Raw genomic sequence first — 115,343 nt, forward strand, 5'->3', positions numbered from 1 at the left:
TTCATTTGTGCATCCAGTCGTGTCATCTTTTGGATAAAAATATAAGACAACTGGTTTTCCTTTAAAATCAGAAAGGCATAATTGACCTCCACCATCACGCGGTAAATTAAAATTAGGAGCGGTCTCACCCTTCATTGATCTTGTCATTGCATTATCTCTCTTTTTTATGTAAAATCATTTCACAAGATACGAATATATAGCAAAATAATTATTCAACTATATGATAAATTACTCAAAAAACTTTTCTCTATTATAATATGCTGGTGCCAATATAATCAGAAATGAATTAAAGAGTCTCACCCCAAAATATAATTTTTATTCATCAATTAAGCAATTATAACTGATTATATTGGCTTAATTAAAACATGTTTTTTCTTACCAAAAGACAGCTTAATTACTTCATTTGCATTGACATCTTTTTCAACAATAAAATACATCTCATCCTCAATAATTTGATCATTTATACGTACACCTCCACCTTGAACATATCGACGCGCTTCACTATTTGATTTAGCGAGTCCTGCCCGTACTAAAAGAGTAAGCAATCCAATACCTATTTTTAATTCTGTAGCATTTATTTCAATGCTTGGAAGATTTTCTCCAAATGTTTTTTCTTCAAAGGTTTTACGTGCAGTTTCTAACGCTTCATTTGCGAGAGCACGACCATGTAACATTGCTGTAACTTCTGTTGCAAGAATCTTTTTTGCTTCATTAATTTCAGTACTTTGTAATGCAGAAAGTTTGGCAATTTCAGTCATTGATAATGTAGTATAAAGCTTTAAAAATCGCGTAACATCAAGATCTTCTGTATTACGCCAATATTGCCAAAATTGATAAGGAGAAAGCATATCTGCATTGAGCCATATAGCACCATTTAGTGATTTACCCATTTTTGTACCAGAAGAAGCTGTAAGCAATGGAGAAGTTAACGCGTATAATTGCGGTGTTCCTAAGCGGTGTCCTAATTCAATACCATTTACAATATTACCCCACTGGTCGGAACCACCCATTTGTAACCGTAAGCCATAACGCTTATTAAGCTCTACAAAATCATAAGCTTGCAGAATCATATAATTGAATTCAAGAAATGATAAAGAGTATTCACGTTCGAGTCTAAGTCTAACAGAATCGAACGATAACATGCGATTAACTGAAAAATATTTTCCTACATCGCGTAAAAACTCTAGATAATTCAAATGGCATAGCCATTCAACATTATTCACAATACATGCATCAGTTTTTTTATCACCGAACGTCAAGTATTTGGTAAATATTTTTTCAATGCTCGTGATATTTTCAGCAATATCATTGTGTGTTAAAAGACGTCGAGCTTCATCTTTAAAGGATGGATCACCAATTAAACCTGTTCCACCACCCATTAATACAATAGGGCGATGACCAGTTTTTTGTAACCAATAAAGCATCATAATTTGAAGAAGACTTCCAGCATGTAGGCTCGAAGCTGTAGGGTCAAACCCAATATAAGCAGTTACAGTTTCCTTTGAAAAAAGATCATCTAAACCTTTTTTATCTGAAATTTGATTAATGAATCCCCGTTCATTCATAATATGCAAAAATTCAGATTTAAAAGCAAACATGGATCTCATTCCCTATAACTTTATGTTTGTTTATATATTATGCACTTCATGCAATTTTTTATCATCAAATGGCGCATAATCCACAAGAAACGAGAAATTTTAGCTAATATAATGATATATTGATAAAAAATGCATAATTCATTGCTCGCTTTTTATAAAAAAATCGAATATATCGCAATTATTTACAAACAATTACAATAATTAAAATTTATGATATTGCATTTAAAATCAATTTATAACCTTAACTGTAGGATATCAATGATATTAATTCGTTGAATAAATTATATATTTACCATACATCTCCTGTTTTTTAGTTTTTTTGATATCAAAATTAGTAAAAATCCAAACAAAAATTTCCCTTAAGATTTTATAAAAGATAAATAATGCATGATGTATTAAATGAAATACACAATACGTCTATTATATAACTCTGAAGGATGTAATGAGTACCGAGTTTTTTATTTTATGCATCAGACAATAAGTTTTAATATTACAAATTTTGGTAAAGAGCATTTAGTAAAGTTTATAAAAAGTAATTTTTCTTATACATAGATTATTGATTGAGAATTTAAAATAAATCTTCTATCTTTAACGATGGTAATAAGAGCAGCTTATTGATCAACAAGATATTAGTTAGTCATCTAAAATGTTGGAGAGTGCAGTGAATGTTGATGAAATCAAAAAACTTGATAGTTACTTTAAAACAAAATTTCAAAATTCATCTTTAAAAATAAAGGCACGGCCTAAAAAAGATGATTCTTGCGAAGTTTATATCGGAGATGAATTTTTAGGTATTATTTATCGCGATGAGGAGGAGGGTGAAATATCTTATAATTTTTCCATGGCCATATTAGATATCGACTTAGACAATTGATAAATTATTGTAATTAAATGAAATTTCTCTCTAATGAATTTTTATATAAGCTTTAACTCTTTAAAACTTGTATAGTTATTACGTGCGATAATAATGTGATCATGAATGGTAATTTCTAATGCGTTTGCAGCATCTTTTAATCTATATGTCATTGATATATCTGCTTTAGAAGGTGAAGCATTACCTGAAGGGTGGTTATGAATTAAGATCAATCCTGATGCAGATAATTCCAACGCTCGAGAAATAACTTCACGAGGGTAAACAGGGGTATGATCAATAGTTCCAGTTTGTTGTACTTCATCAGAAATCAAACCGTTCCTTTTGTCTAGAAATAACACACGAAATTGCTCGCGTGTTTCATGAGCCATTACAGCTTTGCAATAAGCCAATACTTTATCCCATGATGAAAAAATATCACGTTTATACAATTGTGCACGAGCAAGACGTCCTGCTACATCTGAAATAATTTTTAGATCGATAGCAGTAGCCGGACCACATCCTTCAATTTCTTGAAGTCGATGAATATCAGCTTTCAATACATCAGCTAACGAACCAAAACTCGCTAATAAGTTTTTAGCTATTGGTTTTATATCTGCTCGAAGGATAGTACGAGAAAGCAATAATTCAAGATATTCATAATCTTCAATTGCATTACCTTTCGTCTTTAAATAGCGTTTACGAAGACGCTCACGATGTCCTTGATAATGTTTATTTATCTTTGAATTTTTCTTTTTTAGCACTTGTGGCACTGGATGAGATGGAACACTTGATGTTAGTTCAAAGTGACTGTTTTTGGCGTTTCCATTTTTATTGGTTTTTTTTGCCATGATATTTCTACATTTATTTAAGCATGTGAATTTAAAGTATAAAAAATGTTTTTAGGAGATTGAGTGAATATTTCACACCCATCACTTGTTACACCAATTGTATGTTCGTATTGTGCCGTAAGAGAACGATCGCGAGTAACAGCAGTCCAACCATCAGATAAAACTTTAATTTGTGGTTTACCAAGATTAATCATAGGTTCAATAGTAAATATCATGCCTTGTTTAAGCTCTTCGCCTTCACCTGGTTTTCCATAGTGTAAAATATTTGGTGCATCATGAAAAAGTTGACCAATTCCATGTCCACAAAAATCTCTTACAACTGAGCAACGTTCAGATTCTGCATAATACTGAATAGCTGCACCAATATCACCTGTAGTTGCTCCGGGTTTTACTGCAGCAATTCCTCTCATGAGACTCTCATGAGTTATTTGTAATAAGCGTTCTGCAGCACGCTTAATTTTTCCAATGGGATACATACGGCTTGAATCTCCATGCCAACCATTAAGAATAAATGTCACGTCAACATTGACAATATCACCTTCTTGCAAAGATCTTTCATTTGGTATGCCATGACAAACAACATGATTAATCGATGTACAACATGAATGGCCATATCCGCGATAATTCAGATCAGCTGGCAAAGCACCTTGCTCAGCTCCAAAAACAAAAACAAAATCATCAATTTCTTGTGTTGTAATACCAGGCTTAATAATATCGTTAAGTGCATCGAGACACTCTGCTGCAATACGACCCACTTTACGCATTTGAGAAAAAGCGTAATCATCGAAAATACGGATTTGTCCATTAAATTTTAAGGAAGTTTTATTATATTCGATATAACTAACCATTTTTTCTATTTTCTATCTTTACTTGGTGAATCGGAAAAATACCCTCGACGCTTACGTGACATTTTATAGCATAAAATTCTACCCCCGATTTTAATGCTAAATCAAATTTACATCCATAAATGGGATCAAGGTCACGGCAAATTGTAAAAGCTGAACAGTCTGCTCGTTGAATTACATATAACATAGCTGCTCGTTTCCCTTGTTGCACAATTTTTATGAGCTCTTCAAGATGGCGTGCACCACGTTTCGTTATAGTATCTGGAAATTCTGCTAATCCCTTTTGGCGGATGAAATGAACATTTTTTACTTCTAAATAACATTCAGACAAATCGTTATTGCTTAAGAGAAAATCAATACGTGATTGCCCATAGCGTTGTTCGCTCAAGATTGTTTTATATTCACTAAATTCGGTCAATACCCCACCTTGAATTGCTTCCAAAGCAAGTTTATTTGCTAAGTTTGCATTAATGCCAACTAAGGTGTTGTCTGCTTCAACAATTTCTAATCGATACGGGTATTTCCGTTTTGAATCATCATGATATGAAAGCCAAACATTAGAATCAGAAGCTGTTAATCCAAGCATCGAACCAGTATTAGGAACAGAAACCGTAAAGATATATTGATCATTCTTTTTGACATCAGCAAGGAAGCGTTTATAACGACAAATAAGTTTTGCAGGATGAAGTTTAGAAACAAAAAACATACAGTCTTTATTAAAGTGCATGAGCTTGTAATTCAACTCAGATCATAATAATGTTATTTAGCACTTTAATAACGTCTTTGTAATTAAAATATTAATATTAGGTTATTTTTCTTCAAAAATTTATGTTGATTATCCAATCAATAAAATAGAATCAGTTGCAAAAATAAATCAGTTACGACCGCCCTCAAAGGTTATTTCATGAAATACTTACTTAAAAATTGGTGAAGTGAATGGCCGGAACAAACAGGAAATGTCAAAATGTAACGAATGGTCCAATTATTATTTTAGTTGAACCACAATTATCAGAAAATATTGGTATGGTAGCAAGAGCGATGGCCAATTTTGGTTTATCGAAGCTTCGACTTGTCAAACCACGAGAGATATTTCCAAATGAAAAAGTTAAGGCTACTGCCAGCAAAGCAGATCATATCATTAATGATACACTAATTTTTGATACATTACGCGATGCAATTGCAGATTTAAATTATGTTTACGCTACGACAGCACGTGAGAGATGCGGTTTTAAAACTGTTAAAAGTGCTGTAGAAGCAGCAAATATTTTGCGTTATTACGAGAATATTGGTCATAAGACAGGTATTTTATTTGGAAGAGAAAGGTGGGGATTAGAAAATAATGAAATTAGCCTCGCTGATGAGATTATTACTTTTCCAGTTAATCCTGCTTTCGCATCGCTTAATATAGCACAAGCAGTTTTGTTGATAGCTTACGAATGGATGAAATCAGGTTTGGAAGATTTAAATGATACAGCATTTCGTGCAGTAGAGCTAAAACCAGCTAATAAAGCGACACTTCATGGTTTCTTATCACAGTTGGAAGATGCTCTGGATGTTCGTGGATATTTTAGACCTCAAGAGCGTAAAAAAGTAATGGTTACAAATATACGTTCTGTTTTTACACGCGCAAATTTTAGCGAATCTGAAATTCAGCTCCTACGAGGAATTATATCTTCACTGGATCATTTTTCACCTAAATTTCCACGAGGTAGTGGAGCCCCCCTCGAAGGAGGTGATAGCAAAAAAATTAAAACAAATGTGAATACCTAATGAGTGAAAAACCTCTTCTTTTTTTTGATAGTGGTATTGGTGGACTAACGGTATTGAGAAAAGTACGCCTTTTTGTTCCTGAATACCAATTTATCTATATTGCCGATGATGCAGCATTTCCTTATGGTGTCTGGGAAGAAGAAATTTTAAGACGTCGTATTTTAAAGATTTTTGCATATCTTCTAAAACTTTATAATCCTGTTTTATGTGTGATTGCTTGCAACACAGCTTCTACACTAATAATAGAAGATTTACGGCAAGAATTTCCTAATATTTGTTTTGTAGGAACTGTACCTGCAATTAAATTAGCAGCTGAACAAACAAAATCTGGTATTATCTCAGTCTTAGCAACTCCTGGTACAGTTAAACGTGCATATACGCATGAATTAATTAATTCTTTTGCTGGTCAATGTCATGTGCAGCTTGTCGGAAGTGAAAAGCTCGCAGGATTTGCTGAAAATTATTTACGTGGATATCCTATCAATGAAGAAGAATTACGCCATGAAATTTTACCATGCTTTATTGAGAAAAATGGCAAATTAACTGATATTGTTGTTTTAGCCTGCACACATTATCCTTTTTTGATCAATTTATTTCGTGAACAAGCGTTATGGCCAGTTGATTGGATTGATCCGGCAAAAGCTGTAGCTAAACGCATAAGGTCTTTATTACCAATATTACCAATCAAAATGCAAAACAAGAATATGAAAAAACATAAAGATTTTGCTTTGTTTACGTCACAAAATATAAGTTCTTCAACTGAGTATTTATTGCAAAAGTTTCAGTTAAATATAATGAAGGGAGTTGACTTTAGATTCTAAGATAAGTAGAAATCATAGCAAGATTTTTGCAATAAAGATCATTAATTGACGTGTCCCGTGGATAATTTTGCAATTAGCGCATAGATTGTTCTGTCAGTTTTCTTTTTTGAAAACAGAGGAGGGTGCGTTTCCTTAAGATCTAATTTTTGATCTTATTTTTTTATTCAAAGGAAATGCGATGAGTAAACGTGAATCAACAAAGCATAAAATTGACCGCCGTATGGGAGAAAATATCTGGGGTCGTCCAAAATCTCCAGTTAATCGTCGTGAATATGGTCCTGGGCAGCATGGTCAACGCCGTAAAGGAAAACTCTCTGATTATGGAGTGCAGTTGCGCGCTAAGCAAAAGCTAAAAGGATTTTACGGTGATATTTCAGAAAAGCAATTTCGTAAAACTTATGAAGAGGCTGCTCGTCGTCGTGGCGATACGAGTGAAAATCTTATCGGTCTTTTAGAATCGCGTTTAGATGCTATTGTTTATCGTGCAAAGTTTGTGCCTACTATTTTTGCTTCTCGTCAATTTATTAATCATGGCCATGTTAATGTAAATGGTCGACGGACAAATATTCAATCATACCGTTGTAAACCAGGTGATGTGATTGAGGTTCGTGAAAAATCAAAGCAACTTGTTTTGGTTTTAGAGTCTATACAATTAGCTGAGCGTGATGTGCCTGAGTATATTGATGTAGATCATAACAAAATGAAAGCGACCTTTATTCGTATACCTGCTTTTACAGATGTTCCCTATGCTGTTCATATGGAACCTAATTTGGTTGTTGAGTTCTACTCTCGTTAAGCTTTGATACAGAGATCATTGTTTTAATTTTTTTATGTATTAGAGATTGTTATGCTATTTTGTATTTATTAGAAGTAGCAATTATCCCTGATAATAAATAAAGGTATCTATTTACTATTGCAGGACTAAGCCGTTGTAATATACAGAGTTATGATATTATAAATAAAACCTTAATCAAATTTTGTGTAATGGAAAAGAATAGGTATACAAGCGATCCTTTGGAAGAAAAGGCTGATGATTGTCATCCGATTTTCCGGGTTGCTCCTTCAACTGTACAATTTAATAAATTACGCAAACGGCTTTTGCGCCATATAAGGCAGGCATTAGATGATTTTTCTATGCTCTCTTCGGGAAAAAAATGGCTTATTGCTTTATCAGGTGGAAAAGACTCTTACGGTTTACTGGCACTTCTGCTTGATTTAAAATGGCGTGGCCTTTTACCTGTCGACATTTTAGCCTGTAATCTTAATCAAGGTCAACCAGGCTTTCCAGAGCATATTCTTCCTGATTTTTTAAATTATCATCAGATTCCATACCGTATTGAGTATCAAGATACTTATTCAATTGTTACAGATAAATTAACACAAACACAAACATATTGCTCACTTTGTTCTCGGTTACGACGTGGACATCTATACCGTATTGCACGTGAAGAGGAGTGTTCTGCTGTAATACTTGGACATCACCGTGATGATGTTTTAGAAACATTTTTTATGAATCTGTTCCATGGAGGCCGATTAGCAGCTATGCCTGGAAAACTGATAAATGACGAGGGAGATCTTTTTGTTTTGCGTCCTCTAGTCTATGCTGCTGAAAAAGATATGGAAAAATTTTCTCAAGCAATGCAATTCCCTATCGTTCCTTGTAATCTTTGCGGAAATCAGGATAGCCTACAGCGCAATGCAATGAAAAAAATGCTTGATGATATTGAAAGGAAAATGCCAGGACGCAAAGACACTATGATTCGTGCCTTGACAAATGTTCGTCCAAGTCATTTGCTTGATAAAAAACTTTTCTCTTTTAAGAATTTACTATAATTAAAAATAAATTTAAGCTTTTTAATATTTTCAAACTACAGTGCCATAAAGATCATAAGAATCTGATTGCTCAATTTTAACGGTAACAAATTCACCTATACGAAGTGATTTCCGAGATGATATATGGACAACACCATCTATTTCCGGAGAATCATATTTACTACGACCTTTAGCGATTTTACCTTGCGTTTCATCGATAAGAACTTGAAGTCTTTTTCCAATCTTTTTCTTTAAAAGATCTGCAGAAATTTTTTGTTGTTTTATCATAAAGCGATGCCAGCGATTCTCTTTTACTTCTTCTGGAATGTTTTCTAATCCAAGATCATTTGCTACAGCACCTTTTACTGCTTCATATTTAAAGCAGCCAGCGCGTTCAATTTTTGCTTCTTCTAACCACTCAAGAAGCATATTAAAATCTTCGTTGGTTTCTCCTGGAAAACCAACAATAAATGTTGAACGCAAAGTAAGATCTGGACAAATTTCTCGCCACTTTTCAATTCTACGGTTTGTTTTTTCGATATGAGCAGGACGTTTCATATTACGTAAAACCGTTGGTGATGCATGCTGAAAAGGAATATCTAAATAAGGAAGAATTTTTCCTGCAGCCATAAGCTCAACAGCTTGATCAATATGAGGATAGGGATATACATAGTGTATTCGCACCCAAATCCCCATCTCCCCTAGTTCGCGACAAAGATCTAAAAATTTTGTTTTGATAACGCGATTTTGCCAAATGCTTTCAGCGTATTTAATATCGATCCCATATGCACCGGTATCTTGTGAAATAACCAAAATTTCTTTTACACCTGCTTGTACAAGTTTTTCTGCTTCGCGAAGAACATCGCCTATAGGCTGTGAAGTAAGATTACCACGCAGAGTAGGGATGATACAAAAACTACATCGATTGGAACATCCTTCAGAAATTTTTAAATAAGCGTAATGGCGAGGTGTTAAACGAATACCTTGTGGAGGAACTAAATCTATAAAAGGATCATGAACTGGAGGGACTGCTGTATGAACTGCTTGTATAACACTTTCATAATCCTGTGGCCCAGTAATCGCTATTACATTAGGATATGCTTGAAGAATAACATTAGGCTCAGCACCTAGGCATCCAGTTACAATAACTTTTCCATTATTTTTGAGAGCCTCATCAATATTGGCTAATGATTCATTTCGAGCAGAATCAAGAAAACCACAGGTATTAACAATAACTAAATCAGCTCCTTGATGTTTATTTGAGATCTCATAACCTTCAGAACGAAGGCGTGTAATAATGCGCTCAGAATCTACAAGTGCTTTTGGGCAACCGAGAGAAACAAAACTAATACGAGGCACTACCATAATATTCCTGTAAATTTTTTAATGAAGATCTAATTTTATTCTTTATTTTTACTATAAAAGAAAATTAAATGTTTGAATGCTTTTCTTCATACATAAGAGTTTTTACAAAGTCATTTGGACTTTTTTTATATACTCTGTTGGCACGCATAACATAAAGCGAAAAAAAATACCATAAGATATCAAATAATTATTTTTTTTTAATATCGACGAATAAGTCCAACAAGCTTTCCTTGTATTTTTACACGCTCAGGTCCATATATACGTGTTTCATAATGAGGATTTGCAGCTTCTAATTCAATAGAAGCTCCTTTACGTCGATAACGTTTTAAAGTTGCTTCCTCTCTGTCAATTAATGCAACAATAATTTCACCTGGCATTGCTACATTTTGACATTTTATAATTACAGTATCTCTATCAAGAATTCCTGCTTCAATCATAGAGTCACCTCTAACTTCTAAAGCATAATGCTCGCCTAAACCAATCATACTTGATGGAAGAGAAAGTGTATTTGTTTGTTGTTGAATAGCAGAAATAGGCACACCAGAAGCGATACGCCCCATAATAGGAATAGTGATATTTTTTTTATCTTCGATAATAGAAATATTAACATTACTAGAATTTTTTGATATTTTTCTTTTATTTTTTTGTATTACACTTGGAAAAATTTTACGAGCTGGAGAAAGATTAAATGTTACCTTATCAGGGAGACGAACAACTTCTACTGCACGAGCACGATTGGGTAAACGACGTATAAAGCCCCGTTCTTCTAAAGCTGTAACAAGTCTATGAATACTAGATTTTGAAGCAAGTTCCAACGCATTTTTCATCTCATCAAAGGAAGGTGGAACACCAATTTCTTTCATATGACTGTGAATGAATAGGAGCAGCTCATATTGTTTACATGTTAGCATTCAACATTCCAATCAAAAAATCGAAAAAGAAACAAGTAGAAAACAAAACATATGTATTCCATAATTTTTCTACAATTTTTTGCAAAATAAAGCAAAACACTTTGCTTTATTTTTTGTTTTAAAAATGGAAAAGAGGAAAGAACAATTTATCTTTTTTTATATTGAAGAATATATATACTATAAATTAGAAATTTTTATCTATATGTTTAAAATATTTACTTATTTCCCAAGTATATAATTTTCTTTCTTAACAAGAGAATTGATTCGAATATTTTCAAATCAGATGTTTTATCCTTATTTTAACATTCTTTAGAAAAAATAGGGTGCTTTTTATAAATATAAACTCACCTATTTTAGGTTATTTTCTATTGATGAGATACATTTTCTTATTTATTGATTACGATGAACAATGAAGAGACAATAATTGATTATTATCTTTGTTTAAACATTTGATATTATCTATGCAAATGTATTTAATTTAATTTCCACTATCTATATAGTATTAAAAACTTATGCTTCTCTAATATAAGATTATAATTTCTCTTCTAAATACAATAAGAATGAAAAAAACTTTATGATGTGCAATGATAATTAAGACAAGCGAACTAAACAAAATTTTAATAGTATTTTTTTAATAAAGTGTTGACCAAATGAAAAGTCAATCGTATGTTCCATTCACTTTCCATAAGCAAGATTAGCTTATTTGGGAGCGCGTAGCTCAGCCGGTAGAGCAACTGACTTTTAATCAGTAGGTCCAGGGTTCGAATCCCTGCGCGCTCACCAGTGACCCTTTTCAATGTTCTCCGTATATAAATTTAGTGGAAAATCGCTAAGCCGATTCGTTAAATATATCTGTCCACTATTATTACTACTATTCTTAATTAAGAGCCGTTTATAAGTTATTCACATAAAATATATATAGTTTATTTCATAAACTGTATTGTAATAAAGTTAATAAAAATTTTATTTTTAAATAATTGATTTTGTTAAATTTTATTTGATTTTTTATCTTCATTAGATAGTTTTATTTTTTATAAAACATAACAAATATTTCTTTAACGTTGTATTAATCTCTTGATAAAAAGTAAATTTTGATAATACAGACTATGTCTGTAGAGATGAATATTTAAGTAATGCAATTTTATTTTTGGTACACGATATAAAAATGTAAAATAGAAATAAGCGGATTGATAAATGCTTCTAGATAGCAAAGAAAATTTTACCTCTATTATTAAATTAACGTTTCAATTTATTTTTATAATAGCTGCTACTCAATTATTGACAGCCTGTGCAAATCAAATAATACAATTTTCAGAAAAAAATTTTAATACAAAAAGTATTGATAATATCGATAATAATAAGATGTTTAAGAGAGTGGTACAGGCTAAAGCTGTTTCTGTGCCTGAAAAAATTTTAAATGAGCAGAACAAATCGAAAAACAAAGTTGCAAAACGAATTATTATTGGTAAGCCTTACCAAATAAAAGGAAAGCAGTACTATCCAAAAGCTGATCCAACCTATCAGCGTGTTGGGCAAGCATCCTGGTACGGTTCATATTTTCATGGACGCTTAACTGCAAATGGTGAAGTCTATAATATGAATCTTTTGACTGCAGCTCATCCTACTTTGCCGTTACCTAGCTACGCTCGTGTTACTAATTTAAAAAATGGATCTTCTATTATCGTTAGAGTGAATGATCGTGGTCCTTATATAAAGAATAGAATTATTGATTTATCAAAACAAGCTGCAACAATGCTTGGTTATTTAAATCAAGGCACGGCAGATGTTAAAGTGGAATATGTTGCTGAAGCACCTATTAATAATTATGATGGCGAATATTTAATGGCTTCTTATAAACCTGGAAATTATAGCCCATCCATGATAATGGCATTATCAGATACAACAGAAATAAAAAAAGATAATCGATTTTTCGTTTTTAATACGAATAATTATAATATGAATAGTCAAAAACAGCCAACTGAGACTACTTTAATACAATTGCCGCAAATTGGTCCAGTTTTGACTGAGAAACCTAGGTCATTTTATCAAATAGCTTCTATTAAAAATAACCCCAGTAAGCCAAATGGTATTTAAAGTGTTTTTCTAATTTAGAAGCGCTTTATTTAAAAAAAGAATAAATCTTTTCTTGTATAATAAATCGCTCTATGTTGATTCTTAAAGAGAGGGAGAATCAGCATGCATCGGTTATTGAGAGTTTTATTTTCCTTAATTTGGATATTGATATTCAATGAACAGGGGCAAGCAGAAAACTTTCAAACATCTGCATCACAATTACTGATATTTGATGATAATACAAGCACAATACTTTTTAAAAAACAGAGTGATGTGGCTTTTTTTCCTGCTTCATTAACAAAATTGATGACAGCTGAAATAGTCTTTCATCAACTTAAAAAAGGATTTTTAAATAAAGAACAAAAATTTAAAGTTAGTGAAAATGCTTGGCGAAAAGGAGGAGCACCTTCTGGTACAACGACCATGTTTGCAAAGGAAAAAACAGAAATTAGTGTTTTTGATCTTTTGCGCGGACTCGTTATTGTAAATGGAAATGATGCTGCCATTACTTTGGCTGAAGGAATAGCTGGTAATGAAGCTAATTTTGCAAAATTGATGAATAAAAGAGCTAAAACACTTGGATTATTAAACAGTCATTTTGTCAACGCAACAGGGTTTCCTGAAGAAGGACAATTTATAACACTAAATGATATGATAACATTAGCTCGCCATATTGCTCATGAATACCCTGATTATTATGCGCTTTATAGTGAACCTGACTTTACCTGGAATAAGATTACTCAACATAATAAAAATCCCCTTATTTCTCAAGTAACTGATGTAAAAATAGAGGGATTAGGTTTCGGCTATAGTGAAGAAACAGGTTTTTCAACTGTTATTTCTGCTTATAAAAATCAGCAACGTCTTTTTCTTGCAGTTAGTGGTTTGCAAAATAACAAAGAGCGTACAAAAGAAATAAAACGAATTCTTCAATGGAGTCTAACAAATTTTGATCTTAAAAAAATTTTTACAAAAGGAGAGATCGTTGGTTATGCTTCTGTTTATGGTGGAGTAAGAAATTCTGTCCCACTTGTTGTTCAGGAACCAATAAGTTTTATGCTTTCAAATAAAAAAACTCTTAATGATGTTAAAGCAATAATTCGATATCATGGCCCATTAAAAGCTCCTATCAATATAGGACAAAAAATTGGTATTATTCAAATTTTTGCAGATAAACAATTTCTTGTTGAAAAATCAATTTGGGCTGGAGCAAACATTCAAGAAGGAAATTTTTTTGTAAAAGTAAAAGATGCACTTTATGAAATAACACTTGGAAGGTTGCGAAAATATTTATGGAAATATCTATAATGCGTACAAAAATAAGGAATTAAGAGATTCAGAGATAAAGGTTCATACATGTCAGGCTATTTTATTACATTTGAAGGAGGGGAAGGTGCAGGAAAAACAACTCAAATTTCTTTGCTTGCCCAACATTTAGGTAGCAAAGGCTACGATGTTATTATAACACGAGAACCTGGAGGAACAGTAGGTGCAGAAGCAATACGTTATATTTTATTATCAGGTAGCGTAGCACAATATGGGCCATTTATTGAAACGGTTTTATTTACAGCAGCACGTGCTGATCATGTTGCTGAAATTATCAAGCCTTCTTTGCAAGCTGGAAAGATTGTTTTATGTGATCGATTTATTGATTCTACACGTGTTTATCAAGGAATAAATAATAAAGTGGATACACATATCCTTTCTATTTTAGAATATATTGGTATGAAAGGAATAAAACCTGATTTAACGTTTTTATTAGATATACCTGCAAAATTTGGGATAGAGCGTATAAATTTACGAAGAAAAAAAATTAATTATTTTGAAAAAGATGATTTGGATATCCAAGAACAAAGACGCCAAGCTTTTCTTGAATTAGCGAAACATGAACCACATAGATTTCAAGTTATTGATGGAACATGTGCAGTCGAAGTAATTGCAGATCAAATAAAAGATATCTGTCATCGGGTAATATTGGCTTCTCCATGAATGATGTAAATTTTTTACGTCAGTATGATGATATTGACGGCATTTTATCACCTTCACAAAATAATATCCTCATTGGCCATGAGAAAGTTCGTCATTTCTTAGCTCAAATGCTTAGAAAAGGGCGATTACATCATGCACTATTGTTTGAAGGAGAACGTGGAATAGGAAAAGCAACGTTAGCATTTCACTTTGCCTGGAATATTTTAAACTCTCAAAAAAATGAGTTTTTACAACCAAAACAAGATTCAGTTATATGGCGCCAAATTAAGCAGGGTAGCCACCCTAGTATTATACATGTCTCACATCGTTTTGATGCAAAAACAAAAAAGTTCAAAACAGGTATAACAGTTGATGATATCCGCGATATCAAGCATTTTTTAAATCAGACATCTCAAGATGAGTGGCGCATTGTCATTATTGATTCCGCAGATAATATGAATAGAAATGCTGCAAACGCAATTCTTAAAACACTTGAAGAGCCTCCAACAAAAACCTTATTCATTGTTATTTCACATTCTTTAGGAAAGTTGCTTCCAACAATTCGTTCACGTTGCCAAAAAATTTCTCTAAGACCTTTAAATGATGATGAAATGAAAAAAGCTATCTCACATGTTTTTTCCGATCAGATATTAACTGACCAGCAAAATATTGAAACAATCATTCAAAAATCTCAAGGTAGTCTTCGAAAAGCAGCTTTACTTCTTTGTCATGGTGGGCTTGAAATTGTTCAAACCATTAATAAGCTTTTGGAGCAATCTATTTGCAATCCAGTTATTGTGCATAATTTTGCTCAATCACTTTCGTCATCTGATTCAGATATACAATTTCAACAATTTTGCGATGAAATTCTTGATAGAATTCAAAAAAGAGCTATTATGTTGATAGAAAAGAGGGCTTTTGCTTTATCAAAAAAATATGCGCAAATATGGCAAAATATTTTTCAAGAAATAATAGAAGTGCAATCATTTAATCTTGATAAAAAGCAATTTATTATTAATCTTCTTTTTAAAACTCATAAGATTGTTCATGAAAATAAGCTTTTTCCGTGACAATGTTATGAACAAACGTTATGTCATTGTATACTTTGATTACATTTTAAAATGGGTATAATTATGCGTGACATATATTATATAACAACTCCAATTTTTTATCCTAATGGTACTCCGCATATTGGACATGCCTATAACGCAATTGTAAGCGATGCTTTAGCTCGTTTTCAAAGAGCCGATGGGAAGGATGTATTTTTTCTATCTGGTACAGATGAACATGGCCTAAAAATGCAACAAACAGCACAAATGTTAAACATAACACCTCAACAACTTGCAGACCGCAATAGTGCTGTTTTTCAGAAAATGCTGGAAATTCTTAATTGTTCTAATAACGATTTTATCCGCACAACGGAAAAACGACATCATCAAGCTTCTCAAGAGCTTTGGAAAAAAATGGAAGCCAAAGGTGATATTTACCTTGGCCGTTATACGGGTTGGTATTCAGTTAGTCAAGAAGCTTATTATGAAGAGAAAGATACTGAAATTGATGAAAAAGGAATCCGTCGTGAGAAAGAGTTAAACTCTCCGGTTGAATGGAATGAAGAAGAGAGTTATTTTTTCAGACTTTCACGTTATGAAAAAGCACTTCTTCAACATTATGAAAAATACCCTGATTCTATTGGCCCTAATGAACGACGTAATGAAATTATAAGTTTTATCAAATCAGGCCTAAAAGACCTTTCCATTTCACGAACAACCTTTGATTGGGGAGTTCGTGTTCCAGGAAATCCAAAGCATGTAATGTACGTCTGGGTTGATGCACTTACAAATTATCTTACTGCGATTGATTTTTTCGATGAAACTTCACAAAAACGCAATTTTTGGCCTGCAGATATTCATATTATTGGTAAAGACATTATTCGTTTCCACACAGTTTATTGGCCAGCATTTTTAATGTCTGTTGGAATTGAGTTACCTAAACGTATTTTTGCTCATGGTTTTTTACTTAACCGCGGTGTTAAAATGTCAAAGTCTATTGGAAACGTAGTTGATCCTTTTGAAATGGTTGATCGGTATGGTCTTGACCAAGTACGTTATTTTTTTCTTCGTGAAGTACCATTTGGACATGATGGTAATTACGATCATGATAGTTTTGTAAATCGTATCAACGCTGATCTTGCAAATGATCTTGGCAATTTAGCTCAACGCTCATTATCTATGATTCAAAAAAATTGTAATGCAAAAATTCCTACACCAGCTGCATTTCTAATTCAAGATGAACAGCTGCTAAAACAATCTCTTCAAGCACTTGAGATTGCACGCCAAACTATGTCACGTCAGGCTCCACATTTAGCACTTTCAGCTATTTTTTCAGTTGTAGCAGAGGCTAATCGTTATTTTGCTAATGAAGAACCTTGGAGATTGCATAAAAATAATCCAGAAAGATTTTTTACAGTTCTTTATATAACTTTAGAGATTTTGCGGCGGATAGGAATCATGCTTTTGCCTTTCATTCCACAATCAGCAACTAAACTTCTTGATAGTCTTGTAGTTGCTAAAGAAAATCGATTTTTGCACCATATCAGTGATTTAAAAATTAAAGAAGATACAGAGCTTCCATCACCAGTACCAATTTTCCCTCGTTATATTCCTAAAGAAAGCTGATATTAATAATGTTAATTGATACACATTGTCATCTTAATTTTGAGGATTTTCAAGATTTGAATGGAATTATTCAACGAGCTCTAGCTGCTAACGTTGAACGTATGATAACAATTTCAACGCATGTGCATAAGTTAGATAGGCTTTTAGAAATTACACAGACTTATGATCAAGTCTTTTGTTCTGTTGGAACTCATCCTAATTATGTACATGAAGAACAAAATATTAAAGCTGAAGATCTTATTCATTTATCAAGGCATCCTAAAATTGTTGCATTTGGTGAATCCGGACTTGATTATCATTACGATTATTCTTCACCTCAAGAGCAAAAGAAAAATTTTACAGAACATATTATCGCTTCTCAAGAAACACAATTGCCTCTTGTAATTCATTCACGCAGTGCTGATCTAGATATGGAGCAAATATTGCGTGAGAAAATAAAAGAAAAATCTTTTCCATTTATCCTTCATTGTTACTCATCTGGCATGCAACTTGCTCATGCTGGTATTGAACTTGGTGGTTATATATCTTTTTCAGGTATTCTCACTTTCAAAAATGCTCTTGAAATTCGTGAAATAGCAAAAATTGTTCCTCATAAGCGCTTATTGATTGAAACAGATGCTCCGTTTTTAGCACCTGTTCCTTATCGTGGTAAAACAAATGAGCCATCTTTTTTGTGTCACATAGCCACTGTTCTTGCTAAAACTATTAATTTAAGCATTGAAGAAACAGTACAAATAACAACACAAAATGCTTTTCGTTTATTTAGTAAAATGAAATAGAACAAAAAATGTCTGATCGATATCGTTTTACAATATTGGGCTGTGGTTCATCACCAGGAGTGCCGCGTCCTAATGGTGATTGGGGAGCCTGTGATCCAAATAATTCTAAAAATAGACGCTATAGAACTTCTTTATTAGTTGAACGAATTCATAAATCAGGAATGAAAACAACAGTCATTATTGATACTGGTCCAGATTTTCGTTCACAAATGATTAATGCACGTGTTAGTCACCTCAATGCCGCTATTTATACGCATTTCCATGCAGATCATACTCACGGTATTGATGATTTACGCAGCTACGCTCTTGCACAAAAATGTTTAATAGACATTTATGCAGATGCTTTTACGCTAAAACATCTTAATAAAGCTTTTGGTTATTGTTTTCAAACACAAAAGGGATCACATTATTCACCTATTTTAAAAGAAAATCTTATAGATGAGAAGAGTGAGTTTAAAGTCCAAGGGCAGGGTGGAGCTATTACTTTTAATACGCATTTACAGATTCATGGTGCTACTCGTTCTTTGGGTTTTCGTATTGGTAATGTTGCTTATTGCACAGATGTTAGTGAATTTCCTGAAAAAACACTATCAGGTCTTATGAATTTAGATGTTTTAATTATTGATTCTCTTCAATTTAAACCTCATCCAAGCCATTTCTCAGTTGATCAAGCATTATATTGGATAGAATATTTTAAGCCAAAACGAGCTATATTAACGCATATGGATAATTCACTTGATTACAATAATGTTGTAAATTATGTCCCAGCACATGTTGAACCAGCATATCAAGGACTTATCTTTGAAACAGATGTATTGATAAATAATTAAACGTAGATGTTTTATATAATAATCGCATAATATATATTATGGAACTTTTTAATTTAAGAGAATTATATTATTTTTTATAATTTTTTGTACCTAATTCTGGGAAAAATTGCATAACAACACCAATACAATAAATGTAAAAACCAGTAATTGAAATTCCAACTTTAATCCAACTTGGAACATTTAGCTGATAAAAAAATGCAGCTATACCAAAACAGCACCATATAAGAAAGATTGGAAAATTAAGCATACGTAATCGGATAACTCTCACTGGATGTATAAAATAAATGGGCAAAAAAGACAAAATTGCCGATAAAGAAATAATAATGAAAGCAATCCATTCTCCTGGTCTTACCACAAAAAGCATAAAAACCATCATATTCCAAACTACAGGAAATCCTTTAAAAAAATTTTCCTCAGTTTTCATTCCAGTATCTGCGTAGTAAATAGCTGATGAAATGACAATAATAGCACTTAATATAAATGATAATTTAGGATCCATAAAACCACTTTGATAAAGCGCAAAGGCCGGAACTAAAACATAAGTTACATAATCAATAATACTATCCAATATTTCACCAGACCATGTCGGAAGTATACATTTTATATCCAATTTACGTGCAATTGGCCCATCGATTCCATCAACAAAAAGAGCAAGTCCGAGCCAAAAAAACATAGCAACCCATTCTTTTTCAGATGCAGATATCAGAGAAAGAAATGCCAAGAATGAACCTGAGGCTGTTAGTAAGTGAACAGAAAAGGCTTTTGCTTGCGATACTGTTATTACTCTGGGATATAATCTATCCCTGTTAATTTTAATGTTAGGTTTCAAAGTTTTTCTATCCTAAATTTAGAGTTCTTATTTATTTTCTCAAACGCTGTTATTTTATGACTGATATCTAAAAAGAGTACAAGATATATGATTACTTTATTTATATCGTAATATTTATTTAGGTAATATAATAAGATATGACTTATTTGAAGATGTGTTATAATGAATTATTATCAAGAAAGCTTAGAACAATCGTGATATCCAAAAAAAATACGCATAAAAACATTGCTGTCATTGGTGCAGGTCAAATTGGCATGTTGGCAGCACTTAATCTTGCTCGTAAAGGCCATTCTGTATCTCTGATTGGTCCACATGCAAACGTAGATGAATTACGAACAACTACTATTATGATGCCTACAATCCATATGCTGCAAACACTCAATATTTGGAACACTATAAAACGTTATGCAGCAGCCTTATATTCAATTAGAATTATTGATATAACATCTCAGCTTGTACGAGCTCCTACCGTAAATTTTCACTCGACTGAAATTGGCGAAAAAGCTTTTGGTTATAATGTACCTAATTTAAAATTAAACGACGCTTTAATCAATGCTATTAAATGCACACCAAATATTATCAGGTTTTTTTCTTCAGCAAAATCCTTTGATCATCAAAAAGATCATATTTGCATTACTCTTGAAGATGATAAAGTTATTCAAACACCACTTATTGTTGCAGCTGATGGACGTCACTCTCCAACAAGAGCAGCCGCTGGAATTATTACCAAACAATGGAATTATCCACAAATAGCACTTGTGTCCAACTTTTTACATAATTTACCTCATCAAAATATATCAACTGAATTTTATACAAAAGACGGTCTTTTTACACAGGTTCCTTTACCAGGTAATAAATCTAGTCTTATATGGATTGTTACCCCCTCTCGCGCTGAAAAAATTTTGAATATGAAATTAGAAGCAATTGCAAAAATGATTGAAAATCAAATGCAATCCCTCCTTGGTGAAATAAAAATAGAAACTAAAATTCAAACATGGCCTCTTTTAGGTCTTATTCCTAATCTCTTCGCTGCTAAAAGAATAATTTTAGTCGGTGAAGCAGCCCATGTTTTCCCTCCCATTGGTGCACAGGGATTTAATCTAGGAATGCGTGATATTCAAACTTTAGTTGATCTTATACCCGATGAAATATCTGCTGCTGATTTCAAAAAAATCACGACGAATTATAATCAATATCGTAAATGTGATATATTTATTCGGAGTGGAACGGTTCATGCACTTAGCTATACTTTTCTCTCCAATCTGCTTCCTGTTCATATTTTACGCAGCGCCGGACTTGAATTGTTGCGTAATTGCTCACCATTACGTAATTTATTTATGCGAGAAGGAATGAATTATGGTTATGGCTTAAAAGCAATTGTGAGTATGTTTACAAAAAAATCACCTAATAATTAGGCTGAATGCTGAATAATGAGAAAAATAAATAATAGAAATTAAGAAGTTCTGGTTCTCAAAACAACCCAAACAAGGGCTAAGTATATAAGCATAATATTAAAAATAAAATAGCTAGGGAACTCGTTAAGAATAAAAGGGTTAAGTTAGTATGAAAGTAAATATTTGAAAGAATTATTTCAATCACAATGGTAACATAATGAGATTAAATAAATTTTTGAGATCAATTATTCTTTTTATAATGATTGTTTGTATCTCCCCTATAGTCATAGCAGCTGTACCAATAGAAGTTCATTATGATCCCTATTGTCAAACATCCAAGTATATTTCCTTTCAAAAAACCACCAAAGCAGGAAAAAACTCATTCACTGCTTCACAAATCAGAAATCGCCTTATGGAAAATGGTTTTAAAAATATTAAACGATTACGTTTAGATGATAAAGGTATTTGGCGTGCTTTAGTAGAATTTAAAAAGCGTTATTTTCTTATATCAGTTGATTATTCTGGAACAATTAATATTCAAAATGAAAGAAAAAAATATGATTAATTCGAAAACTTACAGCGATGTTAACTCAAGCAATTTTGCAAGAAATTCTTTGAAAAAGTTTTATCCTTATATTAAAGATTCGGCATTTATCGGAGCTCTCAATGGTAGCCTATCAGGAGCACTTGCAGCAATTCTTGCGAATTATGGTTATATCGCTCTTCCAGGATTTGGCCCAATTATCGCAATAGGTATAAGCGTAGCACTTCCTGCTGGCATGATAATTGGGATTACGATAGGATCAATCATAGGTATCATTATTAGTATTTTTTTCAGTTTTTTTTAAGTAATGTGTATACCTTGTAATAATTGATTTTTTTTAAGTTTTGTGATAAATAGAAAATTTTAATTACTTACATATAATACTTAGTAACGAAGCTGGAGTGCTGGAGCAGGAATATGGTAGTCATCAGAGATGAACATCAAAAATATATTCACCTCTTATAACTTTAAATTATAGCTCTTTTCTGATAATAGTAATATTATTTTATCGATAATTTTTATTCATTTTGACAAAAATATTAATTTAATTAAAACGCTTAAATTCAATTTTAGGTTATTGACCTTTTAAAAGAACCTTGTAAAAAGTATAATTGTATTTATTTTTGGAGGGGTGGTCGAGTGGTTTAAGGCACCGGTCTTGAAAACCGGCGTGCAGGGAGCTGTACCGTGGGTTCGAATCCCACCCCCTCCGCCATACATCAATAAAATCAATGAGTTACATATTGTAGCTTTTTGATGGTTCATTTTCGTATCAATAGCGAGGATCTTGGTATGTTTCATTCTTTGAGATGGCTCAATTTATAACAAGTTCTAATTCTTTAAGACCGATTGTTTTAGATGAGCAAAAACATCGTGTAGAGAGTTTCTATGGGGATTATCAGATCAAGAACCAAGAAACATAAAATGAGTACTCCCCTCCCCACTTCATATAATGAAACACTTATTTTCAAATTTTGGTAGGTCGTAGCTATCGTTTTTCTAGCTATGTTTCCACCCACACAAGCGCTCACCCTGTTTATTATGCTTTAAGATATCTCTTGCTAAATCAGAGCTGATTGCCTGAAGATCTTGCTGTTTTAGATAAATTGGCAACCAACCAACACAAGAAGCGTGCTTATTTATTTATCTCGTAACCAGAGAGAAAGCTCAGCACGCACATCAGCATCACTTTTCTTGTTAATTTCATTTTCTATTTTTTTGTTTTTGCTGCTCAACTCTTTTGCCGAAATAAAAAGCTCTTGTGACAGAGATCAAAAAAGCTGCTAAAGCCGCCACCGTTATCATCAAACGTCTTTTCATCCACAAAATCATAAGCGTTGTTCATGAAAGCGCTTAGCAATGAACATTTATGGTCTAAAGGGGCTTTGGCTCTTTTTTTGGGCTTGGTGGTTTATTAGCAGGCAATAGTTCCATCCAATGGGCTTAGCAACAATTATGGTTTTTTAGCTGCCTGTTGTGGGATAAGTTTTTGCGGAACCGTTTTATAAAATAATTTCGAGCCTTTCTAAAAGAAAGATAAAATCCTATTCCCGTACATTTATTTTATGTCCCTAACACCTTAAAAAAAGATAAGTAAAATCAAAGCACTAATTACATGAATTTAGGGATTCAAAATCCACCCCCTCCGCCATTAGTGTTTTTGTTTTTAAATGATATACCCAAAAGGAGAGAATCAATCAGATAAGCCCTTGCTCAATTGGTAGAGGTGATGTAGCACGTATAAACTGGGGTATTATTGCGGTATTATTAAATAATAAACCGTTCTTGTTATGTTATAAATCTAATTCTCTGTTTTAGTACCATCCGACAGCAATTTGTGCTTCTTCTGACATACATTCAGGTGTCCAAGGAGGATCAAATGTCATGATCACTTCAACACTTAGGACGCCTTCAACTGCGCTTACAGCATTTTCCACCCAGCCTGGCATCTCACCTGCAACAGGGCATCCAGGGGCTGTAAGTGTCATTTCAATTTTCACTGAACGATCATCTTCAATATCAATCCGATAAATCAATCCTAATTCATAAATATCAGCAGGTATTTCCGGATCGTAGACTGTTTTAAGAGCAGTAATAATATCACTTGTCAGACGATTAATTTCATCTTCTGGAATTACTGATAAACAAGATTTTTTCTCTTCACCTTCTATACCAACAGGTTCAGCCGAATGACATTTTTTAATTAATCTAACCATTAAAAAATATCCTTGCTCTTTCTAATGCTTCAACCAATTGATCGATATCTTCGCGATTACTATACATTGCTAATGATGCACGACAGATCGATGTCAACCCCAAATGTCGCAATAAAGGCTGTGCACAATGTGTTCCTGCACGTATAGCAACTCCCTGTCGATCAGCAAACATAGCAACATCATGTGCATGGATACCTTCAAGCTCAAAGGATATAATAGCACCTTTGTTAAGGGCACGTCCATAGATACGTAATGACTGGACTGATTCAAGGCTTTCATGAGCATAATTTAAAAGTGCCATTTCATGTGTATAAATAGCATCTCTATCCTTTTCTTTTATATAATCGATAGCTGCTGCTAACCCAATAGCCTCAACTATGGGAGGAGTGCCAGCTTCAAAACGATATGGAGGAGCATTATAATAAACCTTATCAAGTGTTACCTCCTCAAGCATTTGTCCTCCGCCCTGAAAAGGACGCATTTCTTCTAGCCGACATTTTTTACCATAAAGAACACCAATACCTGTAGGGCCATAAATTTTATGACCAGTAAAAACATACCAATCACAGTCAAGATCTTGCATATCAACTGTTAAATGTGCAGCTCCTTGAGAACCATCAACAAGAACAGGAATAGCATTTTGATGTGCTAACTTAACTATTTCTTTAATAGGAGACACGCTTCCCAATATATTGGACATATGTGTAATAGCAACAAGACGTGTTCTATCACTTAAAGCTCTTTGAAAATCTTCAATATGTAAAGCACCATCCTCATCAACTGGTACAAAAATAAGCTTCACACCTTTCTGTTCACGAATAAAATGCCAAGGAATAATATTTGAATGATGCTCCATAATAGTGAGAATAATTTCATCACCTTCATTTAATTTAGACATCCCCCAACCATAAGCTACAGTGTTAATAGCTTCTGTTGCGCCTTTCGTAAAGACAATTTCTTCGACTATTTGAGCGTTTAAAAAAGCCCGAACTGTTTCACGGGCATCTTCATAAAATTGTGTTGCTGTATTTGATAAAGAATGCATTCCTCGATGTACATTAGCATAATGATATCGATAAAAATTATCCATGACATTAAGAACTGATAGCGGTTTTTGAGCAGAAGCTCCGCTATCAAGATAAGCTAATCGCTTACCATAAATATTATTTTGCAAAATAGGAAAATCACATCGAATTTCTTCTACATTATAATTCAACGTTTTTACATTATTTTCCATTTTTTCTGCCTTAGACGTTCTTTTCTAACCATTTACTAATGATATTACTCAAAATAGTGTGGATGCTATCTTGCTTAATGTCATCTATTAATTCTGAGATAAATCCTTTTACCAAAAGTTCACAGGCAATTTTAAAAGAGATACCACGCGCCATTAGATAAAAAAGATGATCATAATTAATTTTAGTAACTGTTGCTCCATGGGAGCAAGCAACATCATCAGCAAAAATTTCTAGTTCAGGTTTTACATCAAATTCTGCATCATCTGAAATAATAAGACTATTGCAAGCCATACGAGCATCTGTTTCTTGCGCTTTTTGTGCAACACGTATTACCCCTTGAAAAGCACCATGTGCCTTATCTGTAACAACATTACGTACAATTTCTCTTGAAATTGATTTTTCTTCAACATGGCGAACTGTCATCGTAAGATCACTATGCGTTTTTCCAGATAATAAATTTATTGCTCGTAATTGAAAATTAGATTTTTTTCCCAACAACTCAATATCAATTTCTTGACGATTAAGTTGGCTACCTATATTAATTACATAAAGCTTTAATTCAGCATCTTCAGCAAGCAAAGCACGAAATTGGCCAAATTGGGTAGCATTGCTCCCCCTATCACGGATAAGAATCCATGTTACACTGCTATTAGCAGCGAGATTTAATGAAAATACTGAACTAACGAAAGTATCTTTATCATTGCCGATTTGGCGTTCAATAATTACAGCCTGACTATTTTTTCCAACTTTGATACGTGAAAAAGTATGTGACTGCCCTCCCATTTGAATATTTTGCAATTCAATCGGCGCATCCAATTTAGTATTGTCAGAAATATTGAAAAGCCAACCATCTGTAACGAAAGCTGTATTTAATTGTCCAATAAAATTTTCATCAGAAATAGTTGAATTTATTTCAGCGCTATTTTTATCAAATGCCGTTGCAAGATGTTCTACTTCAACACCTGCTATTTTACTTAGCGTAAGCGCTTTACCATTTTCAATAGAAAAAACAATATTTTCTGGAAGTAATGTATCAATCGACTGTTCACTGTTAAATTCTGAAAAATCACTCACAGATTTTAATAAAACGCGTAAATTAGTATAATGCCAATACTCCATTTTGCGCGAAGGAAGGCGCGTTTTTTGAAATAATTCAATAGCCTTCTTACGTATAACTTGAATTGTTTCATTACCCGGTAAATCATCAATACGTTGATTAAAATTATTGATAATATCTTCTTCAACTGCTATCAATTTTGGTTGTGAGTTTGTGCTCATATTCAATAACCTCAAACCTCAGGCAGTTTTACTGATAATATCAGCATACCCATTTTGTTCTAAATACAGTGCCAAAGATTTATCTCCACTTTTAATAATACGGCCTTTATAAAGAACATGCACTGTATCAGGCGTAATATAATCAAGAAGACGTTGATAATGAGTAATAACTAAAAATGAGCGTTCCTGATTACGAAGCTTATTAACACCATCTGCAACAATTTTTAAGGCGTCAATATCTAAGCCAGAATCGGTTTCATCTAAAATACAAAGCTTAGGTTCAAGCAAAATCATTTGAAGAATTTCAGTACGCTTTTTTTCTCCACCTGAAAAACCAACATTCAGTGAACGTTTAAGCATAGCCATATCTATTTCAAGGTCAGAAGCAATTTCTTTAACATACTGAATAAATTCAGAAATCTTAAGCTCTTTATCACCCCGAGCTTTACGTTGAGAATTTATTGCAACTTTTAAAAATTCCATTGTTGCAACACCAGGTATTTCCATTGGATATTGAAATGCCAAAAAAATACCGTACACTGCGCGCTCTGTTGGACTCATTTCTAAAATGGATTGTCCATTATAAAGAATATCACCTTCTGTTACTTCATAATCATCCCGACCAGAAAGCAAATAAGATAAAGTAGATTTTCCCGCTCCATTTTGCCCCATAATAGCAGCTACCTCACCATCTTGAATGGTTAAGTTTAAACCGGAAATGACTTCTGTATTAGTTCCAGCAATACGGGCGTGCAAACTCTTGATTTCTAACATAATTTAATCCTGTTGTTGCTGTATTTTATTTAATAAGCAATTTAGCCTACACTGCCTTCAAGGCTAATGCCGATTAGTTTCTGCGCTTCAACAGCAAATTCCATTGGTAATTGTTGAATAACTTCTTTTACAAACCCATTGACGATCAACGCAATTGCCTCTTCTTCAGGAATCCCCCGTTGCATAACATAAAAAATTTGATCATCAGAGATCTTTGATGTTGTTGCCTCATGTTCAAACTGAGCTGTTGCATTTTTTGCCTCAATATAGGGTACTGTATGGGCACTACAATCATTACCAATTAACAAACTATCGCATTGAGTAAAATTACGTGCATTTTTAGCTTTTTTATGTGCAGTAACTTGTCCACGATAAGTATTACTTGAAAAACCAGCAGAAATTCCCTTTGAGATAATACGACTTGATGTATTTTCTCCTAAATGAATCATTTTTGTACCGGAATCAATTTGTTGATGACCATTTGCAACAGCAATAGAATAAAATTCTCCACGTGAGTTATTACCCCGTAATAAACAAGATGGATATTTCCAAGTAATCGCAGAACCAGTTTCAATTTGTGTCCATGAAATTTTGGAATTATCTCCTCTACAATCTCCTCGTTTAGTTACAAAATTATAGATACCCCCCTTTCCTTCTTTATCACCAGGATACCAATTTTGTACCGTTGAATATTTAATTTCTGCATTTTTTAGAGAGATAAGCTCGACAACAGCAGCGTGTAATTGATTTTCATCACGCTGAGGTGCAGTACACCCTTCCAAATAAGAGACATATGAATTTTCATCTGCGATGATCAATGTTCGCTCAAATTGTCCTGTATTGCGTTCGTTAATCCTGAAATAGGCTGAAAGTTCCATAGGACAACGCACTCCTTTGGGAATATAAACAAACGAACCATCTGTAAAAACAGCAGCATTTAAGGCAGCGTAATAATTATCACCAGCTGGAACAACTGCTCCTAAATATTCCTGAATAAAAGCAGGATGTTCAATGATAGCCTCTGAAATAGAACAAAAAATGACGCCTGCACGTGCTAGTTCTTCTTTAAATGTTGTCACAATCGAAACAGAATCAAAGACTGCATCAACAGCTACTCGCCCTGATGCATAGATATTATCATCGGATGTAGAAAGATCTGTCTGTTTTTTTACCCCTGCTAAAATTTCCTGCTCTTTTAAGGGAATACCAAGTTTTTCATAAGTTGCCAATAATTCAGGATCAACCTCATCTAAAGATTTTGGTCCTGTATGATTTTTAGGAGCAGCGTAATAATAAAGTTCTTGAAAATTGATTTTTGGATATTTAATTCGTGCCCAATGAGGTATTTCCATTGTAGACCACCTATGAAAAGCTTGCAAACGCCATGTCAACATCCATTCAGGCTCACATTTTTTAGCAGAAATGAATCGGATAATATCCTCATTTAACCCTTTTGGAGCCTTGTCCATTTCAATATTAGTTTCAAAACCATATTTATATTGATCAACGTCTATTTCACGTACCTGGCGTATTGTTTCCTGCACTGCCGGCATCGGCTTTCTCCATTTTTTGTCGGTATCAAAAACCGGTGATCAAAGATAAGAACTTATTTTCTTCACAAAATTAAAACACGCGGTTTATATGGAAAATGGGAAAATTTCAATCAAGCTTACTCAATTTTTTTAGAATAGTGCTCAATTTCTTAAACAATTAACTCTGTTTTTTGTTATCTATAATTTGAGAAAAAATCAATAAAAAATCATCAATATCTTTAGAAGTTGTACAACGTCCTGTTGAAACACGGATCGCACCATTTAATACATGGTATCCCATTGCTTCCAAAACTTTGCTTTGTTTCACTTTTCCTGAAAAGCAAGCAGAACCTGATGATACAGAAAATCCTGCTAAATCAAAACTAATTTGCATTGTTTCAGCTTTTATACCTTGTACAGTAAAATAAGTAGTATTTGGCAAACGTTGAACATCTTTGCCAAAAATTGTAACATCATGACTAATTTTTTTTAAACCATCTTCCAATCTGTTACGTAAATAGATTAATTGTTTTATTTCTTCTTGAGTAAAAGAATCCGCCATTGCTGCTCCAAAAGAAGCAATAAGTGGTAAAGCTTCTGTTCCTCCACGGTATCCTTTTTCTTGTCCACCAGCAGTAATAAGAGGACAAGGCATGAGAAGATTGCTACATGAAACAAATGCGCCAATTCCTTTAGGCCCTCCAATTTTATGGCCTGATAGTATAAAAAAATCACCTCCAAAATGATTAATATCAATGAGATGTTTATCTATATATTGGACTAAATCAACAATGAGAATACCTCCAGCATCCCGAACAATAGCAGCTATTTCTTGAATATTTTGAATAACACCAGTTTCACCATTTGCAGCTTGAATAGCGATAAGAGGTAGACCTTTTGCTTTATCATGAGCCATTAATAAGGATTTTAACTTATCCTGCTGGATCAGGCCATGCTGATCAACGTCAATTACGCTAATCAATTCTTTAGAAAAACGTCCCCCTTCTGCAATAGATGGATGTTCACTCGCACCGATATAAAGATGAGAAAATTGGACTTCAGAACGTCCCATATGATAAAATGGTGTTAACAGAGTCATTGCTGCTTCACTTGCACCAGATGTAAATACAACATGATCCGGATTTGCCTTGAGTCTATCAGCAATTTGCCTACGAGATTTCTGTAAAAGCGCTTTAGCAGCGCGTCCTTCTGCATGAACAGATGACGGATTACCGAATATCTCTAAAGATTCTAATAATGCCGTTCGCGCCATTTTTGTGAGCGGTGTTGTTGCATTATGATCAAGATAGCGGCGTTTTACAGCCATTTTAAATCCTAATTATCTATCCTACAAATTGATTAAAAAAAATAATGCAATTTTCTTGAAAAACACATTTAAAAAAGGATATCTATCGATTAATTAAAGAAAATACCCAAAGAAGGTGGATTTTATTGTAAAAGTCGACCAAGGTCAATGAAAACATTCATAGCGTTTTAAGGAGCATTTAATGCCAGAAATCATTTTTAATGGTCCCGCAGGTCGTCTTGAAGGACGTTATCAACCTTCTCAACAAAAAAATGCTCCAATTGCAATTGTCCTGCATCCTCATCCTCAATTCGGTGGAACAATGAATAATAAAATTGTTTATGATTTATTTTACATGTTTCAACAACGTGGTTTTACTACACTGCGTTTCAATTTTCGTGGTATTGGCCGAAGTCAAGGAGAATTTGATTATGGGACGGGAGAACTTTCAGATGCCGCCGCTGCCCTTGACTGGGTACAAACACAGCATCCTAATTCTAAAAATTGTTGGGTAGCTGGCTATTCGTTTGGTGCTTGGATTGGAATGCAACTTCTAATGCGCAGACCTGAAATTGAGAGCTTTATATCTGTTGCTCCGCAACCGAATATTTACGACTTTTCATTTCTTGCTCCTTGTCCTTCATCTGGCTTAATAATTCATGGTGACATCGACAAAGTTGCACCCTCGAAAGATGTTCAGAATCTTGTAGATAAGCTAAAAATGCAAAAAGGTATTACTATAACACAAGAAATCCTAAAAGGAGCAAATCACTTTTTCAGTGGATGTAATAAAGAACTTATAGAACGATGTGCACAATATTTAGATTGTCATATTGAAAGGGATTTATCAACTCTTTCCTCGCGTGAAATACCTGCACTTTTAAAATAATAAAATTACTAAATAAACAAAGTGAACTGAATTTTGAAGCATTATCTACAACAAATAAAAAGAGCGCTTATTTTTTGAAAATAGTAAAGCGGAATTAAATAAAGATGATAAATTTAGGTATTGCTATCTATCCTTGAGACTTTACACTTTCAACGTATCTAAGAAGATCATAGCAAAGCTCATTATCTTAGTCCATCAAATAAGTGTTTTTTATGGACTCATAACATAAATCTAAAATCTTACAAATAACTTCAATAAACAAAATGAAAATCTTAGTTTTTGTAGAAACTGTCCACAATGGCTAGAGTAAAATCCTAAAAACAGAAAACTCGCATACAAAAAGTACAAATGAAAACGCAAATCTATAAAAGTATTGCGTATTGTACCCCTACTTTCTCTTGTTGTGTTATCTTAAAGATAATAATGGGCCCTTTATTTATATCTTTAAAGCCTTTTAAACAATAGGATGACGAGCAAGAAAATCAATAACACCTTTTTTATAGACTTTATCTCCAACAGCAAGCATATGATCACGACCAGGAATTTGTAACGCCTCGCCACGTGGTAACAAAGCTGCTAATGGTTCAGCCTCACCACTAATTTCATCCAATGAACCAACTGCAACAAGTGCAGGTTGTTTAATTTCACGTACTTCAGACTCTGTTAATTCCTGCTTTGATGTCATGATACAAACAGCAAGAGCATGTCTATCACTTTTAGTTTGATCTACAAATTTGCGAAACATCAAACCACGCGGATTGGTAATAGTTGAAATATCTTCTGCCAGAAGAGCCTGGGCAACAGGCTCCCAATCACCTGCCCCTGTTACCATACCAATTCCTAAACCACCAAAAACAACACTATGGACATATGTTGGATATAAAAAAGCCATAAATGCACTAATCCGAGCTCCCATAGAATATCCCATAACATGAGCTTTGGATAACCCTAAATGTTGGAGCAACTTAACCGCATCACTAGCCATAGCTTGAGGCGTATAACATAAAGGATCATAACTCTTATCCGAATCACCATGACCACGATTATCAAAAGCAATAACACGATAACCTGCTTCAACAAGGCTACGAAACCAACCTGTTGCACACCAATTAACACGTGCAGAAGATCCAAAACCATGAATCAATAAAATAGGAGTACCCTGCCCTTCTTCACGGTAAGCAAAACGAAAACTATCGTGTTCAAAAAAATGAATCTCTTCTACTGTCATGTTTTATTACTTTCATATTTCTCATAAATACAGGATGTATCACAATTGTCTCTTCCTTATCTTTTTATCTGCAACCCCACCAGCATTAAGCTCAATAGCAAAAGCTGCAAAGCCATCCACATTAAACATTTCTTGTTTATCTTCTGATATATCTTTATCTGCTAGCATATTATTGAGAAAATTCCTAAATAACATTGAACGATTGCAAGGAAAATGAGTACGATACATCAAACCAGCACTTGCTTGAACTTTGGAAAACGTAATCTCTACCTCATAAAAATTATATTCTGTTTTGTATTGATTATTAGATAAGCGGAATTAATAGGAATCTTTATAGGTTTTCCTGCCATATTCTGACTCCGCATGATTATTAATTCGTTTAAATATTTTTAAAAATAAAGCATAAAGCTTTAAAAACAGAAACACAATTCCTACCTTGTGATACCAGAAATTTAATTTGTAACAAATGGAAGCGCTATATCAGGATAAATTTCTGCTGTCATCAAACCTTTTTCTCCCTTACCAAAACGCACAAGAACAACCTGACCAGAACGGAGTTCTGCTAAACCAAAACGACGTAATGTTTCCATATGAATGAAAATATCCTCTGTTCCCTGCCCTCGGCTAAGGAAGCCAAACCCTTTTTCACGATTAAACCACTTAACAATTGCACGCTCTAAACCACTTTCAGGGATTACTACAACATGTGTACGCGCTGGAATTTCTGAAGGATGAGTAGCTGATGAACAATCAATAGACTTAACTTGGATACACTTTAATCCTCTCTCAGTTTGTTTTACAACACAAACAACTTTAGCTCCTTCTAAAGCTGTTTGAAAACCATCTCGCCGCATCACGGTCACATGCAATAATATATCAGGAAGATCCGAAAAATCAGGAACAATAAACCCATAGCCCTTACTGCCATCAAACCATTTAATGACACCACTAATTTCAATAATTTCACCACAAACACTGAGATTATCTTCGGCTAGAGAATAATCTTTTAATGTATCCTTACTTGTCATAACCAAACGTGATCCTGTAGGTTTGAATTCTACAAATTGATTCTTCTGCGTAAGTAGACATTGTAGTTACATCAACAAGCAAGACCTAAGATAAGATTTCCCCATATTGTCGCATCTACTTTGTAATGTCAGCTCATAAATCATAAAATTTCATCCAAAAAGTTTATACACATCACGCATAATAAAAAAATGATAATTTAAAGACTTTTCGTGCACACTTCGTACACACTGATCAATTTTATAGATGTATAACTTGCATAACAATAAAGTTCAAGATAATGTCTAAAGTTTATGATAAAATTATAATTGAAAATAAGGAAAAGTGCGCAATGCAACTGAGGAAAATCCTTACAGTAGCTTTTATGACAATGGCATTTCTAACAAATGCCTCTGCGAAAGATCCTATTAAAATTGGTGTTTATCTTCCATTAACGGGACAAAATGCGTTTGGAGGACAACTTGAACTTAAAGGTATACAGATAGCACATAAAAAAACTCCAGAAATACTAGGACGCAAAGTTGAGCTAATTGTTGTTGATAATAAATCTGATAAAGTAGAAGCAGCCAATGCTGTCGTACGTTTAACTGCTCATGACAAAGTTAATGGAATCATCGGAACTTATGGCTCTTCATTGTCATTAGCAGGTGGAGAAGTATCTGAAAAAGCAAAAACACCTACTATCGCAACTTCATCAACAAATTTATTCGTTACACAAGGTAAAAAATATTATTTTCGTGCATGTTTCACTGACTCCTATCAAGGTATAGGTGCTGCAACTTATGCAGCTGAAACTTTACATGCAAAAAAAGCAGCTATCTTAAAAGATATATCTAGCGACTATGCAATTGGTCTTGCACGTTATTTTATCAGTTCATTTAAAAAATTGGGTGGTGAAGTTATTTCAAACTTAAATTATAATTCTGGAGATCAAGATTTCTCAGCCGCTCTTACACAAATTATAGCACAAGAACCTGATATCTTATTCATCCCATCTTATTTTTCTGAAGGCGCCATAATTATGAAGCAAGCACGTGAATTGGGGGCAAAATTCCGCATTATGGGTGGTGATGCTATGGACAATCCAGAAACTATTGCAATTGCAGGACAAGCTGCGGAAGGATTCTTGCACACGACACTTCCTTACGATGAGGCTACACCAAATATGTCAAAAACCGCACAAGAATTTACAAATGAATGGAAAACTGCTTATCCCAATAAACAACCAAATATCAATTCAATTTTGGGATACACAGCATATACAATGTTTATGCAAGCTATTAAAAATGCTGGCAGTGCTGATCGTGAGGAAATTACAGCTGAACTTAGCAAATTAAAAGATTTTCAAACCCCTTTTGGAACTATGTCCATAGATGAAAATCATAACCCTCAAGTTTCTATTGGTGTAATTGAAATAAAAAATGGAAAACGTATTTATTTACACGAAATACAGTCTACAGACTTAAAAAAAACAATTCAAAATAATAACTTACTCAATTGAATTATAAGACTAGTTAATATATTCCGAAACTAGATCATTTAGAGCCATCATATTTCATATAATATATAAGGTAATATATAAGGAACAAGAGATGAGCACTGAAATGTTCATTCAATATTTCTTTAATGCGCTAGCATTAGGATCACTTTATGGGCTTATTGCAATTGGTTATACCATGGTTTATGGTATTCTAAGGTTAATTAATTTTGCTCACGGTGATCTCTTGATGCTGGGGGCGTATTTTTTTTCTTTTGCCACAATTAGCTTTATGCCTACATGGACTGCTATCTTACTTATATTGTTCGCAGTCTTAATTTATTATTCCCTATTTATCGGATTTAAAAAACAACAAAAAGTTTATTGGATTTCTATCTTTTTTATTCTTGTTTCAGGACTTATTTATTATTCACAAATTGCTCCGCAAGATTTTAAACCCATTTGGATTCTAGCCATTTGTTTTTCCATTTCTATTACAAGCGCAGTAGGAATTTTTATTGATCAGTTAGCTTATAAACCTTTGCGTGATGCTCCACGTATTTCGGTGCTTATCGGTGCGATTGGAATTTCCTTTCTTATTGAAAGCCTTGCAATCATGTTTTTTAGCAGCGTTCCAAAAACCGTAAAACAACCAGATTTTCTTGTAACGCCAATCTTATGGTCTTTAGGAGAAGATTCAAATAGCATCATTCGAATTGCTCCCATGTCTCTCATCGTTCCTATTGTTTCATTTATTCTTGTTATCGTTTTGTTATGGATTATCAATAAAACAAAACCTGGTCTTGCTATGCGTGCAATATCATACGATATTGAAACTACTTGTTTAATGGGTGTTTCTGTTAATAAGATTATTGCATTTACATTTTGTATAGGTTCTGCATTAGGTGCCATAGCAGGCATTATGTGGTCTTTACGTTATCCTCAAATTCATCCTTATATGGGTTTGCTTCCTGGATTAAAAGCTTTTATTGCTGCCGTTATTGGAGGTATTGGATCAATTCCAGGAGCAATGCTGGGAGGTTTACTATTAGGATTTATTGAAATTATGGTCGTTGCCTTCTCTTCAACTTTATCTGGATATCGGGATGCTTTTGCTTTTATCCTTTTGATTCTTATCTTACTAGTAATGCCAACTGGTTTAATGGGTAAGAAAAATCAGGAGAAAATTTAATGGTAAAATCATTAAGCATTTTTCTATCATTGGTTAGCATTATAATTTTTATTAGTTTTTTATTTTACGCTGATAACCATTTTAACGACTACACACTGCGTATTATTAATCTTATCGCTATCAATGCGATATTAGCAATTTCACTCAATTTGATTTATGGATTTACAGGCATGTTTTCTCTTGGACATGCTGGTTTTATGGCAATTGGCGCTTATGTATGTGCAATTTTTCTTCTCTCTCCTGAACAAAAAGAGATGATGTGGATTTTAGAACCGATAGCTGAACCATTGAAAAATTTGCAATTATCGTTTTTCTTTTCAGTTGTTATAAGTGGTCTATCTGCTGCAATTATAGGTTTGCTAATCGCTTTCCCTGTTTTGCGCCTTGGTGGTGATTATCTTGGAATTGCGACATTGGGCTTTGCGGAAATTATTCGTGTTCTCATTATCAATGCTACACCTTTTACAAATGGTTCATTAGGAATCAAAGGAATACCTCAATGTGCTACATTATGGTGGAATTATGGTTGGTTAGCATTTACAATAATTTTTATTATTCTTTTATTACAAAGCAATACAGGTAATGTATTACGTGCTATTCGCGATGATGAAATCGCTGCGAAAACAATGGGAGTAAATGCTTTTTTTTATCGCTGTTTTTCCTTTACGATTGGTGCATTTTTTGCAGGTGTTGGCGGTGCACTAACCGCCGCTCTTATTTCAACCATTGATCCTAAAATGTTTAATTTTATCCTAACTTTTAATATTTTGATGATTGTTGTGGCTGGCGGTCTTGGTTCTATTACAGGTAGCGTTATAAGCAGCATTATTATTACAATCATGCTTGAGTCGCTTCGTATTGTTGAAAATCCATTAAACTTAGGCTTTATATATATTCCCGGAATACCAGGCTTACGGATGGTTATTTTTTCACTTATATTGTTAGTAATTATCTTATACTGGCGGAAAGGATTATTAGGCCAACGTGAATTTTCATGGAATTGGATTTGCAATTTTTTAATGAGGAGAAGTCTTTTTAATAACGAGAACGAGAGAAAACCATGAATGATACGATCCTCTCACTCAATAATCTTACAATGCATTTCGGTGGTTTAATTGCTGTAAACAACGTTAATATGGCCATTAAACGAGGAACAATTACTGGATTAATTGGTCCAAATGGCGCTGGAAAAACTACAATTTTTAATATGATTTCTGGCTTTTACACACCAACAAATGGACAAATTCTGTTAAATAATCAAAAGATTTGTGGCCTTCCATCTTATACTATTTGCAAACGCCATATTGCACGAACGTTTCAAAATATTCGCCTCTTTTCAGGATTAACAGTCTTACAAAACATCATGGTAGGTGCTCATATCCGACAAAAACAACCATGGTTTTCTGCTGCGTTATTATTACCAAACGCACTTAAAGAACAAAAACAAATTCGTAAAAATTCAATGGAGCTTCTTGAGCGACTTCAGCTCGACCATCTCGCTAATCAAAAAGCAATCACTTTACCTTATGGTGCACAACGACGTTTAGAAATTGCTCGAGCTCTAGCAACAAAACCAAAACTTCTGCTTCTTGATGAACCTGTAGCAGGTATGAATCCACAAGAGAGCGATAAATTAAGACAATTTATAGAAAAAGTCAAAAAAGAATTTGATCTTACAATCCTTCTGATTGAACATGATATGAAAGTTGTTATGAAACTTTGTCAATATATTTTTGTATTAGAATATGGCCATTGTATCGCTAATGGCACACCAGATGAAGTGCGCAATAACCCTAGAGTTATTGAAGCTTACCTTGGCGGAGATATATATGAATATTCTTGAAATAAAAAATCTTCATGTTCATTATGGTGCTATTAAAGCTATTCAAAACCTTTCTATGTCTATAAAAAAAGGCAGCATAGTTACTCTAATTGGAGCTAATGGAGCAGGAAAAAGCAGCACTATACACTCTATTGTAGGTCTTAACCGATCGATTCACGGAGAAATTATATATAAAGGTGAATCCATCATAGGAAAACAGCCAGAAGAAATTTTGCGACTGGGTATTGCATTAACCCCTGAAGGAAGGCGTATTATACCCCACTTTACTGTTTTAGAGAATCTTCAGCTAGGAGCTTATATCTGTAATGATAAAGCTACAATCACTCGCAATATCGAGTGGATATTTGATTTATTTCCACGCTTGCGTGAAAGATCGACGCAACTAAGTGGTACAATGTCAGGTGGTGAGCAGCAAATGTTAGCTGTAGGTCGTACTCTTATGAGTAATCCTGATATGATTATATTAGATGAACCATCTCTTGGCTTAGCACCACTTCTTGTAAAAGAAATTTTTTCGATTATTAAAAAAATCAATGATATGGGAAAAACTGTTCTTCTTATTGAACAGAATGCATTTGCAGCACTTTCTATTGCTAATTATGCCTATATTTTAGAAGTAGGAAAAATTTTATTCCACGGTAAAGGCAAAGCTATGCTTTCCGATCCACGTGTCAAAGATGCATATCTCGGCAATTAAAAAATTACAATGCAAAAATTGATATTATATTGATCTGAAAAACTCTTATCTCTTATTTCAATAGAAACGTAATCATCTCATCCAATTTGTCATAAAAAACGAAATCGGGATACTTAGTATCTTATTTTACCTAAATTATTTAACTTTACTGACTATGCAATCAACTACAAACTTTCTTTTCGTCCATAAATTATTTAAATTTTTTCAAATGAAGAAAATGAATATACTTAAATTAGATTTCTATTTGTTTTCTGCATTAGTTTAACCAAAGTAGTTTAATTATAAAGATAGAGATTATTACATTGATTAAGTATGTTAATGTAGACAAAAAAATAGCGTTAAATAACATAAGCACTCTAATCTTGAATATCACAACTAATCTATAAACAATTTATACTGAGACAATTTGCCTCTGTTGAGCATAAGATTCTGAGCTGAAATAAGATATATGCATTATACAAAAATACAAAAGAGAACGCTAACTTCTTATCTTATATCATCATAAACAATACCGTATCTATAAATATCATAAACTTTTATGAAATGAATCCATTTCTTTAAAGATATTTTTATAGTCTAGTAGCTTTCTAACCAGGGATTCTAGCTTTGTTATTACAAAATGATAAGCACCTCACCATAAGCAACATCAGAAAAATTTTAGTGCATATAATTATTGCTCATCATAAGTATTTTTTGCCTTATAATACTGATCTTGTGTAATTTTATCTTACAAATAATCAGCAAAACCAGATTCTATACTCAATCCATAATGCTTACAGCATATGAAGGGTCACATCTCATTTTAATCATTTTTTTCATGCGATATTGGTATTGATAGAAATACCAAAATCAAAAATACAAAGATATACTGGTATTTGAGGTTAAAGAAAAAAGCAAAAAATGCAATGGATGTCTTTCAAGAGTAAAAAGAACTTCTGGATATTGAAATGTGTGCTAAATATCATATGTCAGCGTACAATAAATCCTAATCACCTTTCTTTATGCTATTACGTAAACTCTTAGTGTTATAGTTGATTATCATTTTCATTTGCAAATGCAATGCGGTCATCAATTTAATTCACTTTTGTAAAATATCAAAAAACCTCTACGATAAAGTGATCTTTACGTAAAAATTTAAATTGGCTTCTGATATAAAATACTTCTTACTTTTTAGGTATTTCATAATAACTGTTGTTCTACTTTCATATTTTAAACTGACTTATCGAAAGATGGATTTGATTATTGATCGTGCATTATGTTTATTTTTAAAATACAGCTTTTTATAACACAACATTTAAATAAAGTTGCATCATTCATTAATGCTAAACTGTTAAATTTTTTGTTTTTATGGCCACCATTTTTCAGCATTTAGTATTCCTGCTGCCTGTTCTATAATATACGCTATTTTTAAAATAACTTCCTCAGAAAAAGACCTACCTATCAATTGTAATCCTAAAGGCAAACCATTTAATGATAAACCCGCAGGGACAGAAATTCCAGGTAAGCCAGCCATATTAACTGGCACAGTAAAAATATCATTTAGATACATGGCTATTGTATCATTCTTTATTTTTTCATCCGCAATACTAAAGGCAGAAGTCGGTGTTGTAGGGGTTAGAATAGCATCGATACCAAGATCAAAACAATGATCGAAATCACGTTTAATTAATGTTCGTACTCTCTGAGCTTTAAGATAATAAGCATCATAATACCCTGCTGAAAGAACGTAAGTTCCAATTAGAATACGCCGCTTAACCTCATCACCAAAACCAGCTGAACGGGTATTTTCATACATTTCAATAACATCTTTTCCTGATACGCGAAGTCCAAAACGAACACCATCATAGCGAGCTAAATTAGAAGATGCTTCTGCAGGAGCTACAATATAGTAAGCAGGCAAAGAATACTTTGTATGAGGCAATGAAATATTGATGATTTCTGCTCCTGCCTCTTTTAACCAATTGATTCCTTTTTGCCAAAGATCGACAATCTCATCAGACATTCCTTCAATGTAATATTCTTTTGGGATACCAATTTTCATTCCTTTGATTGATTGACCAAGATAGTTTTCATAATCAAGTACCGGTAAATCAACTGAAGTTGAATCTTTATCATCAAAAGAAGCCATTGATTTTAACATAATTGCACAATCACGAACATCTCGTCCAACAGGACCTGCCTGATCAAGTGACGAAGCATAAGCTATCATTCCCCAACGCGAACATCGTCCATAAGTTGGTTTTATTCCTACAGTACCAGTAAAAGCTGCTGGCTGACGTATTGATCCTCCGGTATCGGTTGCTGTTGCTCCCGCACAAAGACGAGCTGCAACAGCAGCAGCAGAACCTCCTGAAGAACCACCAGGAACAAGTTTTTCATCTGATTCTTTTTTTCGCCATGGATTAATAGTTGGGCCATAACACGATGTTTCATTGGATGACCCCATAGCAAACTCATCCATATTCAGCTTGCCCAACATAACTGCGCCATCTTTCCATAAATTAGCAGTTACAGTTGATTCATATTTCGGTTTAAAACCATCAAGAATATATGAACAAGCCTGAGTGTGTATGTCTTGCGTCGCAAAGAGATCCTTAATCCCCAATGGAATACCTTCTAAAATGCCAGCCTCCCCTTTAGCCAAGCGAATATCTGATTCAGCTGCCATTTTTCTTGCTTGTTCTGCAGTTACTGCTACATAAGCGTTCAGAATTGGATTAGCCAATTCAATCGCTTTCAAATAAGCCTCTGTCAATTCAACTGCTTTCAGATCTCCCTTTTTTAAAGCATCACGGGCTTGTGCAATTGTTAAGGTTGTTAAATCAGTCATGTTGATTCTCGAATTTTTAAAATGTAAAAAATTATTCGACTACTTTTGGAACAAGAAAAAAATTTTCTTCTGCTAAAGGCGCGTTTGCTATAATATCTGTGGCCTTATTACCGTCCGTTACTTTATCCTCACGTCTTCTTAAAGCCATCGGAATTACTGATGTTAATAGTTCAACTCCATTAACATCAATTTCATTAAGTTGTTTTACAAAATCTAAAACGGTATTAAACTCCTCTGTTATACGCTCAACTTCATCATTATGGATAGCAATACGTGCTAACTTTGCTACCCGCTTGACTGTTTTACTATCAACAGACATATTACGCCTTTCTATTTGATTTACTCTAACATTATTAACCTATTCATTTCTTGGCTATACAAGTCTATACCTATAAGCGCAAGAATATTGGTATTTACTCCAAAATTTTGTTATAGTAACTAACCTAAAATATTAAGCTATCCCAAGCATATAAACATGGCCATTATCAACATAAATGAAGTTACTACACATCTTTTACTTGGGCAAACAATAGCAAGCTTAGATTTGGGTACAAAAACAATTGGAATTGCTATTTCTGATATTAGCTTAACATTTTCAAATCCACGACCTGTTATTCATAGAAAAAAATTTACATTAGATGCTCTCACACTTGTAAAAGTTTTTAACAATGAAAATGTAGGAGCTATTGTTATTGGCTTACCCATTAATATGGATGGAAGCAATGGTCCACGTGTTCAAGCAACAAAAACTTTTGTCAGTAATATGGCAATGTATACAAAAATTCCATTTGTTTTTTGGGATGAGCGATTATCAACAACTGCTGCAGAACGCTACCTTTTAGAAATAGATATGTCGCGCTCTAAGAGAAAATCACGTATTGATTCAGCTGCTGCTGCTTTCATTTTACAAGGTGCTCTCGATAGAATTCAGACTCTGCCATCAAACAGTAGGATAGAGAACATCCAATAATTGTGCTGGATTATATCGCGCAATCAACATGCCATAAGATGATCTCCATTGTCCTCCAAGGCGACTTTCCATATAAGCGTTCACAACATGCTCCACCTCTGTATAACGTAATGCTGCACTAGCAGATGCATATGCCATTTGCTCAACAAAAAACCTACCAGCTCCCTCATTTGTCGATGCCATATTCACAGCGGATTTAATAATTTCAATCGCTCGTGGACCAGCTGGTCCAATATCTGCTGAAATTTTCTCTAATAATTGCTGAAATAATCCAGGTGCTTTATCCCCTATAAGAATTGCATCCTTTACCAATTGATTAACACCACTATTTTTAACTATTCGTGCAGGACTATCACGCAATATTTGTAACAACGGATTATTATCCATAAAACTTTCTATGCCAACCTGTGCAATAATTTCACCGACAATCGGAATAACTAATTGACTGACATGACAAGCGACAATAGGTGTCATAATGCGTGCAAAGGCTGCCTCAGAACGATTACTTGCAGCGTTATCAAACGCTCGTGCTAAACGCATAACCAATGCTTGTGAAGCAGCTATATCAAGTGCAATATCAGCAAAAATACGCTCTGTTAATGGTGGAAAAGGCTGATTTAACATTTTCTGCCGAAGAAAATTTATACTAAACTGAAGTGCAGCCCGCAGAACACCTGCTGATATTATAGCTTGATCGAAACGCATCATGGTTTCGATATCCTTGATGACCTTAGCCCCTTCTCCGATATTACCCAAAAGCCAACCACAACAATCTCGGAATTCTACAACTCCCTCTGGAGCTGAATATTCTCCAGACCGCTGAATTAAATAACGAACTAATATAATACCATTTAATAAGCCATTTTCTTGCATGCGTGGAACTAAAAAGCAGCTTAAAAGGCCATCTATCTCGGCGCTAACAATATATCCATCAGCCATTGGATTAATAACTTGTGTTTTTATAATATTTAAACGATATAAGTCACGCCCCATTTTTTCATCAAAAGAAATTCTCTGAACAGCTGGAACGTTCAAAGCATATTTTTCACTTTCCTCAATGTTATCAAAAGCATAGGTCAGTGAAGCTCCTTTTTTATTATCAATAGCCTTAGAAGACAAATCATATTGGCGTGATAAAAGCATATCTTTCCATTTTTTAAATAACTCAACATCGCCAATTAACACTGCAATAGCGGCACTCGCTACAATGATTTCATTCAAATGTCCCGTTTCTAAACCAGCCAATAGAGCCAAACGAATAGCACGTGCCTGATAACGCACTCCATTTTCTGAAGTTGTATTTTCCCAAAGTGAAGCAACTAAACCTGCTTGTCTAGAATATCGTTGCAGAGTATGATAAGAAGGGTGAATATCTAATTCTTCTTTTGGTTGTCCCCATCCATTGTTATAGCGCAATGTCGGCCGATAGCTATTTGCTAAACGAGCAAGATCCCAAGCTTCATCACTCGCCACAAAGGCCCCTATTTCCTCAAAACTTGCTAATAAGGAGGTAGGCAAAGTAGATGCAATACGAAACATAAGCGTATCACTAAGAAATGCATTTTTTCGGTGAATATTCTGCGTGGATACAACACTCATATAGTATATTCCTATTATTAGAATCACTCACATCATAGACTATTTGTCTTTTTACGGCTAAAAACATTTATTATATTTAAACAAATGCTTGTTTAATCTTTTTAGAGATCTATAGAAATGCTATGATTCATAATACTGTTTTTCCAATTTTTCCCCACCGACATCTTTTAGGTATTAAAAACCTTAGTGTACAAGATCTTAACATATTACTTGATCGCGCAGATGAGAATGTCCTCTTTTCCCAAAAAATTGATAAAAAAAAATCTATCTTACATGGGCGTACTCAAATTAATCTCTTCTTTGAAGCCTCTACAAGAACTCAATCTTCATTTGAATTAGCTGGAAAACGACTAGGAGCAGACGTGATGAATATAGCTATTAGCAATTCATCCGTTAAAAAAGGAGAAACATTAATCGATACAGCGACAACTCTTAATGCAATGAAGCCTGATATACTAATCATTCGCCATAGCTGTGCTGGAACTGCAGCCCTTTTAGCACAAAAAGTTGATTGTTGCGTAGTTAATGCAGGTGATGGAGCACATGAACACCCAACACAGGCTTTATTAGACGCACTAACCATTAGAAGAATAAAAGGTCATATTGAAGGATTAACTGTTGCAATTTGTGGCGATATCTTACATTCACGCGTTGCACGTTCTAATATTATCAGCCTTAATGCTTTAGGAGCTCGCATTCGTGTTGTTGCTCCATCAACACTTCTACCTACTCAAATCTCAAATATGAGCGTTGAAGTATTTAATACAATGAAGGAAGGTCTTAAAGGTGCCGATGTTATAATGATGCTGCGCTTACAGCGCGAGCGTATGAGGAGTGCTTTCATTCCTTCCATTCATGAATATTTCCATTATTTTGGTTTGCACAAAGAAAACTTAGCATATGCTAAAAATGATTGTATTATCATGCATCCTGGCCCAATAAACCGTGGTGTAGAAATTGCTTCTGATATAGCAGATAGTGCACAAAGTGTGATTCATACACAAGTGGAATTGGGTATTGCTGTGCGCATGGCTGTCATGGAATCTTTATTAGATTTGCGCCATAATTGGAGTAAAGAAAAGAAATGACAAGACCTATAGTTTTTCAAAACGCCCGTATTGTTGATCCTTCACGCGCAATTGATGAAATTGGTACAGTTATCATTAAGAATGGGTTGATTGTAACCGCTGGAAAAGAAGCTCTAAATCAAGGGATACCAGAAGGAGCAGAAATCATTGATGCACAAGATAAAGCTATTCTCCCTGGACTTGTTGATGCTCAAGTCTTTGTCGGTGAACCGGGAATTGAACACCGTGAAATGATCTCTTCAGCAAGCCAATCTGCAGCAGCCGGTGGTATCACCTCGTTTCTTATGATGCCCGATACACGGACAATAATTGATAATGTAGCTCTTATCAAATTTATTACATGCACAGCACATGAAACATCATTGGTTAATATTCATCCAGTTGCTGCTATCACTCAAGGTCTGAAAGGGCAAGAAATCACTGAATTTGGTTTATTGAAAGATGCAGGAGCTATTGCCTTTAGTGAAGGAAAAAAAACACTTCAAAACTCAGCTGTTATGCGGCGCGCAATGACTTATGCACGCGATTTTGATGTCGCATTGATCCACGAAACACAAGACCATGATCTTACTGATCAAGGCGTTATGAATGAAGGTTTATTAGCAAGTTGGCTGGGTTTTTTGGGAATTCCTCGTGAAGCAGAAGTGATTCCACTAGAAAGAGACTTACGGCTAGCTGTTCTGACACAAACGCGCTACCATGCAGCACAAATATCAACAGCTATGTCTGCTGACGCTGTTCGTTTAGCAAAACAGCATAGTGAAAAAATTTCAGTTGGCGTATCCATTAATCATTTATCCTTGAATGAAAATGATATTGGTGAATATCGCACTTTTTTCCGCTTAATGCCCCCATTACGTGCAGAAGAAGATCGTATAGCAATGATTAAAGCAATAAAAGATGGGACATTGGATATTATTACTTCTTCACATGATCCTCAAGGGATTGATACAAAATGTTTACCATTCCAAGAAGCTGAAACAGGTGCTATTGGCATGGAAACTTTATTAAGTGCAGCTTTACGCCTTTATCACAATGAAACTGTACCTCTTTTACGATTAGCTGAACTTTTATCAACAGCACCTGCAAAACTATTTGGTCTTAATGCTGGAACACTGATGAAAGGTGCTCATGCAGATCTTATTTTAGTTGATTTGGAAGAGCCATGGGTCTTATCCCTAGATATGCTGCATTCACGTTCAAAAAATACTCCCTTCGAAAATGCTCATTTTCAAGGACGTGTTCTCCAAACCTTTGTAAAAGGACAATCAGTATTTAAAATTAATCGACAAAGCAAACGAGATTATTGATGAGTGAAGTAGAAACACTTTTTCAATTCAATACGTGGGTTATTTTCCTGATATCCTATATGATTGGTTCTATACCATTTGGACTACTTTTTACAAAGTTTGCTAAACTTGGTGATATAAGAGCAATTGGTTCTGGAAATATTGGAGCAACAAATGTTTTACGAACAGGAAATAAAAAAATCGCAGCTCTTACCCTTTTGTGTGATACGTTAAAAGGAACTTTTGTTATCTGGATAACAAAACTCCTAATCCATACTATAGAAATTGCTCTTCTAGCTGGATTTTTAGCTTTCTTAGGACATATTTTTTCTATATGGCTCAAATTCAAAGGAGGTAAAGGTGTTGCAACTTATTTAGGTATATGCATAGGCTTTTATTGGTTAGCAGCTCTTATTTTTACTATGGTTTGGATAGGAGCTTTTGTATTGACGCGCTATTCTTCATTTTCTGCACTTGTCACTGTTATTATTACTCCAATTTTTGTTTATTATTATTCCTCTTCCCTCTATGTTGCTTGCATAATAACAACAATGAGCATACTTGTTATTATAAAACATCATACTAATATTCGTAGATTATTAGCAGGGGAAGAAAACAAAGTTGGTACCACAAATAGGAACAAATAAAGGAATCTTACTTACTGATCAGCAACGGTTAAATTGGTTGCGATTATTACGCAGCGAAAATATTGGAGCAGTTACTTTTCGCAATTTGATTGACCATTATAAAACAGCAGAAAATGCCCTTGCTATACTTCCTAAGCTTAGTAAAAAGGGAGGGCTTCCTAAATCTATTCGAATCGCAACATTAGATGATGCCGAAAAAGAGATGCAACAAGCTGAAAAACAAGGTATTCGGTTTGTCGGTATCGGAGAACCAGATTACCCACCATTTCTCAAAGTAGTGGAAGCATCGCCCCCACTTATTGCTATAAAAGGTAATTGTTCTATTTTTCAGAAACCATCTGTTGGGATTGTTGGTTCTCGAAATGCTTCTGCAGTTGGTAAAAAATTAACTGATCAGTTTGCTCATTTTATTGGTAATGCTGGTTTTACAATTATTTCTGGGCTTGCACGTGGAATTGATAGCATTGCTCATCAAGCGAGCTTGTTGACAGGCACAGTTGCAGTTATGGCTGGTGGCATCGATCACATTTATCCCCCCGAAAATAAAAAGCTCTATGATGATATTCTTGCTAATGGTGGAGCAATTATTAGTGAAATGCCTATTGGTTGGAAAGCACGTGCTATCGATTTTTCAAGAAGAAATCGTATTATTGCAGGTCTATCACTTGGTCTTTTAGTGGTAGAAGCAGCCATGCGATCAGGCTCTTTAATTACAGCACGTCAAGCTGTTGAAATAGGGCGATTAATCTTCGCTATTCCCGGTTCTCCAATTGATCCAAGAGCAATTGGCACAAATAATCTTATCAAAGAAGGTGCTTTGCTGGTCACACATCCTTCTGACATTATAGAAACACTCACACCATTAACCTCGGATACTATCAATCCACAACTCAGCTTTTTTGAAGAATCATGTTCAATTCAACTTCTACAAGAAAAAGCTCGTTCACCTAAGAGAATAACTAATGAAACTCCTTTAATTAGAGATGATATAGAACGCGCAGCTGTCCTTGCAGCTCTATCAAGCACTCCAATTGATTTAGATACACTCAGCATTTATTCAGGTGTTCCCTTACAAAAACTCTACCTCTTGTTAATTGAACTCGATCTTGCTGGAAAGCTTATTCGGCACTCTGGCGGTTATGTATCATTGTCGAGTTTGGATCTTCCCCAAGAGCCTCAGCATTATTAATAATACTTTGCCCCTCTTCAGCCACCATATCCAAAAGCAATGCTAAAAGTGGACTATGAGCTTGACGTGCCATCTGACTCATTTGTTTTGACATATCTGTAATATAGTGGATAATCTTTAAATGATTTATAAACATAATCTTTTATCCTTGAGCATTCTCCCCACCTCTCAATAGACGTTATCTTAGTATTTTGCCGTATGCTTTTTATATTAGCTGTGGCAAATAAGTTATACGATTTCTTTTATAAGATGTATTTTTAATAATAACAATCAAAAGTTGTAATAATATATTTTTTTTATGTGCTCTTGACCAATTGTCATTAGCTATTCATTTGAAAGGAGTTTATAAAGAAAATTTTGTTTCAACATTCGGATAAAATTATGAACATTGTTATCGTTGAATCTCCAGCAAAAGCAAAGACAATCAATAAGTATCTTGGATCTCAATACAAAGTCATAGCATCTTTTGGGCATGTACGTGATTTATCTGCAAAAGATGGCTCTGTTCTTCCTGATAAAGATTTTGCTATGAAATGGGATATCGATACTGCTTCTGCAAAACGTTTAAACGAAATAGCAAAGGCAGTCAAAGAAGCCGATAGTCTTATCTTAGCAACAGATCCTGATCGTGAGGGAGAAGCTATTTCATGGCATATTCTTGATATTCTAAAACAAAAAAAAGTTTTAAATAATAAACCTATTAAACGAGTTGTTTTTAATGCAATCACAAAAAAGTCCGTTCTTGCTGCCATGAAAAATCCCCGCGATATTGATATATCGCTTGTAGATGCCTATCTTGCGCGTCGAGCTCTTGACTATCTGGTTGGTTTTACTCTCTCACCTGTTTTATGGCGCAAACTACCCGGTGCCCGTTCCGCTGGTCGCGTCCAATCGGTTGCCCTACGTATTATTTGCAATCGTGAATCAGAGATAGAGCAATTCATTAAAGAAGATTACTGGTCAATTACAACGTACTTAAAAACACTTCAGGATAACATTTTTTATGCACGATTAACAGAATTTAACCATAAAAAACTTGGTAAGCTTGATATTCGATCCCAAGAACAAGCAGATCAAATTTTCTTTATGTTGGAAAAAGCAAATTATCGCACATTAAGTATTGAAGCAAAGCCTATAAAAAAGAATCCTTCTCCACCATTTACAACATCTACGTTACAACAAGCTGCTTCTTCAAAATTAGGTTTTTCAGCTTCTCGCACAATGCAAGTTGCCCAAAAACTTTATGAAGGTGTTGAAATCAATGGTGAAACAGCAGGGCTTATCACTTATATGCGTACTGATGGAGTACAAATGGCTTCAGAAGCTATTGATGCAGCACGAAAAGCGATTATTGATTCTTTTGGAAACCACTATGTTCCTGAAAAACCGCGTTTTTATTCAACAAAAGCTAAGAATGCACAAGAAGCACATGAGGCTATTCGTCCTACAGATTTTAAACGTCATCCTAATCAAATATGCAATGTTCTTGATAGTGATCAAGCAAAGCTCTATGAATTAATATGGAAACGTGCTATTGCTAGCCAAATGCGTTCTGCTGAAATTGAACGTACAACTGTTGAAATTGAGGCATTTCAAGAAGAAAACCACGCTAATCTACGTGCAATAGGTTCTGTTATTCATTTTGATGGCTTCATTTCTGCTTATACGGATCCAAAAGAAGAAGAAAATAGTGAGGAAGATGAATCAACACGTCTTCCGCAGATTAATATTGGAGAATCACTTAAAAAAGAAAAAGTTGAATTGACGCAACATACTACAGAACCACCTCCTCGTTATTCCGAATCTGCATTAATTAAAAAGCTTGAAGAATTGGGAATTGGCAGACCTTCAACTTATGCATCTACATTGAGCACACTTTGTGATCGTGGGTATATCATAACTGATAAACGCAAACTTATTCCCGATGTTAAAGGACGTATCGTTACAGCCTTTCTTGAAAATTTTTTTAACCGCTATGTAGAATATGGTTTTACAGCAAATCTTGAAGAAAAATTAGATCTTATATCGGATGGAAAGCTTTCCTGGAAAGATGTTTTACACGATTTTTGGGATGAATTTAATGCATCTATTACTAGTATCCAAGAACTACGTATAATGAATGTTCTTGATGTTTTAAACGTAACGTTAGCCCCTCTCGCCTTCCCCACACGTGAAGACGGAAGCGATTGCCGCTCTTGCCCCCTTTGTATAAATGGCCAATTGTCACTAAAATTAGGGCGCTACGGCGCATTCGTTGGCTGTTCTAATTATCCTGAATGTAAATATACATGTCAATTGGGAACAGATACAAAAGAGAAAAGTAAAGTTGTGCACAATGATGAACCTATTATGCTTGGTATCGATCCTGAAACAGGAAAAGATATTTCCCTTCGTAATGGCCGTTTCGGTCCATATATTCAACTTGGCGAAGATAAAAAAAGTAAGCGTGCAAGTTTACCTAAAGGATGGCAAATAGAAAATATCAATTTTGATAAAGCCTTAGCTTTATTATCTCTACCTCGTGAAGTTGGAACTCATCCTGAAACAGGAAAAATAATTACAGCTGCAATTGGACGGTATGGTCCCTATCTTGCTCATGATGGAAAATATGCAAACCTTTTTAGTATAGATGAAGTCTTTGATATTGGCATTAATCGCGCTATTACAATACTTGCTGAGAAAAAAAACAATGAAACAAACCGACGTAGAATATTACCTACTGTGCTAACAACACTAGGAGATCACCCAGAAGGTGGAACAATTACCATACGTGATGGGCGTTACGGTCCATATGTTAACTGGAATAAAATCAATGCTACCTTACCAAGGGATAAAGATCCAACTACAGTAACGCTTTCAGAAGCATTAGAACTTATATCAGCTAAAGCATCGACTAAAAAAACAGGACAAAAAGCCACTTCAAAAAAGAAGCTAACACCCAAAAAAGCTTCACCCCGCAAAGAGAAGGCATAAATTTTGGCTAAAGGCGAGAAAAAAACAAAATATTTTCAATTATCTAATATTAAGCGGCTACCTAATAAATCAGAAATTCTGTCCTTTATCACTAATAATCCTAGCCAATCAAGTAAACAAAAAATTGCTAAAGCTTTTAACTTAAACAGTGATTCTCATATGTGGTTAAAAGATATATTGCGTGATTTAAAAGATAATAATGTAATACCAAAAAAACATAAAAATTTAATTATCAAAAAGGCATTACCATCAATTACTTTGGTTAAAATTAATGCACTTGATAAAGGCGGTAGTTTTATTGCAGAACTTCTTGAATGGCCAAATGATCCAAAGCCCAATATTCTGATATCTCATTCTCATCGCACAAAAAGAGCAAGCATTGGTATTGGAGACCATGTTCTTGTAAAAATTTTTCGAAACAAAGTTTTTCAAAATTACCCATATACAGGACGAATCATCCGCAAGATTGATAAGAAAAAAAGAAACATGCTTGGTATAGTGAGAAAATTAGAAAATGGAAAATGGCAGCTTGACCCAATAGAACGTAAAAATAATGAACTTATTATTGATATGTCTACGAACATAGATATAAAAGCTGGTGATCTTGTCGAAGTTGAAATTAAAGACATTACTGACTACAGACTCAAACATGCAAAAATAAAAAATATTTTAGGACACATTGATAATGAAACAGAGCTTTCAATGATTGCTCTTATATCGAAAGAAATTCCTTATATTTTTCCTTCAGATGTCCTTGCACAAGCCGAAAATGTAAAACCTGATAATACAATTAATCGTGAAGATTGGCGACAATTATCCTTTATTACAATTGATCCCCCAGATGCAAAAGACCATGATGACGCAGTTTATGCAATAAAAGATGAAAGTCCTATCAATAGCGGAGGCTGGATTATCAATGTCGCGATCGCAGATGTTTCTTGCTATATAAAAGCAGGAAGTATTCTAGACCAGGAAGCATTAAAACGAGGAAACTCTGTTTATTTTCCTGATCGTGTTGTGCCAATGCTACCAGAACGTATTTCTAATGATCTATGCTCATTGCATGAAGGAAAAGATAGGCCTGCGCTAGCTGTTCGTATGATTTTTGATGCGAATGGAAACAAACGTAAACATAGTTTCCATCGTATTATAATGCGTACAGCAGCCAAATTATCCTATCAAGAAGTACAATGTGCAATTGAAGGAGATATGAATAAGAAAACAGCTCCCCTACTTGAAAACATTTTACAACCATTATGGGATGCTTATTGCTGCCTTAAAATTGCGCGCAATCGCCGACAACCATTAGAATTAGAAGTACCAGAAAAAAAGATTATTCTTGATCAAAATGGATACATTAAAGATGTTATGATTTTATCTCACCTAGAGGCACATCGCTTAATTGAAGAATTCATGATACAAGCTAATGTTGCGGCTGCTGAAACATTAAAAGAATATCATCAACCTCTCATTTATCGTATTCATGATAAGCCATCTCTTGCAAAACAGGAAATGCTCCGGAACTTTCTTCAAAGTCTAGGAATGTCACTTGCTAAAGAAGCTGAACTTACATCAGCACAGCTTAATAACATCCTTATAAAAGCTATGAATACAGAACAACAGGAATTAGTAAATCAGGTTATCTTACGCTCGCAATCTCAAGCTGAATATAATTCTGAAAATATAGGCCACTTTGGCTTGAATCTAGACAACTATACACATTTTACCTCACCAATTCGCCGTTACGCTGATTTAATTATTCACCGAGCACTTATAAAAGCTCTGCAATTAGGTAATGATGCACTTACAGATGAACAAGAGCAAAATCTTGCAAAAATTGCCATTCAGATTTCTTTACAAGAACGCCGTGCAATAATGGCAGAACGAGAAACTGTTGATCGGTTTGTTGCACATTATTTAGCTAATAAAATCGGACATTCATTTGGAGCCCGTATTTCAGGAGTTACAAAAGCAGGTCTTTTTATCGTACTTGATAAATTAAACGCAGATGGTTTTGTGCCTATTTCTACACTTAAAAGTGATTATTACTATTTTGACGAATTACAGCAGGCCCTTATAGGAAAACATAGTCGTAAATGTTATCAACTTGGTGATGTAGTGGAAGTAAAAATTTTAGAAGCACAGCCTTTTGCTGGCGCTTTATGTTTTGAAATGTTAACAAAACCTCGTCTGATAACTTTTTTACCTATTTCCTACAAAAAAAATAAATCTATAGTGAAGAAACGAAATTATTTTTCTGATAAAAGAAGATAACAATAAATAAAAGATCAAAAAATTAAAATTATATCTCTATACTCGAATATTAAAATCTATAATAAATCCACAACAATATTTATTTTTAAAAACTAATTGATTTTTTAATACATCTGTATAAATTAGTTTAAGCTTATTACTCTCATAAATTGATTTGCAAATTATTACACTAACAGTAATTTAAGAAAAATCTTTATTTTTTAGCATCTTTTCAAAATAAGATATAATTAAAAAGCATTATTAAAAAACATATATGGCTAATACTTCTGAAGTAAGGAATTATTAAAAAACTCTTGTCATTGTATTTATTGTATTATTATTTGATGCATACTTTTTATTTGCTTAGCTATATGTAATAGATTGATATGATTCTCTCTTTCTTTATTGATTAAAAACTCAAAAAAACTCTTATATTGAATATATTACAAAATATGCAACATATAGATCTATCTACCTTTTATCATCTAAAAATCTACACAATTATCACGCAGACTATGTGCTACGTTGTAAATACTACTTTTTCTAAATTACAATTTTCTTTTTCTATTTCCAACTAAATTTGTCACTAATCATAAATCATAAGGTCTGAACATAAAACTACAATTTATAATTAAACTCCCCTCATGATGAATAAAACCTTCAAATTTCCAAATAATTCCTTTCGTGCAATTATTGCCGCGATTATGACCATTGGTACTGTCGGTGTAGCCTTAGGAATGGGAACACAACTTATTTCGTTGCTAATGACTGAAAAAGGGTTTTCAAACAGTATCATCGGTTATAGTGGAGGAATCGGTGGGATCGCAACAATTATTGCAGCTACTTTAACTGCTCGGATCGCCTTATATCTTGGTGTTGTCGAATCAATGTTGCTTATGATGATTATTGGTTCTCTAAGCTTTTTAGGATTCTATTTCTTCGAATCGATATGGATTTGGTTTATTTTGCGATTTACACTGCATTTCTCTATGACAATTATATTTATTCTATCAGAGTTTTGGATCAATAATACTTCTCCCCCTCAAAGGCGCAGTTTGATAATTTCTATATATGCTATTACTTTAGGTCTAGGATTTATTTTAGGCCCAATGCTGTTAGAAAAAATAGGAACACAAGATTTTATACCCTTTGGTACTGGTTGTCTTCTTATTATAATTGCTATCATTCCCCTTCTTTCTGCCTGGAAATTAAGTCCAAAATTTCAGAGTAAGGAAAATACGGCATTTTTTTCACATATTTTGCGTGTTCCCACCTCAACAATGGCAGCACTTATTTATGGTGCTATCCAAATGGGAACGCTAACACTTATAACACCTTTTATCTTATCAATTGGATATAATAAAAACGAGGCCATACATTTTATGGAAATTCTTGCTCTTGGTAATATCATGCTTTTAATTCCTATCAGCCTCATAAGTGATTATCTAAAAGATAAGCGCTATTCTCTTATGGGCTGCGCCATTTTAGGACTGATTGGAACTCTCATTATACCACGGATAGCAGAACATCAATTGATTTTGATGATTGATCTTTTCTTCCTTGGTGGTATACCTGCAGGTCTTTATACAATTGGGCTTGCACAACTCGGTGAATGCCTTAAAGAACAAGAGCTTGCTGCAGCTAATTCTGCTTTTATTTTTTGCTATGGCATTGGTATACTTATTGGACCCGCCATTATTGGTCAAATAATGGATATCTTTGAACCATTTGGTTTTTCTTTAGCAATCGCCTGTTTTTTTAGCTTATATATCATTTTAGTGCTTATCCAACTAATGAGAAAATCAAACAACTCTTGACTTTTTGTAGAACATCCGTAGTGTCATACGTGAAATGTAATTGCATCAAAAACAAAACTTTGATAGCGGAGTAGTACTATCTTCACTATAACGGGACTCTTATTATGGCTAAGGCAGCAACCATTAAGATTAAACTTTTGTCGACAGCAGATACTGGTTTTTTCTATGTAACAAAGAAAAATAGCCGCACAATGACAGACAAAATGAGTAAACGCAAATATGACCCAATTGTCAAAAAGCATGTTGAGTTTAAAGAAACAAAAATTAAATAATTAACTTTTCGTTTAAATTATTTAAATTGGAAATACTATCAATAGAAATGCAGAGTATAGTGCAGTGTCTTTTTGTAATTTAAAGATTATTTGTAAAAATGCTTTTATTGTTAATCTTTAATATAAAAATATAAAAAGAGCATCTAAAATCATAATCTTCTAACTGCAGCTTTAATATACTGCATGAAGAGTATTTATCTTTATTAAAATAACTTTATTAAAAGATGTATCTAGTTCTTCATCGAATTAATTACTTTTCTGTCGAAAATTTAACATTTATTTTTTGCGAAATCATTCATTGCTTATACTAATAATAAAGAGCGATATATTATAAGTGCGTTTTAACAAAAGTTATAAACTATTCTTTATTGATATAAATCTAAATGCTCATAAATAATTATATTATCTTACCATCATTAGTATAAATGCTGATTTAAAATATTATAAATCTATTCTTAATCCTTTTAAAAATTAATATAAATCAATAATCTACAATACTTCAGTATAGAATAATGGAAAAGAAGCAATCGAATTTATTTACTTATAAAAAAGATAAAGCAGTTTATAAAAAAACTTCTAATTTATAAGTAAGACTTGATAAATATCGCAATCAATAAATAATTATTGTCGAAAAAGAAGGTCTTAAACTTCTCGCTGACTGTGCATTTTCCAATATCAATCATTTACTACGTGCCAGTCATCTAAAACAATTAGTAAATATTCTTTCAGATCCTGAAGCTATCGATAATAATAAATTTGTCACTTATGACCTTTTAAAAAAGGCAAATATATCTTCAAGTAGTATCCTTCCCATGTGCCAAGATACTGGAACAGCAATTATCATGAGTAAAAAATCGTATACGGATTGATGGAAATGGATATTAATCCTTTTCAGAAGTAATTTTAAGCACCTATACACACAAAAATTTGCGCTATTCGGAAATTATTCCTCTTTCTATGTTCTATGTTGATGAAAAAAAAATACACAAAACAATCCACTTACTTAAATTGATATTTATGGCTCAAGGAGAAAACTTATATAAGTTTTTTATGGTTAAAGAAGGTGGATCTGCAAATAAGAACCTTTCTCTACCCAATGCACTCCATCTCATCACATAATCGTTTAACTCATTTTCTACAAGACAAAATTCATACACTAGAAACAGTAGCCTGCCTTCCTACAGGTTATTTTATAGGTAGGAACCTTTGCAGAAATGAATTTAAAAACAGCTAAGCGTGCTTCTGCTCACTATCTTGATTGACTTCCTAATCAAGGCTCGCAAGAAAGACATGCTTTCTGTGACTTTGCAATGGAAAAAAATTCATAAGATAACCCAGAAAATCGGAATAGGAGCACAATTTGGTAGAAAATATTTTTGTCATGATGTTCGTTTATTTGTCTTCCGCGCCATAGTACTTCTCTAACAATTTCTTTAAGAATATCTTGTTCTGTAGATCACCAAGCACTTGGCAAAATCACTAAAGATGGTATCTTTCTTGAACAACTTGAAAGAGACCCAGTACAATTGACAGAGCATGTTGTTAAAATTGACCTACATCAACACCTATAGATAAAATCTTAAAGGAATCAGGAAAACACCTTGTTAAAACAAAGGTTTCTCTTACTGGTCCAATTATTGTTGTCCGCGAATGGCACACGCAAAAATTCATCAGTATTTAGAACGAGCTAAACCTATACCGGATTTTTTTAAAATCATCCTATTTAACTGGTCCAGCAAAAACGCCAAACGCCAGAAGAATGTCGTCTGGCTCATTTGGCCCTATAACAGTTGGACAAATGGATTTTTTCGTTGATCAATTTCAATCACTGAAAGGATCTATGATAATGCTCAGAAAAAGTGTAACTGTTCAGGAATAGTTCGCGATTCTTGTGCGAAACAGAGTGATTTTATCTCGGTTCAATTAGTGGTTCAGAAGCCAATCTGGCACAAAACTGCATTAAAAAATTGATATCGTAGAATACCCAGAATTAGTAGGCATGGAGACCATATGGTGAATTGAAGTTAAAGATTTTCCTGCGTTTATCGTTATTGATAATAAAAGCAATGATCTCTTTCAAGAATTCAATTTAAGCTAGTTAAAAGTCATAGTACATTAAACCACTCGCTTTTTTTAAAAAGAAGTAAAATTCCCATAACTTTTTTATAATGCTGAAATTGATATCTTTTTTATCTTTTAATTGAATAAGGAAATAAGCTCTTTGTGTTTCTGGGAAAATATTTCTATAATATCTTTATATCATTCTCATAAAAATATTTTTTATTAATTTAATAATTTAAGCTATAATATTTTTTGAGAATGTCTTTTTATTACTGGTTACAAAAAATAATAAATTCCGAGCTATTTTTAATAAAAAACCGCTATAAAATATAAATTATCTCCAAATACTCAACATAATTTAATCTGATATCACACACTATTTCGCCATCATTAGCACTAAAATGTATTTATTTATATATAAACTACAATAAATGCTTTTTAAAATGAGAAAGTTAGTACAAATTAACGATTATTATCCTAACTAATGACATATTATACTGTTATATTTTTTAATTCATGAAAATAAATACATCTCCTTCTAATCCGAGTAGTTTTAGTAAAAAATTTATTACTTTCAATGTTATTATAATAATTATTGTTCTTATCAATGGAACAATTTATTCGAAATGTACCGCAACACAAATTCCAAACATAATTTCTGTTCCCCCAAAATCTATAAAAGGTAACGCATTGATCATTGATGGTGATTCAATTAAGATTTCTGACGTCATAATTCGACTTTCAGGAATCGATGCTCCTGAACTCAATCAATTTTGCGGTATAAAAAAAGAACGCTATGCATGCGGCTTCCAAGCCAAAAAAAACTTAGAAAAGCTTATAGATAATCAATCTGTTACGTGTCATTGGTCTAAAAAAGACAAATATCACCGTATTCTTGCTATATGTGGAACAAAACAAGTTAATAATATTAACGCAGCAATGGTGCGTAGTGGTTGGGCTATAAGTTTTTACAGCTATCATAAAGAAGAACAAGAAGCCAAAAAACAAAAAAAAGGAATATGGCGGTCCAGTTTTCAAAAACCACAAGAATGGCGTAAAGTTCACTCTCCGGTAAAAAAGTAAAGTAATCTCTTTTCTACATAATAATATCTTTCTAATTTCTTATTTATCATGAACAAACAACAATGTGATCATATTATCAAATTAGAAAAAGACATTCATTCTTGTCGTGTTTGTATCAAACATCCACATTATCTTCCTCCCCTTCCCCATGAACCAAGGCCTATCGTTTATTTATCCAATACTGCTTCTATTGCAATTGCGGGGCAAGCACCAGGATTACGTGTCCATGAAAGCTTTATCCCGTTTAACGATCGTTCTGGCATAAGATTACGTAATTGGCTTGGGGTAACAAACGATGAATTTTACAATAGATCCCTATTTGCTATTGTTCCTATGGGATTTTGCTTTCCTGGTTATGACCAAAACAAATCTGATTTGCCACCAAGAAGTGAATGTCGAGAAATATGGCATGAAAAAGTATTTCAAGCTATGCCACAAATAAAACTTGTCCTTGCTATTGGAAGTTATGCGCAAAAATGGCATATTGCAAACCTAAAACATAAGACTGTCTCGGCAACCGTCAGTGATTGGAAAAACATCCTATCCACACGTCAACCCCGAGGATATAATGTCATGCCTTTGCCCCATCCATCATGGCGAAATACTTTTTGGTTACAAAAACACCCATGGTTTAATGATGAACTTATTTTACATCTTCGCTGTTTGGTACGTAAATTCTTATAAGTTTATGTTGTATCAATTTTTTATCAAACTAGCTGAACTTATATAAAGTTTACAGCCCTACATGAACAATATCAGACTATAGATGTCAAATATAATGATAACTTTTGCTATAAAGCTGAATCCACTATGTATGACAGAAGAATTCTTTATCTAACGTGTTGTAATACCTGATGACTCTCTGAAATTGTTAATCAAAACCCTCTTTAGCCAAGATATCGTTATTATGACTAACTAAAATAAAAGATTGGTAATAAGAGATATTCATTTCTCAAAAATATAATATCAAATATCTCCTTTATGTAAAAAATAAATGATTTTAGAGAACTCAGTCCTGTATGTTGATAAAGTTTTTATTTTCTACCAAATTTATATTCTTAAAGCTTTCCTTAATATTTATGATCATATTATTATTTTTTTAAACACTAAATCCTTCTACTCATGAGTTCCCATTTGCGCGTGAACTAAAACAGCTGCTTTAACAACACCAGCTGCTATAGCTGCACCTGTTCCTTCACCAAGACACATTTCCAAATCCAAAAGTGGTTTTTTCCCAATTTTTTCTAAAAGTTTACGATGAGCTACTTCAGAAGAAATATGTCCAACAAGTGTATGATCAAGAGCTCTTGGATTTATTTTATAAAGCACTGCTGCTGCAGCTGTTGCTACAAATCCATCCAAAATAACTGGAATTTTTTCCATTCTTGCAGCTAAAATAGCCCCTACCATAGCAGCAATCTCACGTCCTCCTAAACGGCGCATAATTTCAAAAGGATCATTAAAATAATTCTTGTGTAAAGAGATCGCTGTGTTTATTGCTATGACCTTACGCTGATAAAATTCTCCCACAGCCCCCATACCAGATCCTACCCATTCCTCAGCTTCTCCACCAAACAAAGCTAAACATAAAGCTGAAGCTATAGTCGTATTACCGATTCCCATTTCCCCAACACACAAGAGGTCTGTTCCTCCGGCAATTGATTCCATTCCAAATGCCATTGTTGCGGCTGCACTACGCTCGTCCATTGCTGCGTCTTTGGTAATATTCATTGTTGGATATTCCAGTGCCAAATCATATATTTTCAACCCCAGATCATAAGCTACACAAATCTGATTGATAGCAGCACAACCTGTTGTAAAATTTTGTACCATCTGTTGTGTCATAGATTGCGGAAATGGTGTAACACCTTCATCAGTAACACCATGATTGCCAGAAAAAACAGCAACTAAAGGTTTCGTTATAATTGGCTTTTCTTCACCTCTCCATCCCGCATACCAAACTGCAATATCTTCTAATTTTCCTAGTGCTCCCGGTGTTTTCACTAATTGTGCCTGCCGTTTTTTTGCTAAAGTTATCATAAATTCATCAGCAACAGGTAAATTTATTAATAAAGCACGAAAATCATCAAATGGCCTAGCAATCATGAAAATACCTTTTCGAATCTGCAATATATAATTAAAACTTTATTTTATAGACAGGATATAAATAATTTATTGTCTTTTTTCATACTACAAATGTACGATGCGTTACTTAATAAGCATCTATGATAATAATGTAGCGAATGTTGAAAATCTCTTTAAAGACAAAATATTAAAATGATATCTAGCTTTACATAATTATTGCAGTAAACTTTCATATCTTTTTTTTAATTTTTAACAGAGTTTAACTACCATAGATAAAAATATTAATTTTATTCCTTCCTTTAGGTTACTGCAATTTTTAAATAATTATCCATAAATAGCAATTTATTTATTATATAATATTAATATAAAATTTAAAATTTTCATAAAATGATCTTAACTGATAGCAGAAAAAGCTTCTTTTAAAATATGTACATTGGCATCTCTTCTTGTTGCATTATGTGATAATATTTGTCGCCATCGACGCGCACCATCACGCCCTTGAAATAAACCAATCATATGACGTGTCACATGAGAAAGACGCCCTCCTGATGCGATATGTTTTGCAGTATAATCGCACATAGCGTTAATAAGATCACAATCACTAAGATTATACCCCGATTCACCATATATTTCAGAATCAATAAGGCATAACAAAACGGGATTATTATAAACTTGCCGTCCAACCATAACAGCATCACATGATCTTAAGTGCTCTTTTATTTCACTAATTGATCTTATCCCACCATTTAATCCAATGAAATTATTTTCATATTTATGTTTTAAATTATAAACCCTTTTATAATTAAGTGGTGGAATATCACGGTTTTCCTTTGGACTTAATCCTTTTAACCAAGCTTTACGTGCATGTACCCATAACCCATCACAGCCAGCATTCCATACACGATCAGCCAAAAAATCTAAAGCCAATTCTTCATCCTGATCATCTACACCAATGCGACATTTAACAGTCACAGCTATAGTAACAGCTCGTTTCATGGCTTCTACAGCCTGCGCTACAATATCAGGATACAACATTAAACAAGCACCAAATATACCTGCCTGAACACGATCTGATGGACAACCAACATTTAAGTTAATCTCATCATAACCAAAATCTTCAGCAATGCGTGCAGCTTCTGCCAATTTTTTTGGATCTGATCCTCCTAATTGTAATGCAATTGGATGTTCTTCATTACTAAAAGCCAATAATCTTTCACGGACACCGTGAATAACAGTATCAGCTATGAACATTTCAGTGTAAAGTAGTGCCTTCTTCGTCAAAAGACGATAAAAAAATCTACAATGCCGATCTGTCCAGCCCAACATTGGTGCTACTGCAAATTTTACCAATGATGGAGAATGATAAAATGTCACAGGAGCATTACTCATACATCTTTATTATTATCCTATTAAGCAAACAAATAACCTTTTCTTCCTGTCCGCATACAGATATTTTATTCTCTCTACTTCTGAGAAAATAAAAATAAATTCTACATTTTATAAATCTTTTAGTCGTCTAAAATTTTTCCAACAACTAATAAAAAGGTGTATACAATATACAAATCTTAATTCGATTATCTCCTTTTTTCTTTTTTAAAGATAATTTTTGAATTTATACATATTCGCATTTCTACTTTGTCTAATTAATCAGATAATATATCTAAATAGTAAAATCCAATGTTTATACCTCAGCATATTTGATAAAATATATAATATTAAAAAAACACCTTTTAATTTATAAGATTTTGTAAATAAAAATTGAGAATACTATTTTTTTAATAGAATTTCTCTAACTTTTTGAAAAATATTTATAAGTGAATACATCTAATAATGTAATAATACGATAAAAAATTATAATTATATAAAATATATAATTTTTTATTTTTGATTGATTAAATAGGTGGAGTAGAAGACTTTGAAAAGCCATAAGATTATACAAAACAAAGATTCGAAAACTATAAACTCCTAGACTACTGATTAACAAAGGGCTTGCACGTTTAAAACCAAATAAAAAAATTTTACCGCTCTCTTTCTTTCAACACATATAGACAAAGAATTTCATAAACAAGGATGTTCTCCTGTTAAAGCTCTCAAAAAAAGCCAAAAACTAGAATTTACACAGAGATAAATTTTAGAGAAAAAAAACTACTGTTTTTAAAAAAAAATAGCACAAAAATACTGCTATTTACACCAAAACAAAATAGATCAAATTTGAGCACAATTGTATAAGTAGTAAAAAGCAGAAAAGTAAAGAAAAAACCGTCAATATAAAGAAAAAAATATATATTTCAATATGTTAAAGAAAAATGGTGCCCCCAGAGAGACTCGAACTCCCGACCCCCTGATTACAAATCAGGTGCTCTACCAACTGAGCTATAAGGGCATATTATATTGGGAATAGCATAAACTCACAAAAAGGCAAATAAAAAATTATGGATTGTGGTTTATATATTTAAAATTTAAAGACATGTATATCCAAACCAAATTAATTGGATTTTTTATTGATAAATATATCTTTATTGATGACAAGCTTATCTATTGTTCTTTTAAATGCATTTAATAAATCCATTTAAAATCGAAAAATTTCTAATATAACAATTAATATTACAAATTCACTATTTATCTACCGTTTATAAATCGGAAGAGACTGATTTATCAGAAAGATATTTTTCTAACCAATGGATATCATAATCACCATTGGCAATATCTTGATTATCAATCAGATCGCAAAATAAAGGTAATGTAGTTTTGATGCCATCAACCACAAATTCACTTAAAGCACGCCGTAAACGCATCATACATTCCAAACGTGTACGCCCGTGAACAATTAGTTTTCCGATTAAGCTATCATAATAAGGAGGAATATGATAACCTGAATAAGCACCTGAATCAACACGAACTCCCCCCCCCCCAGGTGTATGAAAATGGGTAATAAGCCCTGGAGATGGTGTAAAATTAATTGGATCTTCAGCATTAATACGGCATTCAATAGCGTGCCCAGAAAAATGGATATCTTTTTGTGCAACTGAAAGACCTAAACCAGATGCAATGTGAATTTGTTCATGAACTAAATCTATACCTGTAATTGCCTCAGTTACAGGATGCTCAACTTGTAAACGGGTATTCATCTCAATAAAATAAAATTCACCATTTTCGTAAAGAAACTCAACGGTACCTACTCCACGATATCCAAGTTTTGCACAAGCATTTGCAACAACATTACCAATTTTTTTTCGCTCGGTTTCATTAAGTGCAGGTGAATTCGCTTCTTCCCATACTTTTTGGTGGCGCCGTTGAAGTGAACAATCACGTTCTCCTAAGTGTATAGCGTTACCAGCTCCATCACCTATAACCTGAATTTCAATATGACGTGGTTTTTCTAGATATTTTTCAATATAAACCGCATCATCATTAAAAGCAGCACTAGCTTCTGAACGTGCTGTTTTGAAAGCTATTAAAAGTTTCCGCTCAGAATGAACAACTTTCATACCACATCCGCCACCACCTGCAGAAGCTTTAATAATAACTGGGTAGCCAATTTCATTAGCAATGCGTAGAGCTTCTTCTTCTTCAGCTATAGCTTCATTCGAACCTGGCACAATGGGAATACCGAGCTTTTTAACAGTTTTTTTAGCTTCTATTTTATCACCCATGGTACGAATATGCGCAGCTGTTGGACCTATAAATGTAATATTATGGGACTCCAATATATCTGCAAATTTTGCATTTTCAGAAAGAAATCCATAGCCTGGATGAACAGCATCTGCTCCTGTAATTTCACAGGCAGAAATAATTTGATAAATATTTAAATAAGAATCGCGAGATTGGGGAGGACCAATACACACACTTTCATCAGCAAGGCGAACATGCATAGCATCAGCATCAGCAGTTGAATGAACAGCTACAGTTTTAATTCCAAGTTCTTTACACGCTCGCAAAATGCGAAGAGCAATTTCTCCTCGATTGGCAATGAGGATTTTTTGAATCATAACTGTCCCTCTGCTTTATTCAACTATAATAAGTGGTTCATCAAACTCAACTGGTTGACCATCTTTAACCAAAATAGCAGTCACAGTACCTGAATGCGGTGACGGAATTTGATTCATTGTTTTCATTGCTTCAATAATCAGTAGGGTTTGACCTTTAGAAACATTTTGCCCTACCTTTACAAAAGGTTGCGCCCCAGGTGCAGGCGCAAGATATGCTGTGCCAACCATTGGAGATGCTATCTCATTTTTCGATTTTTCTTTTTTTGTAAAAGCTACAGTTGTTGGAATTGAAGAAGGAACTACTGCAGCAGAAGAAACAGGCGCATAAACTGTTTGCTCAGAATTAGTGTTTTGGCGCGCTACACAAATGCGCAATCCACCTTGTTCAACTTCAATATTGGTCAGATTCGTGTCATTCAAAATTTCAGCAAGGTCGCGGATAATTGCCATATCAATGCCAGTATATTTATTAGCATCCATTTTTTTCATTGCCATTTTATTCCTAACTCCTTGACCGGTAAAGATTACTAGTACTTATTATTCCTATGACTAAAAATTTCTAATGAAATTTTTTCTAATATTGTTGTTCACATTGCAATTAAATTAATCTGCTACACAAATCCATATTTATAAATCTGTTAAAAAAAGAAAAATAAGGAATTAACATATTTATGTATCTCTTAATAATCTGATCAAAAAGAGAATTTTATTGCGTATCTTCTATTGCTGCTTGCAAAATATTTTTTTCCACAGCTCCAATTAACACTTTATCTCCAATGATATAAGCAGGGGTACCAGTGATATTCAATGCAGAAGCAATTCGAATATTCTCTTGAAAAAGTTTCTGTAATTTCGAATCTTGTATTGCATTGCGTAATTCTTTTTCATTTGCTCCTAACAAAACTGCTATTTTTATAGCCTTATCTTCATTTGAACGACCTTGACTCATTAAGAGTTTTTTATGAAATTGAAGATACTTTTCTGGAAATTTTTTTCTAAAAATTTGGGAAATAATATGTGTTGCTACAGAATCAGGCCCTAAAATTGGTAAATCTTTTATAACTATCCTTAGATCTGTGTATTCTTGCATTAAGCTTATTAAATCTAAATATGAACGTTTACAATGCTTACAATTGTAATCAAAAAATTCAACGAGTACTATTTTGCCATTTGGGTTTCCCAAAATGGCATCATGAGGGGATTGAAAAATTTCTTTTTCCAACGATTTAATGATTGCAGTTTGTTTTTCAGCTTCTTTTTGACGACGTTGCTCAAATTTTTCTTGAAGGATAAATTGCATTTCAATCATAATTTCTGGATTATTAAGTAGATAGTCTCTTATAATCTGTCGAATATAATTATCATTGATGTTTTTTGTGCTTTTCTCGCTAAGCTTAGATAAAAAATTAGAATCTTCTAAAAGTTCTATTTTAAGATTCTCTATAATCAGATGATCTGACGTTTGGTCTTTTGTTTGCGCATTTGATAAAAATGAATACATAAAAACACTCAATATGATTATTATTAAAATTTTCTTTACGAATAGCACTTTTGAATATCGAGTTTGATTAATCATTTATCTGTCTTTGTATTTAGCTGAAGTATTTATAAACTTATATGATAAATTATCATGTTTATGCAATAAACCATTTAATTGTAATATGTAATTTAGCAAATTATGGAGATAATCTGTTTCCTATGATTAATGTATAAAATACTTTACTTGATGCAGAACGCTTGTCTTGATTGTGCAGATGTTTTCATAATTGAACAAAATAGAGCAAAATAAACCTAATATGAAAGAAAAACAATGAAAGCCACAACACATTATGATCTATTTATCATTGGTGGTGGAATAAATGGATGTGGGGTAGCCAGAGATGCAGCTGGTCGTGGATTTAGCGTTGGATTAGCTGAAATGAATGATCTTGCATCGGGTACATCAAGTGCGTCAACAAAGCTCATTCATGGTGGTCTTCGTTATCTTGAACACTATGAATTTAGATTAGTTCGTAAAGCATTGAAGGAACGCGAAATTATTTGGCGTATGGCTCCGCACATTGTGCATCCTTTGCGCTTTATCTTACCTTATCATAAAAAATTACGGTCTTCTTGGATATTACGCTTCGGACTTTTTATTTATGATTATCTTGGTGGCTGGAATCAAATATTTCAGCGTACCAAAATGATTGATTTATCAAAAAATTTTGGCACCTTTTTTAAAGAAAATTATCGTAAGGGTTTTGAATATTCTGATGCAATAGTAGATGATGCTCGTTTGGTTATTGCTAATGCACGAGACGCAAAAAAATGGGGCGCTGATATAAAAGTACGAACAGAAGTTCTATCCTTAAAAATAGAAGAGAAAAAATGGTTTATTACTCTTCATGATAAGTTAAATGATAAAAAATATTGTGTTACAGCTTCTTATATTGCAAATATGGTTGGTCCCTGGATCAATCAGGTTTTAGCAAATGTTTTAAATTCTAAAGAGCTTCCGCCTATGCGACTTGTTAAGGGTTCGCATATTTTGGTTCCTAAACTTGATATTCATAATCGCGCTTATATTTTGCAAAATAGTGATAACCGTATCATTTTCGCCATTCCATATCAGGAAAAGTTTACACTAATCGGAACAACAGATTGTGATTATCAAGGTGATCCTGCTAGTGTATCTATTAGTGATGAAGAAATTGATTATATTTGCGCAATAGCAAATGAATATTTCAGAAAGCCGATATTGCGTGAGAGCATTATATGGACTTATTCCGGTGTTCGTCCTCTTTATGATGATGGTTCTTCAATAGCTCAAGACATAACACGTGATTATGTTTTAAAAGAAATTGGGATAGAAGATAAACCAAAAATTCTTAATCTATATGGTGGAAAAATTACGACTTATCGCATATTGGCTGAAGATGTGATGAAATTTATTGAAAAAGCGCTTGGTTCTAAAAAAGGGCCATGGACACTGAATTCTGTACTCCCTGGAGGTGATTTTCCATATAATAGATTAGATATAATTGAAAACAGAATTGCTGTTTTACTTCCAGATTTAGATGCTTTTACTTGCCGTAGGCTTGCTCGATCCTATGGCTCAGAGACATTTACAATATTTGCAAATGGTAATGTAGATAAAGGAAAATATTTTGGACATGGGCTTTATGAAATAGAAGTGAAATGGCTAATGGAAAAAGAATGGGCAAAGACATGTGAAGATATATTATGGCGCCGTTCAAAACTTGGCCTTTTTTTTAATAAACAGGAAACTGATTCCCTTACCGCCTATATAGAAGATAAAAGAGGAAGAGAATAGAGAATGTTTTTCATAGAGTATATAAAATTTTGTATCTGAATTTTAATCGGTTTGTAAAATTTTTTATAACTAATTGTCCTTATCATAGATCCTGCCCAAATAAACTATATTAATTAGACAAATATCAGCATAGATGACACAAACTGACCAGATTTCAGAGTGTTGATTTTCATTCAAAATACCGCCTATTCAAAAACATATTTAGATGAAGCCACATATCACTCTCTGCAGCGTAAACATCATCACTTCGTTTTCCTACATAGAGTATTTGATATATTTTAGATACCAGTTCTACAAACATAAAAGCACTGTCCTTAACAAAAAGCTTTTAAATAGATCCCTCCTTAAATCTTAATTATTGGTTTCTATTTGGCTTGTTTTTTCTTGAATTGGTTACACTAATTCTTCTATTATATCTACCTCAGTGTTGTATCTATTGCATTTATTAATTCTTAAAAGGACACGTCTTCCTATCTCTTTAATACACACTTTGTTACAGTCTATTTCAAGCCATTAACCAAACAAAGTTGAATAATAAATTGATTATAAACACGATTACAAATTATAAATAAGGAATTATTTTCAGTAATCTTCATCAAATTACTAGACACAGATTTTAATAATAAATTTTAAGAAATTTTGTATCCTGCAATATAAACAACAGAAGCATTATCTTTGGTTATTATAATTTATTAAACGAAAAATTCCCGAATTAAATACAGTTAAATCAGTGTAGCAATTATTTTTTTTCAATTTTCTCCTATAAAATACATATACCATAAGAAGAACAACTCTCTGAAATCTCTAAACTTTCAACATTAATATGCATTGCATTTATACTAAGATAATGGTAATCTTAAACAGATTTTTTACTACAATTCTCTGACTTTAATTATATTTTAATAATTAGAGAGAATGTATTTGTAATTTGAATATAAAATTCTTAAATTACTTCTATCACAGTAAGTATTTCTTTCTGCCTATTTTTCCTATTAAGTTTTTGTATACTACTCAATTCTTTTATTAAAAGAAAGTAAACCAAAAATTTCACAGTGCAAAAAATCAAAAATTTTTATTGTAAAACAACATTATTGTAATAATAAAAATTCTAAATTTATAATATATTCTAATACAGAATATATATAATAACAATTATTCTTAAATTATAATAAATAAAAATATTTAAATAATTACATAAAATTTCATGATTTATTATTAATATGTTTTTAATAATAATTTTAATGACATATAATAATAATTATGATAAAATTAAAGCAGTTTTAAAAATAGAGGGGGGGTTTTTTTATGTATAAAATTGATTATAATAGCTACCGTAACGTAAAAGGCTTTAATAGTCGAGTTCGTTTTCTAGTAATGCATTACACTGCAGCTAACTTTAAATCATCTGTTACAACTCTTACAGGACCTTCAGTCAGCGCCCACTATCTTGTTCCTGATCCTTCAGAAAAAACATATATTGAAGCAGGTTTTAAAGATATGCATATTTTTAATCTAGTTGATGAAAATGAACGTGCATGGCATGCTGGTGTTAGTTCATGGGCTGGACGTAGCAATCTAAATGATACAGCTATTGGAATTGAAATCATCAATCTAGCAAGCAATAATAACGGGCAATTGATATTTCCACCTTTTCATCCAAAGCAAGTTGATGCAATTAAAGAACTTGCATTCAATATTCTTCAACGTTACCCGAGTATTACACCAACTAATGTTGTTGGCCATAATGATATTTCTCCTGGAAGAAAAGTCGATCCAGGTGCAGCTTTTCCATGGAAAGAACTTTATGATGCAGGTATAGGGGCATGGTATGATGTGGCTAAAAAGGATAATTATGAAAAAGAATTTTCTAAAAATCCTTCATCCTTTGAAAAAGCAAAAAAAGAAGTCGTTTCTAAACTAAAAAAATATGGATACGATACTTCGGGTGCGGATACTGGAAATGGATATAAAAATTTGATTATGGCGTTTCAGCTTCATTTTCGTCAAAATAATTATAATGGAGTTTTAGATATTGAAACGGCAGCAATTATTTATGCATTAGTTGAAAAATACTTTCCGTCAAAATAATTTAGCTCGATTTTAATTAAAATATGCAAAATTATTATAGAAGTAATTTTCTACCTTTATAAAGGCACAAGCTATACTAACTAAAGTTTAAAATATTTCATGCATTTTTTTGAGTAATAAAATTTATTACAGCTAAAATCTAGAATAAATAAGAGGTAAAAGTTTCCTCCGAATCCTTTTACCTCTAAAAGAGTAGAAAATTTCATCTAATTTTAGAGTAAATCCTCCAAAAGGGGAAAAAAGTCTATAAAATTATTAATATACAAGTACAAGATTCATTCGGATTGTATTATCAGGTTAAATTAAAATTTTTGCCATATTTATGATTTCATTTAGAATTGAATAAATTTTTTCTTCAGACTTTTATGACTAAAAAATTAAACAAAGCCATCTACAAATAATTAAAAGTACTCCTATTTCCCATTAGATTTCCCACAAAATTATTTTCTCAAAAATATTAACTCTTACGCTAGTTTTGTTATCGACTTTTAACAATAAGCAATAGAAGCTAAGTCTTTACCTCTTTCAGTTTGGCATTATCAATTTAATCAACTTATAATTAATATTATCAAGAATCAATTTATAATGCATTTCAACTTTTATTTTGAATTCAGTATTATTTCTCAAAGAGATGTGGGTTTTCAAAAGCAAGATTTTGACGCGCTTTTTGTAATCGTTGAATAATTTCATCAATTTTGGACGAAGAATAAGACGATTCTTGATTATCAGTTAATGAATGTTGTCTCCCCTCACCTTCATAAAAACACTGAATTTGTGATTGGAGAGTTCGTATTTCTTGAAATAAAAGGCGACTAGTTTCTCTAAAACTATTATTAAGTGAAAAAATTTGATCGGAAATTGACATTAAAATTTGTTTTAAAAAATGCTCATTTTCTTGACGTTTACGATATTCTAAAACAAGAGCATAACTTATTTCATCTAACTGCTGTTTAGTAACATCAATTTTATGTAATAAATCTGGCGCTCCGCCTATATTGTCTTTTCTTACTTTTAAAAGCATAGCATGAATATTTAATAGTCTAACTGCAGAATAAGACAAATAATCAACTAACGTAAGTGTATTAGTATAGTGTTTTTTTTTAACCATCATAAAGCTACCTAATGATTAATTGTATAGATTTATCCCACTATTCATTTTTAGTCCTATAGAACCATTCTAAAGAAAATGCTAAAAAATCTCTTTTCTAATTTATTTATATCCAATTATTATATTTGTTTTTTTTTATATTTAATGATTGGTTAATGGAGATAAGAGGTGCATAGGTGTATAAAGGATAAAATCGGTGGTTTTCTTTAAAATATTGCTACCATCAGAAAGAATCGCTTGACTAGGTGATAATTCTGTTCCTTGCATAATTGTTGAAGCTAAAGATCCCTCTCGAGATAGAGCCATTAATGTTGGTGAAGATGCAAATACATTATGCGTCCCGCCATCAACATTAGATAAATCAAGAATAGCTATTCCATTCTTCCACAACATTTCAATATTTGAGCCATCTCCTACACGAGGGTGTCCACCTGTAAGCTTTCTTGAAACAGCAAGCGCTTTATCTTTACGAGATACCAAAATAGCTGTTGGTTGAGGTAATTGTTTAATATCATTAAGTTGACGTTCAAATACATCAAGATCAATATCCGGCGCTGCCATTAAAAAACTTGTAATGCGATGAATTAGCTTGTATTTTCCTTGTAATGCTAGAGTTCTAAATGCTTCCATCGTAACAAGATTGCCCATAGAATGCGCAATAATTGAGACGTGATCAGCATTTGTTTCACTGATAGTTATCAGAAGTTCTATCAATCCATCACGTGCAAAATTGGCGCTATCACGATCATAAATATAAAGAGGTATTGCACCAGCCGAAGGCCATGAATAGTGTACATTAACAACATTCAAAGAATAATCGTAAGCAAATTGAGCTGTACGAAACGTACCGTCTGCAAAATTATTATTGTAACCATGAATAAAAAGGAAAATTTCTTTTTTTCCTTTTGGCTTTTTTGCTAACGCAATATTTAATTGCTGTTTAAACTGCTCCTTATTCTCATATTTTTGCAAAGCGACTGCTGCAAAATATTTATCATGACTCGGTTTATAAGCATTTGTCTCAACTACACCTTTAACATGTTTTTGAGGAATTCCTACATCAACGCGGTTGTAGTGTACTTTATTTGACCGTTCTGCTCCATAAGGCTGAGAATAATTATCCTGCATCATACGACTTGTAGCAACATACACTGGGATAATAGCTTTCGGAGGAATTGGTTTTTCAACTTTTCGTTGTACAGCAACCATAGACGGTGTTGCATGTATTCCATGCCAAAGTACAGCACGCGACCCATCACATGCAACTAATAAAGTAATGCAAATAAAAAATACTAAATATTTAAAAAACACAACACTTTTCACTACGATACTACCCAATCTTATTAAATTAAAAAAGAGCTCATATTTCGTACCTATAGTAATAACAGAAGATACAGTTTCTAACGATCTGCAATAAAGTAATTATAATAAGACATTATAATAAAAAATGCACAGAATTCGCACACTAATGCCCACTCTTATCTGTACCTTAACATCAATCACAAAAAACACAAATGGTGCGGTCGAGAAGACTCGAACTTCCACGAGTTGCCCCACAGCGACCTCAACGCTGCGCGTCTACCAATTCCGCCACGACCGCACAAGGTAGAAACATCACTCTCCGCATTTAACAAATCATACAGTAAGGTACAAGTTTATTTTTGTATTCTTATAACTTATTTTATTTCACGCTACTTCATGTTTAATAACATAAATTCTTAAAATGCACATCTTACCATAATTAGCGTATCAATGACATAAAACTAGCTTGTGCCACTTGATCACTTTGATAATATCCATGAAAACTTGTTGTAATTGTCGTAGTTCCTTGCTTTCGTATCCCTCTCATATTCATACACATATGCTCAGCCTCAACTACTACAGCAACACCATGAGGCTTTAGATGTGTTTCCAGAGCATCAACTATTTGTGCCGTCATGGTTTCTTGTGTTTGTAAACGACGAGAAAAAGCATCTACAACACGTGCAATTTTTGAAAGTCCAACAACTTTTTTATCAGGAAGATAAGCGATATGAGCTTTACCAATAATTGGAAGCATATGATGTTCACAATGTGAATAAAAAGAGATATTCTTCATTATAACTGGTTCATTATACCCTGAAACTTCCTCAAAAACTGTACCTAAAATTTCTTCAACTGATTCGTTATAACCAGTAAAAAGTTCACGATACGCTTTAGCAACACGACTTGGAGTATTTAACAGCCCTTCTCGATTTGGATTTTCTCCTATCCATAACAGCAATGTATGAATTGCCATCTCTATTTCTTCAACACTAGGCTTTTTTTGCTCAGAGAGAAATGAATTAGTTGCTCCTTCTTCAATCACATCACGCATTAAAAAAACTCCAACTTATTATGTATAAAATGTTTATTATATATCTATTTTTATAATTTTTATATAAACGAGTTAAAAACTTAAACAGCAATAACTTTTAAAAGTTTAGATAATAGCTTATGATTGAAAATGTCTACAGTAATAAAATAATTGAACATGCTGCACATATAAGCAAAATTGGCCGTCTTAATAATCCGGATGCAACATCAAAAAAATGTGCACGCTTTTGTGGATCGACTGTTACCGTAGACCTAAAAATAGAAAATAGCACTATAACAGATTTTGCCCATGAAATATGCGCATGTGTACTTGGACAAGCTTCATCTTCTATTCTTGCACATCATATTATTGGCCAAAAAACACAAGACCTTAAAATATTACATGAAATTATTCAGCATATGTTAACAAAAAATGGCCCTCCCCCTTCAGCTCCATTTGAAGCATTTGCTTGCCTACAGCCTATTAAAGACTATAAAACACGCCATGGATCAGTAATGCTTACTTTTGATGCAGTCATAGATTGTATTAAACAAATTGAAGAAAAAATGAATGGCTAAACAACACGTAAAAACAAAAAAAACGTACACAAGAAATTACACAGGACCTTGGCAGAAAACACCTGGACGATTACTTGGTATTGGACTAATACGTTTCTACCAAATAATGCTGTCTAACTTTATAGGCAATCAGTGTCGTCACAGACCAACTTGTTCAGAATATACCTATGAAGCGATTGCGCGCCATGGTCTATGGGCAGGTGCATGGATGGGATTTTTTCGTCTTATCCGTTGTTGTCCCTTTGGAACAAATGGCTTTGATCCAGTACCTACCTCTATTGAGAATTCCTATAAGCCTTGGCATTATTGGAAAATTTCTATCAAACGTAATAAATAATTCTTTCTTTTTTAATGCATTATGCATAAAAAGAATTGATAGGAAATTAGCCTATTAGTTTTAATTGATTGTTGCTAAATGTTCACGAAACCATCCGCAATCGTTAGCGGAATTGGATTAAAAAGGTTCTTTATGTCTTGCTCTATTTCTCTTTCTTTTCCTGATGGCTCAAAACGCGATTACCCAACCGAAATAACTGGTTTAGAATTAGCCAAATCTATTTCTAATTTCCTCGCAAAAAAAGCAGTTGCCTATAGTCTTGATGGAGTTCTTAGAGATCTCTCAGACCCATTAGGACAATCTGGACAAGTAGAAATCATTACTCGCGATGATCCACGTGCACTTGAATTGATACGCCATGATTGCGCACATGTTTTAGCTGAAGCAGTACAAGAGCTTTTTCCTGAAACGCAAGTTACAATTGGTCCAGTTATTGAAAACGGTTTTTATTATGATTTTGCACGTAAACAACCTTTTACATTAGATGACCTCACTATCATTGAAAAAAAAATGCGTGAAATTATTCAACGCAATAAACCTTTTAGAAAAGAAATTTGGTCTCGTGAAAAAGCTAAGAAGATTTTTTCTGAAAAAAATGAACTCTATAAAATCGAGCTTATTGATGCTATCCCCGATGATCAAGATTTGAAAGTCTATTATCAAGGCGACTGGTTTGATCTTTGCCGTGGTCCACATATGCAATCTACTGGCCAAATTGGTAATGCATTTAAATTGATGAAAGTTGCAGGTGCTTATTGGCGTGGTGATGCTAATAATCCTATGTTAACGAGAATTTATGGTACAGCATTTACTAATGAAAATGACTTAAAAGTCTATCTTCATATGCTAGAAGAGACTGAAAAACGGGATCATCGCCGCTTAGGACGTGAAATGGATTTATTTCATTTTCAAGAGGAAGGTCCAGGAATGATTTTTTGGCACCCAAAAGGCTGGAAAATGTTCCAAAATTTGATCAGTTACATGCGTCGTCGTCTCGATGATCATAAATATGCCGAAGTTCAGGCACCACAAGTTCTTGATAAATCACTTTGGGAAGTGTCAGGTCACTGGAGATGGTACAAAGAAAATATGTTCAAAACAATTCCAGCAGCTGATGATTGGAATAATGAATATATTTATGCTCTTAAACCAATGAATTGTCCTGGCCATGTGCAGATCTTTAAACATGGTTTAAAATCTTATCGTGATTTGCCCATTAGACTGGCTGAATTTGGCCTTGTTCATCGTTATGAGCCCTCAGGTTCTTTACATGGTCTTATGCGGGCACGTAGCTTTACACAAGATGACGCACATATTTTTTGCACTGAAGAACAATTAGCTGATGAATGTCTCAGTATCAATGATTTGATTTTATCAACCTATGCCGATTTTGGTTTTGAAGAAATCAGCCTTAAGCTCTCAACACGCCCAGAAAAACGTGTTGGCTCAGATGAATTGTGGGACCATGCTGAAAATATCATGACATCTGTTCTTAAAACTATTGAGAAAAAATCTTCAGGACGTGTTAGAATAAGTATTCTTCCTGGTGAGGGCGCATTTTATGGACCAAAATTTGAATATACACTGAAAGATGCTATTGGCCGAGAATGGCAATGCGGAACAACGCAAGTAGACTTTAATTTACCTGAGCGCTTTGGAGCATTCTATATTGATAAGGATTCAGAAAAACGCCAGCCTGTTATGATCCATCGAGCTATTTTTGGATCAATGGAGCGTTTTCTCGGTATATTAATCGAAAACTTTTCTGGTCATATGCCGTTTTGGCTTGCGCCTCAACAGATTGCTGTGGCAACGATTACATCCGATGCGAATGATTATGCGAAAAAAATAACAGCAAAACTCAAAGCTATTGGTCTTTCAGTGATATTGGATTCCCGCAATGAGAAAATTAACTACAAAATACGTGAACACTCTTTACAAAAAATTCCTGTAATTTTGGTGTGTGGCAAACGCGAAGCTGAAACAAATAGTGTCAATATGCGCCGCTTAGGAAGTGTAGAACAAAGCCTTTTATCTCTAGAAGAAGTGATTAAACAACTGCTAGATGAAGCGATACCACCAGATTTACGCCGTTTAACCAACAACTGATATCATAAAAAAATACTACAAACCAATAGTAGATTATAATTATCGAGCTTTGTCAAGAATGCGCTTACACTCAATTAACTCAAATAGTACTTCCTGCAACAATACTTTATCAGTTTTATCTCGATGATTATTAATAGCGCCAACCGACGCTTCCCCTTCACTCTTCATAAACCCCAAAAGCCCAAACGCTGTCTTTTTTGATTTAGCCGAAATAGATTTGGATTCCTGTTCTACACATTTTTTTTCTATTACAATATTCATAGCATCAAGATCACCATTACCAAATGCAACAACAAAAGAAGAACCCTTCTCTTTTAAAATACGTTGTACACCTTTTATAGTATAACCTTGTCCGTAAAGTAATTGTTTGATACCATTGAGTAAATCAATATCATTAGGGCGATAATAACGACGCCCACCCCCACGTTTCAATGGTTTAATCTGACCAAACCGCGTTTCCCAAAATCTTAATACATGCTGCGGAATCCCCAACAAATCAGCCACTTCACTAATTGTGCGAAAAGCATCGGGGCTTTTATCCATTTTATAATACCTCACCTAAAATTATATCAATGATTTTATGGTTATTGATCATAATATGAAATCATATTCATGAATCTTCAATAAGGAATTCTCAGCTTAAAATATAAAAGAAAAGAGTCTAATAAATATAAAATTCTTTAACAAAAAAACAAACATCTTAATACTGCTTATTTGTACAAAATTATTTTTTCTTTGCACGATGTGTATCTAAAATTCTTTTCTTAAGCACATTTGCAGCCTTAAATGTTACTACACGCCGTGGTGGGATGGATGCTTCAACACCTGTTTTTGGATTTCGTCCAATTCGTTCACTTTTATTACGAACTTGAAAAGTTGCAAAAGAAGATAATTTAACCATTTCACCTTTGACAAGTGAATTGCAAATTTCATTCAAGACTAACTCAACTAAATCGGCTGATTCAGTGTGTGACAAGCCCACCTTTCTACAAACAGCGCCAGCCAAGTCTGCACGTGTTACTGTCTTACTTGTCATTATCATCACCTATTTAAATATTAAAAATTATAAAGAAATTTATACGTTTTATTTAAATATGGTCAAGTGGCTATAATTTACCAACGGATAAGAATCGCACCCCATGTAAAACCTCCACCCATAGCCTCTAGCATAATAAGATCTCCTTTTTTAATTCTTCCATCTTGAACAGCAGTTGCTAAAGCTAGCGGTACCGATGCTGCAGATGTATTACCATGCTGATCGATGGTAATAATAATCCGGTCTTTCGCGATTCCTAACTTTTTAGCTGATGCTTCAATAATACGTTTATTAGCTTGATGAGGCACAAACCAATCTAATTGAGAAGGCTTCATCTCAACAGCTGCAAAACAATTATCAACGACATCAGTTATCATACCAACTGCATGTTTAAAAACCTCCCGTCCTTCCATACGTAGGTAACCTGTTGTTTGTGTTGTTGAAGGACCACCATCAACGTACAACTTATCAGCATATTCACCATCAGAACGCAATTTAGCAGATAATATACCATAATCAGCAGAAGTACCTTCAAATTCTTGCGCTTCTAAAATAGCTGCACCTGAACCATCACCAAATAAAACACATGTTGTACGATCTTGCCAATCTAAAATTCGAGAAAATGTGTCAGATCCAATCACTAAAATTCTCTTAGCTGCTCCACAGCGCAGATAAGCGTCTCCTGTTACCAACGCAAAAATAAAACCAGAGCAAACAGCTTGAATATCAAAGGCAAAACCATGTCTCATTCCCAAAGCTCGCTGAATTTCAACAGCAGAAGCAGGAAAAGTACGGTTAGGTGTTGAAGTTGCTAGAATAATACAATCAATATCTTTTACTGTCATACCAGTATTTGCTAGAGCTGCTTGTGCAGCTTTTATTCCTAAAGAAACGGTAGTTTCATTATCATCAGCAATATGACGTTGACGAATTCCTGTGCGTTGAACAATCCACGAATCAGATGTTTCAACCAATTCCGCAATCTCATCATTCGATAAGCTTTTTTTTGGTAAGGCACTTCCTACACCACAAATAACTGATCGAATCATGTCACCTTAACCTTCTCCTGAAATTTCTCCTCTATATTGCAAATACCTATCATACCATCTCCATATTCATCACAGCTTTACCCTCATCATCCAAAAGCGATGCTTTACTCTCATGAAAAAGCAATAAATCCGTGGCTATTTCTTTTAAGAGTCCATTACTCACCATTTCATAACCAACGCGAATAGCAGCAGCAAAACCGTTAGCAGTAGCACCACCATGACTTTTTATAACAATACCATTTAAGCCTAAAAGAACACCACCATTAACCCTATCTGGATCCATTTTATGTTTCAATTTACGAAAAGCACTTCGCGACACAAGGTAACCAAAATATGAAAAAATAGAACTACGCATAGTAATATTTAAGGTTTCCGCTATCTGTCGTGCAGTTCCTTCTGCAACTTTTAAAGCAATATTACCGGAAAATCCCTCAGTGACAACAACGTCAATGGTTCCTTTTCCAATATCATTTCCTTCGATAAATCCTTTATATTCTAAACCATCTAATTGCACTTTACGTAATATTATTCCTGCTTTCTTTATTTCATCCAAGCCTTTAACTGCTTCGACTCCCACATTTAACAACGCAACGCTTGGTTTTTCAATATGATATAAAACCCTGAACATTCCAGCACCCATAACTGCTAAATCAACCAATTGACTAGCAGATGCACCAATTGTTGCACCAACATCTAAAACAATACTCTCACCACGAAGAGTTGGCCAAATACCGGCGATACCAGGACGTTCAGCTTCTGCCATCATTTTTAAACAAAAATAAGACATTGCCATAAGTGCACCAGTATTACCAGCAGAAACACAAGCATCAGCCTTGCCATTTTTTACAGCCTCAATCGCATGCCACATTGATGATTTACCACGCCCAGTACGAAGTGCTTGGCTTGGTTTTTCATCCATACGCGTATAACTTTCTGTAGGATAAAAGCATGATGCTGCAACCAAATGAGGGTATTTTTTTAAAATCGGTTCAACAACTTCACCTACCCCATAAAATAAAAAATGGATATTTGGCAAATATTTCTGAGCAATTGCAGCCCCCGCAAGAGTAACTTCTGGACCATAATCACCACCCATTACATCCACAGAAATTTTAATCACGCTTTCTTATCCTATATCTTTAATTTACGTCGCAACTGTTTGCTATCAAACAATTATAAAAATTACCGCTATAACTTCTTCGTAGAAAAGACTGTTTTTATACCAGCATACAATAAACAATTTCTTTTTATATGTTTACAATCACTTCCATTTTTTCAAAACAGAAAAGGGTGACGAATTTTGTTCAACTTTTTTTAAATTTTCAATCATATCTAAATTAACCCCTTCTTTGCGTGGATAATGATTAATTGATAATTCTAAAAATTCTTCCATGACTGCACCAATATCAATCTTATCACCATAAAACACTTCTGGTATATCTGCTCCCTCCACATCTAAAAATAATTCACCTGTATCCTCTGATATTTTAGGTTTAACCAAATTTGAATCTTCAGGAACAAAAACAATATTAATATTCTCAAGAATAATATCTTCCAATGGTTCTAATGTAATAACACATGATTGTATTATACGTGCTTGTAATAAACCTTTTACACGTACTCCACGCTTTTTCCATGGTAAAATATAAAATTCTCCTTCAAAAAATTTTACATCAACTAAATTATGATTCTTAGCCAATTGTGCACATTCATGCTGATCTGCACAAATATGAACTTTTATTCCTTTTATAGGTAATGAGCGTACTGATACTAGATAAGTTAAAGCAAATTCCATTTGAGAAATACTTGAAACAGCCATTAGAAACTCCAAAAATAAATAGAGCATATTATACCCTATCTTCTATTTGACCAGATTATATTTTATGAAATTTCTTCTTTTCTAAAGAAACTCTATATGGCATTATAATAAAGTAAATTAGTGTAAGATATGGTGAATGATATTAAATCAAAAATTTAAGAAAGACTTGAGATTACCTTTTCATCATATATTTTAAGTGTAAAATGGAGATATCATTGTTTCAAATACCCCACATAACAAACTTAACTAAACGTAAATTATTGATTGGCCTCTCAATAGTAAGTGCAATGGGAATTGCAGGGTGTAATTCAATTAGTTCTTTAAACTCAAGTCAGATATATAATTCTCTCAATTCAAGTCAAATATATCAAGAAGGTTATATTCTTGACAAAAATGCCCTTGATTCTGTTTCTGTTGGTTCAAGTCAAGAGCAAGTTCTTTTAGCTTTAGGATCTCCTTCTCTGAAAACACATTACGATAATGAGGTTTTCTATTATATTTCACAAACTAGATACCGAAAAATGCGGTTTATGAAAACTAAAATTACCGATCGTAAAGTTTTGGCTATTTATTTTAACAAAGATCGTCAAGTTATAAAAATAGCAAATTATGGTCTACAGGATGGGAAAATTTTCGACTTTATCACATACACGACACCAACCGGTGGTAATGATCAACCATTTTTGCTTCAGCTCATCAAAGGTGCTCCAGATCCTAATAATGATCCAGTTGTTAACCATTAGTTTTCTAAGAATATTTAACAAAATCCCGATATTAAAGGGATTTTATCATAATTTAGCGACCAATTTCCTTTGCTATATTGTCAAGAACTGCATTTACAAGCCTCGGTTCATCACTTTCAAAAAAAGCTTTTGCTATATCGACATATTCATTTATAATAACAGCGACAGGTACATCTTTACGGTTTATTAACTCCCACAAACCTGCGCGTAAAATTGCCCGTAATGTAGAATCAAGCCGTGAAAGCGCCCATTCTTCAGAAAGTTTTTGATGAAGCATAGGATCAAGTTGTTTTTGATCTTTTACAACACCAACAATAATAGAGCAAAACCATTGAAAATCAGCATCAAGATACTGATCACCATCAATATTTTTTCCTAAACGATAAGCTTCATATTCAGCTATTATTTCTATAACGCCAGTGCCAATTATATCCATTTGATAAAGTGCTTGCACAGCAGCGAGCCTTGCTGCTCCTCGTTTATTAGCTAAACGTAGAGAATCTTTGCTTTTTATATAAGCCATATTTAATGATTATCTCCAAACTTTTTCTTTAGAGCAATCATACATAAAGCGGCTTGAGCGGCAAAACCACCTTTATTTTTTTCATCGTCTCTCACACGATCCCATGCTTGAAATTCATCTTCAACGGTCAAAATGCCATTGCCAATAACCAATTGTTGATAAATAGTTAAATCCATCAATGCTCGACAAGAATTATCAGCCACAATTTCAAAATGATATGTTTCCCCCCGAATAACACAACCAAGCGCTACATAACCATCATAGCATATTTCATTATTTTTTTCAGCAATGACTATCGCACCAGGAATTTCTAAAGCTCCTGGAACAGTTACAATATCGTAACTCACTTCAGCTTTTTTCAAAACACTAACCGCACCTGCAAGAAGAGAGTCAGAAATTTTATCATAAAAACGCGCTTCAACAATCAAAATACGCAATTTTTTATGTGTGTTTTTTGTCATACGGCTCCTACCAGAAAAATTAATAAAGAAACTTTAAATTACACAATCTCAAGTTTAAGAAAAAATATAATAATTTTCCAGCTATCCATTTTTCATTTTAAAGTCTGAAAGTCTAGCTACATAACGAGCCAATTGATCAACTTCTAAATTCACCTGATCTCCAACCTCAGCTTGTCCCCATATTGTCATCTCAAGCGTATGACGGATAATAAGGACATCAAAAATATTATTTTCAACATAATTAACAGTTAATGATGTCCCATTAAGTGCAATAGAACCCTTTTCTGCAATAAAGGGAGCTAATTGCATTGGGACTTGTAAATGAAAACGAGTCGCATCACCTTCATTTTTTTTCTCAATAATCTCGGCTAGACCATCGATATGGCCGAAAACCAGATGTCCCCCTATTTCGTCACCAAGCCGTAACGAACGCTCTAAATTAACAAAAGTTCCTTTTGTCCATTGTGTAAGATTAGTCAAACATAGTGCCTCTTCCCATGCCTCAACAGCAAACCAATGAGTAGCTGTAGATTTGAGTGCACGCTCAACAATTGTCAAACAAATACCTGAACAAGCAATTGATGCGCCTATTTTTAAACTCTCCACATCATAATGAGTAGAAATATTTAAACGTATTCCCTGTTTTAAAGGTTGAATATCTTCAATACAACCAATATCGGTTATGATCCCTGTGAACATAGTATCTTACGCCTCCATTTGTACAAACGGTCATTTCCCAGCATTCTCATTTCAATTTTATTAAACTCTGAAAGATAAGATTCAAAATGGGGAGCTTCAATTCGATCTTTCCCTAAAATAATCGGTGCATAAAAACATATCAACCGGTCTACACAACTAGCATTTAAAAATATTTCTCCTGTCTTTGCTCCCCCCTCAAGTAAAACACTATTGATTTTACGCTGATAAAGTAACCTTAAAATAGCAAGAGGCGGTATCAAATTATTGTTAGCCTCCACTGAACATACAGTTACACCATATTGTTCTAAAGCTATTTTCTTTCTTTTTTTCGAAAGAACTGTACCACAAATCACCCATGTGGGGATATTCGCTGCTGTTTGCACAACTTTTGCATCAAGAGGAATACGTAAATTTTTATCCAAAATAACGCGTATAGGTGAACGCATTTCAAGTCCTGGTAAACGACAATCTAATTTTGGATCATCTGCTAATATAGTACCAATACCAACCATAATAACATCATTTTGAGCACGCAGAATGTGAGTTTGTGAATGAGAAATTTCTCCACTAATCTTTAAATTACTTTGCCCTTTTTTGCCCACACCATTATCTGCAGAAATAGCCATTTTTAAAGTGACTTCACAACGCTGCAATTTCTTTACACATAAATAAGCACTTAATGTTTCAAAAGCCTCTTCAGCCAAAACTCCTTCAACAACCTCAATACCCGCTGAACGTAAAAGAGCAATACCACGACCATACACCCGTTGATCAGGATCAGGAAGAGCAATGACAACTCGAGCAATACCTGCATCTATTAGTGCATTAACACATGGTGGAGTTTTTCCATAATGTGAACATGGCTCCAAAGTGATATAGGCAGTCGCACCATAGGCCAAAGGACCAGCCATAAGTAAAGCTTGCACTTCAGCATGAGGTCTTCCCTGAACAGCAGTCACACCATAACCAACAATAGATGCGTCTGTTTCATTATTTTTTACAATTAATGCACCAACAGAAGGATTTTTACCCGTAAGATTAATATGACGTTCTGCTAAGCGAATAGCAGCAGCCATAAATCGTTTATCTTGTGCTTCTCTACTCATCAAAAAAAGATTCTATATCCGTTGCACCTTTTGATAATTCATCTATCACATTATGAAAATCACTCGCATTACGGAAATCACGATATACAGAAGCAAAACGAATATAAGCAATATCATCAATACCTTTTAAAGATTCCATCACAAGATGACCAATTTTTTCTGAAGGAATCTCAGGCTCTCCTAAACTCTCAAGCTGGCGCACAATACCGGAAATCGCCTGCTCAATATGCTCAGGATCAATATTACGTTTACGTACAGCTATATTAACCGACCGCATTAATTTATCACGATCGAACAACTCACACCGACCACTTTTTTTGAGAACAAAAAGTTCACGCAGCTGAACACGTTCAAAAGTTGTAAAACGACCACCACAAACAGAACATACACGTCGACGACGAATGACTGTTGCCTCTTCCGTAGGACGTGAATCTTTAACCTGTGTATCTTCACATTGGCAATAAGGGCAACGCATCTTTTCTACACCTCAACAAGAACTCAAAAAGAATAAAAAAGAAATTTACTTGTCATATCATTTACCTTCTTTTTGACAGCTCTTTCAACTGAAGTATTGTCTCCATCGCTTCGTGCCAAGCTAAGACCATCAAGAACCTCTGCAATAAAATTTCCAATTTGAGTAAACTCACTTTCTGCAAAACCACGCGTTGTTGCGGCAGGAGTACCCAAACGAATCCCTGAAGTTATCGATGGCTTCTCGTGATCAAAAGGAATACTATTTTTGTTGCAAATAATATTAGCGCACCCCAAAGCTCGTTCTGCACCCTTTCCTGTTATATTTTTAGAACGCAAATCTACTAAAAATAAATGATTGTCCGTACCACCAGAAACAATATTAAAACCATTATTTTTTAAGCTTTCTGCTAAAGTTTTAGCATTAACAACCACATTAGCAATATAATCTTTGAAAGCAGGTTGCAAAGCTTCTCCCAATGCAACAGCCTTAGCTGCAATGACATGCATTAAAGGACCACCTTGAAGACCAGGAAAAACTGCCATGTTAATTTTTTTGGCTAAGGCTTCATCATTCGTTAATATCATACCACCACGGGGACCGCGCAATGATTTATGCGTTGTAGTAGTCACAACATGAGCATATGGTACAGGCGAAGGGTGAGCACCACCAGCAACTAAACCTGCAATATGAGCCATATCAACCATCAAATATGCTCCAATTTCATCTGCAATTTCACGGAACCTTTTCCAATTCCATATGCGTGAATAGGCTGTTCCACCTGCTAAAATAAGCTTTGGTTTATGCTCTTTTGCCAAACGTTCTATTTCCTCCATATCCAGAAGCTGATCTTCTTGACGCACACCATAAGAAACAACATTAAACCATTTGCCTGACATATTAACGGGTGAGCCATGGGTGAGATGACCACCAGAATTCAAATCCAGCCCCATAAATGTATCACCAGGCTGAAGCAAAGCTAAAAATACGGCCTGATTCATTTGGCTACCAGAATTAGGTTGCACATTTACAAAAGCTGCACCAAAAAGCTTTTTTGCTCGCTCAATTGCTAATTCTTCAATCAAATCAACAAAATGACAACCACCATAATAACGCTTTCCTGGATAACCTTCTGCATATTTATTGGTCAAAATCGATCCCTGAGCTTCAAGAACCGCCCTTGAAACAATATTTTCTGAAGCGATCAATTCAATCTCATAACGCTGACGTCCAAGCTCACCACTAATTGCATTAAACACCGCAGAATCAGCAACTTCTAAACTATCATTAAAAAAACACTTACGCAGATCATTTGCTTGCTTGGTCATAAAACATGTCCTAACATTAGAAATTAAAATAATAGAAGGTAACACAGCAAATTTTATAGACAAAATCTTTTGAAAAATTTAAATTCAAAAACCGTAAATACAGCAAGAATTCAACCTATGCTTTTGTTATTTTAATCAATAAATCCTATCTTCACAAAAATAAATGACGCACAAAATTACATGTTAAAATTTATATACGTAATTTTTTATTATACTCTTTATCAAACAGGAAAAATAATAAGCTGTAGTTCTAACAAAAAAATTGAATTCAAGGATAATAAATGGCAACAAAAATTTTTATTGACGGTGAACACGGAACAACCGGACTACAAATACAAAAGCGACTGGCAAAACGTTCTGATTTAGAGTTACTGTCTATTCCTCATGAAGATCGGCATAAGCTTGATTCTCGACAAGACTATCTTAATCAAGCCGACATTGTTATTTTATGTCTTCCAGATAAAGCTGCACGGGAAACAATTAACCTACTTAAAAATAAAAAAAAAATTAGAATTATTGACAGCTCAACAGCACACCGTACTGCCCCAGATTGGGTCTACGGCTTTCCTGAAATGACAGCAGGACAAAAAAAACGTATCCAAGAAGCACGCTACGTTGCAAATCCTGGATGTTATCCAACTGGTGCAATTAGTTTGATTCGACCATTACGTGAAGCAGGTTTAATAGATTCTGATTACCCAATATCAATTAACGCTATATCTGGTTATACAGGTGGTGGTAAACAATTAATTGCTCAAATGGAAAATCAATCCCGAAAAGACTCTCTGAAAGAAAACTATTTTATTTATGGTTTGAATCTTAATCATAAACATATTCCAGAAATCAAAATTCACGGACAGATCAGCCAAACACCCGTTTTTGTACCAAGTGTTGGTCGTTTTCCTCAAGGAATGATTGTTAATATTCCTCTACATCGTAATTTATTCACAAAATCAGCTAGCTGTTCTAATCTTCGTGAAATTCTTCATATCCATTACAATGAACAAAATGCAATATCCGTTGCATCAAAAGAAGAAACCGAAACACTAACCAAACTAGATCCAGAATCCTTAGCACATAAAGACAGTATGAAACTTTTTGTTTTTGGCAATGAAAATGAAGGTATTTTCAATCTTTGTTCTATATTAGATAATCTGGGAAAAGGAGCATCTGCATCCGCTGTTCAAAATCTTGATTTAATGCTCTCAGAAAGGTAAAATTTTTTTTAAAGTCAAATTCTTATTTAAGAGCAAGATATGCTCCTTTTGTGGCGCGCCAATGAGCAACTGAAAAGCACAATACTACTAACGCAATACTTTGATGAATAAGCCCCCAACTAATTGGCACTTCATTTAATAATGTAACAATACCCAAAAATGCCTGAGCAACTATGATAATAAATAATAAAAATGCACGACGAGCATGCATTGAGTGGGGATTTTTTTTATTTACATACAAAACATGAAAAATCGCTATAATAAATAAAAAATAAGCAAAAAAACGATGTATAAATTGCACTGTCAAAGGATTTTCAAACAAACTGAGCCAAACTGGGTTATAATTCAGTAATCCATCAGGTACAATCTGTCCATCTATCAATGGCCATGTATTATAAACCTTACCTGCATGGAGACCGGCAACTAAAGCACCAAAATAAATCTCAATTAAAATGCAAAAAACAAACCAACCTGCAAAACGTTGTACTGATTGATCTGCTGGTTGCTCTGAATATTCTGTAAGACCTCGAGATAAATAAGTAACAAAAATAATAACAAAACATGCCGTTATTAGGTGAAGTGCTAAACGATATTGGCTAACGCTTGTCAAATTGCTTTGACCCAAACCAGAAGCCACCATCCACCATCCAATAACACCTTGAATAGCAATAAGAACTGGTACAGCCATAAGCTGAAGAAAAATATTTTTTTCAATGCGTTTAGTCGCCCAAAACCAAATTAAACCCAACAAAGCTACAAGGCCAACCAAACGGCCAAGAAAACGGTGCCCCCATTCCCACCAAAAAATCACTTTAAATGCATTTAAAGTCATATCACGATTGAGCACCTTATACTGCGCTATCTGTTGATACTTCAAGAACTCTTCCTGCCATTGTTCTATACTAATTGGAGGAATTACACCATAAATTGGCTTCCATTCAGTTATCGATAATCCAGACCCTGTTAAACGGGTAGCACCACCTATTAAGACAATTGCTAAACAAAGCAATAAAACAGCATAAAGCCATATCTGAATCTGTTTTCGATTTTGTTTCTGCAGCGGTGTCAAAGCTATATTGTTCAATCTTTTTATTGTCACTTCTGATTGTCTCCAATTCATCTACAACTGCAATTTTCCAAAATTTAAACATTAAGTTTTAGTCATTTCAACACATTAATACATTAATGTTCTATAAAAAAACAAAGCCTTGCTATAAAATATAATTATTACTATTCTTTCATATTACAATTATGAGTTTACATGATAAACAACCTTTGGAAATCTATATACCATTTTTGCCATCCAATTATGTTTATCAAATGGAACACTGCAAACATAATAGTTTGTTGATTCTGCAATTTTCTCAAGTTCATATTCAGGTTCGACAGTCATTTCTAAAATAATAAAATCATAATCTTTTTTAAATTCTTCCAATATAACAGGGATAATATTTGAAAATTTTTTTGCACACTTAGCACTTGTTAATCCCCGCGGCAAAATATCAATCCCCGTATCATAATCATGATAAATAACATCGTGCAATTGCGCACTTCCTGTTAAGACATCGCTCAATCCTCGACGTGGGCCAATCACTTTTTCTATTTGTTGCCCAGAAATATCTACCAGCAAGATCATTTTTTGTTCTTTGATAAGATGAAGAGATAATTTTGCTGCCATTTGTGCTGCTTCTGGTCCAATTATTGAAACAACTGTGGAAACACGCGATTTCAGGAAAACTAATAATTCCTCTATTGTAATCAAAGTTTCTTCGTTTCTTCTTACCTTGAATAAGGAAATACTATCATTGCTTTTAAAACTTTCTTTCTCCGATTGAACTTTTTGAACTCCAGAATATTTTTGCAATAATAGCGCTCCCCCCAAAGCGATTAAGCTTGCAAATATAGCAACAAAAATATTTCTGCTATAAAAATCCATAAAAGAAATTGGAGTTACTTCTATTGGAGCTATCATATGAATCTTTATATTCTGTAATGAAGGAGCATCCATATTTATCTGCTGATTTTGTCCCTCTATCACTATTTTATCTTCTAATTCATTTAATATCTGATTTAAGGACTGAGATTGATCCTCCACAAAAGTGCTAATTTTCCCTCTTAATTGTGTTTCAAAACTCTCTGCGATAATCGCATCTGAATGAATTTGATCAACAATCTGAGAAATTTTACTTTCTAACTGAGCAGAAAGTTCCTTTGTTTCTGCAATCATCGCTTTGATTTGAGGATGCTCCCAACCTAACTGAACAGCCATATGAGCTTTTTGTGTATTCAAGAGATTAAGTTTAGCCTCAAGAGCAATAATAGCCAAATTATTTGTGATAAATGATAAAGATAATAGAGATTGTCCCTGTTGACGCATCATTTTAATAGTTGAATTCAAACTTTTTAAACGAATACGTCTCAAAATTGTATCCGTTAATTGTGCATAAAGACTATTAAACTCAGCCTGTTTTGCTTCATGATGAATGGTGGAAGCAATAGATGAACGAAATGTCTGTAAGATATGAAAAAGTGTGCTTTTATCATATTGCTTCTCTCGCTTAATGATTTTCTCAGAAAAGTTAGAAAACCAGGTTTCTAAGCCTTGTCGAGCATCTTCAACAGTTTTTGCTTCAAAAGAAAGATTAATAAGGTCACCTTTGCGTAACAATTGAATATTTTTATAAAAATCTTTCACATATACATCATAAGGAATTGCCTTATCAGAATTTGAATAATTTACAATAACAGGTTGCGAGAACAGTAATGCGATAATATTATTTTGTTTATTAATCGATAATGGTATCCCACTAGAATCCGATAACATAAATGTTAATGTTGCTTGGTAGGGCTTCGGACAAATAAAATAATATAATAAAATCAACAATACACAGTGTATCGCTAATAACAAAGCGGTTAAAGCTTTTCGCGGCATTATGCGTGCTAACAATCTTTTATCGCACTTAAGATTCATTTTTATTTTAACCAGAAAAATACATTACACCGTTTTATTAAGAGAAAGTAGTAACTATCCCCTTAACTAAAACTTATATTATTGAGAAATAAGAAAATATAAGAATAAAAAATTTTTTATTTAGGATAACTTTAATACATATTTTATTTTATATAATTTAATCGTTTTTTTGCTTCGGCAGTAAGTACTGCTTTAACAGTAACAGAACCATCATCATTGCTTTTCTGCTCTATCTGACCAGAATTTTTATAGAACCAATCAATAATTCTCATTTCGTTAGGCTTTAAAATAAACTCAACACTCTGCATATCCCCAAAAATTTTCTTTTCAATAAGTGCTAACAGCTGTTTCAAGCCTTTACCAGTAAGGGCTGACATCATCAATGCAGGATTTAATAATTTTTTTGAGTTGGTCTGCAAAATGCCTAATGCATGTTGATCCAATACATCAATCTTATTCCAAATTTCCACAATATGATCCATGTCATTAATATCAACACCAAGACTTGAAAGTATTTTTAAAACATCTTGGGCATGAGCGTAATGATCAGGATCCGATACATCTCTTACATGAAGAATTAAATCAGCTTCAATAACTTCTTCAAGGGTTGCTCTAAAAGCCGCAATTAAATGTGTTGGTAAATTAGATATGAAACCCACAGTATCAGATAAAAGAACTTTTTGTCCATGAGGAAGAACAATTTTACGTAAAGTTGGATCAAGAGTTGCAAACAGCATATCCTCTGCCAACACATTAGAATCACTTAAATGGTTAAAAAGTGTTGATTTTCCTGCATTTGTATATCCCACCAAAGCAATAACAGGATAAGGTATCTTTTTTCTTTTAGCTCTATGAAGAGCACGTGTTTTAACAACGGTTTCTAATTCGCGACGGATACGAATGATTTTATTTTGCAAAAGACGTCTATCTGCTTCAATTTGAGTTTCACCAGGACCACCTAAAAAACCACTACCACCACGTTGCCTCTCTAAATGTGTCCAACTCCGCACAAGTCTACTTTTTTGGTAAGATAAATGCGCCAATTCTACCTGTAGCACTCCTTCCTTTGTTCGCGCCCGATCACCAAAAATTTCAAGAATCAAAGCTGTCCTATCAATAACCTTACAATTCCATAATTTTTCCAAATTACGTTGCTGTACTGGTGTTAAAAAATGATCTACAATCGCAAGCGTAATATGATGCTCACTTATATAATGAGCAAATTTATTCACCTTACCTATCCTAAACAAAGTTGAAGAACATGGGGTGGTAATATTGACAATTTCATAATGAATAACATTCAACTTAATAGCGCACGCTAATCCTAACGCTTCTTTTACCCGAGAATCTACCGAACGTTCATGTGAAGTTTTTTGCCTCTTATATTTGTAGGAATAAATCGGTAAAAAAATAACAACACGCATCCGCTCCCCAATCTGTGAAATAAATTTTCCAGACTTCTCATTTTTACCTATCATGATAACTTAAATATTATAAAAAAGGATAACAGATATACAATGCCGTAGGTTGTTTATTTATCATCTTCATTTTCAAAAAACTGTAAAGATTGTCCCGGCATAATTGTAGAAACAGCATGTTTATAGACTAACTGCGTATGCCCATCACGGCATAGAAGGATAGAAAAATTATCAAATGATGTGACAATACCTGTCAGTTTAACACCATTCACAAGAAAAATTGTAATAGAAATCTTTTGCTTGCGAACTGTATTCAAAAACATATCTTGCAGGTGTTGTGATCGTTCTGCCATTATTTTTACACCTTTGTTGCGAAACACATAAATATCTATTACAATATTTATTAAGCATATATCGACTGAAAGTACCAACTTGTCAATGTATCCGTACTAAAAATTTCGCAAAATATTGCTTAATAATTGAGAAGAATATAATATTTTATGAGTCATGAGCATAAAAATCAGCGACATAAGATATCAAGTGTAATAACTTTAGATATCAAGTGTAATAACTTTTCAGGACTTACTTTGCATTAATAAATATATTTTGAAATTCACCTTTTATTTCTTGATAAAAATAGTAAATATATGATATTGCTTATTAAAAGAAATAATAACTATGCTTTTTTTATAATGAATAAATGATTAGTCTATTCTAATTTAGAAAGATAGTAATTTGATAAAGTAATTGTATTCAAGTGCGTTTCAAATGCAATTATTTAATATGTTTCCTTTTTATATAAAAAGGCAGAACAGAATAATGTGATTCACCAATTGATCACCAATATAAACATTACATATTGCATATCCATATCTCCTCACATTTTGCAATGATCCCTAGAACATTATATTAATATTTAACTACAACTTCTATTAAATTTTTTCCCATTGGATACACTAAACTCGTAATATTTTCCTGTAACTTGATTTATATATAGAAATTTTGTGATAATCATAATTTTCTATTATATTGTTTTTAATATATTTTTTGCTATTTTTGAGCACATAACAAAAATTGCGTTAACTTTATATTGATAAGTTTTTAAATTTTTCTTTAAATGTATTCCTTTCTAAACAATTAACGGTTAGTATATGGAGTTATCTGGATAAGGGCGTATTCCTTTTCCATCTGTAAGAGTATGAGGCGAGTATGGCACGCAGAACCAAATTGCAAACATTTGAAATTGAAGTAGAAGAAGCCCTTGAAAAGGCAATGAACTTTGACTTTAATAACGCAAATAACACAGAGATTGAAAAAATAATATCAAATGACTCCGAAAATCTAATTAATGTAGATGATTTGATTCAAAAAATTGCTACTTCAGAAGAAGAAATTCTTTCTGAAAATGAAGCTTCAGCTATTACCTCTAATATTCATGACAATGCTGTTGTTGATGAATCAGTTGTTGAATTGCTTTTTGGTCAAAAACCCATCCATGAACTTTCAGGTGGAACCGTACGTGATACATTATTACCTACTCAACCTCTCCCTGCTAATGATGATATAACAGTTCCTTTCAATTTCAGATCACTAAAACAAAATGCTGTTTCTCGAATTTATTGGAGTACAACAGCTCTCAGCGCTTTATGGGCAACAGGAGGTGCTTTTATTGCTCATAAACTAGCTCCTTCTGGACTAAACTCTTTAGCAAATATCATTAACTTTGTTACATCTCCCCTTGGATTAGCTGTAGCAGCAGGTACTACAATTCCTATCCTTATGTCTTGGGGTTTTGCTCAACTGATAAAACGTTCAAATGAATTGCATAATATTGCCGTTCTCATGACAAATGCCGCACAACGCCTTAGCGAACCCCAGAACATTTCTGAAAAGCAAGCTATTGCTATAGGTCAAACCATTCGTAAAGAAGTGGCTGCAATGAATGAAGGAATCGAACGCACCCTCGGTCGTGCTGTTGAACTCGAAGCCATTATCCAAAGCGAAGTTCATAATCTTGAACGAGCCTATTCTGAAAATGAAACACGTATTTATACCTTAATTAAGGAATTAAATAATGAACGCACAGCGATTTTAAATCATGCTGATCGCGTACAAACAGTAATAAAAGGAACACAAGAGCAACTAAGTGATGAATTTGACTTAGTTACTTCTAAAATTGCAACCAATGTTGAACAGCTTGCGCAAACTCTTTCTCAAACTTTACAAAAACAAGGGGAAGATCTTATTAAAAAGCTTTCTTGTGCAGGCGACGGGGTAACAAACCAGCTCTTTGAAAAATTTAATGAAACGACGATACAAGTTCAGCAGAAAAATACAGAATTTTTTCATGTATTAGGAAAAACCTTTGATACTTTTGCAGAGCGTTTTGATAATAATGAAAAACAATTAGAAAAAACCTTCAATGAAACAGCCGTTAAAGCTGAAACGCACATTGCCAAGCTTGCAACATGTATACAAACTGCAACAGATCAAACTTTATCTAATATTGATGAGAAATTTAGAACATTGGATGAAGCGATTATTGACCGTAATAATCAATCATTAAAAGATTTCAATGAAAAAATTATGCAACTTGATCAACAGGCATATAAACTCTCTTCTAAATTTGATAATATAACCTCAGAAGCAATTGAAGCGTTTGGAAATCGTCTGGTAAATGTTGACTTATCTCTTAAAGAACACAGTGATACTATTATCGAATCCTTTATTGCACGTAGTAAAGAATTAGAAAATAATGCCGAAAAGCTTGGCGGCTTTCTGGAAGCTCATGCTTCTCAAATCAATGTAAATCTTAAAGAAATAACTACTGATATTGCCAATGTATTTACAAATGGACATGATCACATTCTTTCTGCCGTTAATGAAAGCAAAAAAGTCCTGCAAGAAGAAATCAAAAATGTTGATAATGCAATTATCGATATTATAGATGAGCGCTCACAAGACTTCAAAGCACAAATCGCCGGTCAAAGAGATATAATAGCAAGTATGCTTGACAACGAAAAAAATAAAATGGCTGACACATTAAAAGATCAAATTGACGTATTAACAAAAAATGTTTCAGACGTTGAAAAAATGTTGAGTCAGAATATTCAAGTTGTTGATCAACATGCTAAAGATCATGCTGCCGACATAGTTCAATGTACAGAAAAACTACAAGAAGTCATCACACAAAGCTGCGAAATAACTAAAAATGCTCTAGAAGAACAAACTAAAAATATTGATATACGTGCCGATGCTCTTCGTGATTCCTTAGCTATCAATAGTTTTTCTCTTAATGAAGTTCTTGCAGATCAAGCACGCACGCTCGATCAACGTATGGAAACAATCCATAATCTCATCGCTAAAAGCGATATACACATTGATATGGCATTAAAACAACAAGTAGACTTGGTCGAAAATGCAATTATTAATAATAACAAAGCCATTACAGAAACTGTTCAAAACCATATGAAAAATCTTGAGGGACATACTGATCTCCTTAAGAATACTCTCTCTCAATCAAATGATGTATTCCTTGATACTCTTCAGACACGTGTAGGATTATTCGACGAAAATTTGGAAAGCCGTGCACGTCAAGTTTTTGAACGTGCAGCCACATTGGAAGAAACATTATCTGAAAAACTCGAGAAAGTATGTGAAACTATTGACATGCAAACATCCACTTTTGAGGAACGATCCGATAACTTAAAAACATCTATCGTCCTTAATAATGAACATAGTCAAGCAGTCCAAGAAGCGCTAGAAGAGAGCGTGGGTAATATACGTATCTCATTAGAAAATTCTGTTAATACAGTCACAGATAGCGTACAAGAAAAGTTCATAAACATTTCTGAAAAATTAGCATCAATAATGGCTAATGAAACAGAAAAATCAGAAGCTTCTCTTGTTGCTGCTGGTAATCAATTTATTTCATCTTTTGCTGATGTTGCTGTAAAAGCGACAAATATTATTTCGGAATCTAGCAACCGTATTGTGTCAAATGTTGAACAAACAGTTCATGAAACTAGTGAAAAGGTCATTTCTGCCTTGACTGAACAGACAGCTCATACTGCAGAGGCTTTCGCAACAGCAAGTAACAATGCGCAAACATTGATTAATGAAACAGTTCACGCTTCAACAGAAGCAATTGATCAATTACTCAGCGAACGTTCGAATATTCTTCATCAATCTATGTTAGATTTTGAAAATAATTTAAGTCATCAACTAGCTGATGTAAGCAATCGCTTAGAAGAGGCAAAAAACCAAACATCCACTACAATTTCAGGACATATGGAGCAATTAACAGAATTAACGGATTATTTGAATCAAGCTGCATACAATACAACTGAATCGATTGGTAATCTAACACAGCAAATTGGTGAACAGCTTTCTCTTTCAACACAAGAAGCTGAACAAAAAATTTACGCACAAAATGAATCCTTAGTGAATACTCTTGCACAAAAGAATTCCGAAACTATTCAAACCATGGCCACTGTGCAAGAAGATCTTATCAACAATGTTTCAGCTGTCCTTGAACAATTGAACCATTCAATTTATAATATTCATGAAAATAGTAACATGTTGATATCAACGGTTCAAAGTCTTGATGGTCAGCTTAATGAAACTGCAAGTAATTTCTTCCATAATACCAATCAAGTAGCAGAATACTTGTCAACATCAAATCAAGTGCTCAATAACAATGTAGAGACTTTGCAAGGGCTTTCTCAAAATACATTTGAGCAAATTAGCTATATAACAAATAATTTTGGCGAACATGCTAAAACGCTTTCTGAAGCTATTCGCGTTCTTGAACAATCAGAAAACACCCTTAATATAACACTCCAAGAAAAACAGAATGCTCTTTCTGTATTAAGCAATGCTCTTGTTTCAAAATCTGATGAAGTTAATCAGCTTATCAAACATTACGAAAATGTTCTTAGCTTAATATTTGAGCGTGCTGATAAAGATACACGCAACTCTACAGATTCACTGAAACAAACACTTCATGAATTAATTAATGAGGCCTCAACACGTTTTTCAGAAGCTGCAGAAAATATACGCTTCTCAGCCAATGAAATTCGTTTAGAGCTTTCAAAAATTAATAATGATATTGATGAAAGTGTTCAAAAATTACCAGAAAAAGCAAAAGAAACAACACAGACAATTCGACATGCCTTAAGTGAACAAATTACAGTACTAAAAGACTTGACGAGTGTTATGCAAAATACTGAAAAAGACCAATTAGTACCAAAAACCCCTGCGTTGTTAAAACCAAATAATGCAGCTCCCGAAGTCAATAAAAAGATAATACCACCACAACCTATTGCACAACCAGAACAACACAACACAAAACAAAAAAAATGGGTATCAGACCTTTTAGAAAGAGCTTCACGTGAAGAAAATAACAATTCTGCTTCTTCACCAGAACAAGAAAAATCTGATTCTATAAATGGATCTCTTGACTCATTAGTAAGTGATATTGTTCAAACCATTAATCACACTGCTGCTGTCGAGTTATGGAATCGTTATAAACGTGGACAAAAAAATATCGTAATTGAACATCTGTATACACCGAACGGAAAACTAATATTTGAAACAATTAGAAAAAAATATTTAAATGATGTAAACTTTAAAGATTCAATTAATCAATATATTTCAGACTTTGAAAAATTATTACGTGATATATCTCGCAGTTCTGGAGATATCCGTTTGGCCCGACAATATCTTACATCAGACACTGGAAAAATTTATACTATGCTTGCTCATGCAAGTGGACGAATTCAATAAAATAAAAAGAAAGATGAAAAAGTTTCTCTTTTTTACCTTTTTCTCTTTCTAATTTTTCTATTGTACATAATTACAATATACCTTACTGCAAGTGTAATCTATTCAAATTGATAAACATCATAGAATTTTTGTAAGAAGGACAAAAACAATATTGCCAATATTAATGAATTTATTAATCAATACACCCTAACAAATTGGTTTAGCAATCCGGAAAAATTGGCCTACACTTGCACTTTGATATGAAAAGAAATCAGGGTCTGTAGTGGATAAAACTGATTATAAATAGCAACGCTTATATAAATATATTAACTTGGATATCATCAAAATGTCTAAAAAACAAAATAGCAATGTTTGTTTACAACAAACTGAACTTGAAAGCGCAGCACTTTTTTATCACCAACATCCAAAACCTGGAAAGCTAGAGATACAAGCAACAAAGCCCCTTGGTAATCAACGTGATCTAGCACTTGCTTATTCTCCGGGTGTTGCTGCACCGTGTCTTGCAATTCATGATGATCCGAAACTTGCAGCTCAATATACTTCTCGTTCTAACTTAGTAGCTGTTATATCAAATGGGACTGCCGTTCTTGGTTTAGGAAATATTGGCCCACTTGCTTCCAAACCGGTTATGGAAGGAAAAGCTGTTTTATTTAAAAAATTTGCAAATATTGATGTCTTTGATATTGAACTTGATGCACCTGATATCACAAAAATGGTAGAAACTGTATCTGCATTAGAACCAACATTTGGTGGAATCAATCTTGAAGACATTAAAGCTCCGGAATGCTTTGAAATTGAAGAGCAACTTCGTGCTAAAATGAATATTCCAGTTTTCCATGATGACCAACATGGAACTGCTATTATCACTTGTGCAGCGGTATTAAACGCTTTAAGTCTTGCTGACAAAAAAATTGAAAATGCAAAAATAGTTTCTTCAGGTGCGGGTGCAGCTGCCTTGGCATGTATTAACCTTTTGGTGCGTCTTGGAGCAAAAGTTGAAAATATTTGGCTTAGCGACTTAGATGGTGTCGTGTATGAAGGCCGCGAAACACTTATGGATCGCTGGAAAATTAAATACGCACAAAAAACTGATGCGCGAACCCTAGCCGACATCATTGATAATGCAGATATCTTTTTAGGTCTTTCAGCAGCTGGTGTTTTAAAACCTGAATATTTAAAAAAAATGGCTTCCAAGCCTTTAATTCTAGCACTTGCCAATCCAACCCCAGAAATTATGCCAGAAGAAGCCAACGCAGTGCGCCCCGACGCAATGATCTGCACAGGACGTTCTGATTACCCTAATCAAGTTAATAATGTTCTTTGTTTTCCTTATATCTTCCGTGGTGCATTAGATGTTGGTGCAACTGCAATCAATGAAGAAATGAAAATAGCTGCAGTTCATGCAATTGCAGCCCTCGCCCGTGAAGAATCTTCAGACGTTGCAGCATGTGCATATTCAAAAGCACCCCCTAATTTTGGACCAGAATACCTCATTCCCTCGCCTTTCGATCCGCGTTTAATACTACGCATTGCCCCTGCTGTTGCCAAAGCAGCAATGAAATCAGGTGTCGCAGTACGACCCATTGAAGATATGGAAGCCTATTATGACATCCTTAATCGTTTTGTATTCCGTTCTGGTCTTACAATGAAACCTGTTTTTGCAGCAGCAAAAACAGCAAAGTGTAAACGTGTAATCTACGCTGACGGTGAAGACGAACGTGTTCTTCGTGCCGCACAAATTGTTCTTGAAGAACAAACAGCCATTCCTCTCCTTATTGGTCGTCCACATGTAGTAGAGACAAGATTAAAACGCTTTGGTTTAAAAATTCGTCCTGGCATAGATTTTGAAATCACAAATCCAGAAAATGATCCACGTTTTCGTGATTATGTTAATTTATTTCTGCATTATACGGGCAGACGCGGTGTTTCACCTGAAGTTGCGAAAACAATCGTAAGAACATCAACTACAGCTATCGCAGCTCTTGCAGTTATGCGTGGTGAAGCTGATGCAATGATTTGTGGTTTAGAAGGGCGTTTTGAACGTAATCTTCAATTAATTGAACAAATCATTGGACTTGACCCAAATGTTAATCATTTTTCTGCGGTCAGTCTCCTTATCTCTACACGTGGTACTCTCTTTCTAACAGATACTTACGTTAATGAAGATCCTTCTGCAGAAGAAATAGCAGAAATGACAATCCTAGCAGCACAAGAAATTGAAGCATTTGGTATAAAACCAAAAGCAGCTTTATTATCACATTCAAATTTTGGGTCCAAAAATACAGTAAGTGCGCGCAAAATGCGTCGTGCTACCGAAATCCTTGCTGAATTATATCCAAATTTGGAAGCAGATGGGGAAATGCATGGTGACGCCGCACTTTCCAAGATTCTTCGTGATCGTGTTTTCCCTGCTTCACGCCTTACGAGCGAAGCTAATTTGCTGGTCTTTCCAACACTTGATGCAGCTAATATCACGCTTAATATCGCCAAAAATTTAACAAATGCACTTCATGTAGGCCCTATTTTGATTGGAGCTGCACGTCCTGCACATATTCTAACACCTTCAGTAACTTCACGAGGTGTTGTCAATATGACAGCTCTCGCAGTTCTTGCTGCAAATAGAAAAAATCTCGCAATAAAAAAAATGAAGACAAAAAATCCTCATGTAAATAAAACCTAAAAATTTCTTATAGAAACATTTAATAAGTTAGAACTTAATTTATTGCAAATTCATTTTCAATATCGAAAAGACAGTTGTATATTGGATTAAGTCTTTTTTTTTAAGGTAAAAAAGGCTAGATAGAATCGTAACTAAAGTCTTTTTATAAAGCTAATAATATAATAAGGAATCATACATTGTCTTCTACTTTTGACAAAGTCGCTGATATTATTGCAGAAATCAGTGAAATTGATCGCAGCACGATTACATCTGAAAGCCATACAATTGACGATTTAGGAATTGATAGTCTTGATTTTCTTGATATTGTTTTTGCCATTGATAAAGCCTTTGGAATTAAAATCCCGTTAGAACAGTGGACTCAAGAAATCAATGAGGGTTCAATCGCAACTGAAGAGTACTTTGTTCTTAAAAACCTTTGCACAAAAATTGATGAACTCGTTGCTTTAAAACAAGCTGACTAATTTTTTCGCTATGCAGAATCATACTGTATTCATTACTGGTATAGGTCTTATAAGCTCTTTAGGTGAAGGAGTTTTTCATCATTGGAATCAATTAAATAATCCCACAATCAAACCGAACCTTGATTGTACAACTTTTGCACCTTATGCTGTTCATCAATTAACAGAAATCGATTGGAACCTGCAAATCCCAAAACGAAGTGACCAACGGCAAATGGGAATATGGCAGCGCCTTGGTACTTATGCAGCTGGTCTTGCTCTTGATGATGCAGGAATGAAAAATGATCAACAGTTAACATCAACAATGGATATGATTGTTGCAGCTAGTGGAGGAGAACGTGACATCACTGTCGATACACAAATTCTTGCGAAAGCACGTAAAACAACTCACTATGAGTCTATGTTAAATTTAGCCCTTTCGACTGAACTTCGGCCAACTTTATTTTTAGCGCAACTATCAAATCTTCTAGCTGGAAATATTTCAATTGTTCATAAAATAACTGGATCTTCTCGTACCTTTATGGGTGAAGAAGGAAGTGGACTTTCTGCTATTCAAATTGCTGCAGCACGTATTCGCTCAGGACAAAGTACACACGTGCTGGTAGGAAGCTCCTATAATGCGCAAAGCTATGATATGCTGTTAGCTCATGAGCTTGGAGGCCTCTTAACACGTGGTAAATGGACACCAGTTTGGTCCCGTAAGAATTGCCCTGGTGGTGGATTAATTACTGGTTCTGGTGGCGTTTTTCTCGTTCTTGAAAATGGTGAACAAGCAAAAAAGCGTAATGCGCGCGTTTATGCTGAAATTAGTCAAATCATTACCAATCAAACAAACAGAACAAAAAATTCTCTTACAGATACAATTACTACAATGTTAAAAACAGTAAAGGCTGAATTTTCCTTTACAATTTCAGCTGCCTCAGGTTGTCATGATGTAACAAAAGCAGAACAAAGTGCTCTTAACGATGCTAAGATATTTTATCGCGGTATTACAACATTATTTGGTTATATGCGAGAAGCGCAATTTCCTTTAGCACTTGCATTAGCAGCTATTGCTGTTAGAAAAAAACGTAGCTTTCCACCTCTGAGTTCTCATGAAAAGCCATTTTCTGAAGAAATACGTGAAGCATTTATCACAGCAATTGGTATAAAAAGAGCTGAAGGCATAGTGCACCTCACTGCTGCTTAAAGAAAGTTTCTATGATGAAATATAATGATCATCTCGGACGTCCACTTGTAGCAATCACTGGAACAGGAGTTGTAACATCACTGGGACAAGGAAAACAGGAAAATTGGAAAAAACTAATTAATGGTGTTAGTGGTGTTCATAAAATAACACGTTTTCCTGTTGAAGGATTAAATACACGTATTGCAGGAACTATTGATTTTCTTGAAGAAAGTACAATCGGTGCTGTAGCTCTTTCCGAAAAACTAGCGCATCTTGCTGCAGAAGAGGCTTTAGAACAAGCAAAACTTGATAAAGAAGATTTTAATGGACCATTGTTTTTGGCTGCTCCCCCAGTTGAACTTGAATGGAAAGCGCGCTTCGCTCTTGATAAAGAAGTTATATCCAGTCATGAACCCACCTATGCACATCTTCTTGAAGTTTGTAGCCAAAAACCTCATCATGCGCTTTTTGAAACTACCCAATTTGGGACAATTGCAGAGAAAATTCAAGAAAAATTTGGAACAAAGGGGCTTCCCATTACGCTTTCAACCGCTTGCGCATCTGGTGCAACAGCTATCCAGTTAGGTGTTGAATCAATTCGACGAGGTGAAACAGATCGTGCACTCACAATTGCCACGGATGGTTCGGTTTCAGCAGAATCCCTGATCCGTTTTTCACTATTATCTGCTCTTTCCACCCAAAATGACCCAGCAGAAAAAGCAGCAAAACCATTTAGCCGCGATCGAGATGGTTTTGTGATGGCAGAAGGATCAGGCGCTCTTGTCCTTGAGTCTGTTCAAAGTGCTTTAGCTCGTAACGTAGAAATTCTAGGAATTTTGGCAGGCTGTGGAGAAACAGCAGATGATTTTCATCGCACACGTTCAAAACCCGATGCATCACCTGCAATTGAAGCAGTCCGTAAAGCCTTAGCCGACGGAAAAATAACTATTAATGAGATTGATTACATCAACGCACATGGAACCTCTACGCCCGAAAATGAAAAGATGGAATATCTAGCATTATCAACAGTTTTTGGTGACATTTTAGAGCATATCCCAGTCTCTTCTAATAAATCAATGATTGGCCATACATTAACTGCCGCAGGTGCTATAGAAGCTATTTTCTCACTTCTAACCATCCAAACAGGAATACTTCCCCCCACAATTAATTACAATGATCCCGATCCTGCAATTCCTTTAGATGTTGTTCCTAATCATAGCCGTAAAGCCTGCATAAATACAATTTTATCGAACTCATTCGGTTTTGGAGGCCAAAATACTAGTCTTGTTATTACTGCGTATAAAGGATAATCTTTTATAATTGATCTTAAAACTATCAATCTTTATAGACATTCAAAGAGAATAATGATGCGTGCACTGCAATTAATCAATGAGCGCCAGCTTAAAATTACTGATATTACTCCACCACCACCGCCAAATCCTGGTGAAGTCACAGTACGTATAAAGGCTGTTGCTCTTAACCATATTGATGTATGGGGATGGCGCGGTATGGCCTTTGCGAAAAGAAAAATGCCACTTGTTATAGGTGCTGAAGCTTCTGGCGAAATTGTTCAATTAGGAGATGGTATTGAAAACTTGCAACTTGGGCAACTCGTCTCAATTTATGGAGCACATACTTGTGGCCTATGCCAAGCCTGCTGCGAAGGACGTGATAATTTTTGCAATCATGTAAAAGGTGTATATGGTTTTCATCTCGATGGATTTGCTTGTGAACTTGTCAATCTGCCAGCACGCCTATTAGTGTCAACACCTCCAGAATGTGATGAAATAAAAGCAGCTGTTGCCCCTATTACCTTTGGCACTGTGGAGCACATGCTGTTTGATAACGCGAAATTACAAGTTGGAGAAACAATTCTAATACATGCTGGTGGTTCTGGTATTGGATCGGCAGCTATTCAAATTGCAAAAAACATGGGATGTACAGTTATCACCACAGTAGGTTCAGACAATAAAATTGAAAAAGCACAATCTCTAGGAGCAGATCACGTTATTAATTACCGTAAAGAACGTTTTGAAGGTATTGTTCGTAAATTAACTCAAAAAAAAGGTGTTGATGTTGTTTTTGAGCATGTAGGTGCTGATACATGGGCCGGTTCTATGCTAAGCATGAAACGCGGAGCACGTTTGGTAACTTGTGGTTCTACTTCTGGTGTTTCAACATCTATGAATTTAATGCAGTTGTTTCAGCAACAACTGAAAATATTTGGTTCTTTTGGTTGTCGTATGGAAAATATGACAAATGCCATGCATAAAATGGCGCAAGGAATTGTGTATCCTGTTATTGATACAATTATAGACTTCGATAAAATTAATATAGCTTTAAAACGCATGGAAAGTCGTGATGTTTTTGGAAAAATTATCCTGAAAATCAATTAATTATGATAAAGTATTATATTAAGTTTTTAATGTATCGTTTTAAAATTATTATAAAAAATTATTTTAATTTTCTGTGGACATACCTATTAATCGGTTTTCTAGCTATTTTACGACATCTTCCTGCTAATATTGGTTTTTCTTTTTTTTCCTGGTTAGCAAAAACATTTGGTCCTCTTGTACCCCGTCATAAAATTGCGCTTGCCAATCTTAAAGCAGCATATCCAGAAAAAACAGAACAAGAATTGTGCACAATTGCAATAGAAATGTGGGAAAATATGGGGCGACTTCTAGCCGAATATATTTTTCTTGATAAAATTTTTGATTTCGATCCCAATGCTGATAAGCCAGGATTGGTTGAAGTCAACGGCATTGAAATATTTCAACGATTAAAAAATGAAAAAAAACCACATATTTTTTTCACAGCCCACACTGGAAATTTTGAGCTTCTTCCTATATGCGCTCAAAGTTTTGATCTTAAAGTCACAGTATTATTTAGACCACCCAACAATCCCTATATTGCCAAACAAATTCTTAAAGCTCGCAGAACCTCTATGGGACATCTTGTACCATCCAAAGCTGGTGCAGTTTGGGCACTAGCAGCTAAATTAGCAAAAGGTGAAAACACCGGCGTCCTTGTCGACCAAAAGTTTCGTCGAGGTATTCCTGGAACATTTTTCAACCGACCAGTTAAAACAAATCCTTTAATTATAAAGCTCGCTCGACAATATAATTGCGATATTTATCCAGCACGTTGTATCCGACTAGCTGGAGGACGCTATCGTTTAGATTTATATGAGCGTATAGACCTACCACTTGATGAAAAAAATGAAGTTAATATAATCGCTTCCACACAAAAATTAAACGATATTGTTGAAGCTTGGGTACGTGAATATCCTGGACAATGGATGTGGTTTCATAAACGCTGGGATTTATAATTATATCATATAGAAAAAGACGTTAAGTGCTAGACACCAAAAGATATCAACGACCTTATTACCATTGTAGCGGCATTATGAAACCGTGATAATGGTTGCACTTGAAATATAAAACAAACTTTTGAATCTATTATACCTTATATGCTTGAAGAAACTTACGAAGTTATTGATGCCATTGAACGAGGCAATCGAATGAATCTTTGTGAAGAACTCGGCAATCTTCTTTTACAGGTAGTATATCACCCCATGATCGCTAAAGAAGAAAGAAGTTTTACTTTTGAAGATGTTGTTTATGCAATTACTGCAAAAATGCTTCGACGCCATCCCCATGTTTTTGGAAATACAGAGAAAAAAGCCGTGGTTTTGTAGAAGGAATGTGGGAACATATCAAGAAAATAGAGAAAGCTGAACAGAAAAAACAACATGGAGAAAATATATCAGATAATGTACTAACAAGTTATCTTGCACAAGTAAAATCAGCCCAACCAGCTGATCAAGAGAGAGGCACTCGCGTTACAAAAAACAGCTGCTACAGTTGGTTTTAAATGGTATAAGAGTGATCAAATTTTTGAGAAAATCAAAGAAGAACTTAATGAGCTAAAAGAAGCAATAAAAATCGAAAAAAATTCAGATATAGAAATAAAATTCGGTGATCTTTATTTCACGATATTGAATCTTGCACATCACTTGAATATTGATCCACAAAAAGCACTTAAAAAAACTAATATAAAATTTCGGCATCGCTTTGTGGATATTGAGGAAAATTTATCAGTTCAGTCTAAAATGCTGACCGATGTATCTCTACAATCTCTACAGGAGATAAAAGATCTTTGGAATAAAGCCAAAAATAAACAATAAGAAAAAGTTATTTATAACAACTTAATGAATATCACTAAAAATATCGTGTAAATAACTGTTATTTAATTCAATTCGTCTTGTATGTTTCATTTATCTGATTTTGTGAAACAGGACGAATCTCTACCGATTCACCACACCCACAAGCTGAAACTTGATTAGGGTTATTAAATACAAAACCTGAACGAAGCGTTGTGACCTCATAATCCATCTGCGTTCCTAATAAAAATAATACTGCATCGCGTGCAATAAAAACACGAGCACCGTCAACTTCAACAACATCGGCATCATGCATTTCTTCTGTTACAAGAGCTATTGTATACTCCATACCCGCACAGCCACCTTTCTTGATACCAACAAGAATACCATGTGCATTTTTTGTTTCCATAATAACCTTAATGCGATCTATGGCAGATTCTGTTAAACTTATTATTGAAAAATGACTCATTGTTTACTCTTCTTTATTAAATAGGGATTTTAGCTGCAATAATATTATTTTTGATATTTAAAATGAGCAAATAAAATTATGTACATATCTCTTCAGATTTTTATGGCTACTTATTAAACAGTCGAGAAGTGTTTTTTTAATATTTTAAATAAAAAATCTTCGTTCTGTTCAATCTATCACTATATCAATATAATTGATCTATCCTCAAAAGATTCTCAGCATAAAAAAGAGACCTCCGTCCTCCTCCACTCATGGAGCAGTTAAAAATAAATTCATTTGAAACTATAAAAAACCTATCCATTCGCTTTCCATTATACATAAACTGATCAATTAAGCTATGCATATAACAATTACTAAAATCAATAAACAAACAAGAAGTTTGGTGATCGAATTACTTATCTCGAGTGAATCATAAACACCGAATTACAAAATCTTTCTCTCATCATCTTAGTGCTTCTTTCTTGTGACAAAAGAGTACTTTGATAAATTTGATTTTGTTTTTTCTCTTGCCTTTAAAGAAACAGTCGTTTAGTCGTGCTGGATGGTTCGGAGCGTAGCGCAGCCTGGTAGCGCACTTGACTGGGGGTCAAGGGGTCGTGGGTTCAAATCCCGCCGCTCCGACCATCTCTCAAAATAGGAAGAATGATGCTTTCTTAAAGAGAAAACTTCTCCAATTCTCATATGTAATTTTTGAAAAATCTATTCTACTTTTTCAATTATTCATGACCGTTTTTTACATAAAGAATTTTCAGACTTTCCCTTCAATAAAATATAAAAAAACGCGAGATCTTTATCCCGCGTTACTCAAATAACTTAGAAAATTATAATTATTCTTTTGCATTAAGCTCTAAGTTTTCTGTACATGCACTATGATTATTGCTATTTTTAATAACAGATGGTGTTGCTTGTACAACTATCTTCCTTGGCTTCAATTCAGCTGGCACTTCTCTTTTAAGTTGAATATGAAGAAGGCCATCACTCAATTCTGCTCCAATAACTTTAACATGATCAGCTAAATGAAAACGCCGCTCAAAAGCACGTGAAGCGATTCCTCGATAAAGAAACTCACGTCCTGCACCTTCATTTTCAGGCATTTTCTCACCCTTAATGGTTAGCTGATTACAATGCATTTCAATATCGATTTCATTCTGTGAAAAACCAGCAACAGCCATAGAAATTCTATAAGAATCCTCACCTAAACGCTCAATATTATATGGTGGATAAGAAGAAATATCATCCAGTTGTGTCTTGGAATCAAACCAATTAAGAAGATGGTCAAAACCTACTGTTGAACGATAAAACGGCGAAAAATCTACTTGACGCATAAGCTTGCCCTCCTTTAGAGCGACTATAATTGATCCTTCAAGTCTCCAAATGGCAGACATATTTGCAGACCAACAGTCCCATCATGGCGACTGTAATGTTTATTTGGGAACAAATCTTTTTTATTTCAACTCTTTTGCACTTTAATTTGCAAAAACACGTATAAATAAAATAACTGTTTTTTAACTATTCATCAGCATTACAAGTAACAGAAACTTTTTTATCTTGCATCAATTTATGCATATACATCAATAAAGGATGCCAATTGAAAACACCTTTTGATTCTACAGCCTCGAATTCTCCTCTCTCTAATATGCATAGTAGTAGCTATTTAAAAATAGCCAACGATCGTGAGATTCGATTTGCAATAACAAATTCTGCAACAAAAAAAGCTAAAGGAACTGTTGTTATTCTTGAAAATTATGCAGATGCTATAGAAGAATATTTTTTACCAATGAATGAAATCTCCCAACGCGGTTTTTATACCACGATATTTGATTGGTTTGGTCGAGAGGAAAATCAACCTAATAAACAAAAATGGAATCGGCATAATTATTTCGATATTAACAATTATATTAATAATTTATCAGAATTTCTTAAAAATTTTGTTTATCTAAATTGTCCTCCACCTTACTATATGCTTACTTATGGTATGGGAGGGTTAATAGCACTTAACGGATTAAGCCTTATCAATCACCAATTCAACAGAATGCTTTGCGTTTCTCCCCTTTTTGCTCCATTAGGTAATAAAACAAATAGTTTTCAACATAAATTAACACAATTTTTTTCCGATATAGGTTTTGGTTTCTTACCTGTTAAAAGTGAAAAAAAATTAAAACAGGCAAATACGCAATCTAATCTTCTTTTCAATCGACCAACATCTCGATGGATGTCCTCAACACTCAATGCAATCAGCGCAATGAAAACAAATATACTTCATGGAAATTTACAAATTCCAACACTGTTTATCCTTGCTAATCAAAATAATATTGTGAATAATATTGAAGTGCGACGATTATGTCGATCAACGCGTTTGACAGACAGTATCACAATTATAGGAGCTGAACTCGATACGATAATGCGTAAAGAAAACTATCGTAAACAGTTTTGGGCTGCATTTGATGCCTTTATTCATAGCAATTATCAATAAATACACAATCCTCACACTATGAAAACATTACTCTACCTATAAACTTTCGATATAAAAAATAATAGAATAATCTTCTAATTTTTTAATATCAGCAGCTCCTAAAACTGACATAATCATGAAATTGATATAATCGATCTGATTAGGATCAGAAGAAGTGAAAAGAAACAAAGTCTGCACTTAAGTGAACCTAAAACACTCAAATGTTTGATTTCTGACCAAAATTATGTGCATTATGAATTCAAAAATTAAAAATAATATAGCCAAGAAATTAACCATTTCGCCATTCATTTTTATTATAAGCATTTTATAGCTTTTCCTATAAATGCTCTACATTGTATAGATCAATATGATAAATTCTGATAAATAAAGCAACTGGACATAATGATGAAACGAATCTTGCTTGCAGAAGATGATAATGATATGCGTCGCTTTTTAGTAAAAGCACTTGAACGTGCCGGCTATGAAGTTACCGATTTCGATAATGGCGTTAGCGCATATGAATGTCTACAAGAAGAGCCATTTTCTCTTCTACTTACTGATATTGTGATGCCAGAAATGGATGGAATTGAGTTAGCACGACGCGCTACTGAAATTGATCCTGATTTACGAGTAATGTTCATTACAGGCTTTGCGGCAGTCGCGTTAAATCCAAATCACGATGCCCCTCCTGATGCTAAAGTACTTTCTAAACCGTTTCATTTACGTGAATTGGTTAGTGAAATTGAAAAAATACTTATAGCTGCTTGAAAAAAATACCCTTTTAAATTATTGGTATTTTATTATAAAAATTCAATCAAGCATTAACGTTTATAGTTTATATGTGTATGCTACTATTATAAAATGGGCGTGTAGCTCAGCGGGAGAGCACTACGTTGACATCGTAGGGGTCACAGGTTCAATCCCTGTCACGCCCACCGGTTTTACTTCTGCAACAGATAATATACTGGTTTTACTAATCTCTTTTAAAGTCTGGGAATAAGGCCTTATATTTTATCTCTAAAATGTATCGTAAATCAATATCTTTTTTCAAATTGTTTTTCGGTTTTTATAAACTCTTTAAATCTTTGTGACTTGATCTTTTGGACAAAATTCTTTTTCAAATTCAATACTGATCCAACAATTAAATCAAAAGAAATTATTGTACCTTTAATTATCAAAATCGAGATAGACCAAGTATTTTAAATGAATATTCTCACAAACAGTTCACACATAAATATAAAAAGAAGATGCAAGACATTACATTTTTAACAAGCTATAATACCCATCTTTCTCGACTTATTTAGTTCCATGTCCTCTATTCGCTGACACCTAAATATCTTGCTCTGCTTGGCTAAGTATTTCTACCGCTTATTCGTAATTATTAATTTTTTAAAGAGATCAAAATCATCTTTAAGATTATATTCTTTCTCTAAACCTCTAAGCAATCATTCAAAGTTCCACAACATGTTCCCAAAACACGTTCCACAATACTTTCATCATGTTTATCGAGGTTCTAAATTTATGAATCATGTTTAGATCCCTATCGAACATTTTTGGTTTTCCAGAGATACATTCTGATAAACCCTCGATTTTTTTCGACTCATTTGAACAGAGTTATTTTTTACACTTTTTGCGACAATTTCTTTTTTAGACTTGGAATTAGGAATTGAGTTTTTTTATGTATTTTCTCTAATTTTAATCAGAATTAATAAATATTATTTATATTTTCAAAAATAAAAATATTTAATTTTAATATATTCTATTTATTATTATAAATATATTTTTCATTGGATTAATATATGTATTTTATATTCGAAAATATGATTATTATTAAATAATTTATTTTAATTAATAAATAAATTTTTTATCTAAAATAATTTTAGATACAATACAACTAAGTGCATCTCGATGCCATTAAATAATAAACATGATACTATTTTAACATAAAAAAAATCTAAATATTTTATCTTTACATAAATTTATGCTCTCGAAACGCCAGCTTCGCATAATTAGTATTACCTTAAACGGAAATTAATCAAAAATATTCATTTATAGAAAAAAAGAAAGAAATTAACCAAAAAGGAACTTTAGCAATCTGTTTAGAGAAGCTTATAATGCTGCAGAAATTAAAAATCAGCTATAATAAGAGCAGAAAACTCAGGTGCAATGATATTACAACTCAAAGTAATCTTTGGATAGACAAAAGATAAAATGTAAGCTCTTTACACAAAGAGTATTAATCGAAAATTGCTATTGGAAGCAATAAAAACACGCCCACTAGAAGCTTTTATATATCATAAATTATTGTTTTTTTGATTAAAAAAGAATATTTAGAATCAAAATTAAAACGTAGAATTAAATTTATATATAATCCATCACGTTTTTCCATCTCTATTTCTTCAATTGATTTTTTAAAGCTTTCTGTATCTCTTTATAAAAAAAGAAGCAATCATTACTGTAAATATAAAAATATTTTTTCGATGCAATAGACAAAAATGAATATGAAATTCTTAGAAAAAATATTAGTTTCTCTTCTTTAAAAATCATATTACGCAATGGTTTTTTTATACTCGGAAGCATCTTTTCTCAACTATAAACCATTATATAAATTGTACTTGTTCTTGATTTTAAGCTTTCTTTCCCTTTTGATAAATATTGCTTTTCTTGAAATTATAAAATTTAAGTGCATAAAAACAAATAACAAGCGAAAAAAGCCAAATAATACCTATAATCAACACTGGCCTTGTATTATTAAAAAACCATAACAAAACAAAAATAAAAACCATAAACACAGTAGCAAAAATTGATCCTATTGGCCAAAATGGTATTGGGAATTTTAAATCACGGTGTTCTTCTGCAGACATTTTAAGCCGCATAAAAATTTGTGAAAGCAAAATCATCATCCAAACAAAAACTGTCGCAAATGTCGCCATTGCCGCAATGAGAAAAAAAAGCCGATTATGGTAATAATAATTAAGAATAACACCAAAAAGAAATACGCCAAATATGAGTAAAATAATAAAAATCGGTATACCGTTTTTTGATAAATATTGGAATTTTTTAAATGCATAACCTTCTTGCGATAAACCATATATCATGCGGACCGCACTATACATTTCACTATTAATTGCAGAAACCACAGCTGTAATAACAACAATATTAAGAATATGAGCTGCTGACGAAATACCAAACCTTTCAAAAATTGTAACAAAAGGGCTACTAATAAGGCGAATTTCATGCCAAGGATAAAGCGACATTAAAACTGCTAAAGTCATAACATAAAAGAGCAAAATTCGAATTGGAATAGAATTAATTGCCTTTGAGATTGTTTTATTAGGATCATGTACTTCCATTGCCGCCATTCCAATAATTTCTACACCACCAAAAGAAAAAACAACAACACTAAAGCAAGCTAAAAAACCAAACAAACCATTTGGAAATACTCCACCATTTTGCCATAAATTATGAATCCCAATAGTAGAAAACGTATTTGTATTCCAATTAAAAAAAATAATTGCTATGCCTGAAATAATTATAGTGATAATGGCGATAATTTTTACGGAAGAAAGCCAAAATTCTAGCTCACCATATACCTTCACTGCTGCTAGGTTAATACATGTAATGATGAGGGTAATACTCAATGTCCATATCCAAGAAGCAACATCAGGATACCAAAAACTCATATAAGTTGCAAAAGCTGTAATATCAGCTAAACCAACAAGCACTACCTCAAAAACATATGTCCACCCTGTTAAAAAACCAGCTAATGGCGATATATAATTTGTAGCATAACGAGCAAAAGAACCAGACAGTGGATTATGAATAATCATCTCACCCAAAGCACGCATAACTATAAAAATAGCTAAGCCAGCAATACAATAAGCAATTAAAACACTTGGGCCAGCAAGATTAATCGCCTGTGCAGATCCATAAAAAAGCCCTGTGCCAATCGCAGAACCAAGAGCTAAAAATATAACCTGACGCTGATTTATACCCCGTTTAAGTTCATTTGTTGTCATTTCTATTCTTCTTCAAATATCATCCCAGCCTTTACAGAAGCGAAATTCGCAGATTAATAAAAACCGAAGCCGATTGAAATGTGAAAAAACTCTAAAAGATCTGAAGAATTTGAATTTTTATTTTCATAAAAAAATACAATTCATAGCCGCTAAGATGCATAATTTCATTTTTTTGTATGTTGATACAACATATAGCGTTTACAACAAAAAAACTGCATTCTTCCTTCCCCTTCAGCTTTGAGGAAATATCGGTAACAGGGTAATTGTGTTATGATAACATACACAATACTCCCACTTAAAACACTTAAAGTAAGCGGTTTCTCAATTTATCAAAAAAAAATCTGATGAGCAAGCATTATAAAAAACGAATCTCTAGCCTCTCTCTTCATAACTGCTTGATCGCAGCTTTAAATTAATTGCTTATTGCCAATGATGGAAAAATTGTTTCTGGTAAAACCGACAACAAGTATCCTTCACTCACAAATGCACGTGCCTTCTCAAGATCTAAAGCCATATAGCGATCTTCCTCTAGAATCTTAATATGTGCACGTAAGTGCTTTATAACAGATTGTAATAAGGGACTCGTTTTAAAAGGAGTACGATATTCAATTCCTTGTACTGCAACAAGTGTTTCGATACCAATAATAGTAAAAAGATTTTCACTCATTACCAACAACCGACGAGCACCATGACAAGCCATTGAAACATGATCTTCTTGATTTGCTGAAGTTGGTGTCGAATCAACCGAAGCAGGATGTACCATTTGTTTATTTTCAGACATTAAAGCAGCAGCTGTCACCTCAGCAATCATAAAGCCAGAATTAAGTCCTGCATTTTGAGCTAAAAAAGCTGGAAGTCCGTAAGAAATTGCTGGATCAACCATAAGAGCAATACGTCTTTGAGAAATTGATCCTATTTCACATAAAGAAAGAGCAATCTGATCAGCAGCAAATGCTACAGGTTCAGCATGAAAATTTCCACCTGATACAACATCACCATTCCTTAAAATTAATGGATTATCTGTAACTGCATTTGCTTCAACAATTAGTGTTTTTGCAGCTGCAGTCAGAATATCAAAACATGCACCCATAACTTGTGGTTGGCAACGTATACAATAAGGATCCTGGACACGATTATCTTCACACAAATGTGCTTCCCGAATTTCTGAATCTTCTAAAAGCTTTTCTAGTGTCTGTGACACAACAATTTGCCCATAATGGCCACGTAGAATATGAATATCAGGGTGAAATGGTGTTGTTGAACCCATGACAGCATCTGTTGTTAATGCACCTGAAAGAAGTCCACCACATAATGCTCGATAACTATGGAAAAGACCTGCAAGAGCAAGCGCTGTTGATGTTTGAGTACCATTGATCAGAGCTAAACCTTCTTTTGCCTCTAAAACAATGGGGGATAATCCTGCTTTTTTCAAAGCAGCTTTCCCACTCATACGAATATTTTGAAAAAACGCTTCTCCCTCTCCTATCATAACAGCAGCCATATGAGCAAGCGGAGCAAGATCACCTGATGCACCGACTGATCCTTTTTCAGGAATGACAGGAATAACTCTATTTGCAAGCATCTTCTCTAGCAAATGGACCAATTCTAGACGAACACCAGAAGCACCTCGTCCTAGCGCAATAAGCTTCAAGGTCATCATTAATCGTACAACATTTTCAGGTAGAGGCGCTCCTACTCCACAACAATGTGATAAAATAAGATTTCTTTGTAAAATGGTCACATCATTTATATCAATTTTAATTGAGGCTAATTTGCCAAATCCAGTATTAATTCCATAAACTGGTTCACTGCCAGCAGCAATTTCAGCAATAAGAGCTGCTCCTTTTTTTATAGTTAGATGTGTGTCATGATGAAGCTTGCTCGTTTTACCATCCCAATAAACAGATTCAAGTTCATTCAAAGTAACTTTACCTGGATTCAATATAATAGTCATAATCTTCTTTCTTAATTTAAAATAGCTTTTATAAGAAGTATGAAATAGAGTGAAAATTTGGTGCACCCGACAGAATTCGAATCTGTGACCTCTGCCTTCGGAGGGCAGCGCTCTATCCAACTGAGCTACGGGTGCTTAAAGATGATGATTAAGATCAATTATACTCGTTTAACCGATCATGCTCTTAGCTTCAATAATGAATTACTCCTTTCAAAAAATTAATAAATAATATATGTTTATCCTTGATGGAATTATATTATTTTTAATGCTATTTTGCATAAATATCCCTCTGTTTAATAAATTACTTTTCATACAAAATTCTTCTTTTTACCAAAACAACCGTTATATAAAATTTTTAAATTCTAAAAAATTTAAAAAAAATAAGTCGTGAATATCAGGGCAACTCTTAAATGACTAAACTACCAAGCCGCTTTCATTTCATTTCTGCCGAAACTGAAGAAGCTATCAAAGCCACCAATAAATTAATTTCCACTTATGGTCACTCTTCTCTTGAAAAAGCCGATGTCATTGTTGCACTTGGTGGTGACGGAACAATGTTGCAAACAGTACGGGATGTCATGAATACCGGAAAACCTATTTACGGTATGAATCGAGGTTCAGTAGGATTTCTGATGAATGAGTTTCATGAAAAAAAATTACCAACCCGTATTGCTGCTGCACATAAAAAAGAAATCCACCCCTTACGCATGATCGCAAATGCA

Annotated in this window: 98 protein-coding genes, 7 tRNA genes and 4 pseudogenes (2 of these 109 cut by a window edge); 55 read left to right on the plus strand and 54 right to left on the minus strand. The window is 33.7% G+C overall.

Annotated features, from left to right (window positions below; translation table 11 throughout):
• Both T420_RS0102780 and tyrS read right to left on the minus strand, forming a co-directional pair.
• Positions 1 to 147, minus strand: partial view of a peroxiredoxin gene (locus tag T420_RS0102780; RefSeq protein WP_013545064.1) — the 5' portion only. The gene continues 342 nt to the left of window position 1, outside the view; the window shows 147 of its 489 coding nt (coding positions 1-147); the start codon lies at positions 145 to 147; its stop codon lies beyond the left edge, outside the window.
• Between the two features lie 197 nt (positions 148 to 344).
• On the minus strand, positions 345 to 1,598 hold the full coding sequence (tyrS, locus tag T420_RS0102785) for a tyrosine--tRNA ligase (protein WP_013545065.1): 1,254 nt from the start codon (positions 1,596 to 1,598) through the stop codon (positions 345 to 347).
• A gap of 661 nt (positions 1,599 to 2,259) precedes the next feature.
• Between tyrS and T420_RS0102790 the strand changes: the two genes are divergently transcribed.
• On the plus strand, positions 2,260 to 2,472 hold the full coding sequence (locus T420_RS0102790) for a DUF3126 family protein (protein ID WP_013545066.1): 213 nt from the start codon (positions 2,260 to 2,262) through the stop codon (positions 2,470 to 2,472).
• A 41-nt stretch (positions 2,473 to 2,513) separates the two neighbouring features.
• On the opposite strand, the gene radC is transcribed toward T420_RS0102790, so the two are convergent.
• From radC to sfsA, 3 genes are read right to left on the minus strand one after another with little or no spacing between them, the layout of a single operon-like run.
• Positions 2,514 to 3,299 (minus strand): RadC family protein, encoded by a 786-nt coding sequence (gene radC / locus T420_RS0102795; RefSeq protein ID WP_013545067.1) that lies wholly within the window; start codon positions 3,297 to 3,299, stop codon positions 2,514 to 2,516.
• Positions 3,300 to 3,316: 17 nt separating this feature from the next.
• The gene (map, locus tag T420_RS0102800; protein WP_013545068.1) at positions 3,317 to 4,147 is read right to left on the minus strand and encodes a type I methionyl aminopeptidase; all 831 of its coding nucleotides are present in this window, start codon (positions 4,145 to 4,147) and stop codon (positions 3,317 to 3,319) included.
• On the minus strand, positions 4,140 to 4,850 hold the full coding sequence (gene sfsA, locus T420_RS0102805) for a DNA/RNA nuclease SfsA (RefSeq protein ID WP_013545069.1): 711 nt from the start codon (positions 4,848 to 4,850) through the stop codon (positions 4,140 to 4,142). Before sfsA ends, map begins: the two co-directional genes overlap by 8 nt.
• Before the next feature lie 230 nt (positions 4,851 to 5,080).
• Here sfsA and T420_RS0102810 point away from each other — a divergent pair, with 230 nt between their 5' ends.
• The 4 genes from T420_RS0102810 (at position 5,081) to ttcA (ending at position 8,568) form a co-directional block, all read left to right on the plus strand.
• Positions 5,081 to 5,914: an RNA methyltransferase gene (locus T420_RS0102810; protein ID WP_013545070.1), complete on the plus strand. Its 834-nt coding sequence runs from the start codon at positions 5,081 to 5,083 to the stop codon at positions 5,912 to 5,914.
• A complete protein-coding gene (gene murI, locus T420_RS0102815; RefSeq protein ID WP_013545071.1) occupies positions 5,914 to 6,735 on the plus strand; it encodes a glutamate racemase in 822 nt (273 codons plus the stop codon). Before T420_RS0102810 ends, murI begins: the two co-directional genes overlap by 1 nt.
• 178 nt (positions 6,736 to 6,913) lie before the next feature.
• On the plus strand, positions 6,914 to 7,531 hold the full coding sequence (gene rpsD, locus T420_RS0102820) for a 30S ribosomal protein S4 (protein ID WP_013545072.1): 618 nt from the start codon (positions 6,914 to 6,916) through the stop codon (positions 7,529 to 7,531).
• A 188-nt stretch (positions 7,532 to 7,719) separates the two neighbouring features.
• Entirely contained in the window at positions 7,720 to 8,568 is an 849-nt protein-coding gene (gene ttcA / locus T420_RS0102825) for a tRNA 2-thiocytidine(32) synthetase TtcA (RefSeq protein ID WP_026501121.1), read from the plus strand.
• Between the two features lie 30 nt (positions 8,569 to 8,598).
• On the opposite strand, the gene rimO is transcribed toward ttcA, so the two are convergent.
• Together rimO and lexA are read right to left on the minus strand one after the other, a co-directional pair.
• Positions 8,599 to 9,912 (minus strand): 30S ribosomal protein S12 methylthiotransferase RimO, encoded by a 1,314-nt coding sequence (rimO, locus tag T420_RS0102830; RefSeq protein ID WP_013545074.1) that lies wholly within the window; start codon positions 9,910 to 9,912, stop codon positions 8,599 to 8,601.
• A 197-nt stretch (positions 9,913 to 10,109) separates the two neighbouring features.
• A complete protein-coding gene (lexA, locus tag T420_RS0102835) occupies positions 10,110 to 10,823 on the minus strand; it encodes a transcriptional repressor LexA (RefSeq protein WP_026501122.1) in 714 nt (237 codons plus the stop codon).
• Positions 10,824 to 11,530: 707 nt separating this feature from the next.
• Between lexA and T420_RS0102840 the strand changes: the two genes are divergently transcribed.
• The 8 genes from T420_RS0102840 to T420_RS0102875 all read left to right on the plus strand — a co-directional run bounded on the left by T420_RS0102840 (position 11,531) and on the right by T420_RS0102875 (position 19,148).
• Positions 11,531 to 11,606: transfer RNA gene (locus T420_RS0102840), tRNA-Lys, on the plus strand.
• Positions 11,607 to 12,017: 411 nt separating this feature from the next.
• Entirely contained in the window at positions 12,018 to 12,917 is a 900-nt protein-coding gene (locus tag T420_RS0102845; protein ID WP_026501123.1) for a septal ring lytic transglycosylase RlpA family protein, read from the plus strand.
• Positions 12,918 to 13,019: 102 nt separating this feature from the next.
• On the plus strand, positions 13,020 to 14,204 hold the full coding sequence (locus T420_RS0102850) for a D-alanyl-D-alanine carboxypeptidase family protein (RefSeq protein ID WP_013545078.1): 1,185 nt from the start codon (positions 13,020 to 13,022) through the stop codon (positions 14,202 to 14,204).
• A gap of 48 nt (positions 14,205 to 14,252) precedes the next feature.
• Positions 14,253 to 14,885 (plus strand): dTMP kinase, encoded by a 633-nt coding sequence (gene tmk / locus T420_RS0102855; protein ID WP_013545080.1) that lies wholly within the window; start codon positions 14,253 to 14,255, stop codon positions 14,883 to 14,885.
• Positions 14,882 to 15,934, plus strand: coding sequence for a DNA polymerase III subunit delta' (locus T420_RS0102860; RefSeq protein ID WP_013545081.1), 1,053 nt, complete (start codon positions 14,882 to 14,884; stop codon positions 15,932 to 15,934). Before tmk ends, T420_RS0102860 begins: the two co-directional genes overlap by 4 nt.
• Positions 15,935 to 15,997: 63 nt before the next feature.
• Positions 15,998 to 17,539 (plus strand): methionine--tRNA ligase, encoded by a 1,542-nt coding sequence (gene metG, locus T420_RS06880; RefSeq protein WP_013545082.1) that lies wholly within the window; start codon positions 15,998 to 16,000, stop codon positions 17,537 to 17,539.
• A gap of 8 nt (positions 17,540 to 17,547) precedes the next feature.
• Entirely contained in the window at positions 17,548 to 18,318 is a 771-nt protein-coding gene (locus T420_RS0102870; protein ID WP_013545083.1) for a TatD family hydrolase, read from the plus strand.
• Between the two features lie 8 nt (positions 18,319 to 18,326).
• A complete protein-coding gene (locus tag T420_RS0102875; RefSeq protein ID WP_013545084.1) occupies positions 18,327 to 19,148 on the plus strand; it encodes an MBL fold metallo-hydrolase in 822 nt (273 codons plus the stop codon).
• 67 nt (positions 19,149 to 19,215) lie between these two features.
• Here T420_RS0102875 and pcsA read toward each other — a convergent pair whose 3' ends face one another.
• On the minus strand, positions 19,216 to 19,977 hold the full coding sequence (gene pcsA, locus T420_RS0102880) for a phosphatidylcholine synthase (RefSeq protein ID WP_026501124.1): 762 nt from the start codon (positions 19,975 to 19,977) through the stop codon (positions 19,216 to 19,218).
• Between the two features lie 194 nt (positions 19,978 to 20,171).
• Here pcsA and T420_RS0102885 point away from each other — a divergent pair, with 194 nt between their 5' ends.
• The 4 genes from T420_RS0102885 to T420_RS0102900 all read left to right on the plus strand — a co-directional run bounded on the left by T420_RS0102885 (position 20,172) and on the right by T420_RS0102900 (position 22,630).
• Entirely contained in the window at positions 20,172 to 21,392 is a 1,221-nt protein-coding gene (locus T420_RS0102885) for a UbiH/UbiF family hydroxylase (RefSeq protein ID WP_013545086.1), read from the plus strand.
• A gap of 196 nt (positions 21,393 to 21,588) precedes the next feature.
• Positions 21,589 to 21,936 carry a hypothetical protein gene (locus T420_RS0102890; RefSeq protein WP_026501125.1) on the plus strand — a complete coding sequence of 116 codons (348 nt, stop codon included), beginning with the start codon at positions 21,589 to 21,591 and terminating at the stop codon, positions 21,934 to 21,936.
• Positions 21,914 to 22,219, plus strand: coding sequence for a hypothetical protein (locus T420_RS0102895; protein ID WP_026501126.1), 306 nt, complete (start codon positions 21,914 to 21,916; stop codon positions 22,217 to 22,219). Before T420_RS0102890 ends, T420_RS0102895 begins: the two co-directional genes overlap by 23 nt.
• Before the next feature lie 321 nt (positions 22,220 to 22,540).
• Positions 22,541 to 22,630, plus strand: a tRNA-Ser gene (locus T420_RS0102900).
• 284 nt (positions 22,631 to 22,914) lie between these two features.
• Here the strand turns inward: T420_RS0102900 and T420_RS07605 are convergent.
• The 8 genes and pseudogenes from T420_RS07605 to T420_RS0102935 all read right to left on the minus strand — a co-directional run bounded on the left by T420_RS07605 (position 22,915) and on the right by T420_RS0102935 (position 30,280).
• Positions 22,915 to 23,122, minus strand: a pseudogene (locus T420_RS07605) (hypothetical protein).
• Positions 23,055 to 23,247 (minus strand): annotated as a pseudogene (locus T420_RS07505) (hypothetical protein). Before T420_RS07505 ends, T420_RS07605 begins: the two co-directional pseudogenes overlap by 68 nt.
• A gap of 482 nt (positions 23,248 to 23,729) precedes the next feature.
• On the minus strand, positions 23,730 to 24,131 hold the full coding sequence (locus T420_RS0102910; protein WP_013545089.1) for an SUF system Fe-S cluster assembly protein: 402 nt from the start codon (positions 24,129 to 24,131) through the stop codon (positions 23,730 to 23,732).
• The gene (locus T420_RS0102915; protein WP_013545090.1) at positions 24,124 to 25,368 is read right to left on the minus strand and encodes a cysteine desulfurase; all 1,245 of its coding nucleotides are present in this window, start codon (positions 25,366 to 25,368) and stop codon (positions 24,124 to 24,126) included. Before T420_RS0102915 ends, T420_RS0102910 begins: the two co-directional genes overlap by 8 nt.
• A 10-nt stretch (positions 25,369 to 25,378) precedes the next feature.
• On the minus strand, positions 25,379 to 26,647 hold the full coding sequence (sufD, locus tag T420_RS0102920; RefSeq protein ID WP_013545091.1) for a Fe-S cluster assembly protein SufD: 1,269 nt from the start codon (positions 26,645 to 26,647) through the stop codon (positions 25,379 to 25,381).
• A gap of 18 nt (positions 26,648 to 26,665) precedes the next feature.
• Positions 26,666 to 27,421, minus strand: coding sequence for a Fe-S cluster assembly ATPase SufC (gene sufC, locus T420_RS0102925; protein ID WP_013545092.1), 756 nt, complete (start codon positions 27,419 to 27,421; stop codon positions 26,666 to 26,668).
• Positions 27,422 to 27,462: 41 nt separating this feature from the next.
• Complete coding sequence (sufB, locus tag T420_RS0102930) at positions 27,463 to 28,974, minus strand: Fe-S cluster assembly protein SufB (RefSeq protein ID WP_013545093.1); 1,512 nt, start codon at positions 28,972 to 28,974, stop codon at positions 27,463 to 27,465.
• Positions 28,975 to 29,131: 157 nt separating this feature from the next.
• The gene (locus T420_RS0102935; RefSeq protein WP_013545094.1) at positions 29,132 to 30,280 is read right to left on the minus strand and encodes a cysteine desulfurase family protein; all 1,149 of its coding nucleotides are present in this window, start codon (positions 30,278 to 30,280) and stop codon (positions 29,132 to 29,134) included.
• Between the two features lie 181 nt (positions 30,281 to 30,461).
• On the opposite strand from T420_RS0102935, the gene T420_RS0102940 reads away from it, so the two are divergent.
• Positions 30,462 to 31,148, plus strand: coding sequence for an alpha/beta hydrolase (locus T420_RS0102940; protein ID WP_013545095.1), 687 nt, complete (start codon positions 30,462 to 30,464; stop codon positions 31,146 to 31,148).
• A 454-nt stretch (positions 31,149 to 31,602) separates the two neighbouring features.
• On the opposite strand, the gene T420_RS0102945 is transcribed toward T420_RS0102940, so the two are convergent.
• The 3 genes from T420_RS0102945 to T420_RS0102955 all read right to left on the minus strand — a co-directional run bounded on the left by T420_RS0102945 (position 31,603) and on the right by T420_RS0102955 (position 33,404).
• Entirely contained in the window at positions 31,603 to 32,376 is a 774-nt protein-coding gene (locus T420_RS0102945; protein WP_013545096.1) for an alpha/beta fold hydrolase, read from the minus strand.
• A 39-nt stretch (positions 32,377 to 32,415) separates the two neighbouring features.
• Entirely contained in the window at positions 32,416 to 32,544 is a 129-nt protein-coding gene (locus T420_RS07575) for a hypothetical protein (protein ID WP_013545097.1), read from the minus strand.
• Between the two features lie 284 nt (positions 32,545 to 32,828).
• Positions 32,829 to 33,404: a cold-shock protein gene (locus tag T420_RS0102955; RefSeq protein WP_026501127.1), complete on the minus strand. Its 576-nt coding sequence runs from the start codon at positions 33,402 to 33,404 to the stop codon at positions 32,829 to 32,831.
• Positions 33,405 to 33,733: 329 nt separating this feature from the next.
• Between T420_RS0102955 and T420_RS0102960 the strand changes: the two genes are divergently transcribed.
• From T420_RS0102960 to T420_RS0102980, 5 genes are all read left to right on the plus strand, one after another.
• Complete coding sequence (locus T420_RS0102960) at positions 33,734 to 34,903, plus strand: ABC transporter substrate-binding protein (RefSeq protein ID WP_013545099.1); 1,170 nt, start codon at positions 33,734 to 33,736, stop codon at positions 34,901 to 34,903.
• A gap of 91 nt (positions 34,904 to 34,994) precedes the next feature.
• Complete coding sequence (locus T420_RS0102965; protein ID WP_013545100.1) at positions 34,995 to 36,071, plus strand: branched-chain amino acid ABC transporter permease; 1,077 nt, start codon at positions 34,995 to 34,997, stop codon at positions 36,069 to 36,071.
• The gene (locus tag T420_RS0102970) at positions 36,071 to 37,135 is read left to right on the plus strand and encodes a branched-chain amino acid ABC transporter permease (RefSeq protein WP_026501128.1); all 1,065 of its coding nucleotides are present in this window, start codon (positions 36,071 to 36,073) and stop codon (positions 37,133 to 37,135) included. The genes T420_RS0102965 and T420_RS0102970 overlap by 1 nt, the downstream gene beginning before the upstream one ends.
• Positions 37,132 to 37,914 carry an ABC transporter ATP-binding protein gene (locus tag T420_RS0102975; protein ID WP_013545102.1) on the plus strand — a complete coding sequence of 261 codons (783 nt, stop codon included), beginning with the start codon at positions 37,132 to 37,134 and terminating at the stop codon, positions 37,912 to 37,914. Before T420_RS0102970 ends, T420_RS0102975 begins: the two co-directional genes overlap by 4 nt.
• Positions 37,901 to 38,611, plus strand: a complete 711-nt coding sequence (locus T420_RS0102980; protein ID WP_013545103.1) for an ABC transporter ATP-binding protein — start codon at positions 37,901 to 37,903, stop codon at positions 38,609 to 38,611. The genes T420_RS0102975 and T420_RS0102980 overlap by 14 nt, the downstream gene beginning before the upstream one ends.
• A gap of 1,345 nt (positions 38,612 to 39,956) precedes the next feature.
• On the opposite strand, the gene gatA is transcribed toward T420_RS0102980, so the two are convergent.
• Both gatA and gatC read right to left on the minus strand, forming a co-directional pair.
• A complete protein-coding gene (gene gatA, locus T420_RS0102985) occupies positions 39,957 to 41,441 on the minus strand; it encodes an Asp-tRNA(Asn)/Glu-tRNA(Gln) amidotransferase subunit GatA (RefSeq protein ID WP_013545104.1) in 1,485 nt (494 codons plus the stop codon).
• Between the two features lie 31 nt (positions 41,442 to 41,472).
• Positions 41,473 to 41,760 (minus strand): Asp-tRNA(Asn)/Glu-tRNA(Gln) amidotransferase subunit GatC, encoded by a 288-nt coding sequence (gatC, locus tag T420_RS0102990; RefSeq protein WP_013545105.1) that lies wholly within the window; start codon positions 41,758 to 41,760, stop codon positions 41,473 to 41,475.
• 156 nt (positions 41,761 to 41,916) lie between these two features.
• Between gatC and ruvX the strand changes: the two genes are divergently transcribed.
• Positions 41,917 to 42,411 (plus strand): Holliday junction resolvase RuvX, encoded by a 495-nt coding sequence (ruvX, locus tag T420_RS0102995; protein ID WP_013545106.1) that lies wholly within the window; start codon positions 41,917 to 41,919, stop codon positions 42,409 to 42,411.
• Here ruvX and T420_RS0103000 read toward each other — a convergent pair.
• Entirely contained in the window at positions 42,382 to 44,010 is a 1,629-nt protein-coding gene (locus tag T420_RS0103000) for an acyl-CoA dehydrogenase family protein (protein ID WP_013545107.1), read from the minus strand. The two genes, ruvX and T420_RS0103000, sit on opposite strands and share 30 nt — an antisense overlap.
• 122 nt (positions 44,011 to 44,132) lie before the next feature.
• Here T420_RS0103000 and T420_RS0103005 point away from each other — a divergent pair, with 122 nt between their 5' ends.
• Genes T420_RS0103005 through dprA form a run of 4 tightly spaced genes read left to right on the plus strand, consistent with a single transcriptional unit; the run spans position 44,133 to position 48,223 of the window.
• Positions 44,133 to 45,098 carry an aspartate carbamoyltransferase catalytic subunit gene (locus tag T420_RS0103005; protein WP_013545108.1) on the plus strand — a complete coding sequence of 322 codons (966 nt, stop codon included), beginning with the start codon at positions 44,133 to 44,135 and terminating at the stop codon, positions 45,096 to 45,098.
• Positions 45,095 to 46,408, plus strand: a complete 1,314-nt coding sequence (locus tag T420_RS0103010; protein WP_013545109.1) for a dihydroorotase — start codon at positions 45,095 to 45,097, stop codon at positions 46,406 to 46,408. The genes T420_RS0103005 and T420_RS0103010 overlap by 4 nt, the downstream gene beginning before the upstream one ends.
• On the plus strand, positions 46,408 to 47,034 hold the full coding sequence (gene plsY, locus T420_RS0103015; RefSeq protein WP_013545110.1) for a glycerol-3-phosphate 1-O-acyltransferase PlsY: 627 nt from the start codon (positions 46,408 to 46,410) through the stop codon (positions 47,032 to 47,034). Before T420_RS0103010 ends, plsY begins: the two co-directional genes overlap by 1 nt.
• Complete coding sequence (gene dprA, locus T420_RS0103020) at positions 47,009 to 48,223, plus strand: DNA-processing protein DprA (protein WP_026501129.1); 1,215 nt, start codon at positions 47,009 to 47,011, stop codon at positions 48,221 to 48,223. The genes plsY and dprA overlap by 26 nt, the downstream gene beginning before the upstream one ends.
• Here the strand turns inward: dprA and T420_RS07195 are convergent.
• Positions 48,153 to 48,359, minus strand: a complete 207-nt coding sequence (locus T420_RS07195) for a hypothetical protein (RefSeq protein WP_013545112.1) — start codon at positions 48,357 to 48,359, stop codon at positions 48,153 to 48,155. The two genes, dprA and T420_RS07195, sit on opposite strands and share 71 nt — an antisense overlap.
• 245 nt (positions 48,360 to 48,604) lie before the next feature.
• On the opposite strand from T420_RS07195, the gene topA reads away from it, so the two are divergent.
• From topA to T420_RS0103060, 7 genes and pseudogenes are all read left to right on the plus strand, one after another.
• Positions 48,605 to 51,196 (plus strand): type I DNA topoisomerase, encoded by a 2,592-nt coding sequence (gene topA / locus T420_RS0103025; protein WP_013545113.1) that lies wholly within the window; start codon positions 48,605 to 48,607, stop codon positions 51,194 to 51,196.
• 3 nt (positions 51,197 to 51,199) lie between these two features.
• Positions 51,200 to 53,470: a ribonuclease R gene (rnr, locus tag T420_RS0103030; protein WP_013545114.1), complete on the plus strand. Its 2,271-nt coding sequence runs from the start codon at positions 51,200 to 51,202 to the stop codon at positions 53,468 to 53,470.
• Positions 53,471 to 54,093: 623 nt separating this feature from the next.
• Positions 54,094 to 55,266, plus strand: a complete 1,173-nt coding sequence (locus T420_RS0103035) for an MFS transporter (RefSeq protein WP_013545115.1) — start codon at positions 54,094 to 54,096, stop codon at positions 55,264 to 55,266.
• A 104-nt stretch (positions 55,267 to 55,370) separates the two neighbouring features.
• Complete coding sequence (rpmG, locus tag T420_RS0103040; RefSeq protein ID WP_005767215.1) at positions 55,371 to 55,538, plus strand: 50S ribosomal protein L33; 168 nt, start codon at positions 55,371 to 55,373, stop codon at positions 55,536 to 55,538.
• 509 nt (positions 55,539 to 56,047) lie between these two features.
• Positions 56,048 to 57,636, plus strand: a pseudogene (locus T420_RS07585) (fumarate hydratase C-terminal domain-containing protein).
• A 479-nt stretch (positions 57,637 to 58,115) separates the two neighbouring features.
• Complete coding sequence (locus T420_RS0103055) at positions 58,116 to 58,682, plus strand: thermonuclease family protein (protein WP_013545117.1); 567 nt, start codon at positions 58,116 to 58,118, stop codon at positions 58,680 to 58,682.
• A 48-nt stretch (positions 58,683 to 58,730) separates the two neighbouring features.
• On the plus strand, positions 58,731 to 59,366 hold the full coding sequence (locus T420_RS0103060) for a uracil-DNA glycosylase family protein (protein ID WP_013545118.1): 636 nt from the start codon (positions 58,731 to 58,733) through the stop codon (positions 59,364 to 59,366).
• A 432-nt stretch (positions 59,367 to 59,798) separates the two neighbouring features.
• On the opposite strand, the gene cobT is transcribed toward T420_RS0103060, so the two are convergent.
• From cobT to T420_RS0103090, 6 genes are all read right to left on the minus strand, one after another.
• Positions 59,799 to 60,788, minus strand: a complete 990-nt coding sequence (gene cobT / locus T420_RS0103065) for a nicotinate-nucleotide--dimethylbenzimidazole phosphoribosyltransferase (protein ID WP_013545119.1) — start codon at positions 60,786 to 60,788, stop codon at positions 59,799 to 59,801.
• Positions 60,789 to 61,160: 372 nt separating this feature from the next.
• Complete coding sequence (gene dusA / locus T420_RS0103070) at positions 61,161 to 62,141, minus strand: tRNA dihydrouridine(20/20a) synthase DusA (protein ID WP_026501131.1); 981 nt, start codon at positions 62,139 to 62,141, stop codon at positions 61,161 to 61,163.
• 933 nt (positions 62,142 to 63,074) lie between these two features.
• Positions 63,075 to 63,150 (minus strand) — tRNA-Thr (locus tag T420_RS0103075).
• Between the two features lie 247 nt (positions 63,151 to 63,397).
• Positions 63,398 to 64,756: an acetyl-CoA carboxylase biotin carboxylase subunit gene (accC, locus tag T420_RS0103080; protein WP_013545123.1), complete on the minus strand. Its 1,359-nt coding sequence runs from the start codon at positions 64,754 to 64,756 to the stop codon at positions 63,398 to 63,400.
• A 15-nt stretch (positions 64,757 to 64,771) separates the two neighbouring features.
• On the minus strand, positions 64,772 to 65,251 hold the full coding sequence (gene accB, locus T420_RS0103085; protein WP_013545124.1) for an acetyl-CoA carboxylase biotin carboxyl carrier protein: 480 nt from the start codon (positions 65,249 to 65,251) through the stop codon (positions 64,772 to 64,774).
• 211 nt (positions 65,252 to 65,462) lie between these two features.
• On the minus strand, positions 65,463 to 66,332 hold the full coding sequence (locus T420_RS0103090) for a DsbA family protein (RefSeq protein WP_026501132.1): 870 nt from the start codon (positions 66,330 to 66,332) through the stop codon (positions 65,463 to 65,465).
• A 234-nt stretch (positions 66,333 to 66,566) separates the two neighbouring features.
• On the opposite strand from T420_RS0103090, the gene glpD reads away from it, so the two are divergent.
• Both glpD and T420_RS0103105 read left to right on the plus strand, forming a co-directional pair.
• The gene (gene glpD, locus T420_RS0103095; protein ID WP_013545126.1) at positions 66,567 to 68,072 is read left to right on the plus strand and encodes a glycerol-3-phosphate dehydrogenase; all 1,506 of its coding nucleotides are present in this window, start codon (positions 66,567 to 66,569) and stop codon (positions 68,070 to 68,072) included.
• A 1,305-nt stretch (positions 68,073 to 69,377) separates the two neighbouring features.
• The gene (locus tag T420_RS0103105) at positions 69,378 to 70,160 is read left to right on the plus strand and encodes an N-acetylmuramoyl-L-alanine amidase (RefSeq protein WP_013545128.1); all 783 of its coding nucleotides are present in this window, start codon (positions 69,378 to 69,380) and stop codon (positions 70,158 to 70,160) included.
• Between the two features lie 616 nt (positions 70,161 to 70,776).
• On the opposite strand, the gene T420_RS0103110 is transcribed toward T420_RS0103105, so the two are convergent.
• From T420_RS0103110 to folE, 4 genes are all read right to left on the minus strand, one after another.
• Positions 70,777 to 71,268, minus strand: coding sequence for a hypothetical protein (locus tag T420_RS0103110; protein ID WP_026501133.1), 492 nt, complete (start codon positions 71,266 to 71,268; stop codon positions 70,777 to 70,779).
• A gap of 141 nt (positions 71,269 to 71,409) precedes the next feature.
• Positions 71,410 to 72,591: an alpha/beta hydrolase gene (locus T420_RS0103115; RefSeq protein ID WP_013545130.1), complete on the minus strand. Its 1,182-nt coding sequence runs from the start codon at positions 72,589 to 72,591 to the stop codon at positions 71,410 to 71,412.
• A 192-nt stretch (positions 72,592 to 72,783) separates the two neighbouring features.
• A tRNA-Leu gene (locus T420_RS0103120) sits at positions 72,784 to 72,868 on the minus strand.
• Between the two features lie 141 nt (positions 72,869 to 73,009).
• Positions 73,010 to 73,624, minus strand: coding sequence for a GTP cyclohydrolase I FolE (folE, locus tag T420_RS0103125; protein WP_013545131.1), 615 nt, complete (start codon positions 73,622 to 73,624; stop codon positions 73,010 to 73,012).
• A gap of 119 nt (positions 73,625 to 73,743) precedes the next feature.
• Here folE and T420_RS0103130 point away from each other — a divergent pair, with 119 nt between their 5' ends.
• The 3 genes from T420_RS0103130 (at position 73,744) to thrS (ending at position 76,627) form a co-directional block, all read left to right on the plus strand.
• A complete protein-coding gene (locus T420_RS0103130) occupies positions 73,744 to 74,181 on the plus strand; it encodes an iron-sulfur cluster assembly scaffold protein (RefSeq protein ID WP_013545132.1) in 438 nt (145 codons plus the stop codon).
• Complete coding sequence (yidD, locus tag T420_RS0103135) at positions 74,174 to 74,518, plus strand: membrane protein insertion efficiency factor YidD (RefSeq protein ID WP_013545133.1); 345 nt, start codon at positions 74,174 to 74,176, stop codon at positions 74,516 to 74,518. Before T420_RS0103130 ends, yidD begins: the two co-directional genes overlap by 8 nt.
• 132 nt (positions 74,519 to 74,650) lie before the next feature.
• Positions 74,651 to 76,627, plus strand: a complete 1,977-nt coding sequence (thrS, locus tag T420_RS0103140; protein WP_013545134.1) for a threonine--tRNA ligase — start codon at positions 74,651 to 74,653, stop codon at positions 76,625 to 76,627.
• Positions 76,628 to 76,666: 39 nt separating this feature from the next.
• Here the strand turns inward: thrS and T420_RS0103145 are convergent, their stop codons facing one another.
• The 5 genes from T420_RS0103145 to T420_RS0103165 form a co-directional block, all read right to left on the minus strand.
• The gene (locus T420_RS0103145) at positions 76,667 to 77,170 is read right to left on the minus strand and encodes a MerR family transcriptional regulator (RefSeq protein ID WP_013545135.1); all 504 of its coding nucleotides are present in this window, start codon (positions 77,168 to 77,170) and stop codon (positions 76,667 to 76,669) included.
• A 181-nt stretch (positions 77,171 to 77,351) separates the two neighbouring features.
• Positions 77,352 to 77,663 (minus strand): integration host factor subunit alpha, encoded by a 312-nt coding sequence (locus T420_RS0103150; RefSeq protein ID WP_013545136.1) that lies wholly within the window; start codon positions 77,661 to 77,663, stop codon positions 77,352 to 77,354.
• Between the two features lie 77 nt (positions 77,664 to 77,740).
• On the minus strand, positions 77,741 to 78,712 hold the full coding sequence (locus T420_RS0103155) for a beta-ketoacyl-ACP synthase III (RefSeq protein ID WP_013545138.1): 972 nt from the start codon (positions 78,710 to 78,712) through the stop codon (positions 77,741 to 77,743).
• A gap of 49 nt (positions 78,713 to 78,761) precedes the next feature.
• Positions 78,762 to 79,832, minus strand: coding sequence for a phosphate acyltransferase PlsX (gene plsX, locus T420_RS0103160; RefSeq protein ID WP_013545139.1), 1,071 nt, complete (start codon positions 79,830 to 79,832; stop codon positions 78,762 to 78,764).
• Between the two features lie 141 nt (positions 79,833 to 79,973).
• The gene (locus T420_RS0103165; protein WP_013545140.1) at positions 79,974 to 80,531 is read right to left on the minus strand and encodes a DUF177 domain-containing protein; all 558 of its coding nucleotides are present in this window, start codon (positions 80,529 to 80,531) and stop codon (positions 79,974 to 79,976) included.
• A 224-nt stretch (positions 80,532 to 80,755) separates the two neighbouring features.
• On the opposite strand from T420_RS0103165, the gene T420_RS0103170 reads away from it, so the two are divergent.
• Entirely contained in the window at positions 80,756 to 81,274 is a 519-nt protein-coding gene (locus tag T420_RS0103170) for an outer membrane protein assembly factor BamE (protein WP_035450915.1), read from the plus strand.
• A gap of 52 nt (positions 81,275 to 81,326) precedes the next feature.
• Here T420_RS0103170 and nusB read toward each other — a convergent pair whose 3' ends face one another.
• The 6 genes from nusB to glyA all read right to left on the minus strand — a co-directional run bounded on the left by nusB (position 81,327) and on the right by glyA (position 85,863).
• On the minus strand, positions 81,327 to 81,797 hold the full coding sequence (nusB, locus tag T420_RS0103175; RefSeq protein WP_013545142.1) for a transcription antitermination factor NusB: 471 nt from the start codon (positions 81,795 to 81,797) through the stop codon (positions 81,327 to 81,329).
• A 2-nt stretch (positions 81,798 to 81,799) separates the two neighbouring features.
• A complete protein-coding gene (locus T420_RS0103180) occupies positions 81,800 to 82,258 on the minus strand; it encodes a 6,7-dimethyl-8-ribityllumazine synthase (protein WP_013545143.1) in 459 nt (152 codons plus the stop codon).
• 81 nt (positions 82,259 to 82,339) lie between these two features.
• Positions 82,340 to 82,957 carry a riboflavin synthase gene (locus tag T420_RS0103185; protein ID WP_013545144.1) on the minus strand — a complete coding sequence of 206 codons (618 nt, stop codon included), beginning with the start codon at positions 82,955 to 82,957 and terminating at the stop codon, positions 82,340 to 82,342.
• Positions 82,939 to 84,063: a bifunctional diaminohydroxyphosphoribosylaminopyrimidine deaminase/5-amino-6-(5-phosphoribosylamino)uracil reductase RibD gene (gene ribD, locus T420_RS0103190; protein ID WP_013545145.1), complete on the minus strand. Its 1,125-nt coding sequence runs from the start codon at positions 84,061 to 84,063 to the stop codon at positions 82,939 to 82,941. The genes T420_RS0103185 and ribD overlap by 19 nt, the downstream gene beginning before the upstream one ends.
• Positions 84,056 to 84,538: a transcriptional regulator NrdR gene (gene nrdR, locus T420_RS0103195; RefSeq protein ID WP_013545146.1), complete on the minus strand. Its 483-nt coding sequence runs from the start codon at positions 84,536 to 84,538 to the stop codon at positions 84,056 to 84,058. Before nrdR ends, ribD begins: the two co-directional genes overlap by 8 nt.
• A 23-nt stretch (positions 84,539 to 84,561) precedes the next feature.
• Positions 84,562 to 85,863: a serine hydroxymethyltransferase gene (gene glyA / locus T420_RS0103200; protein WP_013545147.1), complete on the minus strand. Its 1,302-nt coding sequence runs from the start codon at positions 85,861 to 85,863 to the stop codon at positions 84,562 to 84,564.
• A 281-nt stretch (positions 85,864 to 86,144) separates the two neighbouring features.
• Here glyA and argC point away from each other — a divergent pair, with 281 nt between their 5' ends.
• Positions 86,145 to 87,080, plus strand: a complete 936-nt coding sequence (argC, locus tag T420_RS0103205) for an N-acetyl-gamma-glutamyl-phosphate reductase (protein ID WP_013545148.1) — start codon at positions 86,145 to 86,147, stop codon at positions 87,078 to 87,080.
• A 22-nt stretch (positions 87,081 to 87,102) separates the two neighbouring features.
• Here the strand turns inward: argC and T420_RS0103210 are convergent, their stop codons facing one another.
• The 4 genes from T420_RS0103210 to hfq all read right to left on the minus strand — a co-directional run bounded on the left by T420_RS0103210 (position 87,103) and on the right by hfq (position 91,822).
• A complete protein-coding gene (locus T420_RS0103210; RefSeq protein WP_026501134.1) occupies positions 87,103 to 88,179 on the minus strand; it encodes a COX15/CtaA family protein in 1,077 nt (358 codons plus the stop codon).
• Between the two features lie 150 nt (positions 88,180 to 88,329).
• Positions 88,330 to 90,012 (minus strand): membrane protein, encoded by a 1,683-nt coding sequence (locus T420_RS0103215; protein ID WP_013545150.1) that lies wholly within the window; start codon positions 90,010 to 90,012, stop codon positions 88,330 to 88,332.
• A gap of 182 nt (positions 90,013 to 90,194) precedes the next feature.
• Entirely contained in the window at positions 90,195 to 91,529 is a 1,335-nt protein-coding gene (hflX, locus tag T420_RS0103220) for a GTPase HflX (protein ID WP_013545151.1), read from the minus strand.
• 53 nt (positions 91,530 to 91,582) lie between these two features.
• The gene (gene hfq / locus T420_RS0103225) at positions 91,583 to 91,822 is read right to left on the minus strand and encodes an RNA chaperone Hfq (protein WP_013545152.1); all 240 of its coding nucleotides are present in this window, start codon (positions 91,820 to 91,822) and stop codon (positions 91,583 to 91,585) included.
• Positions 91,823 to 92,678: 856 nt separating this feature from the next.
• Between hfq and T420_RS0103230 the strand changes: the two genes are divergently transcribed.
• From T420_RS0103230 to mazG, 8 genes and pseudogenes are all read left to right on the plus strand, one after another.
• Complete coding sequence (locus T420_RS0103230; protein WP_013545153.1) at positions 92,679 to 97,256, plus strand: coiled-coil domain-containing protein; 4,578 nt, start codon at positions 92,679 to 92,681, stop codon at positions 97,254 to 97,256.
• Between the two features lie 325 nt (positions 97,257 to 97,581).
• Entirely contained in the window at positions 97,582 to 99,936 is a 2,355-nt protein-coding gene (locus tag T420_RS06895; protein ID WP_013545154.1) for an NADP-dependent malic enzyme, read from the plus strand.
• Between the two features lie 176 nt (positions 99,937 to 100,112).
• The gene (locus T420_RS0103240; protein ID WP_013545155.1) at positions 100,113 to 100,397 is read left to right on the plus strand and encodes an acyl carrier protein; all 285 of its coding nucleotides are present in this window, start codon (positions 100,113 to 100,115) and stop codon (positions 100,395 to 100,397) included.
• A 10-nt stretch (positions 100,398 to 100,407) separates the two neighbouring features.
• Positions 100,408 to 101,583 (plus strand): beta-ketoacyl-ACP synthase, encoded by a 1,176-nt coding sequence (locus T420_RS0103245; RefSeq protein ID WP_013545156.1) that lies wholly within the window; start codon positions 100,408 to 100,410, stop codon positions 101,581 to 101,583.
• Positions 101,584 to 101,597: 14 nt separating this feature from the next.
• Entirely contained in the window at positions 101,598 to 102,872 is a 1,275-nt protein-coding gene (locus T420_RS0103250) for a beta-ketoacyl-ACP synthase (protein ID WP_026501136.1), read from the plus strand.
• Between the two features lie 57 nt (positions 102,873 to 102,929).
• Positions 102,930 to 103,958, plus strand: coding sequence for a zinc-binding dehydrogenase (locus T420_RS0103255; RefSeq protein ID WP_013545158.1), 1,029 nt, complete (start codon positions 102,930 to 102,932; stop codon positions 103,956 to 103,958).
• Between the two features lie 5 nt (positions 103,959 to 103,963).
• Positions 103,964 to 104,893, plus strand: coding sequence for a lipid A biosynthesis lauroyl acyltransferase (locus T420_RS0103260; protein WP_026501137.1), 930 nt, complete (start codon positions 103,964 to 103,966; stop codon positions 104,891 to 104,893).
• 45 nt (positions 104,894 to 104,938) lie between these two features.
• Positions 104,939 to 105,751: pseudogene (mazG, locus tag T420_RS06900) on the plus strand (nucleoside triphosphate pyrophosphohydrolase).
• A 67-nt stretch (positions 105,752 to 105,818) separates the two neighbouring features.
• On the opposite strand, the gene T420_RS0103280 reads toward mazG, so the two are convergent.
• Positions 105,819 to 106,196: an iron-sulfur cluster assembly accessory protein gene (locus T420_RS0103280; RefSeq protein ID WP_013545161.1), complete on the minus strand. Its 378-nt coding sequence runs from the start codon at positions 106,194 to 106,196 to the stop codon at positions 105,819 to 105,821.
• 547 nt (positions 106,197 to 106,743) lie between these two features.
• On the opposite strand from T420_RS0103280, the gene T420_RS0103285 reads away from it, so the two are divergent.
• Positions 106,744 to 106,820, plus strand: a tRNA-Pro gene (locus tag T420_RS0103285).
• A 203-nt stretch (positions 106,821 to 107,023) separates the two neighbouring features.
• Here the strand turns inward: T420_RS0103285 and T420_RS0103290 are convergent.
• Positions 107,024 to 107,521, minus strand: a complete 498-nt coding sequence (locus tag T420_RS0103290; protein WP_013545162.1) for an Hsp20 family protein — start codon at positions 107,519 to 107,521, stop codon at positions 107,024 to 107,026.
• 263 nt (positions 107,522 to 107,784) lie between these two features.
• Here T420_RS0103290 and T420_RS0103295 point away from each other — a divergent pair, with 263 nt between their 5' ends.
• Complete coding sequence (locus tag T420_RS0103295; protein WP_013545164.1) at positions 107,785 to 108,669, plus strand: serine aminopeptidase domain-containing protein; 885 nt, start codon at positions 107,785 to 107,787, stop codon at positions 108,667 to 108,669.
• 36 nt (positions 108,670 to 108,705) lie between these two features.
• Here T420_RS0103295 and T420_RS07305 read toward each other — a convergent pair whose 3' ends face one another.
• Entirely contained in the window at positions 108,706 to 108,846 is a 141-nt protein-coding gene (locus T420_RS07305; protein WP_013545165.1) for a hypothetical protein, read from the minus strand.
• Positions 108,847 to 109,053: 207 nt separating this feature from the next.
• Here T420_RS07305 and cpdR point away from each other — a divergent pair, with 207 nt between their 5' ends.
• Positions 109,054 to 109,416 (plus strand): cell cycle two-component system response regulator CpdR, encoded by a 363-nt coding sequence (gene cpdR, locus T420_RS0103305; RefSeq protein ID WP_013545166.1) that lies wholly within the window; start codon positions 109,054 to 109,056, stop codon positions 109,414 to 109,416.
• A 95-nt stretch (positions 109,417 to 109,511) separates the two neighbouring features.
• Positions 109,512 to 109,583 (plus strand) — tRNA-Val (locus T420_RS0103310).
• A gap of 1,692 nt (positions 109,584 to 111,275) precedes the next feature.
• On the opposite strand, the gene T420_RS0103320 is transcribed toward T420_RS0103310, so the two are convergent.
• The 3 genes from T420_RS0103320 to T420_RS0103330 form a co-directional block, all read right to left on the minus strand.
• Complete coding sequence (locus T420_RS0103320; RefSeq protein WP_013545168.1) at positions 111,276 to 112,667, minus strand: amino acid permease; 1,392 nt, start codon at positions 112,665 to 112,667, stop codon at positions 111,276 to 111,278.
• A 412-nt stretch (positions 112,668 to 113,079) separates the two neighbouring features.
• Positions 113,080 to 114,621, minus strand: coding sequence for a histidine ammonia-lyase (gene hutH, locus T420_RS0103325; RefSeq protein ID WP_013545169.1), 1,542 nt, complete (start codon positions 114,619 to 114,621; stop codon positions 113,080 to 113,082).
• A gap of 58 nt (positions 114,622 to 114,679) precedes the next feature.
• A tRNA-Arg gene (locus tag T420_RS0103330) sits at positions 114,680 to 114,756 on the minus strand.
• Positions 114,757 to 115,031: 275 nt separating this feature from the next.
• Between T420_RS0103330 and T420_RS0103335 the strand changes: the two genes are divergently transcribed.
• Positions 115,032 to 115,343 carry the start of an NAD kinase gene (locus T420_RS0103335; RefSeq protein WP_013545170.1) on the plus strand. Its footprint extends 462 nt past the window's final position, so the window shows 312 of its 774 coding nt (coding positions 1-312); the start codon lies at positions 115,032 to 115,034; its stop codon lies off the right edge, out of view.

Source organism: Bartonella clarridgeiae ATCC 51734 (assembly GCF_000518185.1).
In the GTDB taxonomy this organism is placed as follows: Bacteria; Pseudomonadota; Alphaproteobacteria; order Rhizobiales; family Rhizobiaceae; genus Bartonella; species Bartonella clarridgeiae.

What these genes read in the sequence shown, in the direction of transcription:
- tyrS (WP_013545065.1), bottom strand. Translation starts at nt 1,598, where the DNA reads ATGTTTGCTTTTAAATCTGAATTTTTGCATATTATGAATGAACGGGGA.
- radC (WP_013545067.1), bottom strand. Translation starts at nt 3,299, where the DNA reads ATGGCAAAAAAAACCAATAAAAATGGAAACGCCAAAAACAGTCACTTT.
- map (WP_013545068.1), bottom strand. Translation starts at nt 4,147, where the DNA reads ATGGTTAGTTATATCGAATATAATAAAACTTCCTTAAAATTTAATGGA.
- sfsA (WP_013545069.1), bottom strand. Translation starts at nt 4,850, where the DNA reads ATGTTTTTTGTTTCTAAACTTCATCCTGCAAAACTTATTTGTCGTTAT.
- T420_RS0102810 (WP_013545070.1), top strand. Translation starts at nt 5,081, where the DNA reads ATGGCCGGAACAAACAGGAAATGTCAAAATGTAACGAATGGTCCAATT.
- murI (WP_013545071.1), top strand. Translation starts at nt 5,914, where the DNA reads ATGAGTGAAAAACCTCTTCTTTTTTTTGATAGTGGTATTGGTGGACTA.
- rpsD (WP_013545072.1), top strand. Translation starts at nt 6,914, where the DNA reads ATGAGTAAACGTGAATCAACAAAGCATAAAATTGACCGCCGTATGGGA.
- ttcA (WP_026501121.1), top strand. Translation starts at nt 7,720, where the DNA reads ATGGAAAAGAATAGGTATACAAGCGATCCTTTGGAAGAAAAGGCTGAT.
- rimO (WP_013545074.1), bottom strand. Translation starts at nt 9,912, where the DNA reads ATGGTAGTGCCTCGTATTAGTTTTGTTTCTCTCGGTTGCCCAAAAGCA.
- lexA (WP_026501122.1), bottom strand. Translation starts at nt 10,823, where the DNA reads ATGCTAACATGTAAACAATATGAGCTGCTCCTATTCATTCACAGTCAT.
- T420_RS0102845 (WP_026501123.1), top strand. Translation starts at nt 12,018, where the DNA reads ATGCTTCTAGATAGCAAAGAAAATTTTACCTCTATTATTAAATTAACG.
- T420_RS0102850 (WP_013545078.1), top strand. Translation starts at nt 13,020, where the DNA reads ATGCATCGGTTATTGAGAGTTTTATTTTCCTTAATTTGGATATTGATA.
- tmk (WP_013545080.1), top strand. Translation starts at nt 14,253, where the DNA reads ATGTCAGGCTATTTTATTACATTTGAAGGAGGGGAAGGTGCAGGAAAA.
- T420_RS0102860 (WP_013545081.1), top strand. Translation starts at nt 14,882, where the DNA reads ATGAATGATGTAAATTTTTTACGTCAGTATGATGATATTGACGGCATT.
- metG (WP_013545082.1), top strand. Translation starts at nt 15,998, where the DNA reads ATGCGTGACATATATTATATAACAACTCCAATTTTTTATCCTAATGGT.
- T420_RS0102870 (WP_013545083.1), top strand. Translation starts at nt 17,548, where the DNA reads ATGTTAATTGATACACATTGTCATCTTAATTTTGAGGATTTTCAAGAT.
- T420_RS0102875 (WP_013545084.1), top strand. Translation starts at nt 18,327, where the DNA reads ATGTCTGATCGATATCGTTTTACAATATTGGGCTGTGGTTCATCACCA.
- T420_RS0102890 (WP_026501125.1), top strand. Translation starts at nt 21,589, where the DNA reads ATGAGATTAAATAAATTTTTGAGATCAATTATTCTTTTTATAATGATT.
- T420_RS0102895 (WP_026501126.1), top strand. Translation starts at nt 21,914, where the DNA reads ATGAAAGAAAAAAATATGATTAATTCGAAAACTTACAGCGATGTTAAC.
- T420_RS0102910 (WP_013545089.1), bottom strand. Translation starts at nt 24,131, where the DNA reads ATGGTTAGATTAATTAAAAAATGTCATTCGGCTGAACCTGTTGGTATA.
- T420_RS0102915 (WP_013545090.1), bottom strand. Translation starts at nt 25,368, where the DNA reads ATGGAAAATAATGTAAAAACGTTGAATTATAATGTAGAAGAAATTCGA.
- sufD (WP_013545091.1), bottom strand. Translation starts at nt 26,647, where the DNA reads ATGAGCACAAACTCACAACCAAAATTGATAGCAGTTGAAGAAGATATT.
- sufC (WP_013545092.1), bottom strand. Translation starts at nt 27,421, where the DNA reads ATGTTAGAAATCAAGAGTTTGCACGCCCGTATTGCTGGAACTAATACA.
- sufB (WP_013545093.1), bottom strand. Translation starts at nt 28,974, where the DNA reads ATGCCGGCAGTGCAGGAAACAATACGCCAGGTACGTGAAATAGACGTT.
- T420_RS0102935 (WP_013545094.1), bottom strand. Translation starts at nt 30,280, where the DNA reads ATGGCTGTAAAACGCCGCTATCTTGATCATAATGCAACAACACCGCTC.
- T420_RS0102940 (WP_013545095.1), top strand. Translation starts at nt 30,462, where the DNA reads ATGCCAGAAATCATTTTTAATGGTCCCGCAGGTCGTCTTGAAGGACGT.
- T420_RS0102945 (WP_013545096.1), bottom strand. Translation starts at nt 32,376, where the DNA reads ATGACAGTAGAAGAGATTCATTTTTTTGAACACGATAGTTTTCGTTTT.
- T420_RS07575 (WP_013545097.1), bottom strand. Translation starts at nt 32,544, where the DNA reads ATGCTAGCAGATAAAGATATATCAGAAGATAAACAAGAAATGTTTAAT.
- T420_RS0102955 (WP_026501127.1), bottom strand. Translation starts at nt 33,404, where the DNA reads ATGACAAGTAAGGATACATTAAAAGATTATTCTCTAGCCGAAGATAAT.
- T420_RS0102960 (WP_013545099.1), top strand. Translation starts at nt 33,734, where the DNA reads ATGCAACTGAGGAAAATCCTTACAGTAGCTTTTATGACAATGGCATTT.
- T420_RS0102965 (WP_013545100.1), top strand. Translation starts at nt 34,995, where the DNA reads ATGAGCACTGAAATGTTCATTCAATATTTCTTTAATGCGCTAGCATTA.
- T420_RS0102970 (WP_026501128.1), top strand. Translation starts at nt 36,071, where the DNA reads ATGGTAAAATCATTAAGCATTTTTCTATCATTGGTTAGCATTATAATT.
- T420_RS0102975 (WP_013545102.1), top strand. Translation starts at nt 37,132, where the DNA reads ATGAATGATACGATCCTCTCACTCAATAATCTTACAATGCATTTCGGT.
- T420_RS0102980 (WP_013545103.1), top strand. Translation starts at nt 37,901, where the DNA reads ATGAATATTCTTGAAATAAAAAATCTTCATGTTCATTATGGTGCTATT.
- gatA (WP_013545104.1), bottom strand. Translation starts at nt 41,441, where the DNA reads ATGACTGATTTAACAACCTTAACAATTGCACAAGCCCGTGATGCTTTA.
- gatC (WP_013545105.1), bottom strand. Translation starts at nt 41,760, where the DNA reads ATGTCTGTTGATAGTAAAACAGTCAAGCGGGTAGCAAAGTTAGCACGT.
- ruvX (WP_013545106.1), top strand. Translation starts at nt 41,917, where the DNA reads ATGGCCATTATCAACATAAATGAAGTTACTACACATCTTTTACTTGGG.
- T420_RS0103000 (WP_013545107.1), bottom strand. Translation starts at nt 44,010, where the DNA reads ATGAGTGTTGTATCCACGCAGAATATTCACCGAAAAAATGCATTTCTT.
- T420_RS0103005 (WP_013545108.1), top strand. Translation starts at nt 44,133, where the DNA reads ATGATTCATAATACTGTTTTTCCAATTTTTCCCCACCGACATCTTTTA.
- T420_RS0103010 (WP_013545109.1), top strand. Translation starts at nt 45,095, where the DNA reads ATGACAAGACCTATAGTTTTTCAAAACGCCCGTATTGTTGATCCTTCA.
- plsY (WP_013545110.1), top strand. Translation starts at nt 46,408, where the DNA reads ATGAGTGAAGTAGAAACACTTTTTCAATTCAATACGTGGGTTATTTTC.
- T420_RS07195 (WP_013545112.1), bottom strand. Translation starts at nt 48,359, where the DNA reads ATGTTTATAAATCATTTAAAGATTATCCACTATATTACAGATATGTCA.
- topA (WP_013545113.1), top strand. Translation starts at nt 48,605, where the DNA reads ATGAACATTGTTATCGTTGAATCTCCAGCAAAAGCAAAGACAATCAAT.
- T420_RS0103035 (WP_013545115.1), top strand. Translation starts at nt 54,094, where the DNA reads ATGATGAATAAAACCTTCAAATTTCCAAATAATTCCTTTCGTGCAATT.
- rpmG (WP_005767215.1), top strand. Translation starts at nt 55,371, where the DNA reads ATGGCTAAGGCAGCAACCATTAAGATTAAACTTTTGTCGACAGCAGAT.
- T420_RS0103055 (WP_013545117.1), top strand. Translation starts at nt 58,116, where the DNA reads ATGAAAATAAATACATCTCCTTCTAATCCGAGTAGTTTTAGTAAAAAA.
- T420_RS0103060 (WP_013545118.1), top strand. Translation starts at nt 58,731, where the DNA reads ATGAACAAACAACAATGTGATCATATTATCAAATTAGAAAAAGACATT.
- cobT (WP_013545119.1), bottom strand. Translation starts at nt 60,788, where the DNA reads ATGATTGCTAGGCCATTTGATGATTTTCGTGCTTTATTAATAAATTTA.
- accC (WP_013545123.1), bottom strand. Translation starts at nt 64,756, where the DNA reads ATGATTCAAAAAATCCTCATTGCCAATCGAGGAGAAATTGCTCTTCGC.
- accB (WP_013545124.1), bottom strand. Translation starts at nt 65,251, where the DNA reads ATGGCAATGAAAAAAATGGATGCTAATAAATATACTGGCATTGATATG.
- T420_RS0103090 (WP_026501132.1), bottom strand. Translation starts at nt 66,332, where the DNA reads ATGATTAATCAAACTCGATATTCAAAAGTGCTATTCGTAAAGAAAATT.
- glpD (WP_013545126.1), top strand. Translation starts at nt 66,567, where the DNA reads ATGAAAGCCACAACACATTATGATCTATTTATCATTGGTGGTGGAATA.
- T420_RS0103105 (WP_013545128.1), top strand. Translation starts at nt 69,378, where the DNA reads ATGTATAAAATTGATTATAATAGCTACCGTAACGTAAAAGGCTTTAAT.
- T420_RS0103110 (WP_026501133.1), bottom strand. Translation starts at nt 71,268, where the DNA reads ATGGTTAAAAAAAAACACTATACTAATACACTTACGTTAGTTGATTAT.
- folE (WP_013545131.1), bottom strand. Translation starts at nt 73,624, where the DNA reads ATGCGTGATGTGATTGAAGAAGGAGCAACTAATTCATTTCTCTCTGAG.
- T420_RS0103130 (WP_013545132.1), top strand. Translation starts at nt 73,744, where the DNA reads ATGATTGAAAATGTCTACAGTAATAAAATAATTGAACATGCTGCACAT.
- yidD (WP_013545133.1), top strand. Translation starts at nt 74,174, where the DNA reads ATGGCTAAACAACACGTAAAAACAAAAAAAACGTACACAAGAAATTAC.
- thrS (WP_013545134.1), top strand. Translation starts at nt 74,651, where the DNA reads ATGTCTTGCTCTATTTCTCTTTCTTTTCCTGATGGCTCAAAACGCGAT.
- T420_RS0103145 (WP_013545135.1), bottom strand. Translation starts at nt 77,170, where the DNA reads ATGGATAAAAGCCCCGATGCTTTTCGCACAATTAGTGAAGTGGCTGAT.
- T420_RS0103150 (WP_013545136.1), bottom strand. Translation starts at nt 77,663, where the DNA reads ATGACAAGTAAGACAGTAACACGTGCAGACTTGGCTGGCGCTGTTTGT.
- T420_RS0103155 (WP_013545138.1), bottom strand. Translation starts at nt 78,712, where the DNA reads ATGATTCGATCAGTTATTTGTGGTGTAGGAAGTGCCTTACCAAAAAAA.
- T420_RS0103165 (WP_013545140.1), bottom strand. Translation starts at nt 80,531, where the DNA reads ATGGCTGTTTCAAGTATTTCTCAAATGGAATTTGCTTTAACTTATCTA.
- nusB (WP_013545142.1), bottom strand. Translation starts at nt 81,797, where the DNA reads ATGGCTTATATAAAAAGCAAAGATTCTCTACGTTTAGCTAATAAACGA.
- T420_RS0103180 (WP_013545143.1), bottom strand. Translation starts at nt 82,258, where the DNA reads ATGACAAAAAACACACATAAAAAATTGCGTATTTTGATTGTTGAAGCG.
- T420_RS0103185 (WP_013545144.1), bottom strand. Translation starts at nt 82,957, where the DNA reads ATGTTCACAGGGATCATAACCGATATTGGTTGTATTGAAGATATTCAA.
- ribD (WP_013545145.1), bottom strand. Translation starts at nt 84,063, where the DNA reads ATGAGTAGAGAAGCACAAGATAAACGATTTATGGCTGCTGCTATTCGC.
- nrdR (WP_013545146.1), bottom strand. Translation starts at nt 84,538, where the DNA reads ATGCGTTGCCCTTATTGCCAATGTGAAGATACACAGGTTAAAGATTCA.
- glyA (WP_013545147.1), bottom strand. Translation starts at nt 85,863, where the DNA reads ATGACCAAGCAAGCAAATGATCTGCGTAAGTGTTTTTTTAATGATAGT.
- argC (WP_013545148.1), top strand. Translation starts at nt 86,145, where the DNA reads ATGGCAACAAAAATTTTTATTGACGGTGAACACGGAACAACCGGACTA.
- T420_RS0103215 (WP_013545150.1), bottom strand. Translation starts at nt 90,012, where the DNA reads ATGCCGCGAAAAGCTTTAACCGCTTTGTTATTAGCGATACACTGTGTA.
- hflX (WP_013545151.1), bottom strand. Translation starts at nt 91,529, where the DNA reads ATGATAGGTAAAAATGAGAAGTCTGGAAAATTTATTTCACAGATTGGG.
- hfq (WP_013545152.1), bottom strand. Translation starts at nt 91,822, where the DNA reads ATGGCAGAACGATCACAACACCTGCAAGATATGTTTTTGAATACAGTT.
- T420_RS0103230 (WP_013545153.1), top strand. Translation starts at nt 92,679, where the DNA reads ATGGCACGCAGAACCAAATTGCAAACATTTGAAATTGAAGTAGAAGAA.
- T420_RS06895 (WP_013545154.1), top strand. Translation starts at nt 97,582, where the DNA reads ATGTCTAAAAAACAAAATAGCAATGTTTGTTTACAACAAACTGAACTT.
- T420_RS0103245 (WP_013545156.1), top strand. Translation starts at nt 100,408, where the DNA reads ATGCAGAATCATACTGTATTCATTACTGGTATAGGTCTTATAAGCTCT.
- T420_RS0103250 (WP_026501136.1), top strand. Translation starts at nt 101,598, where the DNA reads ATGAAATATAATGATCATCTCGGACGTCCACTTGTAGCAATCACTGGA.
- T420_RS0103255 (WP_013545158.1), top strand. Translation starts at nt 102,930, where the DNA reads ATGCGTGCACTGCAATTAATCAATGAGCGCCAGCTTAAAATTACTGAT.
- T420_RS0103280 (WP_013545161.1), bottom strand. Translation starts at nt 106,196, where the DNA reads ATGAGTCATTTTTCAATAATAAGTTTAACAGAATCTGCCATAGATCGC.
- T420_RS0103290 (WP_013545162.1), bottom strand. Translation starts at nt 107,521, where the DNA reads ATGCGTCAAGTAGATTTTTCGCCGTTTTATCGTTCAACAGTAGGTTTT.
- cpdR (WP_013545166.1), top strand. Translation starts at nt 109,054, where the DNA reads ATGAAACGAATCTTGCTTGCAGAAGATGATAATGATATGCGTCGCTTT.
- T420_RS0103320 (WP_013545168.1), bottom strand. Translation starts at nt 112,667, where the DNA reads ATGACAACAAATGAACTTAAACGGGGTATAAATCAGCGTCAGGTTATA.
- hutH (WP_013545169.1), bottom strand. Translation starts at nt 114,621, where the DNA reads ATGACTATTATATTGAATCCAGGTAAAGTTACTTTGAATGAACTTGAA.